The organism is Pseudomonas sp. p50(2008), from assembly GCF_015351605.1.
Taxonomy (GTDB): domain Bacteria; phylum Pseudomonadota; class Gammaproteobacteria; order Pseudomonadales; family Pseudomonadaceae; genus Aquipseudomonas.
Window position 1 is genome coordinate 57,672 of sequence record NZ_JACMYF010000005.1, and the last position, 112,261, is coordinate 169,932.

The 112,261-nt window shown below is 59.2% G+C and carries 111 protein-coding genes and 2 pseudogenes (1 of these 113 running past the window's edge); 51 read left to right on the forward strand and 62 right to left on the reverse strand.

What is annotated here, in order from left to right; translation table 11 throughout:
- From H7698_RS15015 to H7698_RS15030, 4 genes are all read left to right on the forward strand, one after another.
- Window positions 1-318: the end of an NAD(P)/FAD-dependent oxidoreductase gene (locus H7698_RS15015; protein WP_194691917.1), read on the forward strand. Its footprint begins 852 nt before the window's first position; 318 of the gene's 1,170 nt are visible here — the last part of the coding sequence; its start codon lies off the left edge, out of view; it ends in the stop codon at window positions 316-318.
- Between the two features lie 84 nt (window positions 319-402).
- Window positions 403-1,188 (forward strand): transporter substrate-binding domain-containing protein, encoded by a 786-nt coding sequence (locus H7698_RS15020; protein ID WP_235992877.1) that lies wholly within the window; start codon window positions 403-405, stop codon window positions 1,186-1,188.
- 72 nt (window positions 1,189-1,260) lie between these two features.
- Window positions 1,261-1,644 (forward strand): VOC family protein, encoded by a 384-nt coding sequence (locus H7698_RS15025; protein WP_194691919.1) that lies wholly within the window; start codon window positions 1,261-1,263, stop codon window positions 1,642-1,644.
- Between the two features lie 668 nt (window positions 1,645-2,312).
- Window positions 2,313-3,638 (forward strand): OprD family porin, encoded by a 1,326-nt coding sequence (locus H7698_RS15030; RefSeq protein ID WP_194691920.1) that lies wholly within the window; start codon window positions 2,313-2,315, stop codon window positions 3,636-3,638.
- Window positions 3,639-4,269: 631 nt separating this feature from the next.
- Here the strand turns inward: H7698_RS15030 and H7698_RS15035 are convergent.
- From H7698_RS15035 to H7698_RS15130, 20 genes are all read right to left on the reverse strand, one after another.
- Window positions 4,270-5,970: an amidase gene (locus tag H7698_RS15035; RefSeq protein WP_194692224.1), complete on the reverse strand. Its 1,701-nt coding sequence runs from the start codon at window positions 5,968-5,970 to the stop codon at window positions 4,270-4,272.
- 120 nt (window positions 5,971-6,090) lie between these two features.
- Window positions 6,091-6,417 carry a DUF7693 family protein gene (locus H7698_RS15040; RefSeq protein WP_194691921.1) on the reverse strand — a complete coding sequence of 109 codons (327 nt, stop codon included), beginning with the start codon at window positions 6,415-6,417 and terminating at the stop codon, window positions 6,091-6,093.
- A gap of 33 nt (window positions 6,418-6,450) precedes the next feature.
- A complete protein-coding gene (locus tag H7698_RS15045; RefSeq protein ID WP_162439021.1) occupies window positions 6,451-6,945 on the reverse strand; it encodes a PaaI family thioesterase in 495 nt (164 codons plus the stop codon).
- Window positions 6,946-7,225: 280 nt separating this feature from the next.
- A complete protein-coding gene (locus H7698_RS15050) occupies window positions 7,226-7,918 on the reverse strand; it encodes an N-acetyltransferase (RefSeq protein ID WP_194691922.1) in 693 nt (230 codons plus the stop codon).
- Window positions 7,919-8,031: 113 nt separating this feature from the next.
- Entirely contained in the window at window positions 8,032-8,826 is a 795-nt protein-coding gene (locus H7698_RS15055) for a ChbG/HpnK family deacetylase (protein ID WP_194691923.1), read from the reverse strand.
- Window positions 8,798-10,027, reverse strand: coding sequence for a GNAT family N-acetyltransferase (locus H7698_RS15060; protein ID WP_194691924.1), 1,230 nt, complete (start codon window positions 10,025-10,027; stop codon window positions 8,798-8,800). The genes H7698_RS15055 and H7698_RS15060 overlap by 29 nt, the downstream gene beginning before the upstream one ends.
- A gap of 4 nt (window positions 10,028-10,031) precedes the next feature.
- On the reverse strand, window positions 10,032-10,718 hold the full coding sequence (locus H7698_RS15065; protein WP_194691925.1) for an N-acetyltransferase: 687 nt from the start codon (window positions 10,716-10,718) through the stop codon (window positions 10,032-10,034).
- An 85-nt stretch (window positions 10,719-10,803) separates the two neighbouring features.
- Window positions 10,804-12,723 carry a hypothetical protein gene (locus tag H7698_RS15070; RefSeq protein ID WP_194691926.1) on the reverse strand — a complete coding sequence of 640 codons (1,920 nt, stop codon included), beginning with the start codon at window positions 12,721-12,723 and terminating at the stop codon, window positions 10,804-10,806.
- Complete coding sequence (locus H7698_RS15075; protein ID WP_194691927.1) at window positions 12,720-14,024, reverse strand: oligosaccharide flippase family protein; 1,305 nt, start codon at window positions 14,022-14,024, stop codon at window positions 12,720-12,722. The genes H7698_RS15070 and H7698_RS15075 overlap by 4 nt, the downstream gene beginning before the upstream one ends.
- A complete protein-coding gene (locus H7698_RS15080; protein WP_194691928.1) occupies window positions 14,021-15,022 on the reverse strand; it encodes a polysaccharide deacetylase family protein in 1,002 nt (333 codons plus the stop codon). Before H7698_RS15080 ends, H7698_RS15075 begins: the two co-directional genes overlap by 4 nt.
- Before the next feature lie 12 nt (window positions 15,023-15,034).
- Window positions 15,035-16,171, reverse strand: coding sequence for a glycosyltransferase (locus H7698_RS15085; protein ID WP_194691929.1), 1,137 nt, complete (start codon window positions 16,169-16,171; stop codon window positions 15,035-15,037).
- Window positions 16,164-17,132, reverse strand: a complete 969-nt coding sequence (locus H7698_RS15090; RefSeq protein WP_194691930.1) for a glycosyltransferase — start codon at window positions 17,130-17,132, stop codon at window positions 16,164-16,166. Before H7698_RS15090 ends, H7698_RS15085 begins: the two co-directional genes overlap by 8 nt.
- The gene (locus H7698_RS15095) at window positions 17,129-18,496 is read right to left on the reverse strand and encodes an O-antigen ligase family protein (RefSeq protein ID WP_162439011.1); all 1,368 of its coding nucleotides are present in this window, start codon (window positions 18,494-18,496) and stop codon (window positions 17,129-17,131) included. The genes H7698_RS15090 and H7698_RS15095 overlap by 4 nt, the downstream gene beginning before the upstream one ends.
- Window positions 18,493-19,596 (reverse strand): glycosyltransferase family 4 protein, encoded by a 1,104-nt coding sequence (locus tag H7698_RS15100; protein ID WP_442966297.1) that lies wholly within the window; start codon window positions 19,594-19,596, stop codon window positions 18,493-18,495. Before H7698_RS15100 ends, H7698_RS15095 begins: the two co-directional genes overlap by 4 nt.
- Window positions 19,593-21,185, reverse strand: coding sequence for a GumC family protein (locus tag H7698_RS15105; RefSeq protein ID WP_162439009.1), 1,593 nt, complete (start codon window positions 21,183-21,185; stop codon window positions 19,593-19,595). The genes H7698_RS15100 and H7698_RS15105 overlap by 4 nt, the downstream gene beginning before the upstream one ends.
- Window positions 21,186-21,202: 17 nt before the next feature.
- Complete coding sequence (locus H7698_RS15110) at window positions 21,203-22,234, reverse strand: polysaccharide biosynthesis/export family protein (protein WP_162439008.1); 1,032 nt, start codon at window positions 22,232-22,234, stop codon at window positions 21,203-21,205.
- A 22-nt stretch (window positions 22,235-22,256) separates the two neighbouring features.
- Window positions 22,257-22,904: a CpsD/CapB family tyrosine-protein kinase gene (locus H7698_RS15115; protein WP_194691932.1), complete on the reverse strand. Its 648-nt coding sequence runs from the start codon at window positions 22,902-22,904 to the stop codon at window positions 22,257-22,259.
- Window positions 22,905-23,651, reverse strand: a complete 747-nt coding sequence (locus H7698_RS15120) for a sugar transferase (RefSeq protein ID WP_162439006.1) — start codon at window positions 23,649-23,651, stop codon at window positions 22,905-22,907.
- Window positions 23,648-24,706: an NAD-dependent epimerase gene (locus H7698_RS15125; RefSeq protein ID WP_162439005.1), complete on the reverse strand. Its 1,059-nt coding sequence runs from the start codon at window positions 24,704-24,706 to the stop codon at window positions 23,648-23,650. Before H7698_RS15125 ends, H7698_RS15120 begins: the two co-directional genes overlap by 4 nt.
- Window positions 24,703-26,055 (reverse strand): UDP-glucose dehydrogenase family protein, encoded by a 1,353-nt coding sequence (locus H7698_RS15130; protein ID WP_162439004.1) that lies wholly within the window; start codon window positions 26,053-26,055, stop codon window positions 24,703-24,705. Before H7698_RS15130 ends, H7698_RS15125 begins: the two co-directional genes overlap by 4 nt.
- 387 nt (window positions 26,056-26,442) lie before the next feature.
- Here H7698_RS15130 and H7698_RS15135 point away from each other — a divergent pair, with 387 nt between their 5' ends.
- The gene (locus H7698_RS15135; protein ID WP_162439003.1) at window positions 26,443-28,140 is read left to right on the forward strand and encodes a sulfatase-like hydrolase/transferase; all 1,698 of its coding nucleotides are present in this window, start codon (window positions 26,443-26,445) and stop codon (window positions 28,138-28,140) included.
- Between the two features lie 192 nt (window positions 28,141-28,332).
- On the opposite strand, the gene H7698_RS15140 is transcribed toward H7698_RS15135, so the two are convergent.
- The gene (locus H7698_RS15140; RefSeq protein WP_194691933.1) at window positions 28,333-30,273 is read right to left on the reverse strand and encodes an acyltransferase family protein; all 1,941 of its coding nucleotides are present in this window, start codon (window positions 30,271-30,273) and stop codon (window positions 28,333-28,335) included.
- Between the two features lie 329 nt (window positions 30,274-30,602).
- Here H7698_RS15140 and H7698_RS15145 point away from each other — a divergent pair, with 329 nt between their 5' ends.
- The 6 genes from H7698_RS15145 (at window position 30,603) to H7698_RS15170 (ending at window position 35,984) form a co-directional block, all read left to right on the forward strand.
- A complete protein-coding gene (locus H7698_RS15145) occupies window positions 30,603-31,271 on the forward strand; it encodes an ABC transporter ATP-binding protein (protein ID WP_194691934.1) in 669 nt (222 codons plus the stop codon).
- A gap of 1 nt (window position 31,272) precedes the next feature.
- Complete coding sequence (locus H7698_RS15150) at window positions 31,273-33,744, forward strand: ABC transporter permease (protein ID WP_194692225.1); 2,472 nt, start codon at window positions 31,273-31,275, stop codon at window positions 33,742-33,744.
- Complete coding sequence (locus tag H7698_RS15155) at window positions 33,734-34,798, forward strand: lipocalin-like domain-containing protein (protein WP_194691935.1); 1,065 nt, start codon at window positions 33,734-33,736, stop codon at window positions 34,796-34,798. The genes H7698_RS15150 and H7698_RS15155 overlap by 11 nt, the downstream gene beginning before the upstream one ends.
- A gap of 98 nt (window positions 34,799-34,896) precedes the next feature.
- Window positions 34,897-35,139: a hypothetical protein gene (locus tag H7698_RS15160; RefSeq protein WP_194691936.1), complete on the forward strand. Its 243-nt coding sequence runs from the start codon at window positions 34,897-34,899 to the stop codon at window positions 35,137-35,139.
- 11 nt (window positions 35,140-35,150) lie between these two features.
- Complete coding sequence (locus H7698_RS15165) at window positions 35,151-35,318, forward strand: hypothetical protein (RefSeq protein ID WP_178114340.1); 168 nt, start codon at window positions 35,151-35,153, stop codon at window positions 35,316-35,318.
- Between the two features lie 87 nt (window positions 35,319-35,405).
- Window positions 35,406-35,984, forward strand: coding sequence for a hypothetical protein (locus tag H7698_RS15170; protein ID WP_194691937.1), 579 nt, complete (start codon window positions 35,406-35,408; stop codon window positions 35,982-35,984).
- Between the two features lie 351 nt (window positions 35,985-36,335).
- On the opposite strand, the gene H7698_RS15175 is transcribed toward H7698_RS15170, so the two are convergent.
- Window positions 36,336-36,851 (reverse strand): Hcp family type VI secretion system effector, encoded by a 516-nt coding sequence (locus H7698_RS15175; protein WP_194691938.1) that lies wholly within the window; start codon window positions 36,849-36,851, stop codon window positions 36,336-36,338.
- Between the two features lie 409 nt (window positions 36,852-37,260).
- Here H7698_RS15175 and H7698_RS15180 point away from each other — a divergent pair, with 409 nt between their 5' ends.
- Complete coding sequence (locus H7698_RS15180; RefSeq protein WP_194691939.1) at window positions 37,261-37,938, forward strand: type 1 glutamine amidotransferase domain-containing protein; 678 nt, start codon at window positions 37,261-37,263, stop codon at window positions 37,936-37,938.
- A 986-nt stretch (window positions 37,939-38,924) separates the two neighbouring features.
- Here H7698_RS15180 and hglS read toward each other — a convergent pair.
- The 3 genes from hglS to H7698_RS15195 form a co-directional block, all read right to left on the reverse strand.
- Window positions 38,925-40,301, reverse strand: a complete 1,377-nt coding sequence (gene hglS / locus H7698_RS15185; RefSeq protein WP_194691940.1) for a 2-oxoadipate dioxygenase/decarboxylase HglS — start codon at window positions 40,299-40,301, stop codon at window positions 38,925-38,927.
- A gap of 240 nt (window positions 40,302-40,541) precedes the next feature.
- The gene (locus H7698_RS15190) at window positions 40,542-41,483 is read right to left on the reverse strand and encodes an alpha/beta fold hydrolase (RefSeq protein WP_194691941.1); all 942 of its coding nucleotides are present in this window, start codon (window positions 41,481-41,483) and stop codon (window positions 40,542-40,544) included.
- A 21-nt stretch (window positions 41,484-41,504) separates the two neighbouring features.
- Complete coding sequence (locus H7698_RS15195) at window positions 41,505-42,959, reverse strand: flavin-containing monooxygenase (RefSeq protein ID WP_194691942.1); 1,455 nt, start codon at window positions 42,957-42,959, stop codon at window positions 41,505-41,507.
- Between the two features lie 193 nt (window positions 42,960-43,152).
- Between H7698_RS15195 and H7698_RS15200 the strand changes: the two genes are divergently transcribed.
- Complete coding sequence (locus H7698_RS15200; RefSeq protein WP_194691943.1) at window positions 43,153-44,226, forward strand: diguanylate cyclase; 1,074 nt, start codon at window positions 43,153-43,155, stop codon at window positions 44,224-44,226.
- Between the two features lie 112 nt (window positions 44,227-44,338).
- On the opposite strand, the gene H7698_RS15205 is transcribed toward H7698_RS15200, so the two are convergent.
- From H7698_RS15205 to H7698_RS15215, 3 genes are all read right to left on the reverse strand, one after another.
- The gene (locus H7698_RS15205) at window positions 44,339-45,208 is read right to left on the reverse strand and encodes an isocitrate lyase/PEP mutase family protein (protein WP_162440316.1); all 870 of its coding nucleotides are present in this window, start codon (window positions 45,206-45,208) and stop codon (window positions 44,339-44,341) included.
- Window positions 45,209-45,359: 151 nt separating this feature from the next.
- Window positions 45,360-46,394: an arginine N-succinyltransferase gene (gene astA / locus H7698_RS15210; RefSeq protein ID WP_194691944.1), complete on the reverse strand. Its 1,035-nt coding sequence runs from the start codon at window positions 46,392-46,394 to the stop codon at window positions 45,360-45,362.
- A 61-nt stretch (window positions 46,395-46,455) separates the two neighbouring features.
- On the reverse strand, window positions 46,456-47,472 hold the full coding sequence (locus tag H7698_RS15215; protein ID WP_194691945.1) for an arginine N-succinyltransferase: 1,017 nt from the start codon (window positions 47,470-47,472) through the stop codon (window positions 46,456-46,458).
- 556 nt (window positions 47,473-48,028) lie between these two features.
- On the opposite strand from H7698_RS15215, the gene H7698_RS15220 reads away from it, so the two are divergent.
- A complete protein-coding gene (locus H7698_RS15220; protein WP_194691946.1) occupies window positions 48,029-48,604 on the forward strand; it encodes a histidine phosphatase family protein in 576 nt (191 codons plus the stop codon).
- Complete coding sequence (gene cobF / locus H7698_RS15225; RefSeq protein WP_194691947.1) at window positions 48,601-49,356, forward strand: precorrin-6A synthase (deacetylating); 756 nt, start codon at window positions 48,601-48,603, stop codon at window positions 49,354-49,356. Before H7698_RS15220 ends, cobF begins: the two co-directional genes overlap by 4 nt.
- Before the next feature lie 135 nt (window positions 49,357-49,491).
- Here cobF and ftrA read toward each other — a convergent pair whose 3' ends face one another.
- Window positions 49,492-50,466: a transcriptional regulator FtrA gene (gene ftrA, locus H7698_RS15230; protein WP_194691948.1), complete on the reverse strand. Its 975-nt coding sequence runs from the start codon at window positions 50,464-50,466 to the stop codon at window positions 49,492-49,494.
- A gap of 101 nt (window positions 50,467-50,567) precedes the next feature.
- Between ftrA and H7698_RS15235 the strand changes: the two genes are divergently transcribed.
- Window positions 50,568-51,002 carry a rhodanese-like domain-containing protein gene (locus H7698_RS15235; protein ID WP_194691949.1) on the forward strand — a complete coding sequence of 145 codons (435 nt, stop codon included), beginning with the start codon at window positions 50,568-50,570 and terminating at the stop codon, window positions 51,000-51,002.
- Between the two features lie 22 nt (window positions 51,003-51,024).
- Here H7698_RS15235 and H7698_RS15240 read toward each other — a convergent pair whose 3' ends face one another.
- Window positions 51,025-51,672 carry a type 1 glutamine amidotransferase gene (locus H7698_RS15240; RefSeq protein WP_194691950.1) on the reverse strand — a complete coding sequence of 216 codons (648 nt, stop codon included), beginning with the start codon at window positions 51,670-51,672 and terminating at the stop codon, window positions 51,025-51,027.
- A 159-nt stretch (window positions 51,673-51,831) separates the two neighbouring features.
- Here H7698_RS15240 and H7698_RS15245 point away from each other — a divergent pair, with 159 nt between their 5' ends.
- The 3 genes from H7698_RS15245 to H7698_RS15255 all read left to right on the forward strand — a co-directional run bounded on the left by H7698_RS15245 (window position 51,832) and on the right by H7698_RS15255 (window position 54,716).
- On the forward strand, window positions 51,832-52,611 hold the full coding sequence (locus H7698_RS15245) for an ABC transporter substrate-binding protein (RefSeq protein WP_162440324.1): 780 nt from the start codon (window positions 51,832-51,834) through the stop codon (window positions 52,609-52,611).
- A 195-nt stretch (window positions 52,612-52,806) separates the two neighbouring features.
- Window positions 52,807-53,919: a M14 family metallopeptidase gene (locus H7698_RS15250; protein WP_194691951.1), complete on the forward strand. Its 1,113-nt coding sequence runs from the start codon at window positions 52,807-52,809 to the stop codon at window positions 53,917-53,919.
- Window positions 53,920-53,999: 80 nt separating this feature from the next.
- On the forward strand, window positions 54,000-54,716 hold the full coding sequence (locus H7698_RS15255; protein ID WP_194691952.1) for an alpha/beta hydrolase: 717 nt from the start codon (window positions 54,000-54,002) through the stop codon (window positions 54,714-54,716).
- A 3-nt stretch (window positions 54,717-54,719) separates the two neighbouring features.
- On the opposite strand, the gene H7698_RS15260 is transcribed toward H7698_RS15255, so the two are convergent.
- Together H7698_RS15260 and H7698_RS15265 are read right to left on the reverse strand one after the other, a co-directional pair.
- Complete coding sequence (locus H7698_RS15260) at window positions 54,720-55,292, reverse strand: hypothetical protein (protein WP_194691953.1); 573 nt, start codon at window positions 55,290-55,292, stop codon at window positions 54,720-54,722.
- Window positions 55,293-55,446: 154 nt separating this feature from the next.
- On the reverse strand, window positions 55,447-56,238 hold the full coding sequence (locus H7698_RS15265) for a hypothetical protein (protein ID WP_194691954.1): 792 nt from the start codon (window positions 56,236-56,238) through the stop codon (window positions 55,447-55,449).
- Window positions 56,239-56,402: 164 nt separating this feature from the next.
- On the opposite strand from H7698_RS15265, the gene H7698_RS15270 reads away from it, so the two are divergent.
- Complete coding sequence (locus tag H7698_RS15270; protein WP_162440329.1) at window positions 56,403-56,927, forward strand: chalcone isomerase family protein; 525 nt, start codon at window positions 56,403-56,405, stop codon at window positions 56,925-56,927.
- Window positions 56,928-56,997: 70 nt separating this feature from the next.
- Entirely contained in the window at window positions 56,998-58,317 is a 1,320-nt protein-coding gene (locus tag H7698_RS15275) for an Nramp family divalent metal transporter (RefSeq protein ID WP_194691955.1), read from the forward strand.
- 275 nt (window positions 58,318-58,592) lie between these two features.
- Here the strand turns inward: H7698_RS15275 and H7698_RS15280 are convergent, their stop codons facing one another.
- Genes H7698_RS15280 through H7698_RS15290 form a run of 3 tightly spaced genes read right to left on the reverse strand, consistent with a single transcriptional unit; the run spans window position 58,593 to window position 61,186 of the window.
- Window positions 58,593-59,774: an acetyl-CoA C-acetyltransferase gene (locus H7698_RS15280; protein ID WP_194691956.1), complete on the reverse strand. Its 1,182-nt coding sequence runs from the start codon at window positions 59,772-59,774 to the stop codon at window positions 58,593-58,595.
- A gap of 11 nt (window positions 59,775-59,785) precedes the next feature.
- Entirely contained in the window at window positions 59,786-60,451 is a 666-nt protein-coding gene (locus H7698_RS15285) for a CoA transferase subunit B (RefSeq protein ID WP_194691957.1), read from the reverse strand.
- Window positions 60,452-60,487: 36 nt separating this feature from the next.
- Window positions 60,488-61,186 (reverse strand): CoA transferase subunit A, encoded by a 699-nt coding sequence (locus H7698_RS15290; protein WP_162440333.1) that lies wholly within the window; start codon window positions 61,184-61,186, stop codon window positions 60,488-60,490.
- Between the two features lie 240 nt (window positions 61,187-61,426).
- On the opposite strand from H7698_RS15290, the gene H7698_RS15295 reads away from it, so the two are divergent.
- The gene (locus tag H7698_RS15295) at window positions 61,427-62,326 is read left to right on the forward strand and encodes a LysR family transcriptional regulator (protein ID WP_194691958.1); all 900 of its coding nucleotides are present in this window, start codon (window positions 61,427-61,429) and stop codon (window positions 62,324-62,326) included.
- A gap of 27 nt (window positions 62,327-62,353) precedes the next feature.
- Here the strand turns inward: H7698_RS15295 and H7698_RS15300 are convergent, their stop codons facing one another.
- Window positions 62,354-63,196 (reverse strand): NAD-dependent protein deacetylase, encoded by an 843-nt coding sequence (locus H7698_RS15300; protein WP_194691959.1) that lies wholly within the window; start codon window positions 63,194-63,196, stop codon window positions 62,354-62,356.
- A gap of 78 nt (window positions 63,197-63,274) precedes the next feature.
- Window positions 63,275-64,321 (reverse strand): class I SAM-dependent methyltransferase, encoded by a 1,047-nt coding sequence (locus tag H7698_RS15305; protein WP_194691960.1) that lies wholly within the window; start codon window positions 64,319-64,321, stop codon window positions 63,275-63,277.
- Window positions 64,322-65,347: 1,026 nt separating this feature from the next.
- Between H7698_RS15305 and H7698_RS15310 the strand changes: the two genes are divergently transcribed.
- Both H7698_RS15310 and H7698_RS15315 read left to right on the forward strand, forming a co-directional pair.
- Entirely contained in the window at window positions 65,348-66,187 is an 840-nt protein-coding gene (locus tag H7698_RS15310; RefSeq protein WP_194691961.1) for an HvfB family MNIO-type RiPP peptide maturase, read from the forward strand.
- Window positions 66,180-66,962 (forward strand): HvfC family RiPP maturation protein, encoded by a 783-nt coding sequence (locus H7698_RS15315; protein WP_194691962.1) that lies wholly within the window; start codon window positions 66,180-66,182, stop codon window positions 66,960-66,962. Before H7698_RS15310 ends, H7698_RS15315 begins: the two co-directional genes overlap by 8 nt.
- Before the next feature lie 12 nt (window positions 66,963-66,974).
- Here the strand turns inward: H7698_RS15315 and H7698_RS15320 are convergent, their stop codons facing one another.
- A complete protein-coding gene (locus H7698_RS15320) occupies window positions 66,975-67,910 on the reverse strand; it encodes a class I SAM-dependent methyltransferase (protein WP_194691963.1) in 936 nt (311 codons plus the stop codon).
- Window positions 67,911-68,083: 173 nt separating this feature from the next.
- On the opposite strand from H7698_RS15320, the gene H7698_RS15325 reads away from it, so the two are divergent.
- The 5 genes from H7698_RS15325 to H7698_RS15345 all read left to right on the forward strand — a co-directional run bounded on the left by H7698_RS15325 (window position 68,084) and on the right by H7698_RS15345 (window position 71,113).
- A complete protein-coding gene (locus H7698_RS15325; protein WP_194691964.1) occupies window positions 68,084-68,704 on the forward strand; it encodes a cytochrome b/b6 domain-containing protein in 621 nt (206 codons plus the stop codon).
- Entirely contained in the window at window positions 68,701-69,486 is a 786-nt protein-coding gene (locus H7698_RS15330) for a molybdopterin-dependent oxidoreductase (protein WP_194691965.1), read from the forward strand. Before H7698_RS15325 ends, H7698_RS15330 begins: the two co-directional genes overlap by 4 nt.
- Window positions 69,487-69,554: 68 nt before the next feature.
- Window positions 69,555-69,836 (forward strand): pentapeptide MXKDX repeat protein, encoded by a 282-nt coding sequence (locus H7698_RS15335; RefSeq protein ID WP_194691966.1) that lies wholly within the window; start codon window positions 69,555-69,557, stop codon window positions 69,834-69,836.
- A gap of 144 nt (window positions 69,837-69,980) precedes the next feature.
- A complete protein-coding gene (locus H7698_RS15340; protein ID WP_194691967.1) occupies window positions 69,981-70,391 on the forward strand; it encodes a response regulator in 411 nt (136 codons plus the stop codon).
- Window positions 70,392-70,444: 53 nt separating this feature from the next.
- A complete protein-coding gene (locus tag H7698_RS15345) occupies window positions 70,445-71,113 on the forward strand; it encodes an HAD-IA family hydrolase (RefSeq protein ID WP_194691968.1) in 669 nt (222 codons plus the stop codon).
- A 231-nt stretch (window positions 71,114-71,344) separates the two neighbouring features.
- Here the strand turns inward: H7698_RS15345 and H7698_RS15350 are convergent.
- Window positions 71,345-71,506: pseudogene (locus H7698_RS15350) on the reverse strand (isoprenylcysteine carboxylmethyltransferase family protein); the annotation flags it as partial.
- A gap of 108 nt (window positions 71,507-71,614) precedes the next feature.
- Window positions 71,615-72,562 (reverse strand): GlxA family transcriptional regulator, encoded by a 948-nt coding sequence (locus H7698_RS15355; protein ID WP_194691969.1) that lies wholly within the window; start codon window positions 72,560-72,562, stop codon window positions 71,615-71,617.
- A 123-nt stretch (window positions 72,563-72,685) separates the two neighbouring features.
- Here H7698_RS15355 and H7698_RS15360 point away from each other — a divergent pair, with 123 nt between their 5' ends.
- Entirely contained in the window at window positions 72,686-73,483 is a 798-nt protein-coding gene (locus H7698_RS15360; RefSeq protein ID WP_194691970.1) for an SDR family NAD(P)-dependent oxidoreductase, read from the forward strand.
- Window positions 73,484-73,645: 162 nt separating this feature from the next.
- Here the strand turns inward: H7698_RS15360 and H7698_RS15365 are convergent, their stop codons facing one another.
- The gene (locus tag H7698_RS15365) at window positions 73,646-73,963 is read right to left on the reverse strand and encodes a DUF2388 domain-containing protein (RefSeq protein ID WP_162439181.1); all 318 of its coding nucleotides are present in this window, start codon (window positions 73,961-73,963) and stop codon (window positions 73,646-73,648) included.
- 218 nt (window positions 73,964-74,181) lie between these two features.
- Here H7698_RS15365 and H7698_RS15370 point away from each other — a divergent pair, with 218 nt between their 5' ends.
- The gene (locus tag H7698_RS15370) at window positions 74,182-74,775 is read left to right on the forward strand and encodes a DinB family protein (protein ID WP_194691971.1); all 594 of its coding nucleotides are present in this window, start codon (window positions 74,182-74,184) and stop codon (window positions 74,773-74,775) included.
- 425 nt (window positions 74,776-75,200) lie between these two features.
- Here the strand turns inward: H7698_RS15370 and H7698_RS15375 are convergent, their stop codons facing one another.
- Both H7698_RS15375 and H7698_RS15380 read right to left on the reverse strand, forming a co-directional pair.
- Complete coding sequence (locus H7698_RS15375) at window positions 75,201-76,268, reverse strand: RHS repeat-associated core domain-containing protein (protein WP_194691972.1); 1,068 nt, start codon at window positions 76,266-76,268, stop codon at window positions 75,201-75,203.
- 274 nt (window positions 76,269-76,542) lie between these two features.
- Entirely contained in the window at window positions 76,543-77,427 is an 885-nt protein-coding gene (locus tag H7698_RS15380) for a LysR substrate-binding domain-containing protein (protein WP_194691973.1), read from the reverse strand.
- 131 nt (window positions 77,428-77,558) lie between these two features.
- Here H7698_RS15380 and H7698_RS15385 point away from each other — a divergent pair, with 131 nt between their 5' ends.
- From H7698_RS15385 to H7698_RS15395, 3 genes are read left to right on the forward strand one after another with little or no spacing between them, the layout of a single operon-like run.
- Window positions 77,559-78,620 (forward strand): aldo/keto reductase, encoded by a 1,062-nt coding sequence (locus tag H7698_RS15385; protein WP_194691974.1) that lies wholly within the window; start codon window positions 77,559-77,561, stop codon window positions 78,618-78,620.
- Complete coding sequence (locus H7698_RS15390) at window positions 78,617-79,414, forward strand: SDR family NAD(P)-dependent oxidoreductase (RefSeq protein ID WP_194691975.1); 798 nt, start codon at window positions 78,617-78,619, stop codon at window positions 79,412-79,414. Before H7698_RS15385 ends, H7698_RS15390 begins: the two co-directional genes overlap by 4 nt.
- Window positions 79,415-79,441: 27 nt before the next feature.
- A complete protein-coding gene (locus H7698_RS15395; RefSeq protein WP_194691976.1) occupies window positions 79,442-79,852 on the forward strand; it encodes an SRPBCC family protein in 411 nt (136 codons plus the stop codon).
- Window positions 79,853-79,934: 82 nt separating this feature from the next.
- Here H7698_RS15395 and H7698_RS15400 read toward each other — a convergent pair whose 3' ends face one another.
- Both H7698_RS15400 and H7698_RS15405 read right to left on the reverse strand, forming a co-directional pair.
- Window positions 79,935-81,329 (reverse strand): sensor histidine kinase, encoded by a 1,395-nt coding sequence (locus H7698_RS15400; RefSeq protein ID WP_162439188.1) that lies wholly within the window; start codon window positions 81,327-81,329, stop codon window positions 79,935-79,937.
- Window positions 81,307-81,990: a response regulator transcription factor gene (locus H7698_RS15405; RefSeq protein ID WP_194691977.1), complete on the reverse strand. Its 684-nt coding sequence runs from the start codon at window positions 81,988-81,990 to the stop codon at window positions 81,307-81,309. The genes H7698_RS15400 and H7698_RS15405 overlap by 23 nt, the downstream gene beginning before the upstream one ends.
- A gap of 267 nt (window positions 81,991-82,257) precedes the next feature.
- Between H7698_RS15405 and H7698_RS15410 the strand changes: the two genes are divergently transcribed.
- The gene (locus tag H7698_RS15410) at window positions 82,258-83,190 is read left to right on the forward strand and encodes a hypothetical protein (RefSeq protein WP_194691978.1); all 933 of its coding nucleotides are present in this window, start codon (window positions 82,258-82,260) and stop codon (window positions 83,188-83,190) included.
- A 176-nt stretch (window positions 83,191-83,366) separates the two neighbouring features.
- On the opposite strand, the gene H7698_RS15415 is transcribed toward H7698_RS15410, so the two are convergent.
- Window positions 83,367-83,978 (reverse strand): glutathione S-transferase, encoded by a 612-nt coding sequence (locus H7698_RS15415; protein WP_194691979.1) that lies wholly within the window; start codon window positions 83,976-83,978, stop codon window positions 83,367-83,369.
- A 375-nt stretch (window positions 83,979-84,353) separates the two neighbouring features.
- Here H7698_RS15415 and H7698_RS15420 point away from each other — a divergent pair, with 375 nt between their 5' ends.
- The 3 genes from H7698_RS15420 to H7698_RS15430 all read left to right on the forward strand — a co-directional run bounded on the left by H7698_RS15420 (window position 84,354) and on the right by H7698_RS15430 (window position 86,882).
- Window positions 84,354-84,758: a TraR/DksA family transcriptional regulator gene (locus tag H7698_RS15420; RefSeq protein WP_007907888.1), complete on the forward strand. Its 405-nt coding sequence runs from the start codon at window positions 84,354-84,356 to the stop codon at window positions 84,756-84,758.
- Window positions 84,759-85,334: 576 nt separating this feature from the next.
- Window positions 85,335-86,558, forward strand: coding sequence for a methyl-accepting chemotaxis protein (locus H7698_RS15425; protein WP_442966299.1), 1,224 nt, complete (start codon window positions 85,335-85,337; stop codon window positions 86,556-86,558).
- A gap of 120 nt (window positions 86,559-86,678) precedes the next feature.
- Window positions 86,679-86,882: a hypothetical protein gene (locus tag H7698_RS15430; RefSeq protein WP_162439193.1), complete on the forward strand. Its 204-nt coding sequence runs from the start codon at window positions 86,679-86,681 to the stop codon at window positions 86,880-86,882.
- 7 nt (window positions 86,883-86,889) lie between these two features.
- Here the strand turns inward: H7698_RS15430 and H7698_RS15435 are convergent, their stop codons facing one another.
- The 3 genes from H7698_RS15435 to H7698_RS15445 form a co-directional block, all read right to left on the reverse strand.
- Complete coding sequence (locus H7698_RS15435) at window positions 86,890-87,129, reverse strand: DUF2789 domain-containing protein (RefSeq protein WP_162439194.1); 240 nt, start codon at window positions 87,127-87,129, stop codon at window positions 86,890-86,892.
- 129 nt (window positions 87,130-87,258) lie between these two features.
- Window positions 87,259-87,489 (reverse strand): hypothetical protein, encoded by a 231-nt coding sequence (locus tag H7698_RS15440; RefSeq protein WP_162439195.1) that lies wholly within the window; start codon window positions 87,487-87,489, stop codon window positions 87,259-87,261.
- A 156-nt stretch (window positions 87,490-87,645) separates the two neighbouring features.
- Complete coding sequence (locus H7698_RS15445; protein ID WP_235992892.1) at window positions 87,646-87,834, reverse strand: hypothetical protein; 189 nt, start codon at window positions 87,832-87,834, stop codon at window positions 87,646-87,648.
- 441 nt (window positions 87,835-88,275) lie between these two features.
- Here H7698_RS15445 and H7698_RS15450 point away from each other — a divergent pair, with 441 nt between their 5' ends.
- From H7698_RS15450 to H7698_RS15460, 3 genes are all read left to right on the forward strand, one after another.
- Window positions 88,276-88,746: a hypothetical protein gene (locus tag H7698_RS15450; protein WP_162439196.1), complete on the forward strand. Its 471-nt coding sequence runs from the start codon at window positions 88,276-88,278 to the stop codon at window positions 88,744-88,746.
- Window positions 88,747-88,897: 151 nt separating this feature from the next.
- Entirely contained in the window at window positions 88,898-89,914 is a 1,017-nt protein-coding gene (locus H7698_RS15455) for an ABC transporter substrate-binding protein (RefSeq protein ID WP_194691981.1), read from the forward strand.
- 73 nt (window positions 89,915-89,987) lie between these two features.
- On the forward strand, window positions 89,988-90,425 hold the full coding sequence (locus tag H7698_RS15460; RefSeq protein WP_162439198.1) for a DUF3995 domain-containing protein: 438 nt from the start codon (window positions 89,988-89,990) through the stop codon (window positions 90,423-90,425).
- 142 nt (window positions 90,426-90,567) lie between these two features.
- Here the strand turns inward: H7698_RS15460 and H7698_RS15465 are convergent, their stop codons facing one another.
- The 7 genes from H7698_RS15465 to H7698_RS15495 form a co-directional block, all read right to left on the reverse strand.
- Window positions 90,568-90,927: a Na+/H+ antiporter subunit G gene (locus H7698_RS15465; RefSeq protein ID WP_194691982.1), complete on the reverse strand. Its 360-nt coding sequence runs from the start codon at window positions 90,925-90,927 to the stop codon at window positions 90,568-90,570.
- Entirely contained in the window at window positions 90,924-91,202 is a 279-nt protein-coding gene (locus H7698_RS15470; RefSeq protein ID WP_162439201.1) for a K+/H+ antiporter subunit F, read from the reverse strand. Before H7698_RS15470 ends, H7698_RS15465 begins: the two co-directional genes overlap by 4 nt.
- Window positions 91,199-91,687 (reverse strand): Na+/H+ antiporter subunit E, encoded by a 489-nt coding sequence (locus tag H7698_RS15475; protein WP_194691983.1) that lies wholly within the window; start codon window positions 91,685-91,687, stop codon window positions 91,199-91,201. The genes H7698_RS15470 and H7698_RS15475 overlap by 4 nt, the downstream gene beginning before the upstream one ends.
- Complete coding sequence (locus tag H7698_RS15480) at window positions 91,684-93,369, reverse strand: monovalent cation/H+ antiporter subunit D (protein WP_194691984.1); 1,686 nt, start codon at window positions 93,367-93,369, stop codon at window positions 91,684-91,686. Before H7698_RS15480 ends, H7698_RS15475 begins: the two co-directional genes overlap by 4 nt.
- A complete protein-coding gene (locus H7698_RS15485) occupies window positions 93,366-93,710 on the reverse strand; it encodes a Na+/H+ antiporter subunit C (protein WP_003192163.1) in 345 nt (114 codons plus the stop codon). Before H7698_RS15485 ends, H7698_RS15480 begins: the two co-directional genes overlap by 4 nt.
- Window positions 93,710-96,628, reverse strand: coding sequence for a monovalent cation/H+ antiporter subunit A (locus tag H7698_RS15490; protein WP_162439204.1), 2,919 nt, complete (start codon window positions 96,626-96,628; stop codon window positions 93,710-93,712). The genes H7698_RS15485 and H7698_RS15490 overlap by 1 nt, the downstream gene beginning before the upstream one ends.
- A 267-nt stretch (window positions 96,629-96,895) precedes the next feature.
- Window positions 96,896-97,921 carry a DMT family transporter gene (locus H7698_RS15495; protein ID WP_162439205.1) on the reverse strand — a complete coding sequence of 342 codons (1,026 nt, stop codon included), beginning with the start codon at window positions 97,919-97,921 and terminating at the stop codon, window positions 96,896-96,898.
- Between H7698_RS15495 and H7698_RS15500 the strand changes: the two genes are divergently transcribed.
- The 4 genes and pseudogenes from H7698_RS15500 to H7698_RS15510 all read left to right on the forward strand — a co-directional run bounded on the left by H7698_RS15500 (window position 97,916) and on the right by H7698_RS15510 (window position 101,502).
- Window positions 97,916-98,479, forward strand: coding sequence for a helix-turn-helix domain-containing protein (locus tag H7698_RS15500; RefSeq protein WP_162439206.1), 564 nt, complete (start codon window positions 97,916-97,918; stop codon window positions 98,477-98,479). The two genes, H7698_RS15495 and H7698_RS15500, sit on opposite strands and share 6 nt — an antisense overlap.
- A 183-nt stretch (window positions 98,480-98,662) precedes the next feature.
- Window positions 98,663-99,614: pseudogene (locus H7698_RS15505) on the forward strand (NtaA/DmoA family FMN-dependent monooxygenase); the annotation flags it as partial.
- A gap of 305 nt (window positions 99,615-99,919) precedes the next feature.
- A complete protein-coding gene (locus H7698_RS31650) occupies window positions 99,920-100,045 on the forward strand; it encodes a hypothetical protein (RefSeq protein ID WP_268932903.1) in 126 nt (41 codons plus the stop codon).
- 14 nt (window positions 100,046-100,059) lie between these two features.
- Window positions 100,060-101,502, forward strand: coding sequence for an FAD/NAD(P)-binding protein (locus tag H7698_RS15510; protein WP_194691985.1), 1,443 nt, complete (start codon window positions 100,060-100,062; stop codon window positions 101,500-101,502).
- 248 nt (window positions 101,503-101,750) lie between these two features.
- On the opposite strand, the gene H7698_RS15515 is transcribed toward H7698_RS15510, so the two are convergent.
- Together H7698_RS15515 and H7698_RS15520 are read right to left on the reverse strand one after the other, a co-directional pair.
- Window positions 101,751-101,975 (reverse strand): hypothetical protein, encoded by a 225-nt coding sequence (locus H7698_RS15515; RefSeq protein ID WP_194691986.1) that lies wholly within the window; start codon window positions 101,973-101,975, stop codon window positions 101,751-101,753.
- A gap of 211 nt (window positions 101,976-102,186) precedes the next feature.
- A complete protein-coding gene (locus tag H7698_RS15520; protein ID WP_194691987.1) occupies window positions 102,187-103,122 on the reverse strand; it encodes a polyprenyl synthetase family protein in 936 nt (311 codons plus the stop codon).
- Between the two features lie 343 nt (window positions 103,123-103,465).
- Here H7698_RS15520 and idi point away from each other — a divergent pair, with 343 nt between their 5' ends.
- Entirely contained in the window at window positions 103,466-104,014 is a 549-nt protein-coding gene (gene idi / locus H7698_RS15525; protein WP_194691988.1) for an isopentenyl-diphosphate Delta-isomerase, read from the forward strand.
- A complete protein-coding gene (locus H7698_RS15530) occupies window positions 104,011-104,982 on the forward strand; it encodes a terpene synthase family protein (RefSeq protein WP_194691989.1) in 972 nt (323 codons plus the stop codon). The genes idi and H7698_RS15530 overlap by 4 nt, the downstream gene beginning before the upstream one ends.
- A gap of 64 nt (window positions 104,983-105,046) precedes the next feature.
- Here H7698_RS15530 and H7698_RS15535 read toward each other — a convergent pair whose 3' ends face one another.
- Window positions 105,047-105,781 (reverse strand): response regulator, encoded by a 735-nt coding sequence (locus H7698_RS15535; RefSeq protein WP_194691990.1) that lies wholly within the window; start codon window positions 105,779-105,781, stop codon window positions 105,047-105,049.
- A 190-nt stretch (window positions 105,782-105,971) separates the two neighbouring features.
- Between H7698_RS15535 and H7698_RS15540 the strand changes: the two genes are divergently transcribed.
- On the forward strand, window positions 105,972-106,232 hold the full coding sequence (locus H7698_RS15540) for a DUF2790 domain-containing protein (protein WP_162439211.1): 261 nt from the start codon (window positions 105,972-105,974) through the stop codon (window positions 106,230-106,232).
- A gap of 56 nt (window positions 106,233-106,288) precedes the next feature.
- A complete protein-coding gene (locus H7698_RS15545; RefSeq protein WP_194691991.1) occupies window positions 106,289-107,338 on the forward strand; it encodes an alpha/beta fold hydrolase in 1,050 nt (349 codons plus the stop codon).
- A 170-nt stretch (window positions 107,339-107,508) separates the two neighbouring features.
- Here H7698_RS15545 and H7698_RS15550 read toward each other — a convergent pair whose 3' ends face one another.
- Both H7698_RS15550 and ppnN read right to left on the reverse strand, forming a co-directional pair.
- Complete coding sequence (locus H7698_RS15550; protein ID WP_194691992.1) at window positions 107,509-107,949, reverse strand: NUDIX hydrolase; 441 nt, start codon at window positions 107,947-107,949, stop codon at window positions 107,509-107,511.
- Between the two features lie 79 nt (window positions 107,950-108,028).
- Window positions 108,029-109,402 (reverse strand): nucleotide 5'-monophosphate nucleosidase PpnN, encoded by a 1,374-nt coding sequence (ppnN, locus tag H7698_RS15555; RefSeq protein ID WP_162439213.1) that lies wholly within the window; start codon window positions 109,400-109,402, stop codon window positions 108,029-108,031.
- Window positions 109,403-109,630: 228 nt separating this feature from the next.
- Here ppnN and H7698_RS15560 point away from each other — a divergent pair, with 228 nt between their 5' ends.
- A complete protein-coding gene (locus H7698_RS15560) occupies window positions 109,631-110,161 on the forward strand; it encodes a DUF3087 domain-containing protein (RefSeq protein ID WP_194691993.1) in 531 nt (176 codons plus the stop codon).
- A 16-nt stretch (window positions 110,162-110,177) separates the two neighbouring features.
- The gene (locus H7698_RS15565; protein WP_194691994.1) at window positions 110,178-111,755 is read left to right on the forward strand and encodes a sensor domain-containing diguanylate cyclase; all 1,578 of its coding nucleotides are present in this window, start codon (window positions 110,178-110,180) and stop codon (window positions 111,753-111,755) included.
- Window positions 111,756-111,868: 113 nt separating this feature from the next.
- On the opposite strand, the gene H7698_RS15570 is transcribed toward H7698_RS15565, so the two are convergent.
- The gene (locus H7698_RS15570) at window positions 111,869-112,228 is read right to left on the reverse strand and encodes a DUF2784 domain-containing protein (RefSeq protein ID WP_194691995.1); all 360 of its coding nucleotides are present in this window, start codon (window positions 112,226-112,228) and stop codon (window positions 111,869-111,871) included.
- Between the last annotated feature and the right edge of the window lie 33 nt (window positions 112,229-112,261).

Below are 112,261 nucleotides of genomic sequence, written 5' to 3' on the forward strand. Positions count from 1 at the left end.
AAACGCCTTGCCGACCTGTTCCCCAAGGTCGCTCACAAACGCGTAATTCGCAGTTGGGCAGGGTTCATTGAAAACACCCCGGACGGCCGCCCCGTCATCGATCGTCCCGCTGCGCTGAATAACGTCACGGTCGCGACGATGTCCGGTGTCGGGTTCGGCTTGTCGCCGGCGAGCGGTCATGCCATACGCGATCTGGTCGTCGACGGGACGTGCAGTTTCACCGACCTGTCTACCTTTTCGCTCTCACGTTTTGCCGCCCTCGAGCCGGACTGGCAGGCCATCCAGGGATGGCTGCCGTTGCCCGCACACGGGGCGTAAAAAGTTTTCGAATCGATGCACGCAGTTGAACCGTTCTACTTGCACCCATCCTCCAGAAAGAAGGGCTCGATCATGAAACGAATAATGCGCAATTTGGCCTTGCTGGCCTCTATCGGCATGACGTTGTGTACCTTTGCTGCGCCCGCCAGTGCAACGGCGGAAACCTTGCGATTCGGTGTTGCCGCAGAACCCTATCCGCCGTTTCTGGTGAAGACACCCACCGGGCAATTCACCGGTTTCGAACCCGACTTGATCCGGGCGCTTTGCGAGCAGATGAAAGCCGAATGCGAGATCAAGGAAGTAGCCTGGGACGGGATTATTCCGGCGCTGCTTTCCAATAAGTTCGACGTGCTCTTCAACTCCATGGGGATCAGTCCGGAACGGCAGAAAGTCATCGCGTTCTCGCGTCCGTACTACGAGACCACAGGAATCTTCGTCGCCGCCAAGGACACCCAGCTGACGCTGACACCCGAAGGGCTGGCCGGTAAGTCCATCGGTGTGCAGGGCTCGACCACCAACGCCGAGTTCATCCAGACCGCCTACGGCAAAACATCGAACATCCGCATCTACACCACCCAGGATGACTGTAACGCCGACCTGCTGGCGGGGCGTATCGACGTCATGTTCCTCGACAAACTCGGCGACATCGCCTTTCTGGCCTCGGCAGACGGTGCCGGGTATGAGGAAAAAGGCACCGGCAGCGTGAAGATGGACCCGCTGCAATACGGTTTGGGCGTCGGGGCAGGCTTGCGCAAGGACGACACCGCACTCAAGGCGCGAATCGACGAAGCGTTAACGCAACTGCATGCGTCGGGCGAGTACACCAAAATCTCCGAAAAATACTTTCCGGTCGACCTCTGGCCGCAGTGAAAAAAAGGCAGAAAACGACCGCAACACAGCAACACCAACCCACCTCGTTTCCACTGACAAGAGAGCTGATAAATGAGTGTTTTTACCCACGTTACAGTCGGCACCAATGATCTGGAAAAAGCCCGCGGCTTCTACGACAACGTACTGGGCGAGCTTGGCCAGAAACGCATCGCCGACCTTGGGGACAACGGGTCCATCTGGGGCGAAAACGCACCGTCGTTCTTCGTGCTGAAACCGGCCAACGGCGCGCCGGCCAGCGTCGGCAATGGTGTTACTGTCAGCTTCGAGGCACAGACACGTGCCGCCATCGACGCCTTCCACGCCGCCGCACTGGCAGCTGGCGGTACCTGTGAAGGCTTGCCAGGGCCGCGTGGCTGGGCACCGAATGCCTACGCTGCGTATGCCCGTGATCTGGGCGGCAACAAACTGGCGGCCTATTGCTTTCAGCCTGCATAGACCGGGCAAGAGGCCAGCCCACATCGTCTGAACAACGACCGCTTCGCGTTCGAACGCAGCCTTCGGCAGCTGCTACACAGAGCCCGCGCCTTACGCTCCCTGTAGCAGCTGGCGCAGCCTGCGTTGGGGCGCGAAGCGGCCCTCGATTTTCAAGCGGACACCATAACGTCCGGACAGCGACCACTTCGGTCGAGCGCGACCCCGGAGCCAACGCAGCCTTCGGCAGCTGCTACACAGAGCCCGCGCCTTATGCTCCCTGTAGCAGCTGGCGCAGCCTGCGTTGGGGCGCGAAGCGGCCCTGTTTTTCAAGCGGACATCATCGAGTCCGGACAGCGACCGCTTCGCAGTCGGACGCAGCCTTCGGCAGCTGCTATACGAAACCCGCGCCTCCCGGCCATGCACCTCTGTTTATGATGAAAATCTGCCCGGCAGTTTTTCAAAAACACTCCCGCTCCATGCCTCTGTGCGACAAGCCTTATCCCTCTACGAAAATTAGTTTCACCTCATTTGAATATCGCTCCTCGAAATGTTTTATGAGTTTCGCAACCTGCTCGGCATGACCCTTCAGTCCTCTCGGTATCCCGATATTCATCCTCATTCATCGGGCGCGTGAAAGTGCGGGCTGCTGTGCCGTGGGCCTCAATAAAAACAATACTCAGGAGCACCGTATGTTCAACCGAGCCGTCCCCGCCGTTCTCTTACTGGCAACCAGTTCGATGTGCGCTCAGGCAGCCGACACCGCCACGCACGGCTTTCTGGAAGACAGCAAAGCCACACTGTCGATGCGTACCCTGTACTTCAACAGCGACAATCGCGATGGCAGCGCAGACCCGTCGAAAACCGAAGAAGCGGCACAAGGTTTTGTACTGCGCTATGAGTCAGGGTTTACGCAAGGCGCAGTAGGGTTCGGGCTCGATGCACAGGCACTGCTCGGGATTACGCTGGACAGTGGCGCTGGACGTCACGTCGGCAGTGGCATGATTCCGAGCGACGGCGACGGTGCTGCCGCCTCGTGGAGCAGTTTCGGCCCGACGGCGAAAATGCGTGTGGCGAAAACAGAATTTCGCTACGGCACGTTGCTACCCAAATTGCCGATTCTGTTGGCCAACGATGCCAGGGTATTGCCGCAGTCGTTCACCGGTGCGCAGATCACCTCCAACGACATCGACGGGTTGACCCTGACCAGCGGAGTACTCGAGCACGCAGTCGGCCGCGCCTCGACAGAACGTACGGGCCTGTCGGTTGCCGGCAGCACGCGGGACAGCAACAAGTTCTACTACGCCGGAGGCGACTACAACGTCACCCGTGACCTCAAGGCGCAGTATTACTTTGCGCAGCTGGAGGACTTCTATGACCAGCATTTCCTGGGCCTGACTCACGTTTTGCCCATCGACAGCAAAAGTGCACTCACCACCGACCTGCGCTATTTCCGCACCACCTCAAGTGGTGCGAACAGTTCGGCGGCTGGCCGCGCGCAGGGCTATCGCGTATCGGGTTACACCGACGATGACAACGGCGAAATCGATAACAGCACCTGGGCTGCAATGGTCACCTACACGAACGGCGGCCACGCGGTGACGGTGGGGCATCAGCAGGTGAGTGACGGCAGTAACTTTGTCCAGCCCAACCAGGGAAGCCTGACGGACAAAGGGGCGGGCGGCGGCAGCGTCTACCTGCCCACCGATCGGATGATCCAGAGCTTTGCCCGCGCAGGAGAGCAGACCCATTTCGGTCAGTACACCTATGACTTCGCGCTGTTGGGCGTACCGGGGTTGAAAGCGTCGATCGTGTACCTGAAGGGCACCGACATCAAAGCCCGCAACGTAAGTGATCAGTCTGAGTGGGAGCGGGATATGACGCTGGATTACGTACTTCAATCCGGCGCGCTGAAGGGGGTTGGATTCTCGGTGCGAAATGGCAAATCGAACACCGACGCCGGCCGGAACGTCGAACAGAATCGTTTTATCGTGAACTACACGCTGTCGCTGTTGTAGCCGCTGAAGAACCCTGATCCCGGTGCATCAGGAAAATACTTATCGGCTGTGAGGGCGCCATCGCCGGCAAGCCAGCTCCCACAGTTTGATCCGGGTACATCAGGAAAATATCGATCGGCTATGAGGCCGTCATCGTCGGAACGCCGCCCGGACCAAGCTCGGCTCCCACAGGTAAACGCGTGCGCTTCGAAAGTCAGGTCGGCTGGCAGGCCGCCTCGCTTCTGCTTTTGATCTGCTTTTGATCTTCTTGCCCCATCGGAAGGCCGAGCGCAGGTTCTGCGCAGTGGGCAACCCGGCATGGATGCCGGGTTAGCCGCGCACGGCCATGGATGGCCGATCGCGGCGGGCCCACGGAGCAGGACCGGAGTGAGGGTATGCCGAGCCCAGGCGAGGCACCGTACGAAAGGGGCAAGAGCGCTTGGTTACTTGGCGCTTTTCCAAGTGACTCGCCGTAAGGGCGAAACCAATAGCCGCCGTAACCGCAGTAATGGATATGTACACCGTCAAGAATTTCACCGCCGATCAGGCCGCCATCGCTGGCAAGCCAGCTCCCACCGTTTGATCGAAACGGCACGGTGAGAGCGGCGGGGCGAGGATTCACCGGATTACAAAAACGCTCAGCAACTACACCCTACAAAGCCGGCGTACGAGGCGGGATCAACCGTTTCGACCCCGTCGCTTCAAACGCCGAAGCCAACCGCAGCAGCGACGAATCGTCATACGCCCGGCCGGCAAATGTCAGACCAACCGGCATACCGATGTCCTGCATCACGCCCATCGGTACGGTGACCGTTGGAACGCCCAAATGCCGAATGGCCAGGTTTCCGTTGGCCACCCAGACACCATTACTCCACGCAATATCCGCAGCCGCCGGATCGACATCGGCATTCGCCGGCGCCACATCGGCGACTGTCGGGAACAGCACCGCATCGAGCCCCAGGCGATCCATCCAGTCCTCAAGATCGATGCGACGAGTCTGCTCGAGCCCACGCAAGCCATCGGGCACGGTCGTGATCTCGTTCCACGGCGTGATCCCACGCTCGGCCATCCGCACGTACTCGTCCATGCCGGCCACGAGGTCGCCTTCGCGATTAGGCAGCGTCCCTGGGTCATGGGGGAAAATCAGCGCGCCGTCGACATCGACCAGACGGTTCAACTTCGGATCGCCATTGGCCTGCAGGAAATCATCAAAAGCCCAGGCCGTCAGGTCCCACAACTCGTGATGCAGAAACTCCTTGGACACCAGGCCACGGGTGAACACCGTCGGTGCACCGGGACGATCACCCTCGCAGTTGGACACGAGCGGGAAATCCACCTCGACCACTTCGGCACCTGCGGCTTCAAGCGCCTTGCGCGCTGCTTGCCAAAGGGCAATCACCGAATCTCGAGTGATAATGCGCTGGCCGGTTGGTCCGCCGATCCCTGGTGACTCAGCGGTGCCCGCCTCGGAATCTGCATTGATGTACATGCGAGGGACGCCCAGGCGTTTGCCGGCGAGTGCATCCGGCTTTGCGGCCAGTGCTTGATAAGACGCCGGACGAACCGAGGCAACGCTCGGAATCGGCACCCACGGTTGCATCCGCCACAGGTCGCCTCGGGTGTCGGGGTCTTCCGCCACCACCACGTCGAGCACCTCGAGCAGGTCGGCCATGGTTCTTGCAAACGGCACCACCACGTCCATGGTCGGCGTCAACGGCCAGTTGCCGCGCACCGAAATCACCCCGCGCGACGGCGTATAGGCGCACAAGCCATTGTTCGAAGCCGGACCGCGTCCACTCGACCAGGTTTCTTCCGCCAGCCCGAATGCCGCGAAGCTGGCGGCCGTCGACGTACCGGCACCGTTCGACGAACCCGAGGCAAACGGGGCGGTGAGGTAGTCAGCGTTGTAAGGGCTTTCTGCACGGCCATACACCCCGCGCTGCATGCCGCCATTCGCCATCGGCGGCATGTTGGTCTTGCCCAGGCAGATCGCCCCGGCGGCGCGCAGCCGTTCAACAGTGAACGCGTCGCGATAAGCCACAAGGTCGACGAATGCCGGACTGCCAGAGGCGGCGGTGAGCCCCTTCACCAGATAACTGTCCTTGGCCGTGTAGGGAATGCCATCCAGCGGCCCCAGCGTCTGACCTTTGCGGCGACGGTCATCTGACGCCTGCGCCTCGGCCAGTGCCTCGGTATTGCGCACTACCACGGAATTCAGCGCGGTAGGGGTGTCCGTGCCGTCGTAGGCGTCAATGCGCGCCAGATAGGCCTGCACCAGCTCGACCGCCGTGGTCTGGCCGGATTCGAGCGCTGCGCGCAGTTGGGCAATGGACACTTCGGTGACTTCGATCAAAGGGGTTCTCATATCGGCTCTCGTAGCACTGCGTACCCGACAGGGTTTGTGCGTTCTATTTTGCATCAGGCGGGCAGCTTAGCTAAATCTCTGCGTGTACAGCCAGCGAACCTGCGCCTGTCACGGTCCGAGGTGATGGGCGTTCAGGTTCAACAACCGCTCAAGTTGCTGATGTTCCCAGCCACTCAACAACGCAACCGGATCGGTGCCGTAACGTTGCCAGGCGTCGAGCGTCGCGACTCGCCCGTCCGCTGTCGTGCATTCTTCGCACTGACGCAGACAGGTGTCCTGAATGAACAGCCTGAGCTGCCAGCCGTCGATGTCGACCGATCGATGATCAGTGTCGTAGCGAACAACACGAAGCGCACGCGTACCCATCGCTGCATCTTTGAGCACCTGGTACACCTCGCGCGCGGTGATCGCCGGTGCTCGATCCTTCTGTGTCATGGCGTGTTCTTCCAAGTAAAATCTGCGGCGGCACTAGCTGCTCTTGCCATGCGCAGCGGCTGCCAGTTGCCCGGTATCGACGCGAACAAAAACCGAATCGCCGACGGCGGTCAGGACACCGTCGGCATACACCTCGCAGATCACCCGGCTCTTGCGGCCGACCTCACCCTCGACCCTTGCGCGCAGGGTCAGCGGGACACCCATCGGGGTGGGTTTGATGAACTTGATACCCAGGTTGCCCGTGACGCAGTCGATACGAGGAAGGCTCGAGGCTGCCCGGCCTTCGGCGCGGTAGTGATAGGCCATGGCAGTCCAGTTTGAATGGCAGTCGACCAGCATGGCGATGAGTCCGCCGTACACCAGGTCCGGCCAGCCGCAGTACTTGGCATCCGGCAGGTGATCGGCCATGACGTGCACGCCGTCTTCGTGCCAGAAACTTTCGATGTGCAGGCCATGGGGGTTCTTGCCGCCGCAGCCGTAGCAGACGCCATCTGGCGCGGCGGAGTTTTGCAGTGAATTGTCGAGCATGGGAGATACCTTGGTGTGCTTTCGCCAAGCGTATCGGATTTCGAGCAGACCCGCCCAGTGGCAGCAGAAGTCGAGCCTGGCCCGGGTGGTGTTCCTCAGATGGAGGTGTGTCAGGCAACTTCGATGTTGAATGTGCTACCGCTATCGCGAGCAGGCTCACTCCTACAGAGGATCGGCGGTGGACATGAATCTTATGTCCACCGCCGATCCAATGTGGGAGCTGGCTTGCCAGCGATGGGGCCGTGTCAGTCGACATCGATGATGATGCAGGGCCATCTTCTCAAGCCCGCGCCGCGTCCGTAACCACCGGACGTCCCGGTTTGCGCAGCGGGTCCAGGCGCGATCCGGTGTACCGGGTTTCGCGGAAGAAGCGCCAGCGCCCGAACAAACCGTAAACGTGAGTGACGCGCCCTTGCTCGTGATAGCCCATGCGAATGTGCAGTTTCAGCGCCGGAATATTGTGCGTTTCACACACATCCACCACCTTGTCACAGCCCTGAGCCGCCATCGCGTTCCAGAGGTTGATCTGCGCATCCACCGACAGGCTGGTGCCGAAATAGGCGCGGGTCATTTCGCCGCCGAATTCAAAAAACTCGCCGGGTTTCACCGGAAACCAGCAGCCGTAATAGTGGCGGTCGTGGTAATCGACCTTGCTGCCCCAGATGAACGCAATCGCGTTGTCATCGGCATCCAGGTACATCTGCCCGGTGTGACCTTCGGCCGCGAGTTCGGCCATGGTCTCGACGCGGTCGCCGAAGTGCTTGCTGAAGGCGATGGCGTTTTCCGGGGTGATGCTCACCATGCGCAACCCGGAGTAGGGGCGCAACTTGTGCGGTGCCACCGGGCTCACGAGGTCGCGCTCCATCCACAACAGCTCCCAGTGAAAGAACACATAGCGTTTCCACAACGTGCCAAATGTACGGCCCAAACCTTTTTGTTTTATACGATCACGGAGTTTGTGAATGACAGTCATAGAGCCCTTCTTGGCCTGAGCCAGGATCATGTGGATGACGCTTTAATTGGGTATAGATCAACGGTGAAAATTAATAGCAAAACGCCATTTTTGAATGTGTTACTAAATATGTTTCATTGCTCGAGTGCCGTCACGACGCCAGGCGATACGGCGCTTAGCGCGGCGTAGGAAATTCGTGGAACGCCGCGCAAACGCTGCTCCAGCACCTGTGTCAGTGACTCGCCAGGAAGCAGATAAGCGTCGCCAAAATCCGCGCCAATCTTGTTCGGGTGCGCGACGATCTCCAGCACCCCCTCGGTCGGCATTGCATCGTTGCGCAGGTCCACCGGGGTGCAGACGAAATCCGCAGTAGTGCCCGCCAGACGTTGCAGGCGGCTGTTGAGCAACCCCTTGAACACACGTTTGGGCAGGCTGAGGTTCTGCCCCAGGTTTCGCGCCAGGCGCACGGGGACTCCCTGGCGGGCGGCGAAGCGCGCGACGATCTCGCCGATGGGCCAGATGTTGTGCACGTGTTGATGAGAATCCAGGTGGCTGGGACGCACGTCGTTGTCCAGGCAGCGTTGCCATTGCGCCTCAAGCTCCTCCAGTACCGCCTCCCGATCCTCGCGGCTGAGCCAGAGGCGGTGGCGGGTCAGGTTGAGGTCGAACACCCCCGCGGTGTCGCAGAAATTGGGGCGAGACAGAATGCGCTGACTCAACGGCCGGCCGTAGGTGAGGTTGAAGTGCAACCCGATCCGGCCTGACAGCAGTGGATGCTGGGCCATGACGCACGCGGCTTCGAACGCCGGCATGTTGGCCATGGCCGTAGCCGAGCTGATCACCCCCGCCTGAAAGGCACCGAGGATGACCGCGTTTTCATTTGCACTGAGGCCGAAATCGTCAGCGTTGACTATGACTTGGCGAGGCATGTTCGCTCTCCATGGCTGATTCTTTTTTCAGGTTGGCTTGCTTTGAAGCAGGCGCCACCACGGGCGCAGGCGCCGCAACGGGTTTGGCGGCCTTCGCGGCACGCCAGGCCTTGTAGCGTTGCAGTAAAGGTTTGACCCATTGCCAGACCCGCAGGGCCAACCCCAAGGCAATCCCGTCGGGACGCCAGGAATAGAAACTCCAGCGCCAGTGTTCCAGCTGCCCGGTCATGCGCTCGTGGAGTTGATGACTGGAATTTTCCAGGCTGACCCGCGATGCATCGATCCAGCGCCAGTTGTCGTCCAGGCCCCAGCGTATCCATTCATCGAGCAATACCCGACCGCTGCCAAGGTCAGCGTATTGCGGCAGGAATGCCAGGTTGTAGTCGTACAGGCGACCTTGTTCCAGTAACCCTAGTCGATAGCTGATGCACCGTCCTTCCAGTTCCAGCACCACGACGCGCACCAGGCCTTGGGCGGCGAGGGCGGTAAAGGCGCGGTCCATCCATTGGCGGTGGCGCTCGTCGGCAAAGATCCCGACGCCTTCATCGCCTTTCCAGCTCACCGCTTCGACTTCGCTGATGGCCTGCAGCAAGGGTCCCATGGTCGAGGCGTCAGGCGTGATCCGCCGGACTTCGGCGCCAATCGCGGCGATGCGTTTACGCGCACGGCGCAATTTATAGCGCGGATCACCAGACACTTCCTGGCGGTCAGCCTCGCTGATCAGGTGCACCGGCACACGACAACTCAACCGTCGCTCACCCATCGAACTGTGGGCCGTCCAGCCCGTCAGCGCGCTTTCGCCGTCGGTCGGGTCGGACAACTCATTGAGTTGCAGCAAGGCGTGGGGCAGCTGTCGACGAATCTCCACCAGCGCCCGCTGAATACTGTCCCTGTCGGTTCGGGCGAGCAGGGCCAGCCGGTCGGCGAGGGGATAGCCCAGGTGATGCAAGACCCGAAATGGCAGCCGGCCAAAACGCTCGACGGACGCCACCAACGGCAGGCATAAAACCAGCTCGTCACCTTCCCAGCCGAGCAGCACGTGCAAGCGCTCCCCGGACGTCAATGCCCGTTCAGACGCGGCCATCCAGGCTAGCGTGTTAAACGGCGTGTGGTCCGTCACCCGCAGACGCAGCGCTTCATAAGCCGCTGCCGGGAAGTCATCGGCGCACAGCGAGGTGCGCCATTCGAATCGTGCCGCCATAGGTTCAGGTCGCCGATGCTGTAACAGGTTCACGGGTAGGTTTGCGCAAGGGATCCAGGCGCGAATTGCTGTAACGGGTTTCGCGGTAGAAACGCCAGCCGAACAGGCTGTAGACGTTCATGATCCGCCCTTGCTCTTTGTAGCCCATGCGAATGTGCAGCTTGAGGGCCGGGATGTTGTGTGATTCGCAGACATCCACCACTTTGTTGCAGCCCTGATCCGCCATGGCTTTCCACAGGTTCAGCTGGATATCGACTGACAACATCGTGCCCCAGTACGCCCGGATCTGTTCGCCGCCAAACTCGAAAAATTCACCGGCCTTCACCGGGAACCGGCAACCGTAATAGTGGCGGTCGTGGTAATCGCGTTTGCTGCCCCAAATGAAAGCCACCGCATCACCTTTGCCGTCCAGGTACATGTGCCCGGTGTGACCTTCGTTGGCGAGTTCGGCCATGGTGGCGACGCGGTCGCCGAAGTGTCTGGTGAACGCGACAGCGTTTTGCGCAGTGATGGTTTCCAGTTGCAGCGGTGGATAAGGCCGCAGCTTGTGCGCAGTCACGGGGCTGACCAGATCGCGCTCCATCCAGATCAGTTCTTCGTGGAAAAACACGTAGTGCTTCCACACTTTCTGGACGGTGGCGCGCAGGCCTTTTTGTTTGAGGTGCACGCGGAGTCTTTTCAGAACATTCATGGTTTTGCCTCCTGGCGGGTTTGCCCGTGAGTGGAGTAATGCGGGGCGCGACGTGGCGTCTGCGCGGCAAAAAATTCAATGACGCTCATGTGGCAGTCCAGCTCAGGGCGAACAGGGTTTCCCCTGGCAGATCGAAGCTGACACTGCCGTCCTTGCAACTGAAAGGCGCGTCGCGGCTGCGATTATCCGCGCCGAAGTAACGCAATGAGCCTTTGCTTAATGGGCACCCCGCACCACTCAGGTTTACCCGCTGCAGGCGCGTGCCTTTGTTCACGCCAAACAGACAGTGTTGCAAATCGGTGGACATGGCGAGGACATCGACTTCAAAGGCGTCGTTCTCCAGGCGCACCACGTCTTGTAGCCAATATTTCTGGATGAATTGCTGAGCGAAGCCCACGGGTTTGAGTTCGTAGCGATCATCATCGAGCTGGCGCAGCATGCCCTTGCGGTGATCCGATTCGTCATCGGCCTGAAACCAGTTGAGCATGTCGAGCAAGCCGTCCTGGGACGAGTTGATGGCCACCGAAGCCCACCATAACGACGCGTAATGGGTTTCCTGCTCGTAGGGGCTGAGGGTTGGACCGCTGGATATGTTGGTCTGGTCCAGCAGCAAGGCTTTACGTGGCCGACCCTGCGCATCGAGCCCGACGAGATCGGCGGCGCGGCGCACGTTGTCGCGATAGACGCGAGTGGCCAACAGGTCGCGGATCATCCATTCGTGCCAGGCCAGGGCATCGATGCTGTCGCCCGACTCCGCGAGCAGACGCCGCGCCCAGTCGATGCCGCGCTTGTCGGTGGCGTTGTCGGCGAACGGGCCGTTGACCAAACGTGTGCTGGCGGGCATGGCGATGCGCACACCGGCCTTGAAGTTGTCGGGATTGCTGCGCACTTGCCGGGCCATGCTGCTGAAGAGGCGTTGATAGCTGGCGTAGTCCGGGTAGTTGAGGTTCGGCTCATCGGCAAAACCGATGTAATGCGTACCCTCGCCACCCAGGGCGCGGGTGGCGGCCAGCCAAGCCTCGAGGCCGGCGTTGCTGGTGGCGTCAGCTTGCAGATCGGCCTTGCGCTGGCTGCCGGCCAGCAGGGTGATGTCCTGTTTGATGCCTAAACGATCCTGGTACAGCCGACGGAACGCATCTTCGTAGTGCGGCCGGGACGCCATGATGTCGACCACGCTGTAGTAACTCGCGGCCCGTGGGTTGAGCGATTTGAGCAAGGCTAACGGGTTGGCCGGCGGTAGCGCATAGGGCAAGGCCATGCCCAGATTCGCGGCCTTGCCGAGGATTTCCTTGTGCAGCATCAACCGGGTCTGGCCAGGATCTTCGCGCAACGGTTTGAGCTGGCGCGGGTTCTGCGCGAACAGGTTGGCCGTGCCGTCGAGCCAGAACGCCGCTTTACCGCTGCCTCTCAGGCGCAGGCGCCAGACCTGATCGGTCGAGGCCACCGGCAACTCGACCTGGTCAAACTCCCAGTACGCCGGGTAGGACTTTAGCGCCAGCGACAGCTGTTTACCGTCACCCACCCGTTGCGCCTGTAAGGCGCCGACCCCGCCATGGAACTTGCCCGCCAGTACTGCGCGTTCGCCTGCTGCAACTTTGAAAAACAGTTCGTCGCCGTCGCGGGTTTCGGCGCTGAAATGTACTTTGGCAGGCGCGAACAGCGCCACCGTATGATCGTCATGTTCAACCGTGTAACGGCGAAAGCTGTACCCCGGCACTTCCAGCCGATAGCTGGCGGCGCTCGGCGCCAGCGGCCAGCTTTGACTGCCCCGGGATTCGCTGGCGGCGATCAGTCGTTCTGCCTGCAACTTGCCCTGTCCATCGAGCAGATAGAGGTGTTCTTCGTTGGCGTCCGCCTGCCATGCCGGTACCCACTGCACCGTCACGGTGTCGGGGCGATCCGGTTGCAGGTAAAGGCTGCCGTCGCGGATGTCCGCCCAACGCATGGGCGCAGCCTCGGCGCTCAGACCAAGGCCCAGACTCAACAGCAGTAACAGACGCTTCATGCCGACTTCCGTTGCAGCATTTGCAGCATGGGGGCCACGTCGCTGGGCAGGATGATCAGGGTTTGCCAGATCGACACATGGCTCAACCGGCAATACATCACCAGCAGCGCAATGGTCACGGCTACATACGCAATGGACGAAGCCGCCGCCGCGCCGACGATGCCGTAGGCAGGAATCAGCACCAGGTTGAGTGCCAGGTTGAGCAGGGCACTGAGGCCCATCATCAGCGAAATCGTCCCCGGGCGATTCTTGCCCAGCAGGTCCAGGCGCAGGATGCTTGCGTAGCACAGGCCAAGCAGCCCCGGCAGCAGGGCCAACAGCGCTGGATAGGCGGGCTGATACGCCACGCCGAACAAGGTCACGATCAGCCATTCACCGATCAACGCCATGGTCAGGCAGGCGCCGATCATCACCGTGGCGGTCAGGCGCAGCGCCAAGGGGGTGAGTTTTTCGATGCCTTTTTCCTGTTGCAGCAGGCGTTTCATCAGCGGCGTGGTCACGGCTTCCGGAACGATCAGCAGCAACTCGGCGGCCGCACTGGCCATGGCGTAATGACCCAGTGCCGTACTGCCGAGCAGGGCGCCGATGAACAGGTAGTCGGAGCGCAGGATCACTTGCTGGAACAACAGATCCGGATGGCTGCGCGCGCTGTAGCGCAGCAGTTCGTTCTGGCTCGCGCGGTCCCATTGCAGGGTCAGCGGCTGCGAGCGTTTGAGCCAGACCCAACCGGCCAGAACCACCAGGCTGATGCCCGCCAGCCAACTGATCAACGCCGCTTCCAGGGCTGAGCTTTTCCACATCCAGAACAGCGCCAGGAACAGCAGCAACGGCGCGAACGATTCGAGCAAGCGCAACGCGTTGAACGCCACCACGCCGCCGGAGGCGTTGTGCAAGGTCAGCAAACCGCTCTTGAGCACGGTCAGCGGCACCGCCAGCAACAGCAACCAGGCGAGCAGCCCCAACTGTGTGGTGATGTCCAGTTCAGTGCCGAACTCACGGGTCAACGCCACCACCAACAAGGTCAGCATCGCCGCGAGCAGACAGCCGAACACCAGCACCTGGCTCAACAACAAACCCATGGGACGTTGCTTGGCCGCCTGGAAACCGATAGCCGAATTCAGCCCGCCGCTGGTGGCGGCACTGATCAGGTCGGGCAGGGTGCTGAGCAGTGCGAACAGGCCGCGTTCACTCGGTCCGAGAATTCGCGCCAGCAGCACGTTGCGCATCAGTCGCAAGGCGATCATCGCCAGCTTGGTGCCCATGCTCAGCGCCAGGTGTTTAAGGTAATCACTACGACTCATGAGCGAGCCCCGCGGTAGATGCGCCAGGACAGTAATTCCGGATTACGCGCCACCCGCTGGCTGACGCCGAAACGGGGCAGCGCCAACGGGTCTTCGATCCCCCGATAAATCCCGGTGCCGGTGCCCAGGGCAAACGGAAAATCATGGTCGGCGACCTGCTGCCGTACCCGCGCATCGTTGTCGCCATTGGGGTAGCAGTAGACGGGCAGCGGCCGGTTGCAACCGTTGAGCAACGCGTCGCGACTGCGCCTCAGTTCGGCTGACAGGGTGTGATCGTCGAGACCGGTAAGTATCGCGTGACTGGCGCCATGGGGCCCGAAGCGCACCAGGCCCGAGGCTTCCAGGTTGCGCACTTGCTGCCAGTCCAGCGCTTGCGGCAGCGAATCATGCGGGCACTCATCGGTCAGGTGATTCAGGTCGTCGGGCGACAGGGTTTTCAGGCTCTGGAGAAAATGCGCCAGTGCGAGGCTGCGGCGTTGTTCGTCCACATTCTCGAACGCGGCCGGCAGGGGGCGGCCCAGTTGCTGCAAGCATTGGCTCAGGTGCATCCGCGGGGCTTCACCATGGCTGCCCCAGAGGGTTTCACCAATGCTTTCCCACCAGAACCGCTGGCGACTGCCGATGAAGTCGCTGGACAGAAAAATACTCGCTGGCACCTGATGCTTTTGCAGTAATGGAAAGGCATTCACGGCGTTATCGCGCCAGCCGTCATCGAAAGTCAGCGTGACTTTGGGGCGCGACGATTTCAACGAGGTCGGCTGCAGGATGTCCATCAACGGCACGCAGTCGAAGTGTTTTCTGAGCCACACCAACAAGTGTTCGAACGCCTTGGGCCCCACGCACAGTTCATTGCGATGGGGCAGGTCGGCGGCGCGGTCATCGGCCAGCACCCGGTGCAGCATCAGGATGACCCCGGCGCCGTGCAGTTGATTACGCCCCACCGGCGAATTGAGGTACAGCCAACCACTGGTGCGCTTGAACAATTGCTTGATCGCCATGGTGCTGTTCTCTCAACGATTTTGTTCAGGATTCCACTGGGCGTAACGCTGGCCACGGAGGAACTGCCACAGACCGATACTCATCCCGGCGAGGGTCACCAGAAGGAAGGCGGCGAGGCGAAAGGGTTTGGGTAACCGGTGCTGCGAATCCAGCAGGCCGGCGATGGCGATGGTGTAACCCGCCAATTGCGCGATCAGGCTCAGGCGATAGAAACCGTGCTCGTTCCACAGCCAGAAATTGCTCAGCAGCAGCGGCACCAACAGGATCGGCGCCAGCCGGCGAATCAGCTTGTGGCTGATCAGTGCAATCGCGTACAGGCCATGCTTGAACGGATTGAGCAGTTCGCGGCGCTGGGCCAGGCTTTGCAGGCCACCGACGGTGACACGCTGACGCCGACGAAATTGTTTGTCGGCCTCGTCCACGCCCTGATCGATGACTTGCGCCTTCGGCACATACACGATGCGTTTGAACGCCACCGGTGCGCAGGTGCTGATAAAGAAGTCATCGTTGACCTCTGCCGGCACGGTCTGGAACAACTCACGGCGTAGTGCCAACAGCGCACCGTCGGCGGAGACCATGCAGCCCGTGCGGTTCTCGACCCTGCGCAGCCAGCCTTCGTAATGCCGATACAGGCTGTCGCCGATGCTCAGGCCTTTGCCGGTCACTGGAATCACCATGTGCCCGGCGCAGGCACCCACGGCTGGATCCGCCAGTGGCGCGAGCAAGTGGCCGAGGGTGTCGGTGGACCATTGGTTGTCGGCATCAGTGAACACCAGGATCTCGCCGGTACTCAACGCGACACCTGCGTTCAACGTGGCGGCCTTGCCCTGGCGGGGCAGGTCGAGCACGGTGATGCGCGAGTCGATGACCTTGTGCGCGCAGGCCACGGTGTCATCGGTGGAGCCGTCACTGGCCAGGATGATCTGCAGCGAACGGGCCTGATAGTCCTGGGCCAGCAGCGTGCGCAGTTTGTCTTCGATGTGCCGGGCCTCATTGTGCGCGGCTATCACGATGCTGACGTTCATCGGCTCGGCCGACGTGTGACGGCGTGCCGCAAATAACGGCGCCAGCAATGTCAGCAGCAGCGGATAACCGAGGTACGCGTAGACAGGCAACAACAGGCACAACCAGAAAATGAATTCAGCCACGTGCGGGCCTCCTGGCATTCCAATGACACAGGCTGAGGATGAACGCGGCGCCGGCCAGGTGCAGACGCACCCAATGCAAGCCCCAGAGTTGCAGGGTCAGACCCGCGTCCCGGTGTTTCAAACTTTGGCGCAGGCTCAAGACGAGCGGCGGCAGACAAGTCACCAGCAACAGCACCCACGCCAGGTGCAAGCGACCGTCGAGCAAGGCGCAGATGGCCATGAAATCCAGCAACCAGGCGACCATCGACAGCAGCGGAAAGCGCAGCAGTCGCAGGCTCAAGCCGTGGCTGCGCAGCAATTGCAAATGACTGCCCTGGCGCCACATTTCCTTGCCCATCCATTCCCGCCAACTGCCTTCGTAACCCCAATGCAGGGCGACGCTTTCGTTGGCCGCGAGCAGGCGCGCGCCGGCCTGGCTCAGACGCAGGGTGAAATCCTTGTCTTCGCCGGTGCGCAACGTTTCGTCGAAACCGCCGACCTGTTCGAACCAGGTGCGCCGCATCAGCAGGTTGGCGGTGGGTAGCCACTGCGCCTTGTGCAGGTTATGGGTGGCCGGACGCAGGGTGCGGCGCTGCCAGGCATCGGCGAACCACGGCGCCTCGGCCGGGGTGTGCAGGTCCAGGCCGAGGACGTCCGCCTGGCCGCTGGCTTCAAGTTTGATCAGACGCGTCAGCCAGTCCTCGGGCATTTCGATGTCGGCGTCGATGAACGCCAGCCATTCCCCCTTCGCCACGCTGGCCCCACGATTGCGCAGCGCACCGATCAGTAAACCGGGCATGTGCAGCACCTGGGCGCCGAATTGACGGGCGATCTGCGGGCCCTGATCGTCGGAGCCGTTGTCGACCACGATCAGCTCGCATTCCAGCCCGGCGGCATCGGCGGCGTGCAGCGCGGCGATCAGGGTGCGGGTGATGTGCCGCGCTTCGTTGTACATCGGGATAACGATGCTGATGCTGCTCATGCCCTGGCCTCCGTCAATGGAGCTTCTTCGGCTTTTGTGCGCAGCACGCTGGTCAGTGCCAGCATGATCCAAAGGTACTTATGGTTCGGCGCACTGAGGAACATAAGGAACAACGTCAACGAAAGAAAACTCATGCCCAGGTGGGTCATCATGTCAGCCTGATGCCAGTCACGGCGCAGCATCCACGCTTTGCGGGCGCGGGTCAGGTTGTACAAGCCCAGGCCAAGCATGCCGACAAACGTCAGGCCGGCGGGAATCCCCAATTCGCTGAAGATCTCCAGGTAGGTGTTGTGGGCGCGGCGGTAAAGATCACCCGCCTTGCGGTTGGAGGAAAAAGCCTGGGCGTAGCCAGTGGTGGCATAGTGCAAAGGGAATGTGCCGGGACCGGTACCGAGCAACGGACTCTCGCTAATCATCTGACCGCCGACCACGATGTACGACGCGCGCCGGCCCAGAGATGCATCCTGACTCTTGGCCCCGGCGCTCAAAATACTCAAGGACTGAATGCGCGCCACATAACCGGCTGGCATCGCATACAGCGCCAGCGGAATAACGATCGCCGCGCCGAGCATGGCGAAACCCAGGTGACGCGGACGGATACGTGGAATCTGCGCGCGGTAGTGCCAGGCGCCAATTATCAGGCTGAGGAACAACACCACCAGACCCGAGCGGGACTCGGTCTTGGTCATGCCGCCGAGCAGCAACAGGCAGCACACCCCCCAGACCAGCCGGTGCAGCCAGTTCGGGCTGCGGACCACCAGCAACAGCGCCATGGGAATTGCGAAGGCGATCATCAGCGCAAAGCTGTTCGGGTCTTCCAGCAGGCCGGAGGCCCGTCCCTGATCCTGGTATTTGGCGGAAAACATCGCCATCACGCAGGTCGCGGAGACGCTGAGGGTGACCAGTTTGGCGAATACGGTCAGGTTCAGTTCGCGTCCGATCAGCAGGGTGATGACGAACAGAACCAAGCCGACACTCAACTCCCGCAGGTGTCCCAGGGACATGCTCATCTCATCGGTAGTCAAGAGGCTGAGCAGGTACAGCGTCATGAATGCGATCAGGAAGCGCCAGATATTGCTGCGCAAACGTTCGGACGGCAGCTGATGAATCGCCAGCTGCAGCATCAGAATCAACACCAGTGAAATACCGAGGAACTTGGAGCCCGAAATGGCGCTGTCCTTGAACAGGCCTTCGAAGGGCAACATGGCGGCAATGCCGAGTATGCCCCAGGTCGGCTTGCGATAAAGCACCGCCACACCGACCAGGCCCAGCACCGCTCCCGGTGCCAGATACGGATAAGGGCTGGCCAGCAAACCAAGGCAGACCAGGCCGAGCAAACTGACAATCGAGAGCGGAAAAATCACGCGCGAGCCTCCCGTGCAGTACGGATATAAAGCTGCGACCAGCGTTCAGCCAAGGCCTTGAGGTCGTAGCGATCCAGTTGTGTACGTTTTGCATTGACGACCAGCGTGCTGGTCAGTGCCGGCTCAGTCAGCAAGGTGCCGATCTGGCGGGCGAGGGCCGTGCTGTCGGCGGGCGTCGCCAGCAAGCCGTTGTGCCGATCTTCCAGCACATCGGGAATGCCGCCGACCCCGAACGCCACTACCGGCACACCGGCCTGCATGGCTTCCAGCAAAATCATCGGCGTGCCTTCGGTGCGCGAGCTGATCACCAGCGCATCGAGCTTGCGCCACCACACGCCCATGTCGGTCTGATACCCCGGCAGCGTGATGCGCGCCTGCAACCCGGCGGCGTTGATTCTGGCCATCAGTGTTTCCCGTTCCGGGCCGTCGCCGAGCATCACGGCGTCCAGGTGCGGGTGTTGCTGACAGAGCGGAATCAGTGCATCGAGAAACAGGTCCGGACCTTTCTCACTGCTGAGCCGCCCGACGTAACCGGCCAGGAACCGCTGGTGATTGACGCTGTGCGGCAACAGGCCGATGGCTGCGGGCAAACCGTTGGGGATCACCTGCAACTTCTGCGCACCCACACTGGCCTGGCGATGCAGCACGGCAATGCTTTCGGCGACGCAGACAACACGGTCCACCGACGCGGTGCGGCACAGTTGCAAGCTCAGCCAGGTGTAGAACTTTTGCTTGCGACTGCGCGGCGTGAACCCGTGCTGGGTAATCACCAGGGGCAGGCGCAACAACGTCGCACCGACCCAGCCAAACAGCAGACCCTTGAAGTTGTGGGTGTTGATCAGCGGCCGTTCGGCGCGCCGCTGACGTAAATGCCCCAACAGTTGCCCCAACCCCGCGCAGCCCTGGCAGTCGACGCCGGCATCGCGAAACCTGGCGATCAGTTCTGGCGGCGCATCAAGGAACAGCACCTGATGCTGCCCCGGCGTCGCCAGGCAGTGGTCCAGCAGCATCCGCTCAGCCCCATAGAAACCGCCACTGCTGAGCAAATGAATGATCGGCAGGGCGCTGTCAGATGGAGTCCGGCTGAGCGGCGCGTTCAATTGCGCACCCAATGCACGAAGCCAGGTACGGTCCAGCTCTTGTGCGGGTTGACCGGTTCGACGTTCTGATCGTTGATCACCAACAGCACCGGCAGGCCCAGTTCGTGGGTGATTTGCGCAGGATGCTTGAAGCGGTGATCGAAGAACTCACGGACATAGACCAACGCAATCGCCAGCAACAGACCGGTGAACAAACCGAACGGAATGATCAGCATCGGTTTCGGAAAGGCGGCTGCGGTAGGCTCGAACGGTGGGCTGAGAACCCGTGCGTTGGACAGGTCGTTGTCCAGCGAACGCGCGGTGCTGCTCTCGGCAAACCGTTGAGCATAGGTGGAGAACGCCGTGTGCAACGCATCGATTTCGGTGTCCACTTGCCGCAGTTTGCTCTGAGTCTCTTGCAACGTATGGATGCGATCCTTGAACTCAGCAATGCGCCCGGTTTTCTGATCGATCACCGAACTGACAATCGCCAGGTCGCTGGTGCGCTCTTGAATCCGGTTGGCGACGACTTTCAGGAATTGCTGACGGGTGCGGGCGATTTGCTCGCGGGTCAGCAGCATCGGTTCACTGCCTGGCTGGAAGATCGCCAGGTCATTCATGTAACGACTGACCTGAGTGGTCAGGGCCTCACCCATTTGTTTGATCTCGCGGTCTTCAAACGCGACGTTGTCCACGGTGGTGGTGAAGGTGTAGGGGAAGGTGTAATCGTTGAGCTTGGAGTTGTTGGCGGCGGCCAGACTGGTTTTCAGGTAATCGAGCCAGCGTTTGCTTTGCAGCAGGCGGTCCTGATACAGGTTGAGCGCCTGCTCTTCGGTGTTGATGGCGTTCAGGCGGAAGGTGATTTCTTCTTTGGGGTCGGACGAACCCACCGCGCCCAACAGGGCTTGGCGATTACTTTCCAGACCATCGAGGCGCGCCTGGTATTGCAGCTTCTTGGTTTCGTAGAAGCTTTGCGGCAGGTCGATGGACTGCAGTTCCTGACGGCTGGCCAGGTAATTTTGCAGCAGTGCGGCGACAAACCTGGTGCCCTGGGTCGGGTCCGGGAAGCTGTAGATGATCGAGATCACGTTGGAACCCGGCAGGGTTTCGATCTTGAGTTTATCCATGGCCTCCTGGGTCAGCGCGTCCAGCGTCGTATCGCGTACCGGATCGGTTTCCATGCCCAGCGCGGATTTCACTGGATTGATCACATGCTCGCGCAGCGGCGTGGTGATGTAGCGTTTGATCGGTTCACTGACCAGTTTGTTGAGCATGCCTGGAGGGGAGGTGTACTCACCCTTTTCACGCAACTCGCTGATGGTCTGGCGAATCAATCCCGGCGAACGCAGGATATTGCTTTCGGTTTCCATGTCCGAAAGCGTCGGAGGCACGAAGGAAGCGTTTTCCTGGTTGAGGGAAGTCGTGGCATCCCCCTGTGAGAGTTTTTTGGACTGCACGATCACCTGGGCGGTGATATCGAAGCTCTGCTTGAGCATCAGCGGCAAGACCAGCGCGATCACTGCAAAGACCAGGAACACTCGCTTCACCAACTGCTTGTTGGCGAAGAAGATCCTGAAGAACTCGTGCAGGTAGTTTTCCTTTGGGTTCATGTCGGTTCACCTGAGAGTTAGTTGCTGTCACTGTCTTTGTTGTCGACGCGGTAGCTGAAGCTCATGCCCACGCCCTGGAACAACACCACGTCTGCCAGTTGCCGTGCGAGCTCACCGGCGCTGGCCAGTTTGGTCTTGGGCACATACAGCATGTCGTCGGGTTGCAAGTAGGCGATCTGCGTTGCGTCACCGGACAACGCTTTTTCCACGTCGTAACTGTGCGCGGTCACCTGGTTGCCGTTGCGCCGCATGATCATCACCGAGTCCAGGCGCGCCTTGATCAGCGAACCTCGGGCCATGGTCAGGGCTTCGAGCACCGACACCGGGCGGCGAATCGGGTAGGCCCCCGGCTGGCCGACTTCACCCAGTACGTAGATTTCGTTACCCGCAGTGGACTTGAGCAGCACGTCCACGCTCATGCGACCCGGCAGGGTGGCGTAGCGTTTATTGAGGTAAGTCTCCAGCTGGGTGACGGTCATGCCTTGCAGCGCCACGGAGCCGATTTCCGGGAAACTGGCGTAGCCGTCGGTGCCCACGGTGATATCCCGACTCATGCCGGTGCCCGGGTGGTTCAGTGAGCTTCTGAGGTTTTCTTCATTCGTCAGCGGGCTGAGAATGATCACTGACAGCTGGTTACGGTTGGGCTGGAACATTTGTTTGCGTTGATAGGCCTGCTGTATTTCATTGCGCGCTTGTTCGCGAGTCATGCCTTCGATTCTCACCGAGGTGTTCGCCCCTGGCAGTTCGATGGTGCCGTCGGGCAGCACCAACTGTTCGCCATTGAGCTGGCTGGCGGCTGTGAAGTTGAGGGCCACCCTGTCACCGGACTGCACGCGGTATGCTTCGGAACCGCTGGTGCTGATGCGAAAGATCACCTCCAGCACGTCTTTTGGTCGCAGGGTCTGCTCGGTCTTGGACATGTTCATGTCGGTGGCTTGAGCGTCGGACGGTGCGGCCGTGAGGATCTGCACCGGCATACTCTGGGTTTCGTTATGGCTGGAGCAGCCTGCAAGCGGCAGCAACAGCAGGACAAGCATCTTGGCGTTCATGTCGTCATCCTTTGGCGATTGCTTACAGGTTTTTGTAGAGCCATTTGGGCATGTAGTACTTGCGTCGGTTGAACACGCTGCCGACCAGTTTCGCTCCGGCTTGCGTCAGGCGCTGAACCGCGGCCTGGGCCACTTCCCAGCGCGTGTCTCCAGCGCGAACGACCATGATCACGCCGTCTACCTGGGTGCTGATGACCAGGGTGTCGGCGGCCGAATACACCGCGTCGCCGTCGATCACCACGAACCGGTACTGACTGCCCAACTCATCGAGTAACGGGCTCAGTGTTTCAGGCGTCAGGTGTTCGGCGCCCCGTGCAAACCTGCCGTTGGGCAAGACGTGAAAGGGCAGGCTGGAAACGTTCACCACACAGTCCTGCAACAACGGCGGGCTCTGGGTGTTGAACAACAGGTCGCGCAAACCACGCTCCTTGGACAGCCCAAGCTGCTGGGTCAGGTTGCTGGCGGACTGGCTGGCATCCACCAGCAGCACCTGCCCGCTGCTCATTTGCGCCAGTTGCGTGGCCAGCACCAGGGCGCTGGTGGTCGTGCCTGCGCCGGGGTTGGCGGCAGTCAGAAGCAGGATCCGCAGATCTTGATCGAGCACAGTCGAGGTCAGGTTGGACTCGCTCGGGTTTGCGATAGTCAGGCTTTTTGCAGTTGAACCGTCCATTTAACTCGCTCCGTGGCCGCTGAATACTTTGAAGGGGGTTTTCAACAGGATCTTCAGATCAAGCAGCAGGCTCTGCTCGGCGATATAGCTGAGGTCCAACTCAACGCGCTGGTCGAAGTCGATATTGCTGCGCCCGGAGATCTGCCAAAGGCCGGTCATGCCGGGGTAGATGCTCAGGCGTGCAAGGTGATTGTCTTTGTAGCGATAGGCGTTGAACGAAGTTGGCCGAGGGCCCACCAGGCGCATGTCGCCAGCCACTACATTGAACAGGTTGGGCAATTCGTCGAGGCTGCTGCGCCGCAGAAAGCCACCAATACCGGTGATGCGCGGATCCTTGTCGATCTTGAAATCGATGGCGTCGGCCCCGTGCTTGTTCAGGTGACGCAAGGACTCTTTTAGCTCTTCGGCGTTAGCCACCATGGTGCGGAACTTGTACATGCCGAACGAACGGCCGCGGTAGCCGGTGCGTTTTTGCACGAACATCACCGGCCCTTTGCTGCTGAATTTGATCGCCAGTGCAAGGCCCAACATCAGCGGCGAGATCAGCAGCAGAATCGCCAGCGCGCCGATGCAGGCAACCACCCGATTGGTGCGCGACAATGTCCAGGGCCGACCGCCGTCACGGCCGGACATCCAGCCGCGACCTTGCATGTGAATGGCCGCGTCCATCCGGATTCGGTGCTCGGGATCGAGGCGCTGGTCACGCCTGAGATTTTTGAGCGGTACACCTTTTTCATGTCCAGTCATGGATTCCTCCGCTGAAGTTCAGCCGCGAACGGCGCGTGGGCGATAGGCAGTGGGTAGTAATCGCGAAACCAGGCAATGAAGCGCCCAAGTCCCTCGTCCAGCTCGATCCGGGGCTGAAAACCTGTAGCCGTGGCCAGGTCACTGGCGTCGGCGCACGTGTTGAGCACGTCACCGGGTTGCAAGGGCAGTAACTCCACCACGGCTTTTTGGCCGAGGTGTTTTTCCAGGAGCGCCAGGTAATCCTTGAGCTCAACGGGGTGCTGCCCACCGATGTTGAAGATCCGCCACGGCGCCATGCTGCTGGCCGGGTCCGGTGTTTCACGGTCCCATTGAGCATCGGCTTGCGGCGCACGATCGATCAGTCGGGCGATGCTCTCGATGATGTCGTCGATGTAGGTGAAGTCCCGCTGGTGTTCGCCGTAATTGAACAGCTTCAGCGGTGAGCCTTCGGCAATCGCCCGGGCGAACTGGATCGGCGACATGTCCGGCCGGCCCCAGGGACCGTACACGGTGAAAAAACGCAGACCGGTGCAGGGAATGCCGAACAGGTGGCTGTAACTGTGGGCCATCAGTTCGTTGGCTTTCTTGGTGGCGGCATACAGCGACAACGGGTGATTGACGCCATCCTTGACCGAGTAAGGCGTGTGCTGATTGGCGCCATACACCGAACTCGACGAGGCGTAGATCAGGTGTTTGACCGGGTGCTGCCGGCAGCTTTCGAGGATGTTGAGAAAGCCGCTCAGATTGCTGTCGAGGTAAGCCCGGGGATTCTCCAGGGAATAACGCACCCCGGCCTGAGCGGCGAGGTGGATGACCACTTCCGGTTGTTCACGGACAAACAGAGACTCGATGGCCGAGGCGTCGGCCAGGTCAATCTTTGCGAGCTGGAAACGGCCAGCCTGCTCCTGCACCCAAGCGACGCGATCGTGCTTGAGTTGCGGGTCGTAGTAGTCATTGAAATTGTCCAGGCCGCACACCTGATGCCCGTCGCGAAGCAGCCGCAACACACAGTGGGCACCGATGAAGCCTGCGGCTCCGGTCACCAGTATCTTCATGGGCGCGGCCCCTGGGGCACGACGTGCCGCAGTCCAATGCCGCTGTAATGCAGACCGGCTGCCGCAACGTGTTCAGGGTTGTAGAGGTTGCGCCCGTCAACGATCACCCGCGAGCGCAGTTTGCTGGCCAGCAGTTCGAAGTCCACCACGCGGAAGTTTTTCCATTCGGTGCAGATCACCAGCGCGTCGGCGTCTTCCAGGGTGTCATCACGGGTCGCGCACAGGTGCAGGTCCTTGCGATAGCCGTAGATGCGTCGGCACTCGGACATGGCTTCCGGATCGTAGGCCTGTACGCTTGCGCCTTCGGCCCACAGTGCATCCATCAGATAACGGCTGGGTGCTTCGCGCATGTCATCGGTATTGGGTTTGAACGCCAGGCCCCAGAGCGCGATGGACTTACCGGCCAGTCCGCCAGGGAACTGCGCTTTGAGTTTGCTGAACAGGATATGGCGCTGGCTGTCGTTGACGTCGGTGACGCTGCGCAACAAACGCAGAGGCATGCCGTTGTGTTCGGCGGTATGGAGCAGGGCGCGCAGGTCCTTGGGGAAGCACGAACCACCGAAGCCGCATCCAGGGTAGATAAAGTGATAGCCAATGCGTGGGTCCGAGCCGATGCCCTTGCGCACGGCTTCGATGTCCGCCCCCAGCAACTCGGTGAGGTTGGCCAGCTCGTTCATGAAACTGATACGGGTGGCGAGCATTGCGTTGGCTGCGTACTTGGTCAGCTCGGCACTGCGGTTGTCCATGAACATGATTTTTTCATGGTTGCGGCAGAAGGGCGCGTAGAGCTCGCTGAGCTGCTCGCGTGCCTGATCGTCGTCGGTGCCGACAATGATCCGGTCCGGACGCATGCAGTCGGCCAGTGCACTGCCTTCCTTGAGGAACTCGGGATTGGACACTACCCGCACGTTCAAGGACGCCTTGCCCCGGCGCTGCAGTTCTTCGTTGGCGGCGGCCGTCACCTGGTCCGCGGTGCCGACCGGCACGGTGGACTTGATGATGAAGGTGCGATCAGCCTCCATGAAGCTGGCGATCTGCCGGGCGACATTCAGGACATGGCTGAGGTCGGCGGAGCCGTCTTCATCGGCAGGCGTACCGACCGCGATGAAAATCAGTTCGGCGTGTTCGACCGCATCGCTGGCCTGGGTCGTGAATAACAAACGACCGGCTTTAATGTTTTCTTCCAGCGTGCTGGAGAGTCCCGGTTCACTAATGGGCGGTACTGCTTGCTGCAGTTGCCTGATTTTATTCGGGTCAATATCGACACATAAGACACGATGTCCGACATCGGCCAGTGCCGCTGCTTGTATCAGGCCAACATAGCCCGTACCAAATACGCTCACGTCCATATTGGCGTGCCTCGTAAGACGGTTGAGAGATCAAAATGAGACTGTCAAAAGGGGTATAGCCCAGCCGTGGAAAACCGTGTCAGCAAAATGACGTGTTGCAGTCGTAAGACATCCCCGGTTTTGGGGGCTATTTGCCATCAAGTGCTTGCCACCGCTGGATTTGCCGCGGTTTTGAAGGGTTTGAGCGAGTTTCAAGAAAGCGATAAACGGTCATGAGGCGTTTTCGCCGAGTGTCGGGAGGGCCTGAGTGTGTCAGATTTGAGTCAACAATTTTTTGACGCTTTACTCAAATGTCCGACATTTCTTGCGATTTGATGGCCCGGTGCTAGTGTCAAAAAATGGCCGACAATCTATTGGCCAAAAGTCCAGCCGGCGAATGGAAATACAATGATTCGATACCTCAAAGAATTGCTGTTACTGCTGTATCTTTTAAAGAATTACGACTATTACCTCGAACGACTCAGCGCCATGGGAATCGGTATTCCTGTGTTGCTGTTTGGCGGAATGTTTGTCGCGTTAACGATTGCGTTATTTATGACAGCGTACATTCGCCAGACGTTGATCCGGCACGTGTTTGCCTTGGCGATGTTCAGCTCTGCAGTTTTTTTCGACGTCTATACCCGGGTCACGGCTGACTACCTGACGTACAGCGGCTTCGTGTCCATGGTGTATTCCGGCGGCTTCATTCAGGAAGCGGTGTATCAGTACCGCGACGCGATCATCAGCGCAGTGCTGGGTGGCCTGCTGCTGTTGTTCGGGATCGGGCTTAAACCGCGTCGGCGGATGCCGTTGCCGGGCGCCTTGTTGGTGGCTGCGCCGGTCATCGGGGTGTTTGTACTTAGCTCGGTGCTGTTTATAAGGGCCGGCGAGGGCGCCCGGGGCCTGCCGATCATGTACACGCCGTTGGCTTACCTGAACCTGTTTGCCTATGAGTCGCTGCATAACACGGTCGGCCCGCGTGAGCCGGTGAATCTGGCGCGTGTGGATCAACCGGTGGGCCACGACATTGTGCTGATCATTGATGAAAGCATTTCCGGCAACTACCTGGACATCAATGCGCCGTTCGGTGTGAACAGCAATCTCAAGGAGCCGCGCCCTGGCGTCGATATTTTCAATTACGGCTATGCCGCTTCCATAGCCAATTGCAGTGCCGACACCAACATCACCCTGCGTTACGGCGGTACCAGGGCTGATTACGTTCGCATCAACAGCACCTTGCCTTCTATTTGGCAGTACGCGAAAAAGGCCGGACTGCGTACCGTCTATATCGATGCCCAGCGCACGGGCGGCAATCTGCAAAACCTGATGAACGACACCGAAATGAAAGACATTGATAAGTTCGTGCAATTCGACCAGACCAGTGTGCGTGACCGCGACATGGCTGCAGCCGCGAAATTGATCGAACTGCTCAACGACAACACGTCCGAATTGGTGGTGATCAACAAAGTGGGGGCGCATTTTCCGGTCCACGACAAGTACCCCGATGCCTTCATGGCCTACCGTCCAACCTTGCCTCGCGGGAAGTTTGTCGAAGTCGCGGACACGGGCACGCGGGATGGCTTCAATGGTCAGCCGGACGACTGGTTGCTGTATCGCAATGCTTACAAGAACACCGTGCTGTGGAACGTCGGGGAGTTTTTCTCAAGAATTTTTGCTCAAGCCAATCTGAATAACGCAGTGCTGATCTATACCTCGGACCATGGGCAGGATCTGCACGAGCGAGGTAACCCCGGATTGAATACGCACTGTGGTGGCGATCCGGTGGAGGAAGAGGGGTTGGTGCCGTTGGTAGTGATCCAGGGCAGCGGGTTGAAAACGCTTGATTGGCAGGCGCAACTGGCCGGCAACAAGGATCGTTCCAGCCACTACAACATCTTCCCGACGCTGCTGCAGCTGATGGGTTACGACCTTGCGGGGATCGAGGCGGTGTATGGCAAATCGTTAAGCGTGCCGACGGCAGACGATTTCACTTTCAACTACCGCTTCAACGCACGGTTGGGGGCAAAGCCTCAATGGAAGCATATCGATCTGAACAGCATCGTGACGCCGTCGCAGTCAACGACGAATGTGGCGGTGGGTGAATGAGGTAAACAGCAAAGAATCGCAGCCGGTCTGAAATGACCACCTGCTCCAGCACGCCAGGCTGGAACAAGTGCTCGGCCCGGCAGCGGCCATAGTGACTTGCCCAGTTACTTCGTCGCGGGCGTTGTTCACTTACCGTCTCGGTAGAGCGTTACCGCCGAAGCAATGGCAAGATCAAAAGATCGCAGCCCCGTTTCAATTCGCAACCGTCGCACCCAGTCCCGCCTCGGCCGTACGCGGGGATGCCATCGGATCATGCAACAGCGAATACCCGCGCTCCAGCAACGTGTGGCCAATGAACTGCGAACCCACTTCATTCAAGTGCGAATCGTCCAGGTACAACAACTGCCCCTGGATGATCGGACTGCAAACACCCGCTGGGCAAATCACCTGATTAGGATCGATAAAACGTACCTGCGGAAATTTTGCCCGCACTTGCGCCCAGTAAGAGGGCAGTGCGCTTTGGCTGACCGAGCAATCACGGTCGGTGCCGAACATCAGACGACGGATCGGGCAGCTTGCGGCTTTTTCAATGTGCTGATTGCTCAGAATGACGATCACCTCACCGCTGTTATCCACCGCCCGCTTGATGCTCGCCTCGACGATGTCCTTGGCAATGGCGTCCCTGGGCCAGATGGCCGCCATGATCACGTAGGGGTACTTGTTCTGCTCGATCATGCTGAAAACCCGTTCGTTGCGTTTTGCACAATGGGCTGCGTACACCGGTGGCATGTCGGCGGTGTAGCCGATGATCGGCGGGCAGGAGTCCATGGTGTAATCCATGATCGAGAGGTTGTCGGGTTTAGCCAGGATATCGACCATGCCGGTAAAGTGGTTGGCAAACGAATCACCAATCATGATGCCGTCCAGCCCTTCTTTTTTTGCACCCAAACGACAGTGCTCATTGGGCTCGGTGCTGTACAACGCATTGGGCACGTGGCAACCGCTACGGATTTCACTGGGTTTTTTCAGGGTCATCGCTTCCAGTTCCGCAACCCCAGGGCTGAAGCGCTGCGGGAAGCCGTTGAACACAACGCTCAGCCCTGCCAATGCGGCCAATCCCAGGGCCGGAAGGGCAAATCGACGAACGAAGACCTGCGAGAAGTGCCACGTTGCTCCGCCGCGCCGAAACGGCACTTCGACGTAGCGCCAGGACAACCACGAGAGCAGGATCGATACCGCAATCAGCATGCCCCCGACCGGCAGATTGATCGGGATTTCCAGATAATTCAGGTACGCGATCAGCGGCCAGTGCCACAAATACAGTGAATAGGAAATCAAGCCGATGAACACCATTGGCCGGCTCGTGAGCAAGCGCGAGCGCATGTCACCGCTGCCGGCCAGAATCAACAGCGCGGCGCCCAGGCACGGGATCAGGGCATTGAAGCCGGGGAATGTGGAGCCGGCGTTCAAGGCAAACAACGAAAAACCGATCAGCAGGTAGCCCGTCAGCGCAAAACCATGTGCCGCCAGCTTACCGATGATCCGCGGCTGATGCAGGTAGATCCCCAGCAGCCCGCCCAGCATCAGTTCGAAGAACCGCGTCGGCAGCAGGTAATAGGCGGCCGTCGCGAAAATCCCGGTCGCGTATTCGGACGCGGCCACCGCGAGCACCACGCCAACGGCCAGAACCGGCAGCACATAACGCGGCGCCAGGCGGTAGAGCAAGACGATGAACAGCGGCCAGATCACGTAGAACTGCTCTTCAATCCCCAGCGACCAGGTATGCAGCAGGGGCGCCTCGCTGGCGTCGGCGGCGAAGTAGTTGCCGTACTTGACCCAGATATAGACATTGGACACACCCAACAAAGAAAGCAGGGCGCTGACGTTGAGCCGGATCAGGTCGACCGGAGAAAGAATGAAAGACCCGACAATCACGGTCGCCAGCAGTACCGTAGCCAATGCGGGGACGATGCGATTGATGCGTCGCTGATAAAAGGACTTCAGCGAGAACGCATTGCGCTTGACCTCGGAAAAGACCTGGGAGGTGATGAGGAAACCTGAGATGACAAAGAAGATATCGACGCCCACGTATCCGCCTGGGAGCAGGCTGGTGTTGAGGTGATGCAACAGCACTGCGATGACCGCCACAGCCCGCAAGCCATCAATGTCGGAACGGTATTTGCCTTGAGTCATGCGCCTGAACATCCCTTAGCTGAAGCTATCCATAGACGTCCGACCCGTGACACCCGCTGTCAAGATTTTGGACACGTACCCCACTTGTCATTTGTAGCTGGAAAATGGCTGTTCGCAATGTAAAAAAGCAAAAGATCACAGGGCGCCGCAGCGCCTGTAGAAATACCTGATCCTGCTGTAGGTGCTGCGGCACGAAAACATCATCTGAGCGGTTTTTTGGCGTCATTAAATAGAACTGCGCTCCGCAGATACCCCGGCAGCAATCGTCATCGGACAAACACCCTGCATGGCCGCTATCCTTGGCCCACGCTCATCGAACGGGTTCACCCATGCTCGAAGTCCACGGTGTCTTCAAAAGCTATGCCACGCCGCAAGGCCCGTTGCCGGTCCTGCAAGGCGTCGACCTGCAGTTGAAACCGGGCAGCAGCCTGGCGCTGATGGGTGAGTCGGGCAGCGGCAAGAGCACGTTGCTGCACCTGATTGCGGGGCTGGACAAGGTCGATCGCGGCAGTATTCGCAGCGGCGAGCATCAGCTGGACCAGATGAACGAAGGGCAATTGGCGAACTGGCGCCGTACCGAAATCGGCCTGATGTTCCAGCAGTTCAACCTGATCGGCAGCCTGCGCGTGGAGGACAATCTGGCGTTTCAGGCGCGTCTGGCCGGGCGTCATGATCCGCGCTGGCAAGCGCATCTGGTGCAGCGCCTGGGTTTGCAGGCGTTGCTGCGCCGGTACCCGGAACAGTTGTCCGGCGGGCAACAGCAGAGGGTCGCGCTGGGTCGCGCGCTGGCGTCACAGCCCAGGCTGCTGCTGGCCGATGAACCTACCGGCAGCCTGGACGAAGCCACCAGCGATGAAGTGTTGAAGCTGCTGCTGGAGCTCATCGACGACAGCCCCACGACGTTGTTGATGGTCACGCACAGCCCTCGGGTGGCGGCGCGGCTGGCCGAGAAAGTGGTGCTGCACCGTGGCCGCCTGGTCGGCGCGGGCGAGCGCTGAGGTGCGGGTTTTCCGCGAGACGTTACGGGCACTGCTGAGTCATTGGCGGCAGCACCCGGTGCAGTTTTTCAGCGTGCTGACCGGGCTCTGGCTCGCGACCAGCTTGCTCACGGGCGTGCAGGCCCTGAACAGTCAGGCGCGGGAAAGCTATGCCCGGGCCAGCCAGTTAATCGGTGGTGAGCCCCAAGCCAGTCTCAGTGCACCCAACGGTGCCACTTTTTCCCAGCAGGTGTTTGTCGACTTGCGGCGCGCCGGATGGCCGGTGTCTCCGGTGCTGCAAGGCAGGGTGGTACTCAAGGGGCATGAAGACCAGCGCTTGCAGCTGATGGGCATCGAGCCGATTTCGTTGCCCGGGGGGTCGGCCGTGGCCGGGCAGGCATTGGCGATTGAGCAGATCATCGGTTTTTTTACTCCGCCGGGCAGTACCTGGATCTCGCCCCAGACGTTGCAGGCGCTGGGTTTTCGAGAGGGTGATCGGCCGGTCAGTACCACCGGTCAGTCCTTGCCGCCGCTGCTCGCGCAGACGGACATGGCCCCCGGTGTGTTGCTGGTGGACATCGGGTTCGCCCAGCAGATTCTCGAACAACCGGATCAACTGTCGCGGCTGCTGTTGCCGAAGGATTTCAGTGCGCCGCTGCCCGATCAATTCAAAGGTCAGCTGCAGCTCAAGACCAGTGGCGAAGAGAACAACCTCGCGCGGCTGACCGAGAGTTTTCACCTGAACCTCGATGCCTTGGGTTTTCTGTCATTCGTGGTCGGCCTGTTCATTGTCCACGCCGCGATTGGCCTGGCACTTGAGCAGCGTCGGGGGTTGCTCAGGACTCTGCGCGCTTGTGGGGTCAGTGCAAGGATGTTGATCGCCTGCCTGATCGTTGAACTGGGTGTTCTGGCGTTGATCGGCGGAGTGGCCGGGGTCGTCAGTGGGTACTTGCTGGCGAGTGTGCTCTTGCCGGATGTCGTTGCCAGTCTGCGCGGGTTGTATGGCGCGGAGGTCGCGGGGCAGTTGAGCCTGAGTGCAGGGTGGTGGATCAGCGGGGTGGGCCTGAGTCTGCTGGGGGCCCTGTTGGCCGGCGCCAACAGCCTGCTGCGGGCGGCGCGTTTGCCGTTGTTGGCGTTGGCCGATCCGCAAGCCTGGCACCAGGCGCATGCACGGTGGTTGCGGCGCCAGGCCTGGGTGGCCGCCACGGCTCTGGTGATCGCGCTGCTGGCGTTGATCTTCGGTGACAGCCTGGCCGCCGGTTTCGTGTTGATGGGAACGCTGTTGATCGGCGCCGCGCTGGCACTGCCGGTGGTACTCAATGCGGTCTTGAATGGCGCATTGCGCCGCAGTCGTTCGGTGCTCGGTCAGTGGTTTCTCGCCGACTGCCGTCAGCAACTGCCGGCCCTCGGCCTGGCGCTGATGGCGTTACTGCTGGCGCTGGCGGCGAACATCGGCGCGGGCAGCATGACCGCCGGTTTTCGCGAGACATTCAGTGATTGGCTGGAACAACGGCTCACCGCCGAGCTGTACCTGAACCCGCAAAGCCCGGCCCAGGCCAGGGAGCTGCAGAGCTGGCTCAAACACCAGCCACAGGTCAGCGTGGTATTGCCTAGCTGGCAGGTTTCGGTTCAGTTGCAGGGCTGGCCGGCAGATGTTTTCGGCGTGATTGATCACCCGACCTATCGTCAGCATTGGCCGCTGCTGGAGTCCTTGGGCGACGATCCCTGGGGGCGCCTGGCCAGTGATGACGCGCTGATGCTCAGCGAACAGCTTGCGCGGCGGTTAAAGGTGCGGCTTGGCGATCACTTGACGATTGCGACGCCAAGCGGTCAGTGGTCGCCGCGTATCGTCGGAATCTACGCCGACTATGGCAACCCCAAGGGCCACCTGCTGGTCAACGTCGATCACTTGCTGCGCGGCTGGCCGCAGCTCACGCCCAACCGGTTCAACCTGCGCATCGAACCGGCCTCGATCCCGACGTTTTTAACCGCGCTCCAGGCACGCTTTGCCATGGATGACAGTCGCATCGTCGATCAGGCCCGGCTCAAGGGCTGGTCTACCCAGGTCTTCGAGCGGACGTTTGCGGCGACGGCGGCGCTTAATAGCCTGACCCTGGCCGTCGCCGGGGTGGCCTTGTTCATCAGCCTGCTGACCCAGAGCCAGAGTCGCCTCGGGCAACTCGCTCCCCTGTGGGCGCTGGGTGTAACGCGACGCCAATTGATGCTGCTCAATCTCGGGCAGACCTGGCTGCTGGCGGTGTTGACGCTGGTGCTGGCGTTGCCTTTGGGGATAGCGCTGGCGTGGTGCCTGGACACGGTCATCAACGTTCAGGCGTTTGGCTGGCGTTTACCTTTGCGGGTGTTTCCATTGCAGCTGTTGCAGTTGATGGGGCTGGCGTTGCTGGCGACGTTGCTTGCATCGGCATGGCCGTTGTATTCGTTGTATCGCACGCAACCGGCGGATCTGCTGAGGACGTTTGCTCATGAAGATTAGGCTCGCGGTGCTGCTGCTGATGGTATTGAGTGGCTGCGACAATTCGGTGCCGGTGGAGAAGGGCTTCGCGGGGCTGGGGGGTAGCGCCGCTGCTTTTTCGACTGTGGTGCCTGGCCGCGTTTTCAGCTTTCCGGCGGATCACGGTCCCCATGACGGGTTTCGGATCGAATGGTGGTACGTCACCGCCAACCTCAAGGACGATCAGGGGCGTGAGTTCGGTGTGCAGTGGACACTGTTTCGCAGTGCGTTGAATGCCGGTCCGACGGCGGCGGGGTGGGCCAGTCAAGTGATCTGGCTGGGGCATGCAGCGGTGACATCGGCGACGGCTCATCACGCGGCCGAGCGTTATGCGCGCGGTGGTGTCGGTCAGGCGGGCGTCAGTCCGGCGCCATTCTCTGCCTGGATCGACGACTGGCGCTTCAGCAGCCAGGGGCCTGACACGCTGACCGACCTGCAACTGAGCGCGCAGGACAAGGGCTTCAGCTATCAACTGCGGCTGACGTCCACCGGGCCGTTGGTGCGGCAGGGTGATCAGGGTTTCAGCCAGAAATCCGAACAGGGACAAGCGTCGTACTACTATAGCCAGCCGTTTTTCCAGGCCAGCGGAACGCTGCAAATCGATGGCAAGCGCTATCAGGTCAGCGGCCCGGCGTGGCTGGATCGCGAATGGAGCAGCCAACCCTTGACCGCCAATCAGACGGGCTGGGACTGGTTCTCCCTGCACCTCGACAGCGGCGAACACGTCATGCTCTATCGCATGCGCCAGCGGGATGGAGATCCATACGTCACCGGTACCTGGATCGATGCTCAAGGCCGCACACAACCGTTGCACGCCAGCGATATCAGCCTTACGCCGCAAGACTCCGCCACCGTTGCCGGACGGTCAATGCCGGTGCGCTGGTCGGTCAGGATACCTGGCAAAAACCTCGACATTTCCCTCACGGCGCTCAATCCCGAGGCATGGATGGATCTGCGCATTCCCTATTGGGAAGGACCGGTGCGGTTGAGCGGTAGCCAGGGCGGACAGGGGTATCTGGAGATGACCGGGTATTGAAGTCGACACGTCGCCCGTTACGCCTGCGCCTGGCTGATCTTTTGAACTCCAGTCCACCGCAACCCTCTACCGAACGAATACCCGGCAGGAAACCCTTCATGAGCGACGATCTCAAGTTACCCGACCTCGATTCATGGCAACGGCTGTTCGAGGACAAGGCCTATTGGCAGCAATCCCCCGACGCCCATTACAGCGACCTGCTGCGCATTGCGGATGACTTGTTGGGGCAGGGTGCCATTGACCTTGAGCAGTGGCGGGGCTTGAAAGAAAAGGCGGAGCAATCCCACAAGGACTCGCCCCAGGTGAATGTCGCCGAGGAAGTCGACGATCCCGAGACTTGAGGAGACAGGCGATGAAACCGATATCGAAAGACGAACACCCTGACGAACCGCGTCCACCTGGAGAAGTCGAGCGCGACAACGACGCCTTGCGTCCAACGGATCCGAAGCGGCGAGAGGAAAGCGGCAAGGGCACGACCAGCGGCGAATCCACGGCGCAAGAAACTGCGAACACTCCCTGATCAGCGTCTATGCTGATGGACACAAACGGCGCTGGACGCGGGTTCAGCGCCTTTTGTTGCCTCCAATTCACAGGGAAAGTATGACTTATGAAACTTCATGCACTCGCCAAAGCCATGACCCTTGCAACGCTGATGTCTGCTGCCAGCTTCAGCGCCCTGGCTGCAGATATCCCGCTGTCCGAAGTTGTGATTGCCGACCAGGTTGATACCAAAGTGGTGTCGGTTGATGCCCCAAATCACCAGGTTGTGCTTGAAGGTCCCCAAGGTCATCAAGTCCATGTGCAGCTGACGGACCAGGCCAAGGACCTGGGTAATCTCAAGCCCGGCGATAAAGTCAACATTGCGGTTGTACGCTCGGTTGCCGCTTACCTGGACACTGACGTTGATAAGGGCTTGCCAGGTTCACTTGAGCGAGAGGGTGTAAACCGCGCCACCAAGGACAACCCGAATCCGGGTGGTGAAGCGTACCGTCAGGTTCAGGTTCAGCTGCAAATCACCAAGATTGATGTCAAAAACAATCAGGTGACTTTCAAGGGACCGGCCGGTGAATCCAAAACCGTGAATGTCGTTCGGCCTGAAGTACAGGCAAAACTGAAGGATTTGAAAGTTGGGCAGAGTGTGGTCGTTACCTATACGGATGTCTTGAAAGTAACCACGACTCGTTGAGTTGGCCGATACATACAGGATGGATTGTGTTTGGCGAGAGTTCGTCAAACACAATCAATTCTGATGATCGAACCGGTGAGTTTTAAAAGTGTGTCGGGATAATATTTTGGGTGACATTTTATTAAACATTGTGTCGATAAATTTCATCTTCTTAAACACGGACATTGTCGCCGGCTTCAATTAAAATTCACCCGTTCGCCCAGTGTCATGACTCTTTACCAGTGCATGGATTGCCGAGGTCATCATACTGGGCGGGCACCTGATATAAGGCTTTACAAGAAAAAGGGCGACCACAGGGTCGCCCTTTTTTGTTGAAAAATAAAAGAGCAGAAGCAAACAAATGGTTTGTCTTCAGTCTTGTTTCATTTTACGCCAGTCATCCGAACCCGAAGTGCCGCAGACCTCATGCGTCCAGGTAATTTTTCGATAGGCGAAATGCACGTCCTCCAGATGAGTGAAGTGCGAATTCGAAGGGTCCTGGCAGTTGTGCATATAGTCTTTGATATGAACGATGACCGCGTCTTCAAGGGTAGTGGTGTAGTAGTGCTCTGGTTTGCTGCTCGTGGTGCGGTACCACTTGATTGTTATAGAGGTCAGTTCCTCGCCAGAGGTGAGGGCTTGAAGGAGCAGCGGCGAGCATTTGTCGAACACTTTTGTAATCATGAGCGGCAAGTGAACCCGCGGACCGGTTGGCTGGCTGGACTGGGGATCTCGCGGACGGGCGACTTCATGGCTGAAGGCTTGAACCATGAACTCGTCTTCGTGACCCTCCTGGTAGCTGTTGCCAACGGAGTCACTGGTAAAAGTACCTGCGGTAATGTGGCCCATCGTCTTTCCAGTGATGGACATGTATGCGGGTCTAGCCATGGCTGCGTTCCTTACTAACTGGGTGGTGGAGCCTCAAGGCGAAACTTGCCGAAGGGCGAAAAGCAGTTAACAAGCGCTGTGCCAATATTAAAAAATGTATATAAATCAAATAGATATATATTCTTATCATTCTCTGTAGTGATTGTTCATGATGTTCTCAGGCGAAGACGTGCAGAAACCTGCGCGAACGCCCGTCAAACCTTGCACATACTTCTGAAGGACGCTTCGTACGCCATGATCAGCAAAACAGCAGGTTTATTGGGCAGACGAGTGCGCAATGGCTTGCTCGCCAGGTTTGACGGCTTGGACGCCGAAGCCGGCTGCAACGAACCGACATTCCCTGTGGTCAATGAAAAGGCAAACCGCGCCTTCGCGCATTCGAATAGCCCTGACCTGGAGTGTGCACGACATGAAAATCCTGATGGTTCTAACGTCCCACGATCGATTGGGTGACACGGGCAAGAAGACCGGCTTCTGGCTGGAGGAATTCGCCGCGCCTTACTACGCGTTCAAGGACGCCGGTGCTCAGCTGACCCTTGTTTCGCCCAAGGGTGGTCAGCCGCCACTGGACCCTAAAAGTGATGAGCCAGATGCGCAAACGGCGGCCACCGAGCGCTTCCGCAAAGATTCTGCGGCGCAGTCGGCCTTGGCCTCGACGGCATTGCTCAGCAGTGTGCGAGCTGAAGACTACGATGGGGTTTTCTATCCGGGCGGCCATGGTCCGTTGTGGGATCTGGCGGAAGACAAGGTTTCCATCGCGCTGATCGAGGCGTTTTACGCAGCGGGTAAACCGGTTGCGGCGGTCTGTCATGCGCCGGGTGTGTTGCGTCATGTGAAGGGTGAGGATGGGCAGCCGCTGGTTAAAGGCAAACGCGTGACAGGGTTTACCAACAGTGAGGAGGAGGCGGTGCAGTTGACGAATGTGGTGCCGTTTCTGGTGGAGGATGTGCTCAAGGCCAATGGCGGGATTTATTCGAAGGGTGATGATTGGGCGAGTTATGTGGTGACTGATGGTTTGCTGCTGACCGGGCAGAATCCGGCGTCTTCGGAGGCGGTGGCTGCGGCGTTGTTGGCTAAGTTGAAGTAGATCAAAAGCTCGCGGCCTGCGGCAGCTCCTGCATGAATTGCAAACGCAGGGGCTGGCGTGTAGCGAGGGCGACTTACAGATCCTGGTTACTGTAGGAGCAAAGCTTGCTCGCGATGGCGCCCTGACAGCCGACTCATATCTCCCAGATACACCCGGATCGAACTGTAGGAGTGAGCCTGCTCGCGATGGCGGCCTGATCGGCGGTGAGATTCTTGCTGGTGTGCATATCCATTCCTGCGGTCACGGCTGCTATTGGTTTCGCCCTTACGGCGAGTCACTTGGTAGAGCGCCAAGTAACCAAACGCTCTTGCCCCTTTCGTCCGGTGCCTCGCCTGGGCTCGGCATACCCTCACTCCGGTCCTGCTCCGTGGGCCCGCCGCGATCGGCCATCCATGGCCGTGCGCGGCTAACCCGGCATCCATGCCGGGTTGCCCACTGCGCAGAACCTGCGCTCGGCCTTCCCAAGGGGCAAGAAGATCAAAAGCAGATCAAAAGCCAAAGCGAGGCGGCCTGACAGCCGACCTGACTTTCGAAGCGTACGCGTTCTCCTGTGGGAGCTGGCTTGCCAGCGATGGCGGCCTGATAGCCGACCGATTCTTTCCTGATGTAACCGGATCAAACTGTAGGAGCGAGCCTGCTCGCGATAGCGGTCTGATCGGCGGTGAGATTCTTGCCGGTGTACATATCCACTCCTGCGGTCACGGCGGCTATCGGTTTCGCTCTTACAGCGAGTCACTTGGAAAAGCGCCAAGTAACCAAGCGCTCTTGCCCCTTTCGTCCGGTGCCTCGCCTGGGCTCGGCATACCCTCACTCCGGTCCTGCTTCGTGGGCCCGCCGCGATCGGCCATCCATGGCCGTGCGCGGCTAACCCGGCATCCATGCCGGGTTGCCCACTGCGCAGAACCTGCGCTCGGCCTTCCCATGGGGCAAGAAGATCAAGATCAAGATCAAAAGCAGATCAAATGCAAAAAATCTCGTTTACCTGTTCAGCCCAGCGCTTCAAAACACTGCTCAATCGAACGTCGCTGTGTCTCGGCGTACAAGCCTAATTCATCAATGGTCGAGCGCCCCAGGGCTTGTTCGAACGCTTGTCTGTTCGAGTGTTCGCCGTAGTGGCTATGCGCGGCATCGCCGAGGTTCGACTGGAAAATCCCCGCGGCACTGACGGGCAGGAAGTCTTCATACACCAACGGTTCTACCTGAAAAAAACCTTCATCAAGCAGTTCGTCCAGCGCCAGGGATTTCAGGTCCGAGGTTGCCCTTCCTTTTTCCGTGACGAAGTAGCGAAAGTACGCCAGTTCCTGTTGGCGCATGCCTTCAAGGGTGTCGGGGAATTCGGCGAAGTGTTGTGTCATCAGTGCGTTGTAGCGTGCAGCGTTGCCTTCGTTGGGGAAGTCGTCGAGTTCATCCCGGGCGGCGTTGAGCAAACGGTCATACAGCGCCCTGCCTTTGGGGGTCAGGGCGGCGCCGCGTTGTTCGATTTCACCGAAGCGGGCGCTGTGACTGCCCTGGGTGCTGGTTTGATCGGTGAAGGCGATGGGCTCGTCCAGGGCTTTGAAACTGGTCTGACGCAGCAGGATCGGGCACTGCCGGCGAGGAGGGCCTTCGATGACTGCTTTGGGGGTGATGCCGTGGGCTGGCATTTGCGCCTGGACGATATCGATGTCCAGGGTTCGCGGTGTCAGGTGGTTGATGTGGGGGCCTTTGAATGCCACCACGTCGGCGATCAAGCGATGTTGGGCGCTGAGTTTGCGGTACTGCTCGGCGGTGACGGTGGCGCTGTGGTGCCAGCGGAAGGTTTCAAGTGCCTGTTCGACGAAGTGCCGGGCATCCTCTTCGGTGAGGCCGCCATCGCGTTCCGCGCGATCGATGAGGTTCAGCGCTGCCGGGGTGAAGATCGAACGCTGATCCAATACCGATTGCGCGAAGGCACGCAGTTCCAGGTCTTCGATCAGCTCAAGGCGCAGCAGTGAGGTGAACACTCGAAACGGGCTCACCTGCAACGCCGTTTCATGCACCGCGCGGAACGCCGTGGAATGCACTGGTACGCCAGCCGGGGTCAGGTCGTAGTAACCGACCGGTTGCATGCCCATGACCGCGAACAAGCGGGCGAGGGTGGCCAGTTCGTTGGCCGTGCCGACGCGGATCGCTCCATGGCGCTCCAGGTCCAGACGCTGGATCTCGCCGGTGCTGTTCAATTGGCTGGCCACCTGCGGATCGGTTTCCAGCACGTGGCGGTTCGTTTGTTCCACCAATGCCATCAACGCGCCGTACAGCGGCACTTCTTCGCGGTACATGTCGGACATCGCTTTGGAGAAGCGTTGGCGGATCAGGTCGGGGCTGACGAAGCTTGGGTGGCTCATGAAGAAATTTCCTGGCGCGGTGACGAAAAGGATGGAGAAAAGATCGCAGCCTTCAGCGACGCCGACAAACGAAGAATCTTACGGACTTCATTCTGCCAAGGACTGCTTGCCCAGCCTGATTGCGCGCCTGGCTCCAATCCCTGTAGCAACTCGCATACACCACGCTCCCCTCGCCACACCGCAGTCGGACGCAGCCTTCGGCAGCTGCTACAGGGATTGGAGCCGACCGTGCAGTCCCGATTACACCGGAAGGTGCGAGCGGTGGGCGGCCAGGAATTCTCCATACAGACGCGCCGTGTAGGCCGGCTCTTCGACCATGGGCATATGGCCGACGCCTTCGAGAATTTCCACCCGCAGATCTACGATGCCTTTACTCCAGATAGCCACGCTGCTGACATCGATCAGACGATCTTTGCGCCCCCACACCAGCAGCGCCGGGCATTTGATGTCGGGAAGTCGTGGTTCCATCGGCGGGCTGGCGCGAAAGTCTTTGAAGATTTCTTCGAGTTCATCGCGAGACTGTTCGTAGCGCTGGGCGATGGCGTCCAGCACCACGCCGGGTACCCAAGGTGGGTTGGCCATGGTCATGGCGTAGAAATGCCGGAACTCTTCCCGGGAGTTGATCAGGAACGGGTTGTGTCCCTTGGACAGCTGCCGTTCCAGGTCACTGATTTCGGGAGCCATGACGCCGGCGGGATCGATGAGGGCGACCGAAGCGATTCGGTCGGGGTAGGTGGCGGCGAGCCAGGCGGCGATGTAGCCGCCCATGGAATTGCCGATCACATGGACTTTCTCGACCCCGCACACATCGAGCAACTGGATCATGCGTTTGGCCTGGAGCGCAATGTCATAACCGCCACCGGCCTTGAAGCCGGTTTCACCGTGGCCGGCGATGTCGGGAATGATCACCCGGTGGCTGCCGACAAAATGTCGGGCGAAGCGTAACCACAGGTTCTTGTCGGCGCTGTAACCGTGGAGCATCAACACGCTGCTGGTGGCTTCGTAGGGGCCACCTTGCCAGGTCGATACGGTCATTTCGCTGATCGGTACGACGATCTTGTGGAGTCGATATAGCCTGGCTTCGATGGTGACGCTCAAGTCATAAAGCACGTAGCCGATTGCGGGGTAGCTCAACCAGCTCCAGGCGATGAAAACGGCAATTGCGACAACCAATAGAAGCATCAGCGTCTTCCTTTTATCGGATCAGGAGAGGATGTGGTCGGCGGGTTTCAGTGCCCGGGTCAGCCGGTGATAGCTGAAACTGAATCCCGGAAACATGGCTATCACATGCCCGCTCCGGCTGTGATACCAACTGTGGCAGCCTCCGGATTTCCACACCGTGCGCTCCATTTCTCTGTGGATCATTTCAGTGTAGGTGCGTTCCGCGTCGGGGCGCACTTCGATGCTGCGCAAACCCCGATTTTTTAACGTAAGAATGCAGTCGAGGATGTAATTCATCTGCGATTCGATAATGAACAGCGCCGAGGTGTGGCCGATCCCGGTGTTGGGGCCGGTGACGATGAACAGATTGGGGAAGTCCGGCAGACTGGTGCCCAGATAGGCGCGGGGGTATTGCGCCCAGACGTCCTTCAGTTGCGTGCCGTTTTTTCCGCTGACCGGGTAGGAAATCACCCCGTCGGTGGCGTCGTAGCCGGTGGACCAGACGATCAGGTCAACGTCGATGTGCTGACCGTCCTCAGTGATGATGCCGGTTTCATCCAGGCTGGCGATGCCGTTTTCCCGGCTGTGCAGCGTCACGTTGCTGCGTCCGAGTGCCGGATACAAAGTGCTGGAGACGATGATTCGCTTGCAGCCGATGGCGTAGTCCGGGGTCAGTTTGCGGCGCAGCTCGGGGTCGGGTACCTGTCGCTTGAGAAAGCGCAGGGCGTGTTGCTGCACCAGCCGAATCGCCGGTTTGGAGTATTTGAACGCAATCACCCTTGTTTCAAACTGCCAGTAGATCATCCAGCGCAGCAGCGTGTAGGCCGGTTTCAGCCCGAGCAGCCAACGCTGGAAACGGCCGAACGTACGGTCGGCGCGGGGCAACACCCAGTGCGGTGTGCGCTGGAACACATGCAAGTGCTCAACGTCCGGTGCGATCACCGGAATGACTTGCGCGGCGCTGGCGCCGCTGCCGACGATGGCCACGCGTTTATGCCGGTAGTCGTAGGTGTGATCCCAGCTGTTGGTGTGAAAAGTCTTGCCCTTGAAGCGCTCCTGGCCTTTGAAGTGCGGGACCACCGGTTGGCTGAGCGGCCCCGTCGCATTGATCACAAATTGCGCATAAAAAATGCCTTTGTTGCCGGTGTGTACCGCCCAGCGTTTGTTGGGTTCGTCCCATTCAATACGTTCGACGTTCGTTTCCAGTTCCACCTTTTCCCGCAGGCCGAAGTGCTCCACGACATGCTGGGTGTAGCGGTGCAGCTCGGCCTGGCCGGCGAACATTTGCGTCCAGCGAAAGGGCGCGAAAGACAGGGAATACAAAGGTGAAGGGACGTCCACCGCCGCGCCGGGATAGGTGTTCTGGCACCAGGTGCCACCGAAAAAATCCCGCCGTTCCAGCAGGCGAAAATCGTCGATACCGGTTTTGAGCAAATTGATCGCCGCGCACTGGCCGCCAAATCCACTGCCGATGATCAGCACCTGGAAAGTCTGCATGAGCCTCCTTTATCGAGATCGAACGAAACTATCCCTTATGAAACCATCCCTCATATATAGACCACCTCTTGCGCCTGAAGCGATCTCGTTTGGCCGCCGGCCGGTGATGGCTATTTAACGTTACCCTGATAGACTCCGAGCACACACGCAACCCCGGTGTCATCAGGTTTCGTTCAGTGGCGTAGAGGCCTCTATGGAAAAAGCGCGAGTCAAGGGACTTTCATTGGCAAGGAGGCTCTACACGTCGCGAACCCTGGGTTTGGCACTTGGCCTTTTGTGCGTTGGCGCGGCGATGCATCCCCTCAACCCGGCCCCTTGGGTCTGGGTGGTGATGCTGCTCAATGCCGTTGTGTGGCCTCATCTGGCTTACCAATGGGCGCGTCGGGCGCCGGTTCCCTACCACGCCGAATACCGCAATCTACTGGTCGATGCCTTTTTCGGCGGCTTCTGGGTGGCGGCCATGCAGTTCAATCCGCTGCCCAGTGCCGTGACCATTTCCATGATGGCCATGAACAACGTCGCGATCGGCGGGTTGCGGTTTTTGCTGGTGGCTACGGTCGCGCAGATCCTGGGCGTCGGCGTCGGCCTGCTGATATTTGCCCCGGCTTTCATTCCTGAAACCAGTCAATTTCAGCTGTATGCCTGTTTGCCTTTGCTGTGTTTTTACCCGCTGGCACTGGGCTGGATCTGTTTTCGCCAGGCCTACACACTCGGTCAACACAAGCGTGAATTGCTGGCCTTGAGCCGTACCGACAGCCTGACCGGCCTGCTCAATCACGGGGCCTGGAAAGATCAACTGGAGATCGAGTTTCAGCGTTGCCAACGTCAGCGTAGGGGGGGTGCAATCGCGCTGATCGACATCGATCACTTCAAAACCATCAATGACACGTACGGCCATGTCGCCGGGGACATCGTCCTGCGGCAGTTGAGCAAGATGCTTAAACAAAACCTGCGAGCCGCCGATCTGGCGGGGCGTTACGGCGGCGATGAGTTCTGCGTCATTCTGCCGGACCTGCCCCTGAGCAGCGCGGCGGCCGCCATGGATTCGTTACGGGATCGCTTCGCCACGCTGGGCTACGAGCAGAATCCGGCGTTGAAGGTCAGCCTGAGCATCGGAATTGCCGCATTCGATCCGGGCCATGCCGATGCCACCCTGTGGCTTAACGACGCCGACCATGCGCTGTATGAAGCCAAGACCACCGGCCGCAACCGCGTGATTTGCAGCAGCGATAGCCGGCCTCATCATGAGTTGCTGGATTCGGTATAGGGTACGAACAGGCTGGATGCCGTAGGGCATTGCAAGATCAAAAGATCGCAGCCTCGTTTCACTCGACAGCTCCTACAGGGCCGGGGCATGCATGGCCCCGACCGCTGACGCGCTACTCCTTGACGCTCATGAACTCTTCAGCCCAACGAATGTATTCCTCGGGCTGCGTGTAGGTGTGCGTCAGTTCGGTGGCGCTCAGATCCGAGGCCTGGGTAAACATTTGCCGTTGTTCCCGCAGACTGTCGTACGTCGCTTTGATGGCCGCGAAATACGCTCCGTGGCCGTCGATGGTGACCCGCACGCCGAGTTCGGCGAGGCGTTTATCGTCGCGTAGCAGCGGGTTGCCGTAGGTCACCAGCATCAAGGGTACGGTCAGGTGCTCGGCAAGCTGCTCGAGGTGCTCGAAATCCCGAACGCCGACCATGCAGATCCCGTCCGCCCCGGCGCGCTGGTACTGCTGGGTTCGGCTGATGATTTCCTGGACCGGCAGGATCCCTGCGTTGGTTCGGGCGACGATCGCCATCTCCGAATCAACCCGGGCTTCCAGCGCCGCGCGGATCTTGCCGACGCCCTCGGCAACCGTGATCAAATCGGTGGACTTGCGCCCGAACTGCGCGGGCAGGAGGGTGTCTTCAATCGTCAGCGCGGCAATGCCGGCACGTTCGAGTTCGACGATGGTGCGCATGACGTTCAGCGCGTTACCGTAGCCATGGTCGGCGTCGGCGATCACCGGCAATTGGGCGACACGGCCGATGCGCGTGGCTTGCTCAGCAAACTCGCTGAGGGTAATCAAGGCAAAGTCTGGGGCGCCCAACACCTGCAGCGACGCGACCGAACCGCCGAGAATGCCCACTTCAAAACCCAGGTCCGCGGCAATGCGTGCTGACATCGGGTCAAAGACCGACGCGGTGTGATAGCAGGTATTGGCAGCGAACAGCTCGCGAAAATTACGGCGCAAATCTTGATGAGATAGCCTGGACATAAGAGTTCCACCAATGGAATGGAATGGAAGGGCTTGAGCAAAAGTGTCAACGCCGAAGAAACAAAAGGCTATCACGGGGACGAAGGGGAAATGATGACGAATTTGCAGAAGGACTGACGCAAGGCGGTTTCTGTGGCGAAGGCGGCGGTGATTACGCCGCCACAGCCTTCAGTTGTCGGTTGACCAGCGGTATGGCTCTTATCGAGTCCCCGGGCTGCAGTTGCAGGCGCTTGGCGGTCCGTCGGTCGACGATCAGGCTGTTGCCATCCTGCCACGCTGGGGCTGCAGTGATACGGCAGTTCTCCATGCGACGATTATGGATCAGCCAGACCTGCGCCCGGTTATCTGGCGTGCCGATGGCCAGGATCAGCGGTTCGCTGTCGCGCACGGTGCGGATGTTCGTCATCGGCGCCTCGATGATCGGACCGCCGTCGAAGATATCGATGTACCCCTTGTGCGCAAATCCCTCGGCCTCAAGAATCTTCAACGCCGGCGCTGTATTGGGGTGGGCTTTGCCGATCACGGCCTGTGCCTGTTCGGTGAGCAAACAGGTGTAGAGGGGCTGGCGGGGCATCAGTTCCGCGATGAATGATTTGCTGCCCGATCCGGCCAGATGGTCGGCCTGACTGAAATCCTTCTTGAAAAAATGCCTGCCCAGGCTGTCCCAAAACGGCGAGCAGCCTTGCTCATCGGCACTACCGCGCAGTTCAGCGATCAGTTTGTCGCCGAACAGGTGCGTGAATTCAGCCACAAACAGCAGACGCCCCAATGACAGCAATCGTCCGTTATTGCCCCAGCGATGATCCAGGCGCAGGAACAGCGAACACAGCTCCGATTGCCCGGTCATTTCATTGTTCAGAAACAGCGTGGGAATCTGACGCTGGATGCCCAGGTCCGGTGCAGAACTGACGGTGACGCCGACGCGATAGTTGTACCAGGGCTCGCGCATACCGACCGCTCCCGTCAGGGCACTGATTCCGACAACCTGTTGATCGTCGTTTTCGAGCACGAACAGGTAATCGGCATCGGCACGTTCCACTTGTTCGGCGAACGTGCGTTGCGCCCAGCGCACCCGGTGGAACAGTTGTTCTTCATTGGCTGGCAGGGTGGTGAACCCGGGACCGGCTTCGCGCACCAGCGCGAGCAACGCAGGCAGGTCGGTGACACTGACCGGACGGACTAGCATGTTGAAGCTCCTTCTTCGCGACTGCCCGGGCGCAGTCGTGGGAAACGTTGTCGGGCGCTCGTCAAAGGGCGATCAACCGTATCCGGCTGCCTTCGCTCACGTTCAAGGCAGCGCGCATCCTGGCGTCAAGTACCACTGGTTGCCCAGGGTTGACGTCCAGTTCGGCGACAATCGCCCGATAGCCCTTAAGTAAATCGTTGCTCACCAGATAGCGGCCACGGGCATCAATGGAGGACCCGGCTTTTACCGTGGCGATATGACTTTGGGCGATGGAGCGGATGTCGCAAAGCCGGGCTTGCAAGGTAGGACCGCCGTCAAACAGGTCGACGTACTGACAGGTATCGAACCCCTCACGCTCGAGGATATCGAAGGCTTCCTGGCCATCGGGATGGATGCGTCCGACGCAGTCGCGTGCCGTCTCGGGCAACATCGGCAGGTAAATCGGGTAGTGGGGCATCAGCTCCGCAAGGAACGTCCGGCTGTTCAAACCGCACAGCTTTTCCGCCTCGGCATAGGGCAGGTCGAAGAAATGCTTGCCGACTGCGTCCCAGAACGGCGACCCGCCTTCATCGTTGCTGAAACCGACAATCTCCGTGATTACTGTGTTGGCAAAACGGCTTGAGTGAGCACCGATAAACAACAGTCGAGCCCGGGACAGCAGTTCGGAAAACGGCGACCGAACCCACTCGGCGTCAATATGAAAACCCCGCAACAAGGTATGGCCGCTCAGGTCATGACACAGCGACAGTGTGGGTACGTCATGCTCGATATTGAGTTCACGCGAGGCACTGGTGTAGTGACGGTTGCGCAGGCTGTAGAAGGGCTCGTTGTAGCCGGCAGTGGCCAGGATTTCCGAACAGCCCACCAGGCGCTGGCACGTCAGATCTTCCAGGACGAAGAAATAATTCTCCGGGCCATGATCTTCAACGTCTTTTTCAAACGAGGCACAAGAGTCGAGTACCCTCTGGCGCAAGCGTTCAGCATCGTCCGGCAAGGACGTGACACCCACCAGGCTTTCGCGGGCAAGTCGCTGTAACTGGGGCAGGTCGGTTAACTCGACCGGGCGTAAGACCAGCATGGACGTACTCCTGTATCAAAGGGTTCGGTGGCACGCACCCAACCTGACTATCACTGTCGGTTTCCACGCAATGCTCGGGCGGTACCCTGATGTGTGTTCAGGTGCCGCTCTTCTTCTGTGTCAGCTTTTTAGTGTTGAACGGTATTACGATGACGTGTTGAACACCTGTTGTGTCATCGGGCAAACACTGGGTTATCGAAGGTGATCATTCAGGGCGGTTAGGCAGAGCGTCCGTGCTTCTGCTGGATATTTTTCCTGTGTTTTCTGCTTTCGCGAAATCAGTATTTATGGAAGCCAGGGTGCCTGTCTAGTGAATTTTTGCCAGGCGTTTCAACGCCTTGAATAGGGCGAAAAGCCCGTATGCCAAGGGCTACAAGAATGACGCTCCTGTGTGTAGGCCCTTTCCAAAATTGGTGTAAGACAATGCCTTTTTCTACGCGTTAATTAATGAAAGCCGCGCAAACGAAATGCTCCCGTTGGCGTGGGATACGGCACAATTAAGCAATCATCCACGGCCTGTTGCCGTGCTCCGAACCTTTTGATCGAGTGATTTTTTGTGCAGGCGACCCGTTTGACTTTGATTTGCCACGCTCGAACCGTCGCACAAAAATTAGGGCGTTTTCCTACAAATGAGCCTGTGGAAATAAAATGGCAGTCGGCAGAGGGTTCGCGCGCTGCCTTTTTCAAAAAAGCGCCACGCTTTCTGTGTGGACCGGAATTGCGCACCCGGCAAACGGCTGAGTTTTACGCCAATGATGTCGAGGTTGCCGAGGCATTGCGCGATTGCGATTTCGGCCGATGGAGCGGGGCGCAGATCGATGACTTGCAGCAGTCAGAACCCGAGGCCCTCGAGGCCTGGCTGGCTGACCCGGCTTGCGCACCCCATGGTGGCGAGTCGGTTGCACAACTTCTTGAGCGAGTCGCCGCCTGGCTGACGACCCTTGAGGCAACCCCCGGGCACGTCGTGGCATTCACCCATCCCTTTGTCATTCGCGCCGCGCTGACCCATGTCTTGAACTGTTCGGCGTTTAATCAGATCGATGTTGAACCGCTGTCGTCCACCGAACTTCGCTACAACGGGCGCTGGCGACTGCGCTTGCCAGAGACGGTTATAGAGGACGCAAAACGATGAAAAAGCTTCTGGTGATCGGCATCGGTGCGGGCAACCCCGACTACATCACGATGCAGGCGGTAAAGGCGCTCAACCTTGTCGACGTGTTTTTCCTCATGGACAAGGGTGAAAGCAAAGACAAGCTGATCGAACTGCGCCGCGAGATCTGTGAGCGCTACATTACCGATCACGCCTATCGCTTCATCGAAGCCCACAGCCCGGAGCGCGAGCGCGGTGATGTGGACTACACGACCAGCGTCGATGATCTGAATCTGGCCAAGCAGCGCACGTTCGAACGGCTGATCAACGAGCAAATGTCCGACAACGAGTGTGCCGGTTTTCTGGTGTGGGGCGATCCGGCGTTGTACGACAGCACTGTGCGGATTTTGCAGGCAATCCTGGCGTCAGGCGTTTGTGTATTCGATTTTGAAGTGATTCCCGGCATCACCAGCGTTCAGGCGTTGGCAGCGCAGCACAAGGTGCCGTTGAATGGGATCGGGCGGTCGATTGAGATCACCACCGGGCGCCGTCTGGCAGCGGGGCAGGTGAGCGATGCCGACAGCCTGGTGGTGATGCTCGATGCGCAAGATGCCTACCATCAGGTGGCTGATCCGGAGACCGAGATTTATTGGGGCGCTTACCTGGGGACGCCGGATGAAATGCTTATCAGTGGCAAGCTCAAGGACGTGGCGCAGGAGATCGAGCGGGTGCGCAAAGCTGCCCGAATGGCCAATGGCTGGATCATGGATACCTATTTATTGCGTAAGCCTTGAGATGTGTGGTGACTGAGCTGGCGTCATCGCGAGCAGGCTCGCTCCTACAGTGATTTAAGTAGTTCGCAGATTTTGTGTACACCACCTTTCCATGTAGGAGTGAGCCTGCTCGCGATGAGGCCGTCAAAGCACACCTCAAACCTCCAACTTGACCTCGCGCCCAAACCGCTCCCGATACACCGACGGCGGCACGCCGACCACACTGCGAAAGGCCACCCGAAAAGTTTCCACCGATCGATAACCACACCCCATGGCGATCTGCTCGGTGTTCTGATTCGTGCTCTCCAGTAATTCCCGCGCACGCCCCAGGCGCTCATGCTGCAGCCAGGCTTTGGGGGGCAGGCCGGTGGCTTCAGTGAACCGCCGCAAGAACGTTCGTTCGCTCATGGCCGCCTCACTGGCCATATCGCGCACCTCCAGTGGTTGATGCAAGCGTTCCCGGGACCATTGCATGACGCGGGACAGGTCGCTGCGCGGCGTAGGACTGACCGGTGAAGGAATGAATTGCGCCTGCCCGCCGGTGCGTTGTGGTGACATGACCAGGCGACGTGCCACCGAATTGGCGACCAGGGTGCCGAAATCCCGGGCCACCAGGTGCAGGCAGGCATCGATGCCGGCGGCGCTGCCGGCTGAGGTGATCAACTGACCCGAGTCGACGTACAGCACCTGCGCATCGACCAGGATGTTGGGAAATCGCTCCGCCAGTTCCGTGGTGTAGCGCCAATGCGTCGTGGCGCGGTGACCATCGAGCAATCCGGTCGCCGCCAGCACGAAAACCCCAGAGCATATCGACAGCAACCGCGCACCCCGCGCATGGGCACGACGCAGGCCATTGAGCAAGGCTTCAGGCACGGGGGCACTGCGGTCGCGCCAGCCGGGAATGATGATGGTCCGGGCTTCATCGAGCAGTTCCATGCCGCCATCCGCCAGCACCTGAATGCCGCCCATGGCGCGCATCGGGCCTTGATCGACCGCGACAATCCGGTGCCCGTACCAGGGGAATTCGAACTCGGGTCGGTCCAGGCCGAAGATCTCCACGGCGATGCCGAATTCGAAGGTGCAGAGGCCGTCATAGGCCAGAATCGCGACCAATCCAGGGGTTCGTTGCATTTGGCGGAAAGTTCCCGGTGAGTGACTTGTGCGCCACTTTAGCCTCAAGCATCAGGCCGATAAAGTGGTCTCACACCCAAAAACACTCTGGAGTACAGCCCATGACCAGTTTTGTCCGTGAGATTCCTGCCGCGCCCTCGGCCATTGCCCTGATGCATTTCAGCAACCGTCTGACCTTCGAAACCGATTGTTCCGACGTCTTCAGCAGCCAACAGGCAGGCGATGTGGATTTTGTCCTGGTGGACGTACGAGGCCCGATGGCGTTTGACCGGGGTCATGTGCCGGGCGCGATTAACATCCCGGGGCGGCTGCTGACCGCTGACGCGTTGGCGGCCTGGCCGAAATCGACCCTGTTCGTTGTCTATTGCGCCGGCCCCCACTGCAATGGCGCGAACAAGGCGGCGGTGAAACTGGCGGCGCTGGATTATCCGGTCAAGGAGATGATCGGCGGGGTGACCGGTTGGCTGGATGAGGGGTTTGAGTTGAGTGGAGCAGTGCAACGTTCCGTCAATACGGTGATTGGCTGCGAATGTTGAAGTAACCGAAAAGATCGCCCCTTCAAACGCAAGCCTCCCACCACGCATCCAGCGTCACCTGCAGCCAAGCATAAACCTTTGCGTACGCCGCGCTGTCCGGCTGCCCTCGTGGCAGCGGTGATTCCTCGGCGAAGAATTCATTGAGCGTCGCCACCGACTCGGCATTCCACTCGGGATGAAACTGCAGTCCCAGCCGGGTCGGCCCAACGCTGTACATCTGCTGTTCACAGCGATCACTGCGAGCAAGGCATTGCGCCTGCGGCGGCAGGTTGATTGCGTCTTCGTGCCACTCCAGCATGCTCAATGCCTGGCCATCAGTGAATGTGACAGTGGTCCAGCCCGTTTCCGGGCTGTCCATCCGCCGGATGTTCCCGCCAAGACCCAACGCCAGCAGCTGCGCCCCCAGGCAGATGGCGAACACCGGAGCCCCGCGCTCCAGAATGCCTGCCAGCCACTGACGTTCGGCTTCCAGCCAAGCCGGCCCGGCGTTCGATTCATAAGGCCCGCCCAGCAGGACGACTGGCTCAGCGCTCATCGGCGGCAACTCGCCCAGATAAGCGCGAAAGACCGTCAGCGACAACCCACGAGCCTGCGCCCAATGAGCAATCGCACCGGGGCCTTCAGCACTGTGGTGTTGAATCACATTCAACGTCGTCTTCTCGCTGTTCATGCCTGCCACCTTTTTATAAGTATTTGTCGCCTAAACACAATTTGCTGCTCTGCAGCCGCTCTAGACTGCCGGCCACTTCGGTCGTCGCCTTCACCGCTGACGCCCGAAAGCTACCAATCGAACGCTGCCAATAAAAGCCTCCGCATACAGGAGTTATAAATGAAGAAGCTAGTGATGTTCGGTGCTCTGGCACTGTCGATGCTGTCCCTGACCGCTGTGGCTGATGACGCCAAGCCGATCCGTATCGGGATCGAAGCCGGTTACCCGCCATTCTCGATGAAAACCCCTGACGGCAAGCTCACCGGTTTCGACGTGGACATCGGCGATGCCCTGTGCGAGCAGATGAAAGTGAAATGTACCTGGGTCGAACAAGAGTTCGATGGCTTGATCCCGGCGCTGAAGGTCAAGAAAATCGACGCCATCCTGTCGTCCATGACCATCACTGACGACCGCAAGAAAAACGTTGATTTCACCATCAAGTACTACCACACACCCGCGCGTTTCGTGATGAAGGAAGGCACCGACGTCAAGGACCCGCTGACCGAACTCAAAGGCAAGAAAGTCGGCGTGTTGCGAGCCAGTACCCACGACCGCTTCGCCACTGAAGTGCTGCAACCGGCCGGTATCATCCTGGTTCGTTACAGCTCCCAGCAGGAAGCCAACCTTGATATGGTTTCCGGTCGCCTCGACGCCATGCTGGCCGATTCGGTCAACCTCGACGACGGTTTCCTGAAAACCGACGCCGGCAAGGGCTTCGCGTTTGTCGGGCCGACCTATGAAGACGCCAAGTACTTCGGTGGCGGTGCCGGTATCGCTGTGCGCAAGGGTGACAAGGAGCTGGCGGACAAATTCAACACCGCCATCACTGAGATCCGTGCCAACGGCAAGTACAAGCAAGTGCAGGACAAGTACTTCAATTTTGACGTTTACGGCGAGTAAACGATTCGTTTAAAAAATGGCAACCGCTGACAGGGTTGCCATTTTTTTTTCATTAGATATGAGAAACCTGTGGGAGCAAGGCTTGCCCGCGAAGGCATCGTGTCAGGCGCCATTCATATTGAGTGTACCGACGCCTTCGCGGGCAAGCCTTGCTCCCACAGGTGATTTCAGCGCCACTTTTACGGGAGCTCCCCCATGCAACGCATCGACCATCCACTGCCCTGGAGCCACCTGGGGACCGAGCGCACCCTCAGCGTGTTCCGTTACGGCGCGGGCACTCGCAAGGTCTACATCCAGGCCAGCCTGCACGCTGACGAGTTACCGGGCATGCGCACCGCCTGGGAACTGAAAAAACGCCTGGCTGAACTCGAAGCCCAAGGGCAGCTGCAGGGTGTGATCGAACTGGTGCCGGTGGCCAATCCGATCGGGCTCGATCAGCACCTGCAAGGCAGTCACATGGGCCGCTTCGAGCTGGGCAGCGGCAAGAACTTCAACCGCTCGTTCGTCGAGCTCAGTGCACCGGTGGCCACGTTGATTGGTGATCGCCTGGGCGACGATGCACTCGCTAACATCACGCTGATTCGCCAGGCCATGGGCCAGGTACTCGACACCTTGCCGGCACCCACCTCGCAATTGGAGGCCATGCACCGATTGCTACTGCGCCACGCCTGTGACGCCGACATCACGCTGGATCTGCACTGCGACTTCGACGCAGCGATTCATCTCTATGCGTTGCCGCAACACTGGCCACAGTGGAAGTCGTTGGCCGCGCGCCTGAAGGCCGGTGTCGCGTTGCTCTGCGAGGATTCCGGTGGCAGCTCGTTCGATGAATCCTGTTCATCGCCGTGGCTGCGCCTGGCGCGGGCCTTTCCCGACGCCGCCATTCCCCCGGCCAACCTGGCAACGACGCTGGAGCTGGGCAGCATGGGCGATACCCGAGTCGATCAGGCCCAGGCCAATGCCGAGGCGATTCTCGGGTTCCTCGCCGAGCAGGGTTTCATCAAGGGAGACTGGGCGCCGGCGCCGGATGAATGCTGTGAGGGCATGCCATTCGAAGGCACCGAGTACCTGTTTGCGCCGCATCACGGGGTCGTCAGCTTCCTGCGCGAGGCCGGCGAATGGGTGGAGCAGGGGGATGCCTTGTTCGAAGTGGTCGATCCGTTGAATGACCGGGTGACCACGGTACGCGCCGGGACCAGCGGGGTGTTGTTTGCCATAGATCGTGGACGCTATACCCAGCCGGGCACGTGGCAGGCGAAGGTGGCAGGGCGCGACCCGATTCGGGTAGGGAAGCTCATCAACGATTGATGAATCGCGGCACTGCACTTGTGGCGGTGATAAGGGGTGTTAGGCTCCACCTCGAATCCTGCACATGTGAAGGAAGGTTTATGTTGAAGTTTCTCGCTCTGCTGACACTCCTGGCGTCGGCCGCTGTCCACGCTCAAACCCCGCTGCAAACCGACCTGCCGCTCAAATACCTGGAGCAGACCCAGCCCGATTCCCGTGATCAGCCGCTGGTGATTTTCCTTCACGGTTATGGCAGCAACGAGCAAGACCTGTTCGGTATCAAGGACGAGTTGCCTGCCACCTACACCTACCTGTCGGTACGGGCGCCGATCGTGATGGAAGAGGGCAGTTATCAGTGGTTTCGCCAGAAAGGCAAAGGTGCCTACAACGGCGAGACGGATGACCTGAAAACCAGCGGCCAGGTGTTGCTGGATTTCATCGCGCAAGCCGCGAAGAAGTACCACACGCAACCGAACAAGGTGTACCTGGTGGGTTTCAGTCAGGGCGCGATCATGTCCTACGAGGTGGCGTTGCGGCATCCCGAGGCCGTCGGCGGCATCGCAGCCTTGAGCGGGCGAATTTTGCCGGTGCTCAAGTCCGAATTGAAACCGGATGAAAAACGCCAGAACCTGGGGATTTTCATTGGTCATGGCACCGCCGACACGCGCCTGCCGTTCAAGGACGGCACCGACGCGAACAGCCTGTTGCAAAGCCTGTCCCTCAAACCTGAGTTTCATGCCTACGAAGGCGTGGGTCATTCCATCAGTGCCGTGGAGATGCAGGACCTCAGCGCCTGGTTACAGCGCCTCAATCCCTGAGTGTTACTTGCCGCTGACCATCTGCTTGATCAACGTTTCATGGGCGGCCATATCGCCGGGGCGGGAAATGACCTGAACCAAGGCCATGTGGCTGCCTGATGCTGCCATCAGCGTGGTGTTGAGGGTCTGGCCGCCACCGCGTGTGGCGGTACTGTCGATCTGGCGCAGCCCTAGCCCGGTCTTTTTCAGCGTCAGGCTTTTTTCGCTCAACTTGTTGTAGTCAGGCAGTGCTTTGCGCTGTGCCGCGTCGAAGTCGGCCGCCGTGCCGTCGAGAAACTCGCCATCGTTGTCCTTGACCTTGACGCCCTCGGGCAAGCTGTTTTCAGCCGTGATGATCACGGTTTTGGTGGTCTCGTTGGAGTACATGGTGCCGCTTGCGCCAGTAGAGCTGGCGGGCAGCGGGTTGGCGATGAAACCCTTAGGCAGGGTGAAGGTAAACTTGCCACCCAGCATGGAGACTTTCTGGCTGGGCGCCGTGTCTTTAGCCGTGGCCTTGGCCGCTTGCGCATTCAAAGCCCCGAGGCTGGCAACCGCCATCAGCAACAGGACAACGGCTTTCTTACTCAACAGTGACATTCAAAATCTCCAGGGATGGTCGCGCAATGCGGGCGATCATCCCATGGAGGCCATAAGGCATTCCAGCGCGGGGTAACGGGCGGTAGTGCCCTGGTGCTGTGAGTCAGTCCGCCTGGTTCTGTGGGAACCGATTGCGACGGGCGGGCTTGTTGCGCTAACTGTTCGATTTAACCGAACGTGTTGACGGCAGACTCGCAGGTTTTGCCAGCAAGCGTTTAGTCACCCCCAGCATCAACACCGAGACCGCCACGCTCACAGCAAAAGCGCTCAATCCCATGCGGGGCAGGGTCAATGCCAGTACCAGGCAAAAGGCGGCGAACGAGTACATGCCCGTTGCGGTGGCTCGCAGCAACGCGGCAGTAAATGCGGGCCCGCGGGTTTGCTGGGAGAACACCGCCATTACGCTGCCCAGCACCGGGAACACCGCCAGCAGTCCACTCCAGCGTTCGCCCACGGTGCTGGCCAGCAAGGTAACCGCCAGGGTCAGCAAGGCACCGGCGACCATGCGCAGCAGCAATTTGTCGGACTTTGGCGCAGGCCCGGACACGATGGGCTGCACCGCAGGAAACAGGTAAGGCGCTGCCAACAGCGCGGTGGCGGCGGCGATGACCGAGAACACCAGGGACGCAGGGATCAGCGACAGCACTGCGGCCACCAAGGCCCACACCAGCAATGAAATCACCAAGGCCCACGGCCAGCCCCTGCGTTGTGCTACCTGGGCGTAGGTGACGCAAAAGGCGATCATCGCAAACATGGCGGACAACGCCGCTGTCGCTGACTGGGCGGCAAACACCTCACCCTGTTCGATGGCGAGGAAGAACAGAATCGGTCCGACCACCACTGGCAATCCCGATAGCCACCCGGCCACGCTCGGTCCCCAGCGTTTACCCGCCAGGGAAATCAGTAGCAGAAATCCCGGGATCACCAGCAATTTAAGCAAGAGCACGCACGCACCTCCGAACCAAGTGAGCGCCAACGTTAGCATCGTCGGGGATGGATTGCGCTATGGTTTGCCTGTTTTTGTATACAAAAACATCGACGTGAAAAATTGTACAAATTGTCTTGTTGCGTATAAGTTTTTAACAGGCCCCCCGAAGAATCGAAACCCCCATGAACAACCTGCGATCCGCCTTATGCCACTGCGTATGGATGTTGATGTTGCTGGGGTCTCAAGCCATGGCCAGTTGGCAGGAAGCGGTGCCCGGTGCGCGGATCATTGGCGCCGGAGAGTTCAGTGTCTTTGGTTTCGATGTCTACAACGCCCGACTCTGGAGCGCAGCGCAGCCGTTATCCGATGACCAGCCCTTCGCGCTGGAGTTGATCTATCAACGCAAGATTTCCCGAGACGATCTGGTGCAAGCCAGCGTCGATGAAATCAAGCGCCTGTCCGGTTCGGCGGTGAGCAGCGAGCAACTCGCCGGCTGGCAGGCGCAGATGCAACGGTCGTTTGTCGATGTGCAGCCCGGAACCCGCATCACGGGCGTGTATGTGCCGGGGCAGGGCGCGCGGTTTTTTGTGGGCCAGCAGTTGCAGCATGAAGTGCAAGACCCGCAATTCGCCCGCGCCTTCTTCAACATCTGGTTGGACCCTCGCACCCGGAATCCTGAATTGCGCCAGCAATTATTGGGTCGATAGAGGCGAGTGTTTTCACCGCAGTGAGCGAAACGTTTAAGCTGCCTCCTCTGACCTGTTGACGGATGACTGCGTGAAATTCAGTTTGCCCAAAATCGCCACTGCACCCTTCTGCCCGCCGGAAGTGGCGGGCAGCGTGGCCGTCGATCCCCGCGCCTCATTCTTCAAACGTGTGCTGCGTTTCGCCGGTCCCGGCTTGCTGGTTTCAATCGGCTACATGGACCCGGGCAACTGGGCGACGGCGATCGAAGCCGGTTCGCGGTTTGGCTACAGCCTGTTGTTCGTGGTGCTGCTGGCGAGTCTGGCGGGGATGGTGGTGCAGTGCCTGTGCTCACGCCTGGGCATTGCCACCGGGCGCGATCTGGCACAGCTGTGCCGGGAGCGCTACAGCACCCGCACGGCGCGGACCCAGTGGGTGCTGGCGGAAATTTCAATCATCGCCACCGACCTCGCTGAAGTGCTTGGCTGTGCGCTGGCGTTTCACTTGCTACTGGGCTGTTCGCTGACGGTCGGCATTGCCCTGACGGCCTTCGACACGCTGTTGGTGCTGGCCTTGCAGAACCGTGGCTTCCGTCGGCTGGAGGCGATCATGCTGGTGCTGGTGAGCACCATCGGTGTGTGTTTCTTCGTGGAGCTGTTGCTGATCAAGCCTTACTGGCCTGAGGTCTTCCAGGGTTTTACGCCGTCATTGTCCGCCATCAGCGACGCCGCACCCTTGTACCTGGCCATCGGGATCCTCGGGGCGACGGTGATGCCGCATAACCTGTATCTGCACACTTCGATCGTGCAAACCCGGATGATCGGCAAGGACCTGGCCAGCAAGCAGGACGCGGTGAAGCTGGCGCGTATCGATACCATCGGTTCCCTGGCGCTGGCGTTGATGGTCAATGCCGCCATCTTGATTCTCGCGGCGGCGGCGTTTCACAAGACCGGGCATTCCGATGTGGTGGACATTCAGGACGCTTATCACTTGCTTGATCCGTTGGTCGGTGGGGCGCTGGCCAGCGTTTTGTTTGGCGTGGCCTTGCTGGCCTCGGGGCAGAGCTCGACCTTCACCGGCACCATCGCCGGGCAAGTGATCATGGAGGGTTACCTGAACCTGAGAATTCCGTGCTGGCAACGACGGTTGATCACCCGGGGGCTGGCGCTGATCCCGGCCTTCATCGGCGTCTGGCTGATGGGGGATGATGCGATTGGCAAGCTATTGGTGTTGAGTCAGGTGGTGTTGAGCCTGCAATTGCCGTTTGCGCTGTATCCGTTGATCCGCATGACCAATGATCATCGGTTGATGGGACCCTTCGTCAATCGACTGCCGACGCGGGTGTTGGCGTGGGGGTTGTTCGGTGTGATCAGCGGGGCGAATAGCTGGTTGATCTTTCAGTTTGTGGGGTGAGCCGCAAGTTTTACCGCCTACTGAACTTACTCAAATTGTCTGACGGTATACCTGAAGCAGCTGGCGAAGTCTGCGTTGGGGCGCGAAGCGGCCCTGATTTTCAAGCCGGTATCAGGGTGTCTGAACAGCGACCGCTGCGCAGTCGGACGCAGCCTTCGGCAGCTGCTACAGGGATTTTGTTGCTGCTTTAAAACCCGGTGCGACATCAGTCGCACCGGGGGTGTTACCAGGCAGCAGCGGTTCTTCGTGGGCCCCCGTGCAGCCTGTTGAACGCTTTAAGCCCGTTCGATCGCCAGCGCAACGCCCTGACCACCACCAATGCACAGGGTGGCGAGGCCTTTCTTGGCGTCGCGTTTGATCATTTCATGCAGCAAGGTCACCAAAACACGGCAACCTGATGCACCAATCGGGTGACCCAGTGCGATAGCGCCGCCGTTCACGTTGACCTTGTTCAAATCCCATTTCAGCTCTTTCGCAACGGCCAGGGATTGCGCCGCGAATGCTTCGTTGGCTTCGATCAGGTCCAGTTGGTCGATGGACCAGCCGGCCTTGTCCAGGCAACGGCGAGTGGCCGATACCGGGCCGATGCCCATGATGGCCGGGTCAACACCCGCATTGGCGTAAGCGGCGATCTTTGCCAGCACGGGCAAACCCAGGGCCTTGGCTTTTTCGGCGCTCATCAGGATCACCGCGGCAGCACCGTCATTGAGCGACGACGCGTTGCCAGCGGTCACCGAACCGTCTTTCTTGAAGGCCGGCTTGAGTTTGCCCAGCCCTTGAGCGGTGGTGTCGCCGCGAGGTTGTTCATCAATGGCAAAGGACAGCGGATCGCCCTTGCGCTGAGGAATCAGGATGGGCGTGATTTCATCGACGAAACGTCCGCCTTCGATAGCGGCCGCAGCTTTTTGCTGTGAGGCCGCGGCGAAGGCGTCCTGCTGCTCGCGGGTCAGTTCGTATTTGTCGGCCACGTTCTCGGCGGTGATGCCCATGTGGTAATCGTTGAACGCATCCCACAGGCCGTCGCTGATCATGGTGTCGACGATTTGCGCGTGCCCCATGCGCAGACCGGTGCGGGCACCGGGCATGACGTAGTTGGACAGGCTCATGTTTTCCTGGCCGCCGGCGATGATCACATCGGCGTCGCCGCAGCGAATGGCCTGGGTCGCCAGGTGCAGAGCCTTGAGGCCCGAGCCGCAGACCTTGTTCAGGGTCATGGCGGGTACGGTGAAGGGCAGACCGGCCTTGATCGCCGATTGACGCGCAGGGTTTTGCCCGGCGCCAGCGGTCAACACTTGACCCATGATCACTTCATCGACTTCAGCAGCGTCGAGCCCGGTTTGTGCCAGCAACTGACGGATCACCGCAGCGCCCAGGTCAACGGCGGAGACACTGGCCAGGGAACCCTGGAAGCTGCCGATGGCGGTACGGGTGGCGGCAACGATGACGACTTCTTGCATGGGATGAATCCTCACTGAGCAGCGAACTGCATTTCTGGAACGTGATCAGGCACGATCAGCTTGCCTGCAGTCTTGGCGATAATTTCTTCGACACTGACGCCCGGCGCACGTTCTTTAAGTATGAAGGCGCCGTTTTCGATTTCCAGGTAGGCCAGGTCGGTCAGCACGCGCTTGATGCAGCCGGCGCCGGTCAGCGGCAGGCTGCAGTGGTCCAGCAGCTTGGACTCACCGTCCTTGGACGCGTGGGTCATGATGACGATGATGTTGTCTGCACCGGCGACCAGGTCCATGGCGCCGCCCATGCCCTTGACCAGTTTGCCGGGGATCATCCACGAGGCGATGTTGCCTTGCACGTCGACTTCAAAAGCGCCCAGCACGGTCAGGTCGACATGGCCACCGCGGATCATCGCGAAGGATTCGGCCGAGGAAAAAATCGATGCGCCGGTGCGGGCGGTCACGGTTTGCTTGCCGGCGTTGATCATGTCGGCATCGATGGTTTCTTCAGTCGGGAACGGACCCATGCCCAGCAGGCCGTTTTCCGACTGCAGCATGACTTCCATGCCTTCGGGAATGTAGTTGGCGACCAGGGTCGGAATGCCGATGCCCAGGTTCACGTAGAAGCCGTCCTGCATTTCGCGGGCGACGCGTTGAGCCATTTGTTCGCGGGAAAGTGCCATTGTTGTTATTCCTTCATTCGGTCCGGGGGCAGGGGATCACTTACGCACGGTGCGCTGTTCGATGCGCTTTTCGAACGTGCCGCAAATGACCCGATCGACGTAGATGCCAGGGGTGTGGATCTGCGCCGGGTCCAGCTCGCCGGGTTCGACGATTTCTTCGACTTCGACCACGGTGATCTTGCCGGCAGTGGCGGCCAGCGGGTTGAAGTTCTGAGCGGTGTGGCGGTAGATCACGTTACCGAAGTGGTCGGCTTTCCAGCCTTTGACGATGGCGAAGTCACCGGTGATGGACTCTTCCATCAGGTACTTGCGACCTTTGAATTCGCGTACTTCCTTGCCGTCGGCGACCGGGGTGCCGACGCCGGTGGCGGTGAAGAACGCCGGGATGCCGGCGCCGCCCGCGCGCATTTTTTCGGCAAGGGTGCCTTGGGGGGTGAGGACGACTTCGATTTCGCCTTTCAACAGCTGTTCTTCGAACAGTTTGTTTTCGCCAACGTAGGAGGCGACTACTTTGCTGATCTGACGATCGGTCAGCAGCACGCCGAGACCGAAACCGTCGACGCCGCAGTTGTTGGAAACCACGGTGAGATCGCGAGTGCCCTTGCGCTTGATCTCGTTGATCAGGTTTTCCGGAATTCCGCACAGGCCGAAGCCACCGGCGATCACGGTCATGCCGTCTTCAAGACCTGCCAGAGCTTCCTCGTAGGAACTCACGCGCTTGTCGAAACCTGCCATATGCACCTCTTTTATTCTTTATGGGCGGCTGGCTAGCCGTAGTGGGTCAAGTGTCTCGTCGCTGGATTGATTTGTTAAGTTGTTTTTTAATGTGAATTAATAGATAAAACTCACTAATCCTGTTCTTTATCCTTCGGTGGGTGCACAGCTTGCTCGCGATGGCGGCCTCGAAACCGCCATCGCGAGCAAGCTGTGCTCCTACAGAAAAACTCCCGCGTTAATCACCGGAACCCTTCGCCCATGACCGTCAAACAGATCCGCGCCTTTCTGGCCGTGGCCCAGAGCCTGAGTTTCGCCGTGGCCTGCGAGCGATTGCACCTGTCGCAGTCGGCGTTGAGCCTGACCATCAAAGCGCTGGAGGAGGGCCTGGGCGGACGCCTGTTCACCCGCAATACCCGCAACGTTGCCCTGACGGCGGAAGGTGAATCCCTGGTGCCCCTCGCGCGCCGCCTGATCGCCGACTGGGACAACGCCGAGGATGAGCTGCGCCAGCGCTTCACCTTGCAGCGCGGCCGGGTGACGCTGGCGGCGATACCCTCGTTTGCCGGCAACCTACTGCCACCGATCCTCAAGGCGTTTCGCGCTCGTTACCCGAAGGTCAACGTGACGGTGAACGATGTGATCAATGAGCAGGTGCTTGAAATGGTGCGTGATCGACAGGTGGAACTGGGGGTGGCGTTTGAGCCCACCATGAGTACGTCGCTGGCCTTCACACCGCTGTATATGGACCGGTTCGTCGCAGTGGTTTCACAAGATTCACCGCTGGCGGAGCTGGGTGATATCGATTGGCAGACGCTGCTCAAGGAGCCGTTTATCACCTTGCAGCGGCCGTCGGCGGTGCGGGTGATGCTGGAAGAACACCTGCAAGCCCGCGGAATGAAGTTGCCGGTGGAGTTTGAAAGCCACCAGCTGGCGACGGTGGGGCGGATGGTCGCCAGTGGATTGGGGGTGAGTGCGGTACCGGCGTTGTGTGCGGGGCAGATGCGTGAGCTGGGTGCGCAGTGCCTGACCTTGCACGACCCCGTGGTGGAGCGGGCAGTCGGGGTGTTGACCAAGCCCGGGGTTGAGCTCTCGGCGGCGGCGCAGGCGTTGTTCGACATCCTCAAAGAAGAAAACCTGAGCGCGCACCTCGACCCATGATCGTTCCCACGCAGAGCGTTGGAATGCTCATCGGGACAGGTGTTGTGTCAGGAGGGGGAGTAGCTGCTCGCACGAGGCCTCAATCTTCAAATCGAGGAGGTCATCCGCCCGGGTCTTCCCCAAATTAATCGCAATCAATGGCTTGCCTTGATCCGCCACCGCCCGGCATAACCGAAAGGCCGAATACGCCATCAACGAAGATCCCACCACCAATAAACCCGCAGCCTTTTCAACCGCCGCCATGGCTTTGGCCGCTGTTACCTGCGCAACGTTTTCGCCAAAAAACACCACGTCCGGCTTCATTCGCTCACCCGCGCAAAGCGGGCAATGGGGCACCTGAAAGCGCGCTTCAAAAGCCGGGTCGAGCAGGGTATCGCCATCGGGTGCTTGCACGGCATCGACGCCGGCCAGGTAAGGGTTCTGCGCCACCATCAATTGCTGAATCGAGTCGCGCTCGCTGCGTTGCCCGCAATCGAGGCATAGCACCCGATGCAAGCTGCCGTGGAGTTCGATGACATCGTGACTGCCGGCCTGGTCGTGCAGGGTGTCGACATTCTGGGTGATCAACGCGCTGATCCGCCGGGTACTTTGCAAACTCGCCAAGGCTTCGTGAGCGACGTTGGGCTGAGCCAGTCGCACTCGCGGCCAGCCCAGCATGGCCCGTGCCCAGTAGCGACGACGAGATTCGGGGGCGGAGAGAAACTCCTGATACATCATGGGCTGACGACCACGCCTGACGCCCTGATTGTCACGGTAATCGGGGATGCCCGATGGCGTGCTGATGCCAGCGCCCGTCAGCACGACAAAAGTTTGTTCGGTCATCAACTGCTCGAGTCGGTCGAGTTGTTCACGGATACGGCCATCGAGCATGTTCAACACTCCGCAAGGTCATGAGTGTTTGCATTGTAGGTGCTGCCGGAGCCTGCGGCAGCGACTACGGTAATGTTGTTACTTTCGCGCCTCCAGAATCAGGTTGAACGGCGTTTCAGTGGCTCGACGGAAACTCGAGAAACCGGCCTCGGTAAACACTTTGCGCAACCGCGCCTCGCCCGCCTGCGCACCGAGCCCGAGGCCGACTTCCTGTGACAATGAGTTGGGGGTGCAAATGAAGGTCGACGCGGCGTAGAACAGGCGTCCGACTGGGGTGACGTTGTCGTCGAGCGCATCGTTGGCGAAGGGTTCCACCAGCAGGACCGAACCGTCCGGCTTGAGCGACTCAAACGCATGCCGCGCCGCGCCCACCGGGTCGCCCATGTCGTGCAGGCAGTCGAAGTAGCAGACGAGGTCGTAGTCGTTGCCCGGGTAGCTTTTCGCTGTTCCCTGGAAGAACCGCGCCTGTGCGGCCACGCCACCTTCTTCGGCGCGCTGGGTCGCCACGGTGACGGAGGGTGCGTGGTAATCGAACCCGACGAACCGTGAGTTGGGAAACGCCTGGGCCATGATCACCGTCGACGCCCCATGCCCGCAGCCGATATCGGCGACTTTGGCGCCGGCTTCAAGTTTTGCCACCACGCCGTCCAGGGCCGGTAGCCACTCGGCGATCAGGTGCGCTTTGTAACCGGGCCGGAAGAACCGTTCTGTGCCGCTGAACATGCACGGATGGTGGTCGCCCCAGGCCAGTGCACCATTGCCGCGCATGGCGTTGATCAGTTTGTCCTTGTCATGGAAAAACGAGGCGACTACGCCGACGCCACCGGCCACGTAGACCGGCGAGTCTTCAATTGCCAGCGCCAGTGCTTGCTCTTCAGGGAGACGGAACTGGCCGTCGCGATGTTCCATGTAGCCGGAGGCGGCGTGGGCACTGAGCCATTCGCGCAGCAGGCGGGTGTTGCAGCCCGTTTTGTCGGCGAGTATTTCCGGGGTGATGGGTTGGCTGTCGGCCATGGCCCGGTACAGGCCGAGTTCCTCGCCGAGAATGACATTGGCGAGCATGGCTGCGCCGCCCATGTCGTTGATCAGTTTGCCCATGAATTCGTTGAGTCTGGCCTCGTCCATCACGTGTGCTCCTTTGGCAGGATCACGGTCCAGAGGTGGTGTTTTTCGGGGTTGGCACGTCTGGGCGGTGGTCGTGGGAATGAACAGGACGCACGATGTGTCCTGCGTGGGTTAAGTTTAGTTCGCTGGCCTTGGGGTGTTGGGTGGGGCGACGAAAGTGCTGGGTGGGTGTGGGGGCGGATGACGAGGCGGCCTGATAGCCGACCTGTCTTTTTTGGATGTACCCCGATTCCTGTGGGAGCTGGCCTGCCAGCGATGGCGGCCTGCCAGCCGGCCTGTTTTTTGCGGGTGTACATATCCATTGCTGCGGTAACGGCGGCTTAGGGTTTCGCCCTTACGGCGACTCACTTTTTTTTCAAACGCCAAAAAAAAGTAAGCAAAAAAAGGCTCGCCCCAAGCGTACGGCACCTCGCTAAAGCTCGGTGTTCCCTCGCTCCGGTGTCCATCTGGGGGCATCGCCTACGGTCTGCTTCGCGACGACCTCCTCTCGATGTGTGCGGCTTCGCCGCACGGCGCTTCGCGCCTGACCCCCAGATGAACACCTCCACTCGGCCTCCCGACGGGGCGGGTGGATCAAAATCAAAAGCTTGCAGGCGAGCTAACGCTCGGCCTTGAGTGGTGAAGGGCAACGGCGCTGTGTGGTGGTTTTCTTTAGATGCTCTGTAGGAGCAAAGCTTGCTCGCGATGACGGCCGATTGACCGACCTGATTCATGCGGATGTACCCGATCAACCTGTAGGAGTGAGCCTGCTCGCGATGACGGCAGTACAGACAACCAACCAGTTTGATCCATACCTGATCGCGCATACGCTCCAGTCCGGAGTTTTCATCCGCCCGCTATCAACCCACCCAAACCTCGCGCACATACCCGATCTAACAGCAAACCTGACCGTCTCTCATGTACTGGAATGTATCCACCCCCCTTCCCGATACAGTTCCGCGCAACACCGGCCCCCAGCCGAACACAGACCCGATACATCCCGATGATTGACTGAACATCCGTTCTGACTACTTCGAGATCGACATCATGCAGACCCCCATTTCCTCAGCAACAGCGACCGTAGGGCTTGGCTTGCGTCGTGGATTGATGAAGGACCTTCAAGCGGCCCGTGTGGGTGATTTCGATTTTCTGGAGGTTGCTCCGGAGAACTGGATCGGTATCGGCGGCGCCCATGGTGCGGCGTTGCGGGACCTGGCGGAGCGGTATCCGTTGTCCTGCCACGGCTTGTCCCTGTCGTTGGGCGGTCCGGCGCCGCTGGACGTCGGGTTTCTGCAGGAGGTACGAGGTTTTCTTGATCACTACAACGTGCCGCTGTACAGCGAACACCTGAGTTACTGCGGCGATGACGGTCATCTTTATGACCTGTTGCCGCTGCCGTTTACCGAAGAAGCAGTGCACCACGTCGCCGCGCGGATTCGCCAGGCCCAGGACATTCTGGGGCGGCGCCTTGCGGTGGAAAACGTCTCGTATTACGCCGCGCCCCGGCAGGACATGGATGAGGTGACCTTCACCAATGCGGTGCTGCGCGAAGCCGATTGCGACCTGCTGCTGGACGTCAACAATGTGTACGTCAACTCGATCAATCACGGTTTCGATCCGCAGGCCTTTCTGGCCGGCATCGATTCGGGGCGGGTGGTGGCGATGCATGTGGCCGGGCATTTTGATGAGTCGGATACGCTGAAAATCGACACCCATGGCGCCTCGGTCAAACCGGTGGTGTGGGCGTTGCTGGCTGAGGCATACGCCCGTTTCGGTGCGCAACCGACCTTGCTCGAACGGGACTTCAACTTCCCGGCGTTCGATGAATTGGTCGCCGAACTGCAGACCATTCGGCGCTTGCAAAGCAGGGAGTTGAACCGTGGATAAATCAGGCCTGTTCGAGCAGCAGAGCACCTTGGGTCGTTACCTGCGCGATCCCGATCACTGCACGCCGCCGACGGGGATGGATGTCGCGCGGGCTGAGGTTTACCGGGATCTGATTTTCGCGAATCTGTCGTCGTTGCTGAGCGGAACGTTTCCGGTGCTGATCAGGATTCTCGGCAATGAACGGTGGCGCACAATGGTCCGTCTGTTTTTGCGCGACCATCGCGCGCGTACGCCCAAATTCGGCGAGATTGCCCAGGAGTTTGTCGGGTTCCTGGCTGACGAACCGCAAGCCTTGAGGGAGGGTAACTGGCCAGCGTTCATGGTCGAACTGGCGCATTACGAATGGGTGGAGATGGCACTGCAGCAGTCCGATGCCGAGCCCTTGCCTGCCAGCAATGCCGGCGAGTTACTGGATCGGCCGTTACGGGTTTCGCCATTGGCCTGGCCGTTGGCGTATGCCTGGCCGGTGCAGCAAGTGGGGCCCGATTACCAGCCTGAAGCGCCGCCCGTGCAGCCAACGTTGTTGCTGGTGCGTCGATCAGCTGATTGGCGTGTGAATTTTTCCGAGCTCAGTCCGTTGGCGTGGCGACTGTTGCAGCGTATCGATGAATTCCCGCAGCTTGCCGGGCGTGCACAGCTGGACGGATTGGCGCTGGAAGCTGGCGCGGCTGGATCGGTGCAGTTCACGGCGAGCGGGTTGACCCTGCTGCAGCAGATGCACAGTGAAGGTGTGATTGGCGTTGTCGATCGGGTGACTACGCCTGCTCGCGACTGAGGCAATCCGCTCCTACTGCTTGAACACCAACGCCTTCAACCCGCACTCGATGTCCGCATCCGGAAACTCCGGCGGGTTTTCCAGCCGTTGTTCAAAGTGCAGGCTCGGCGCTTCACGCATCACGCCGTCGATGAGGAAGTCCGGACCGAATGCCGGATCGTTCATGCAAGCCAGCACCGTACCCTGTGGGCTGAGCAGTTCCGGCAATCGACGCAGTACGCGCTGATAGTCCTTGGTCAGCAGAAAACTGCCTTTCTGGAAGGACGGCGGGTCGATGATCACCAGGTCGTACGGGCCCTTGCCGATGACCTTGCCCCAGGATTTGAACAGGTCGTGACCGAGGAATGTCACCTTGCTCAGGTCATGCCCGTTGAGCCGGTGATTATCGCGACCACGGCTCAGGGCCGCGCTGGACATGTCCAGATTGACGACGTGTTCGGCGCCACCTTCGATGGCCGCGACCGAGAAGCCGCAGGTGTAGGCGAAGAGGTTCAACACCCGCTTGCCCTGTGCATGGGCTTGCACCCAATCGCGACCGTAGCGCATGTCGAGGAACAGCCCGTTGTTCTGCTTGCGGCCCAGGTCCACGCGATAGCGCAGGCCGCCTTCGGTGATGGTCATTTCCTCAATGGCCTCCCCAAGCAACCATTCGGTAGTGCTTTGCAGCAGGTAGCGATGTTGCAGGAGCAAGGTGTGCGCGCCCGACGCAGTCCACTCCGGCCTGTGAGTGAGCGCCAACAGCCTTTGCTTCAAGTCTTCCAGTTGCGCAGGTTCAGGTTCCTTGAACAGCGACACCAGCACCACGCCCTGTAACCAGTCGACGGTCAGTTGCTCCAGCCCCGGCCAGCATCGACCACGGCCATGGAACAGTCGGCGTGTTTCTGCGGGTGCCGAGGCCAGGCCAGTCAACAGATGGTCGTGGAGGAGGGTGAGCGCGTTTGGATTCATCGGGTCAGGTCGGCCATTTGAGGGGGCGGCATTTTAACCACAATTGCACCGCAAGGCGCTGTGCCGGGCGTCGAGAGTTATCACGTTTAATTTAACTTTACGTGAGGATTTGGGGATCTGCCGGCTCACATACTCGGCTCCAACGAATAACAACAACCGTTGGGAGAGCCGCCATGACTAAGCCACCTGCTTCACCCAAGGTCAGCAGCCATCCCCGTTGGTTAAGGCTGACTCACTGGCTCAATGCCCTGGCGGTGCTGGTGATGGTCACCAGCGGGTGGCGCATCTACAACGCCTCGCCCCTCTACGATTTCAGTTTTCCCGCCTCGATCACGCTCGGAGGATGGCTGGGTGGTGCCTTGCAATGGCATTTCGCGGCGATGTGGTTCCTGACCATCAACGGCCTCGTTTACCTGATCATCAATATTGCGAGCGGTCGTCTGTTCCGGCGCTTTTTTCCGCTGTCGCCCAAAGGTCTTGTTCATGACCTGTGGGCTGCGTTGAGAGGGCGTTTGGGGCACGCGGACCTCAGTCATTACAACCAGGTGCAACGGCTGGCGTATCTGTTCGTGATGGTCGACATCACGCTGCTGGTGATCTCCGGGCTGGTGATGTGGAAATCCGTGCAGTTCCCGCTGTTGCGTGAACTCATGGGTGGCTACGACGCCGCGCGCCATGTGCACTTCATCGCGATGTCGCTGCTGATGGCTTTCGTTGCGGTGCATCTGGTGATGGTCGCGCTGGTTCCCAAAACCCTGTTGGCCATGATTGTCGGTCGCAAGGAGCCCGTATGAAAAAGCATCTGCAAGGATCGGGACTGGACGAATCGTCCATCCTCACCGACGCCCGGAAAATCATTGCCCCGCAGATTGAAGACCGCTCCCGTCGTTCGTTTTTGATGCGCGGCCTGACCCTCGGCGGTGTGGCGATGTTGTCCGGCTGCAACCTGACGGACAACGAAAGCGTTGAAACCGCGCTGTCCTCCATGTCCCGTTTCAACGACCGGGTTCAAGGCTGGTTATTCAACCCCAACGCATTGGCGCCGACGTATCCGGAATCAATGATTACCCGACCGTTTCCGTTCAATGCCTTCTACGGCATCGACGAGGCACCGACGGTCGAGGAAGACAGTTATCGGCTGGAGGTGACAGGGCTGATCGCCGACAAACGCAGCTGGCGGCTTGAGGAACTGCGCGCCATGGCGCAAACCGAGCAAATCACCCGGCATATCTGTGTCGAAGGCTGGAGCGCAATCGGGCGCTGGGGCGGTGTGCGGTTCAGCGATTTCCTCAAACGCATCGGCGCCGACACCGACGCGAAGTACGTCGGCTTCAAATGCGCCGACGATTACTACACCAGCATCGACATGGCCACCGCACTGCATTCGCAAACCTTGCTGGCGCTGACCTATGACGGCGCCGTTCTGCCTCGCGAGTACGGCTTCCCCATGAAGCTGCGCATGCCTACCAAGCTGGGCTACAAGAACCCCAAACACATTCAGGCGATTTTCGTCAGCAATACCTACAGCGGTGGCTACTGGGAAGACCAGGGCTACAACTGGTTCGGTGGAAGCTGAAGTCGCCTGGGCATTTCACCGCGCGGCGACCGCTGCGTTAATCGTAACTGTGCTCCAGGAGTTTCATCATGAAAAAGCTAACCACCGTTGTACTGTCCATGTGCCTCGCCGTAGGGGCTGCCAGCGTTTTTGCTGCCGATACGATGAGTAACGACAGCATGAGCAAGGATTCGATGTCCAAAGATTCGATGTCCAAGGACGCGATGAAAAAAGATTCGATGAAAAATGACGGCATGTCCAAGGACTCCATGAGCAAGGACACGATGAAGAAGGACGGCATGTCCAAGGACGCCATGAAGAAGGATGCAATGGCCAAAGACGCCATGAAAAAGGACGACATGGCCCAGTGATTAAAGTACCCGCCAGCTACAGGGCGCCTGATTTTGTCGTCTGGTTGTATCAAAAATGAATTTCCGCCGAGTCCGCTGCTCATACTTGTAGGCAGCGGATTTGAGCCCGCGAATTCATTAAGGCAATCAGGGAGTGGCAGAGTTATGAGTCCAGTAACGACGGCGGGTGATTCCCTTGCTGGCGGATTGATTCTGGTGGTCGAGGATGATCCGTTAATCCTGGAGTTTCTCTGCGAAATTCTGCAGGAAGAAGGTTTCTCGGTTGAACCGCAGATCAGTGCTGACGCTGCGTCAATCTATCTGGAGGAACACTCCAATAGGGTCAGTCTGCTACTGACGGACATCACCATGCCCGGCAAACTCAATGGAGCCGATCTGGCCAACCAGTTCGGCGACCGATACCCGGACAAGCCCATCATGATCATGTCGGGCTTCGAAACGCCGGAGACTTCCGGGGTGCGGCACGAGGTGTCTTTCATCAAGAAACCCTGGGCGCTCGGGCAGTTGCTCGATTGTGTGGAAGGCGCGTTGAAGTCACACCGTCCTCAACGTTGATCCTGTACATTTGCTGAAAATCCCGCTTGGCACCTGCGAAAGGAAGTCTCTCTTTGTCTGCTCATGACACTGTCTTCAACACCCCCTACCGCGCATTTTTGTTCGACATGGATGGCACCGTTCTTAATTCCATCGCCGCCGCCGAACGGATCTGGACCACCTGGGCCTTGCGCCACGGTATTGATGTGCCGTCGTTTTTGCCGACGATCCACGGCGCTCGGGCAATCGATACGGTTAACCGTCAGGGGTTGCCGGGCGTGGATGCCGAGGCGGAAGCCGCCTGGGTGACGCAGGCGGAAGTTGAAGATGTGGAAGGGATTGTCGAGGTGTCAGGGGCGGCGCAGTTTTTGAAATCCCTGCCCGCCAGGCAATGGGCGATTGTGACGTCGGCACCCCGGGAGCTGGCTTTGCGCCGGATGGCCGCCGCGGGGATTGTGGAACCTGAGGTGTTGGTGACTGCGCAGGATGTCAGTGCTGGCAAACCCGATCCTGCCGGTTACCTGTTGGCGGCTAAGCGTCTGGGCTTCGATGTGACGGACTGCCTGATTTTCGAAGATGCCAGCGTGGGGATTCAGGCGGCTGAGGCGTCGGGGGCAGATCTGGTGGTGATTACGTCGACCCATCCGCATCCGATTCAGACGCCGCATGCGACGCTTGCCAGCTATGACTCGGTCAGTGTTGAAACGGATCCTGATGGCCGAATTCGCCTTAACCCGATTTGAGGGTGTACCCGCGTTTTGCGGCACTCACGCATTTTGTGGCGAGGGGATTTATCTTGTGGTGAGGGGATTTATCCCCGTTGGGCTGCGAAGCAGTCGCAAGCCCTGACGGCTCGGTGTGACTGAAGAATGCTGGGGGCTGCTTCGCAACCCGACAGGGATAAATCCCCTCGCCACAAATGCTCGCGCCACTTTTGAGTAGTGCGTTCATCAGTAAATCCCCGGTAACAATCGCTAGCCGCGGTGGCAGTCAGCCTCATCCTCGCCGCCGAACTGCGCCTTCAACAGCGCTGCTTCCGCCTGAATACGGGCGATCAGCGGGATCAGTGTGACGGCAGCCAACGCGAGGCCTACGCCGGAGCGACAGGCCAATGCCCACCCGATGGCAATCACCAAGGTAAGTTGGGCCGAGATTTTCATGATTGACTCCATTTGGCGTAGGAACTGCCGAAGGCTTCGATCTTTTGATTTTCAAGTGCGGAAGTTTGCGGCCACCGCCTGTGCCTACGCAGCGTTTTCGTTTCGGGCATTTCGCCGAATCACCTGCGGCGGCTGCCCGAACCCGCGCAAGAAAGCTTCGCGCATACGTCTTGGATCACTGAACCCGCTTTCGATGGCGATTTGATCAAGGGTCAGGCGCCCGCGCTCCAGCAATTGCCGCGCCGCTTCCAGGCGCAGGTTCTCGATGGCTTTTGCGGGCGACTGGCCGGTTTCGGCGCGAAAGGCCCGGCTGAACTGGCGCGGACTGAGACGTGCGACGTCCGCCAATTGCTCCACTGACAAGGCCTCGGCGAGGTGTTCGCGCGCGTAGGCAAGAACGGTTTGAATGCGGTCGGATTTCGGTTCCAGTTCCAGCAGCGCGGAGTGCTGCGACTGGCCACCGGCGCGGCGGTGGTACATCACCAGTTTCTGCGCCACGGACCTGGCCAGCTCGGCGCCGTGATCCTTTTCGACCATCGCCAGTGCCAGATCAATGCCGGCGGTCATCCCGGCGGACGTCCAGATTGAGCCGTCGACCACGTAAATCCGGTCTTCTTCCACCCGGATCGACGGATACCGCGCTTGCAGATCCCGGGCATACGCCCAATGAGTCGTCGCCCGTCGCCCCTCAAGTAAACCGGCCTGGGCCAGCACGAACGCACCCGAACAGATCGATGCGGTGCGGCGTGTGGCGTTAACGCTGTCACGCAAGAAACTCAACACCCCGGCCGGTGCCTGCTCGAGGATGGAATCGCCGCCGACCACAATGAGGGTGTCGAACACGCGCTCATCGAAGGCCTCGGTGCCGACCGTCAACCCCCCGGAGGCACGCAATGTGTGGCCGTGCTCGGACAGCACGCTGACGTCATAAAGGGGTTCGCCAGCACTGAAGTTGGCGTACTCGAACACCGGCATCGCGGCCAGTGCCATGGACTGAAATCCCTCAAACACCACAAAGGCTATGGAAGTCATCGATTTGTCCTCAAACGGAAGTGTCCTGAAAACGTACTTTAAACGTCATTTGAGACAAGCGTCAGTGCCTTTATAAAGGTTCACACCGGCGACCTTATCGCCTCACTGTGAAGGAAACTTGAAATGGCCCTCTCTTCCAAAGGTACTGCCCTGATTACGGGCGCTTCTTCCGGCATTGGTGCGGTCTATGCCGACCGATTGGCGCGTCAAGGCTATAACCTGATTCTAGTTGCTCGCAGCCGCGGGAAATTGAACGCGCTGGCCAATCAATTGAGCAACGAAACCGGCCGCACCGTGGAGGTCATCGCTGCTGATTTGAAGGAGAGGGCGGACCTGTTGCGGGTCGAAGAGGTTCTACGCAACGACGCCAGTATCACCTTGCTGGTCAACAACGCGGGCGTTGGTGGTGTCATGCCCCTGTTGGGCAGCCCGGTGGATGACATGGAAGACATGATCACCCTCAACGTCACCGCGCTGATGCGTCTGGCCTATGCAGTTGTGCCTGGTTTCGTCGCTCGCGGCGTCGGAACGGTGATTAATATTTCCTCGATAGTCGCCATCGCCCCTGAAATCCTCAATGGTGTATACGGCGGCACCAAGGCGTTCGTTCTTGGCTTGAGCCAATCGATGCACCACGAGTTGGCCGACAAAGGCATTCGCGTGCAGGCGGTGTTGCCTGGCGCCACGGCTACGGATTTCTGGAGCGAGGCGGGCAATCCCGTGGAAAATCTTCCGCAGGAGATCGTCATGTCCGCCACTGACATGGTCGATGCTGCGCTGGTGGGGTTGGCGGCGGGAGAGGTGGTGACAATTCCGGGGCTGCACGATGGTGAACACTGGGACCGCTACGAAGCCCTGCGCAAAGAGCTGTCAGGCTTGTTCGGCAACTCAACGCCGGCATCGCGTTATCGCTGCATTTAAGGCGCAATGAAAAATCTGTGGGAGCAAAGCTTGCTCGCGATAGCGGTATGTCAGGCAAGTTGACTGAGCCTCATACAGTGCTATCGCGAGCAAGCTTTGCTCCCACAGTTTTCACTCTACCTATCTGTCGTTGTCCCACAGATCTGTCGGCGGCTAAAAACTCTATTGCCCGCTTGCCGCGCCGTCATTTATCAGAATGGCCCGAGCCAGATCTTCGTCGGTAGCGTTCAGACCAGGATTGTCCTGGCGGATCTGATGCATCACCGACTCCAGATAAACCCCTCGAATCGCACCACCACTGGCAACGAAGCTGGACGCGTCGTCTTTGGCGGGAATCATCAACTTGTGATCTTTGAAGGTTGAATACAGGGACGCTGAAACCCCGGCCGACGTTGCAACATCGCCTGCATCGACCTTGGCCATAGCCGAACCAAAGGGTAAACACAGTACCAGGGAAGAGATCAGAAAAAGACGGCGCATGACGGTGTCCTCCGACAGCTTGAAGCGTAAGGGAATTACCACATAGCTTAGGATGCCCGACAGTACTCAGGAGTTCCTTGATGCGCGAATAATCACTTCAAGTAATGCCTGTCATTTCTTCATGTTCGAGGCCGGTGTGACCGATGATCAGTGTCTGCAATGCCACGCGCCAAGGGGGCTATGCTTTGCAGTGTGCCCATCGCAATGGGAGATTTCCGATGATCAATGTCGCCACTGCCTGTCTGCTCGCCGATTACAAACGTTGGGCTGACTTACGACTGTTTGAAAGCCTGGTCGCGCTGCCGGCGGGTGAGGTCGGTAGAGAGCGGGCCTCGGTCTTCAAGAACATGATCGGCACCCTCAATCACATCTACGTAGTGGACTGCATCTGGAAGGCCCATCTCGAAGGCCGAGGCCACGGCTTCAAGACGTCACACGACTTGCTGCATGCCGAATTGCCTGACTTGCGCAGGGCGCAAAGAGATATCGATCACTGGTACTGCGACTGGAGTTCGCGCCAGACTGATGAGTCGCTGCGCAAGCTCGTTCAGTTTGCGTTTGTCACGGGTGAAAGCGGCACCATGAGTACCGGCGCAATGCTGATGCACGTGGTTAATCACGCCAGCTACCACCGAGGGTGGATCGTCCAGATGTATTTCGAAATCCCGGCAATGCCCCCCGTTACCGACCTGCCCGTGTTCCTGCGCGAGCACGATCCGAACGTTCAAACGCCCAGTGCGCCGCCGGCGGCTCGGGCAGGTGTCGGGCTATTCGCGAGCGCGACCAACGTGCTGCCGTATCGTTATCGTTGACGCCGGTTTATACGACGACGGCCCTTAGAGCATGACGTCGAGCGGCATCGTTGGCTCTTGGGGTGGTCCTTATAAATACACGCGCCGCATGACCCGATGCAGAGGCGAGTATCTTGTCCAGACTGACAAATTGCAGAGCACATCGAGATAATTTAAGGAAACTATCGCACGATTTAATGAACTGTAAGACAGTTTCCCAATGCCGACTGCAAGTCGATTGTCAATGTGTGCTTGGTAGTTAAGTGATTTGTTGCATGTAATTAGGGGCATGCGCTCGCGTCACAAATTGTCGTGTTTTCAGACAGGGTGTCTCATCGGAATTCAAGTGATTTTGGCCAGTAAAACACCAACCTTCAGCAGTTGCTGCCGCTGGGTCAATGGTGCCTCCAACGATAATGAAAATGAAGAGTGTTCGGTTCTCACTGCTACTCTGATGTAAAAAACTGTTGATAGTGGATAGCTCGCTCTTGTTTTGCTTCAGTTAAATAGGGGTTTCTTATTTCTTTCACTTCTTTGTAAAATTTTTTCACATGAGGATCTAGATACTGGGCAATATTATGTTTGCTAATCATTTTGTGTAATGTTGGGTTATAAGGATTTGCAATGCCTATACTATTTTGTAGCGTGCGTAAGTGCCTGTTTTTCAACCCATCTATGGCAATGGTTTTCAGATCGAGGTAGCTGTATGTCTTTGTGGTGGGGTTGAAGATGGAGTCTAAAATTGTATTTTTTATCAAGCCATCCTTTGTCATGCTTCCTGACGGGGCGAGAGCTTCCATTCTGTTAGAGCGCATGCCGTATTTAACACTTCTTTCCCAAGCTATTTTGTTGTCAAGCTGCGCTAGTTTGTCTCGGGCCTTTATAGCAGCTGTCGTACTGACATTAGGATTTATAGATAAAACACCACCATTGTACGCAAGCTTTCCGGTCCATTTTGCTTTCAACCAAGTGAAAAAGGCAAAGTGTCCATTTGGATCGATTCTGTTTATCGGGTCTCCTAGGCAATAAGCGTAAGAGTTCAACCCTCCTTTCCCAAACGGACTCAAACTGTCCGGGCTATTAAATCGCATCAGAACCGGATTGAACGCCCGATACCCATTGCCCAATAAATAATGCCCGGTTACCGGGTCTGGCCGTTCGCCGTTGAATCCCAGCAGACTGAGCATTCCGTTTTTAAGGGAGCGATGACCATAGGGCGAATAGGCGAGGGGTTGTGACGGGTGATCTGCTTTCAGTGTTTGAATTACCGAGCGCTGCTGATCAGTGGCCAGCAGTGAAGTTTCAAGCGCATCACCGTCAACCCGCTTTTGTGCCAACAGCAAATCGCCTTGCTGGACGATCGAATGTTCGACCACACCCTGCACCTCGGTGGTGAGCCGGCTTTTGCAGTAGAAGCGTTGAAGCTGTGCTTCATCCGATGGTGTAAGGCCAATCAAACGATCAAGAGCGTCATAGCGATAGAGGCATAGGAGGATTGGTCGCAAGGGCTTCATGAGTCAGTGCTCCGCCGGGCTGATGTGCGGATCAGTATTGACTGTCTGGTCACGGGTGGGAACTAGCAGAACTGTTAGGTTTTCGTGTGTCAGTCCGTACGCATTTCCATAGTCAGATGATTAATTGTGGCGAGGGAGCTTGCTCCCGCTGGGTTGCGCATTAGCCCCAAACCTGAGCTCGGGGTTTGACTGAATGATTACGGTTGGATGTTTTTGGGGCTGCTGCGCAACCCAGCGGGAGTGAACTCCCTCGTCACAGGGGATTGTGTAACTCCTATTCGGTCAGCACTTTCCTGAACGTTTCCACCAGCGGCCGCAGGTTGATGCGGTGCCAGGCTGCCCAGAGTGGTGTGGTGAATGCGATCCACGGCACTTCCCGCAGCACCACGCCCGGCGGTGCGTTGCGGCTTAACCCTTTTTGAATCATCGCGATGCCCAGGCCTGAGGCGACGAGGCCCAGTGCCGTGAAGGGTTCTGTGGCTTCCATGCGAATGTCGGGGGTGAAGCCGGCGCGGATGCAGGCGCTGACGAAGTCTTCGCGGCTGGCGCAGTTCTGGCGGTGTTGCACACCGATCCACTCCTGGTCCGCGAGGTCGGCCGGGGTCAGGTTTTTTTGAAGCGCCAGTGGGTGATGTTCGGGCAGCGCCAGCAACATCGGGTCGTCGAGTACCTGGAAACCCAGCAGGTCCGGATCGTCGGCGACGGGTGGTTCGCTGACCAGGGCGATATCCAGACTACGCTGACGCAGGCCTTCGAGTTGTTCGACAGAGCTCAGGTTGTACAGCGCGACGTGGACGCTGGGTCGCTCGACCCGCAGCACGCGCAGGGCATTGGGCAGCACGCCGGCGTGCATGGCGTTCTCGATGTAGCCGATGCACAGGCCGCCTTCTTCGCCGCGACCCAGACGCTTGCCGAGGGATTCAAGTCGATTGGCGTGGGTGAGCAGTGCGCGGGTTTCGGCCAGGAAAGTCTGCCCGTCGCGGGTCAGGCGGATGCGTTGCTGGCTGCGCTCGAACAGGGTCAGGCCCAGGCGTTCTTCGAGCTGGGCGATCTGACGGCTCAAGGGTGACTGGGAGATGTGCAGGCGTTCGGCAGCGCGTCCGACGTGCTCTTCTTCAGCGACGGCGACGAAATAGCGCAATTGGCGGATGTCGATCATGTCAGACCTATTGGGACTCAAGTGCTGCACATTATGTCTTGGACGGTCCGATCGTAGCAATCTAGGATCTGCTCAACGGTCACCTGCGATCCTTGAGCAAGGCGACCTCTGAAACTGACGAGGATTGAATCATGAGCTTGAAAGACAAATTGCCCGGCACGCTGGGTTTCGGTACCGCGCCACTGGGCAACATGTTCCGCGCCATTCCCGAAGAAGAGGCGATGGCCACCGTGCACGCGGCCTGGGATGCAGGCGTTCGGTACTTTGACACCGCGCCGTTCTACGGCTCCGGCCTCTCGGAGATTCGCCTCGGCACCGCGCTGGCGCAATACAACCGCGACGACTATGTGCTCAGCAGCAAGGTTGGCCGGGTGATTCTTGATGAAGTCGAAGATGCCTCGGCCCGGGACCTGGGCGAAAAGAGTGGGGTGTTCGAGCACGGTCGCCCGAACAAGATCGTCAATGACTACAGTGCTGACGCGACGATGCGTTCGATCGAAGACAGCCTCAAGCGTCTGCAAACCGACCGTCTGGACATCGTCTGGGTGCATGACATTGCCCAGGATTTTTACGGTGATCAGTGGCTCGAGTACTTCAATCAGGCCCGCACCGGCGCGTTCAAAGTGCTGACGCGGTTGCGTGAGGAAGGGGTGATCAAGGGCTGGGGCCTGGGTGTGAACAAGGTAGAGCCTTGCGAACTGACCCTTGACCTGACCGAAGCTCAGCCGGACGGTTTTCTCTTGGCGGGGCGCTACACGCTGCTCGACCATGACCGTGCCTTACAGCGTTTGATGGATGCCGCGTTGGCGCAGAACGTCGAGATCGTGGTCGGCGGTCCGTACAGCTCGGGCATTCTGGCGGGCGGCACGCACTTCGAGTACCAGAAAGCCAGTCCGGCGATCGTCAATAAGGTCGACCATATCAAGCGCATTGCCGCGGCCCACGGCGTCGATATCAAAGCAGCGGCGTTGCAGTTTTCCCTGGCGAATCCGGCGGTGGCGGCGGTGATTCCAGGCTCCAGCCGTCCGGGCCGGATTGCTGAAGATGTGGCGGCGTTGTCGGCGGTGATTCCTGTGGCGTTTTGGCAGGCACTGCGTGACGCGAAGCTGGTGTCCGAGCGGGCTCCGCTGCCAGGCCAAAAGATCGCAGCCCGAGCCTTCGGCAGCTCTTACATGAAGGATGGTGACGTATGAAAATTGATCTCAGCGGAAAACTGGCGATTGTCAGCGGCAGTACCGCCGGCATTGGCTTGGGCATCAGCAAGGCGCTGGCCGAATCCGGCGCAACGGTGGTGGTGATCGGCCGGGAAGCGGCGAAGGTCGAGCAAGCGTTGGCCAGCATTCGCCAAAGCGTGCCAGGTGCGCAGTTGCGCGGTGTGACAGCTGACCTGGGCACTGCTGAAGGCGCTGAACAGTTGTTCGCCGCCGAACCGCGGGCGGACATCCTGGTGAACAACCTGGGGATCTTCAATGACGTGGATTTCTTCGACGCGTCAGACAGTGAGTGGACGCGCTTCTACGAAGTCAACGTGATCTCCGGTGTGCGCCTGTCTCGGCATTACGTGCCGGACATGGTCAAGCAAGGATGGGGGCGGGTGATTTTCCTGTCCTCCGAATCCGGCGTCGCGACCCCGGCAGACATGATCAACTATGGCGTCACCAAAAGCGCTAACCTCGCGGTGTCCCATGGTTTGGCCAAGCGCTTGGCAGGCACTGGCGTAACGGTCAATTCGGTGCTGCCCGGCCCGACATTCACCGACGGCCTGGAACACATGCTCAAGGATGCCATCGCCGAATCCGGACGCAGCGCCCGGGAAGAAGCCGACGCTTTTGTGCGTAAGGCCCGTCCGACGTCGATCATCCAGCGCGTGGCGGATGTCGAGGAAGTCGCGAATCTGGTGGCCTACATTGCGTCGCCACTGTCCTCGGCGACCACTGGCGCGGCCCTGCGGGTCGACGGCGGTGTTGTCGACAGCATGGCAATCTGAACCCTTTTCATCTAGAGAGAACGCCCTATGGCAACTGCATCAGCATTTATCGATATCCCGGCTTCGGCCGACCAGGTGTGGCAATTGATTGGTGGCTTCGACACGCTGCCGGACTGGCTGCCGTTCATTCCCAACAGTGAGTTGAGTGAAGGCGGACGTGTGCGCAGCCTGCAAACCTCGGATGGCGCGGTGGTGGTCGAGCGGCTTGAGCTGTTTGATAACGCGGCGAAGACTTACAGCTATTCGATTTTGCAGGCGCCGTTTCCGGCGAAGGATTACCTGGCGACCTTGAGCGTTGAGGCTCGAGGGGAGGGTGCGCGGGTGACGTGGTCAGGGAAGTTTGAACCGGTCGGCGTCAGTGACGAAGAAGTGGTGGCGTTGTTTACGGGGATCTATGAGGGCGGGCTCAAAGCGTTGCGAGCCAATTACCCGGGTTGAGGCAGGATTTAAGTCCCCGGTGGGTGTGTAGCGATACGCGTACATTTGTGGCGAGGGGATATTCATTACTGCGCAGTTCTTGTCAGGTCTGTGGGATCAGGCTCTGCCGGCAATCGAGCACCAACCGCGCGCCACCCCTTTCACTGCTCCCCACCTCCAGCGTAAACCCGTGCAGGCTGACAATCGCGGCGACGATGGACAGTCCCAGTCCAAACCCGCTTTGCTGGTTGCCACCCTCGGCGCGATAGAAGCGCTGGAACACCGCTTCCCGTTCGGCCAACGGTATGCCGGGTCCGGAGTCGAGTACTTCGATCCGCGTATGCCCACCCTCATTGACCCCACGCAAAATCACTTCGCCACCTGGTGGGGTGAACTTGATCGAATTGCTCAACAGGTTGGCCACGGCTTCAAACAACAACGCCCGATCACCGTTTAGAGGCGGCAATGAGAGTGGTATTTGCAGCTGGAATTTCAGTTCGCCTTCTTCGGCCAGCGGCAAGTAAAAGTCATGCAGCTCCTGCAACATCGGCACGGGATCCAGCTGCACAAAACCGGAACGGCGCTGGCGATCTTCCAGTTCGGAAATCCGCAACAGGCCGCGAAAACGCGCCATCAAGGTGTCTGCTTCGCCGAGCACGGAATCCAGTTGCACGGCCAGGGGTGAGCCTTCGTCCGCCTGCTGCTGGATGCGGTACAACTGCGCCCGCAAGCGGGTCAGTGGCGTGCGCAGATCATGGGCAATGTTGTCGCAGACGCCCTTGACCTCGTTCATCAACCGCTCGATGCGTTCGAGCATGGCATTGACGATGGCTGCGAGCATGTCCAGTTCATCGCGACGGTTGGACAGCGGCAATCGGCGCGTCAAGTCACCGGCCACGATGGCTTCGGCGCTGGCCTGAATCCCGCGAATCCGTTTCAAGGGGCGGCGCCGCAACAGGTGCCAACCAGCGATGCCCGGGAGGATGGTCAGGGTGACGCCCCAGAACAAGGCGTGGAGGATGATTCGCGTGACGGCAAACAGAGAGCCGTTGTCGCGCACCAGAATCAGCCAGCGACCGTCGAGCGTCTGGGTGGCGACCGCATCACAACTGTCGGCCGGCAGGCTCGGGTCGTCGGAATCGGCGCAATCGCTGAGCATGTGAATCTTGCCGTCCAGTGGCAATCCTTCGGGAACGTGGTTCAGTGCGCCGCTCAGGTAGCGGTGCTGCTCGTCGAACAGGCCGTAGGCGTCGATGCCGCGGATGTCGAAGGTCATGCTGACGGCGAGGGCGTCGACCAGTTGCTGGCCCTGAAAGTGCGAGAACAGATGCTGGCGTTGCAACAGGGAGTGTTTGGCCAGGTTGTCCAGGTAGGCGGAAACCTCGTAGTACATGACCCCCATGAGAATGCCGCTCCAGATCACGAACAGTGAACTGTAGAGCGCGAGCAAACGACTGCTGGAAGAGCGCCAGCCTTTAGACGGGTTCGGCAATGACATAACCCGAGCCTCGCACGGTCCGTATCAGTGGGGCATTGCCGGGGGGGTCGATCTTTTTGCGCAACCGGCCGATGTGCACGTCGATGAGGTTGGTGCCGGGATCAAAGTGATAGCCCCAGACCTCTTCGAAAATCATCATGCGCGACAGGATCTGCCCGGTGTTGCGCATCAGAAACTCCAGCAGTTTGTACTCGGTGGGCAACAGTGTCAGCAGTTGACCGTCGCGGCTGGCTTCGTGGCTGATCAGGTTCAGTTCGAGGTCAGCGACCCGCAGCGTGGTGGCCTGGGTGGCGACGGTGTTCTGGCGGCGCAGCAGGACTTCAACCCGGGCGGCCATTTCATCGGTGGCAAAGGGTTTGGTCAGGTAATCGTCACCCCCTGCGCGCAGGCCTCGTACTCGCTCATCGACATCGGAGAGGGCGCTGATCATCAGGATTGGCGTGGCGACACCCATGGTCCTGAGCGTGGTGACAATGGCCAGGCCGTCCAGCTCGGGCAACATGCGGTCGAGGGTGATCAAGTCGTAGTTGCCACTGACTGCACGCTCCAGTCCTTCGCGGCCATTGTCGACCCAGTCCACGTCGAGGCCATGGCTGCTGAGTTCCGCAACAATTTCCCGGGCGGTCACGGCGTCGTCTTCGATGGTCAAGATTCGGGTCATAGGAAGGCCTGATGGTGGTTCAAAACGTTGCCGGCATTTTGCCAATAATTAGCGCCGGTCTTTCTAAATAAAACTTCATCTAAAGGCGCAATGCATAAAACCCGCTGGTTATGACGTTTCGTTGCAATTTGCATGGCTTTTGGAAGTTCAAAATTTTTAAGATTATGAAAAATAAAGACTTTTTAAAAATTCCGCGTTGGCACGCTGACTGCACTGACTCAATCAACAACTTGTAACAACATCTTTCCTGCCTGGAGCGACATAATAATGAATAGATCCTCGGATGGTTTCTATCCTGCCGCAGAAGAATCAAACGCGCGGTCGGGCGTTTCCTGGGGTGCGATCTTCGCCGGGGCCGCTGCGGCGGCGGCGTTGTCGTTGATCCTGGTATTGCTCGGTTTCGGTCTGGGCTTTTCGGCGGTTTCCCCTTGGGCTAACGAAGGCGTCAGCGCCAAAGGCCTTGGCATAACGACGATCGTCTGGTTGGCGTTTACCCAAATCATCGCCTCGGGGCTCGGTGGCTACATCGCCGGTCGTCTGCGGGTGAAATGGGCCAACATGCACGGTGACGAAGTGTACTTCCGTGACACCGCCCATGGCTTCCTGGCCTGGTGTGTTGCGACACTGGTTGCGGCCACACTGGTCGTTGGCTCGGTCAGCAGCATTGTCAGTGGCGGTGTGCAGGCCGGCGCCAATGTTGTCGGCGGTGCCGCCAGTGCCGCGACTCAAGCCGCCGGTACAGCGGCCAATAACACCAGCAGTGACCAGTATGGCTACTTCGTCGACAGCCTGTTCCGTGATGATCGTCCTGCCGCCGTCAGCGATGACGCTGCCCGTGGCACCGTCACCCGCATCTTTGTGCGCAGCCTGAACGACGGTCAGCTGGCCGCTGAAGACCGTACCTACCTCGCGCAACTGGTTGCCCAACGGACCAACCTGACCCAGGCCGACGCTGAGCGTCGTGTCGACGAAGTGTATGCCCGCACCCAGAAAGCCGTGGCCGATGCCAAGCAAGCGGCCAAGGAAGCGGCTGATACCGCAGCCAAAGTCGCTGCCATGACGGCGTTGTGGATGTTCGTTGCCCTGTTGATCGGCGCGTTCTTCGCCAGCTTCGCTGCAACCTTCGGCGGTCGTCGTCGGGATGCGGTGGTGTATGTCGAATCCGATGCTTATGTCACCACCCCGTCCTCTATTCGTTAATCCAGGAGAATACTCATGCGCTCATTACTGTTGTTTTTCCTCGGCGTACCGATCCCGATCATTATCCTGATCGCCCTGTTCATGCACTGATAACACTGGGGCTTATGCCTCGGCCGCTTCTACCTCTGGTAGAGGCGGCTTTTTTGTGGGGCCTGATTTTTTTCGGGTGAGGGGATTCATTCAATCGGCGTATTGAGAAACTCCTCAAGCTGCTCTGCGTACGCCGTATACGCTGCGATCCGTGGAAATTGGGCAGCGTCTGCTTGTTCAGGAACCACAAGCCTGGTGAAACTCCAGGCCACCGCCAGGGTGATTCCGTCCTGGGTAATCGAACCGTCGGTCTTCAGTGACTGTTTTTCCAGTTCCCGCTCAAGCGCCAGGTACGCGGCGGCAAGTTGCCCTTCAACCCGTTCTACCCAGGGTTCAAATTGAATCTCGACCGGACGCAGGGTGCGCTCGTAATAAAGCTGCACGGACTTCTCGCACGCCGCCAACGCCAGACCAATCAAACGCAAGGAGCGCACACGTTGATCAATGTCGGCCGGCATCAGGCTGTTGCCGGTCCCGGCCAGCGCTTCCAGGTAATCGATGATCAGGGTCGAGTCAATGAGTACGTCGCCATTATCCAGTACCAGCGTCGGCGCCTTGACCACCGGGTTGATCTGCTGGAATTGCTCGAAATGGCGGAACACGGAAACCGATTGGTGCTCCAGCTGAATGCCAAGGCACTTGGCGGAAATGGCGACGCGCCGCACGTAGGGTGAATCCAGCATGCCGATCAGCTTCATTTGGGCTCTCCTTGAGATGACGATTTCGGATGTTCAACCTTAGCTTAGGTTCCATTCGCTGCAATGGATGTCAGGCTGATCCCCGATACCGATCAGCCATTTGTCTTCCATATACAGCCGCTGGATGGAATTTCTTGCTATAAACGCACTCCGATAACCACCACAAAGGCTGCCGTAGCGCACTTTCAAGGCTTTGTCGGACGAATTCGCTGTCTTTTCAGTTGCTGAGGCCTCAAGTCGGCCTTAGACTGCCGCCCCTCGTAAATTGAGTGCCGGGTGGCGCTTGGAATAAACGGCGCCTTTCCGATGGCCAGACCAGGTCCCGCGGAACGCTCCCTAATTCGCCTTAATGCACGTTTTTTTATAGAGATATCAATGACAAAGGACAAGTTGCTGGCCATGCCGGCGGATGACTACATGAATGCCGAGCAACATGCTTTCTTCTCCGAGCTGTTGCAGAACATGAAAGTCGAAACCCATGAGCGCATTGAACAGAACCGCATCGCCATCGAGAGCCTGGACACTCCAGCCGATCCGGCCGACGCTGCTTCTGTTGAAGAAGAGCGCACCTGGCTGGTGAACGCTATCGATCGTGACCAGCGCATGCTGCCTCAGTTGGAACAGGCTCTGGAACGCATCAAAGAAGACAGCTTCGGCTGGTGTGATGACAGCGGCGAGGCGATTGGCCTCAAGCGCCTGCTGATCAGCCCGACCACCAAGTACTGCATCGAAGCTCAAGAGCGTCACGAACAGATCGACAAGCACCAGCGTCAGGCCTGATTTCGTAACGCCCCGCATCGCGGGCAAGCCCGGCTCCATCAAGAGCAAGGCTTGCCCGCGATGCTTTTTTTCGTCTGCCAGAAAGCGTCCTCTTTTATTGATCTGCTGCAACGCCTCCGACTAAGGGACCATAGATAATGGCGATCTAGTGGCGTCTAATGCACATACAATTAGAAGAGTCGTAGGGTGACGAAGATGACAAGAGACGGATCTCTGGTTGGGCAAGTGCCCGTACCAGTACCTGTGACCCCAACCCGCTGGCTGGCGCCGACCCTGCAAAGCATCGCACTGATGCTCCTGTTGTGTGGCGTCGCGCTAGGTAACTGGCCGCTCTACCTCGGCTTGCCGCTGGCCGTGATGATCATCTGGCTACCGCGCCTGCGATCGCGAACCCTTGCAGAACCCGCCTTGGTGGACAGTCACGGCACGATTGCCGAACTGACTCGCGATCTGTCCTACACCACCAGTCACAACGCACTGTCAGCCGCTGGCGTAGCGTTTTCGGTCAAGCAGTTAGCCGACAGGCTGCAATCGCAGCTTGGCGCGGCGGCGCAAATCGTCAGCAATGCCGAAGTGATGATCGCCACCGAACAAGCCACCTCGACCTTGAGCCGCAACGCCCTCAGTGCCGCCAGTGAAGCCCATCAAAGCAGCGCGGCGGGGCGCTCGGAACTGGTCGAGTCCATTGCTCGCATGCACCAGCTCAGTCAACGCGCCAGTAACAGCCGCGAGCTGATCGAGGCCTTGAGCCTGCGCAGCGACGACATTCAGCGAGTCACCCTGGTCATTCAATCCATTGCCAGCCAGACCAATCTGTTGGCGTTGAACGCGGCCATCGAAGCCGCGCGAGCCGGCGAACACGGTCGCGGCTTTGCGGTGGTCGCCGATGAGGTGCGTGGCCTGGCAGCGCGCACGGCTACGGCGACGGGTGAAGTGGGCGAGATGGTCGCCGATATCCAGCAGCGCACCGCGCAGGTGGTGGAGCAGATTCGCCAACTTTCCATCGATCTGGATATAGGTGTCGAGCAAGTCGAACAGACGGGGCAGCACCTGGACAACATTGCGCGTCTGGCGGCGGGCGTAGAAATCCAGGTCGGGGAAATCGCCCAAGGCGCTGACACCAACCGTGAGCAACTCGACAGCCTGTTCCACGCCATCGAGCAAATGCGCAGTGACCTGGCCGTCAGCGATCAACAGACACAACGCCTGGCCCAGGCGGCGGTGCAAATGGAAGGGCAGGCAGAAACCATCAGTGAGCGGCTGGCCGAAGTCGGTCTGGATGACTATCACCAGCGTATCTACGACCTGGCGCGCGAAGGGGCCGCACAAATTGCGGCGTGTTTTGAAGCCGATATCGATCAGGGGCGAGTCAGTCTGGACGACCTGTTCGACCGGCATTACCAGGCAATCGCGAACACTCAACCGGCCAAATTCCAGACCCGTTTCGATCGCTATACCGATCAGGTGTTGCCGGCCATTCAGGAACCTTTACTGACGCGCCATGAAGGCTTGGTGTTCGCCATCGCCTGTACCCAGCAAGGTTATGTGCCGACCCATAACAAGGTCTTCAGCCAGCCGCTGACCGGGGATGCCCAGGTGGATGCGCTGCAGAACCGTACCAAGCGCAAATTTGCCGACCGCACCGGCATCCGTTGCGGCAGCCATCAGCAAGCCGTTCTGTTGCAAACCTATACCCGCGATACCGGCGAGCTCATGCACGATCTTTCTGTGCCGATCGTTATCAAAGGACGGCATTGGGGCGGTTTGCGCATGGGCTATAGACCAGAGAAACCGCGCTGAGGAGCAGCGGATTGTTACCGGTTCGGCAATGAAGCTGTGCAGCGGCGTCGCTGTTTCCTCGTTCAGTAACTTACTACCATGCCTACATAGTTAGGTGGCTAATTAAGTTCAGAGGTCAGCATGCAAAGCAAAGTCGATGTGGCGGTGATGATTGGCAGCGGTGTGCCCGCTTGCCTGCGAGCGATGGGGCAGAGTGTCTGCTGGGTGGTGCTGCTCAATGGTGAACGCCGCGGGACAGCCTTCTCCAGTCGTAACGAGGCGGAGGAGTGCAGGGCTGCCTGGCTGGCGCAATTGAGCGTCGGGAATCCTGGCAGCCTGCATTGATCCGGGACTAGTGAATCTGGTGCATGCGCAGGTTGAGGTCATCGACCACGCGCGCCCAATCAGCATCTTCGCGTAATTGTTCTTTCAGGAAGGCTGCCTGTTGTGGCGTCCAGAACTCGGCATCAATGAGTTTCTTGTCTTCGGGCAGGGGGGAATGACTTTCGATGAAATCGTCGATGGCCTTTTCGCTGGAGTCCAGGCCAAGTTGGTCGAACAGTCCTTTCAAGTCATGTGTAGGTGAATCCATGTTTCTCTCCTTGCGGGTCGCGCCGAGTGCGAGATCTGAAGTGCGGCTCATTGCATCTGAGGGGCCCGCGCTCCAGGAGTTCGATAGCGTTGTTCGAAAGCAGAGCAAGCATAGACTGCAAACCCGGTATCAGGCTTTCAGTGCGCCTTCATCAACGGCAAGCTTGAGGGCTTTGGCTGCTTCTTTGGCGGCGAAATCAGCGACGTCCGATGTCTTGAACCAGCGATCCTTCTCGACCTGGTGATAGGTCACAGTCGTCAATGGCGGTTTGGCTCGCATGACAATTACCGCCTGGAATTCACCCTCGACTTCTCTGGCTTCGCCCCGGATAAAAAATTCGCCGATATCAAATTCCGTCACGTAGCTGCCTTCCCTTGAAAATATTCTGTTGTTTTGAACGCCGTCCGGCTTTGGGACAGTTTCTTTGGTCGGGCAGTATGGCAGTAGTTGCCTGCCGACGGCTGAGTTAAGTCGTCGGCATGACGAAACGTCTATCGAGATCAAGGGCCAGGGTTGTCAGTGGCGCAACTCCAGGGAGCGGGCCAACGCGCAGGCTTCGTTATGGTGACGACGGAAACCTCTTACGTGCCCCGTGGAAGTTTCCTTGATATGGAAGAAGGCGTTACCGGCCAGCACGACCTGAAAACGAGCGGGGGCGGGGGCCGCGAAATGCGCGTCTCCCAGTGGGAAAAGCCCGGATTTCATGGCTTGCGAGTCGTTTAATTTAAGGGCATGAGGATGGAAAAAGTGTGTCAGGGTGCACATGTGAAATCCTTTTCGTTGTTTTGCCGACGTTTGAACGCCGTTATGGGTAGTCTCGGTGAGCATCGCTGCTCTAGAATCACCCGTATTGGTGAGTGATCGTTGATTATCTAAAGCAATTTTTCGCTGGCGATCTGTCGGAAAAATGCTTTTTTCAAAGCGATTTTTCCCTAAAGTTGATAGTCCGTTTTGTCTGGCGATAGAAAGTACCTTTTCCTTCAGGTGTTGAAGAACGCCAGGCAGAGCGATGCGAGCAAACTTCAAGTAGGCTGCTCGTCTCCGGATTTCAATTCGGTAGTTTGGTATCACTTTCGGCATGGCCGCTTTTTTTCTTCCGCACGCTCTTTTCGCGCGCGGCGTCATTTCAGATGTGGGGATGTTTCCTTGGCAGTAAGTAATCTAGATATGCATGCTTTGTTCGTGCTGGGTGATCTGCGCGCAAAGCTGGTTAAACAGTTTCAGTCGCGTTTCGTTTACATCACCGAACAAAACGCTGAAGGCATTTACATTGCCGAGATCGACACCGAAGAAGCCTTGGTCGTCGATGACAAACCCGGGCTCAAACTCAAGGTCGGCGATCATTTCAGCGCCTCCGTGCTACCCAGTCGCGAAGGCGGCAAGCTGGAGATCAAGTTTCGCGAAATCAAACTGACTGTCTACGGATTGGGCGATTACGCGTTCGTGACCACCGCTGACGGGCACGGCATTGTGTTCAAGGAAGGTCATAGCGTGGTGATGGTGTTTGCCGCCCATCAACAGTTGCAGGAAGGCTTGACCAAGACCCTCAAGGCCGTCACCGCCAAGGCTGCAAAATGGCGCAAGGGCGAGCTGGTAACCTTCAAGGCCAGCGAGTAACAGCCTCGGGTTTGCGGGAAATATCCGAAAATCGATTCACACCCCTCGAAAGCAGGAACCTCTACTACAGTCAGTTGACTGAGTATTTTGAGGCTTGCGGTCTTCCGCGCGGCCATCCTGCTATTGCTGTGATCAGCACGAGGTGCAAAGCATGAAAGGACTACGACGGTTGCTGGCCGCTACGGTGGTCACCTGCAGTGTGTTGGCTTCACCCGTTCCGGTGCTTGCGGCACAGGCGCCCATCCACTTTGCGGACCTGAACTGGGAAAGCGGCAGCCTGATCACCGACATCCTGCGGATCATTGTCGAAAAGGGTTACGGGCTGCCGACCGATACGTTGCCCGGGACGACCATCACTCTGGAAACTGCACTGGCCAATAACGACATCCAGGTCATTGGTGAAGAGTGGGCGGGGCGCAGTCCGGTCTGGGTCAAGGCCGAGGCTGAAGGCAAGGTCGTGAGCCTGGGCGATACGGTAAAGGGCGCCACAGAAGGTTGGTGGGTTCCGGAGTACGTGATCAAGGGCGACCCTGCCAAGGGCATCAAACCCGCCGCGCCGGGTCTGCGTAGCGTCAGCGACCTGCCCAGATACAAAGACGTCTTCAGTGACCCGGAATCACCAGGCAAAGGCCGCTTCCTCAACAGTCCGATCGGCTGGACGTCCGAAGTGGTCAACAAGCAAAAGTTGAGGGCGTATGGCCTGGAAGACAGCTATGTGAATTTTCGCAGTGGTTCCGGGGCTGCTTTGGACGCCGAGATCAGCTCATCGATCCGCCGGGGCAAACCGATCCTGTTTTATTACTGGTCGCCCACGCCATTGTTGGGACGCTTCAAGTTGATTCAACTGGAAGAGCCACCGTTTGATGCCGAGGCCTGGAAAACCCTCACCGACGCCGACAACCCCAATCCGAAACCGACGCGTTCATTGGCCTCGAAGCTGTCCATCGGCGTGTCCACACCTTTCCAGAAGCAGTACCCGGAGATTGCCGCGTTCTTCAGCAAAGTCGATTTTCCGATTGATCCGTTGAACAAGGCGCTGGCCGAAATGAGCGAAAAACACACCGCGCCGCGTCAGGCCGCGCAAGCCTTCATGAGGGCGCATCCGGACGTCTGGCAGGCCTGGGTGCCCAAGGATGTGGCGGACAAAGTCTCGGCCGATTTGAAGTGAGTTCGAACCTGCCCTTACATAAACGTTTGGGGAGGTTCATCCTGCGGCGACATTTCACGCTGGATGTTTGACTATGAGCCTGATAATTGCGCAATGGATGGCTGCCGTCTTCCTGTTGATCAGCCTGATACACCTGTATTGGGCGGCGGGAGGCAAACTGGGAAGCGAGGCCGCGGTGCCTCGTGTGCCCGGGGAGGACGGCCAGGCACCCAGGCCGGCGTTCAAACCTTCAGGCTTCACAACCTTGCTGGTGGCGGTGGGGTTGCTGCTGATTGCGATGCTGGTGTGCCTGCGGGTCGGCTTGTACCTGCCGACGGTGCATCACTGGTCGCTGCAATGGGTCATTAGCGCGATCGCCATGTTGATGTTTGCCCGGGCGATTGGCGATTCGAATCTGGTGGGGTTCTTCAAGCAGGTCAAGGATTCGCGATTCGCCCGCCTGGATACCTGGGCTTATTCACCCTTGTGCGTGGTGCTGGGGGCGGGATTGCTGGCCGTGGCCTGGATCTGATTCAAAGCAGGATCAAAAGATCGCAGTTTCGTTTCACTCGACAGCTCCAGGCGCTTGCAGACACCGAAGACCCTTGTGGGAGCCGGGCTTGCCTGAAGCCCGGCACAAGCTCCAGAGACGCCATCACGAGCAAGCTTTGCGCCTACAGTTCGGGTTTGCGTCGGCTGCTCACCTCAGCCGGCACATCATCCCCGGCCATGCGCTTGCGAAACAACGCCGCTCGCGCCAGCAGCAACGTGGTGACCGGCACGGTAATCGCCAGCAGGATCGGAATCAGCCACGCGTGCAGCACCGGTCCGGACTTGAGCGCCGAGAAGTAAATGATGGACGCCAGGGCCACGCACCAGGCCCCCAGTGTCGACGCGAGCGCAGGCGGGTGCATGCGTTGGAAATAATCTTTCATGCGCAACAGCCCGATGCCGCCGATCAACGCAAACAGGCTGCTGAGCACCAACAGGATCGCCACCGGCACTTCAACCCACAAAGACAGTTGCGCGCTCATTCAATCACCTCGCCACGCAGCAGGAATTTAGCCAGGGCAAACGAGCCCACAAATCCGAACAGCGCGATCAGCAGCGCTGCTTCGAAGTAGGTGTCACTGGCATAACGAATGCCCAATGTGAGCATCATCAACATCGCCAGGATGTACAGGTAATCCAGCGCGAGTACGCGGTCCTGTGCCGATGGCCCCTTGAACAGGCGGATCAGGGTCAGGACCATCGCGACCGAGAAAATGAACAGGCTCAGCAGGATGGCATTCGACAGCAAGGGGCTCATTCGAAGATCTCCATCAGGGGGCGTTCGTAGGTCGCCTTGAAATGCTCGATGAACAACGCCTCGTCCTCCAGATCGAACACGTGCAGCAGCAGGATGCTGCGGTCCAGCGCCAGCTCCGACCAGACCGTGCCTGGTACGACCGTGGTGATCATGGACAGTGCGGCCAGGCCGTTGGCATCGCGCAAGTCCATCGGCACCTTGATGAAGTGCGAACGCGGCGGACGGCGACCGGCGTTGAGCACGCCCCAAGCCACGGCGAGGTTGGACAGCACGACGTCACGCCCGACCACCAGCAGCAAACGGAGGATGACGCCCGGTCGACGAATGCGAATCGGCAGTGGCCGCAGCTTGCGCATCATCAGGGGCGCGCAGAAGCCGAGTATCGCGCCCAACAGCAAGTTGCCGGGACTCATCGACAGGTTCAGCACCAACCACAACACCCACAGCGCCAGCGATAGCCACGGTGCAGGAAACAGACGCTTCATGGTTGCACCTCCACGATCACGGCTTTTGCCTCGGGGCTGGGAACGGCGCGGGTACCGAGCACCGCCATGACGTATTGCTGCGGATTGTTCAGGGCCGCAGCGGCGTCCTGGGTATAGCGCATCAGGGGCTCGGCCTTGAAGGTCAGTGCAATGCTCAGACCCAACAGTGCAATGATCGGTACGCACTCCAGACGGCGCAGCAAAGGCGACGGTCGTTCTTCAGGTGTCCAGAAACGCTGGATGCCCAGGCGTGAGAAAGCAATCAACGAGGCCAGCCCCGAGATGATCAGCAGCGCGAGCAAGCCCCACGCAACGTTCGAGACCGGCTCATCGCTGCCGGTACCCAGCCCCAGCGGGTTGAGCAGGGCGTGCAGCAAGCCGAGCTTGCCGATGAAACCGGACAGCGGCGGCATGCCGATGATCAGCAGGGAGCAGGCGATAAAGCTCAACCCCAGGAACGCCATGGTCCAGGGAATCACTTGGCCGACAACCGCTTTTTGCTCATCGTCGAGGTTGATGCCTTTGGGGGGCTGCAGGGATTCCATCGGCCGAGGCAGCAGGTCGCCGTCGTCGAACAGCGGCATATCATTGGCCGAACGCGAACGCTCGATGAGTTCGGCCAGCAGGAACAGTGCACTCAAGGCCAAGGTTGAGCTGACCAGATAGAACAATGCAGCGCCGATCAGGTTGGGCTGGGCGAAGCCGATGGCCGCCAGCAGAATCCCCGCCGATACCAGAATGCTCAGGCTGGCCAGACGCTCCAGACGTTGCGCCGCAAGGATGGCCACCGCCGCACAGACGATGGTTGCCATACCGCCGTAGATCAGCCAGTCACCGCCAAAGTACGCCGACGCGCCCGCCTGGCCGGAGAACAGCAGGGTCCACAGGCGCAGCAAGGTATAGACGCCGACTTTGGTCATGATCGCGAACATCGCCGCCACGGGGGCACTCGCCGCGCTGTACGCCGGCACCAGCCAGAAATTCAGCGGCCACATCCCGGCTTTGGCCAGGAAGGCCACCGCCAGAATCGCCGCGCCGGCATGCAACAGGCCGCGATCGGCTTCCGGCACCAGCGGGATTTTCAACGCAAGGTCAGCCATGTTGAGCGTTCCGGTGACGCCATAGATCAGCGCCGCGCCAATCAGGAACAACGACGAGGCCAGCAGGTTGATCGAGACGTAATGCAGGCCCGCCGACACCCGTGCACGGCCCGAACCGTGGAGCATCAGCCCGTACGATGCCGCCAGCAGCACTTCAAAGAACACGAACAGGTTGAACAGGTCGGCGGTCAGGAACGCGCCGTAGAGGCCCATCATTTGAATCTGGAACAGCGCGTGGAAGCTCGAACCGGCCCCGTCCCATCGAGCCATGGCAAAGAGCAGGGCGCTGACGCCGATGATTCCGGTCAGCACCAGCATCAGGGCCGAGAGTCGATCAACCACCAGCACGATACCGAATGGGGCCTGCCAGTTGCCTGGCAAGTACACGCCGATCGAGCCGGGGACACCGGTCTCCTGAGTCCATTGCAGCAACAGCACGGCGATGCCCAGGCCTACGAGGCTGGAGAACAGGTTGATCCTGGCTTTCAGCGGACGGTGCTTCTCGCCCAGCATCAGCATCACGGCGGCGGTCAGCAGCGGCAGCAGAATAGGTGCAGCGATCAGGTGCGGCATCAGCGTCATTCTTTAGGCTCCCGGCCGTCCACATGGTCGGTGCCGGTCAGGCCCCGGGAGGCCAGCAGCACAACGAGAAACAGCGCGGTCATGGCGAAGCTGATGACAATGGCGGTCAACACCAGTGCCTGGGGCAGCGGGTCGGTGTAGTTCAACAGGTCTTGCGGTACGCCGTCCTTGATGATCGGTTCCTTGCCGATGAACAGGCTGCCCATGCTGAAGATGAACAGGTTGACGCCATAGGACAGCAGGCACAGGCCCATGACCACCTGGAACGTTCGCGGCCGCAGTATCAGCCAGACACCGGACGCCGCGAGGACGCCGATGGCGATTGCGATGACTTCTTCCATCAGACGGCTCCTTTGCTGGCGACGGATTTTGGCAAGGCCGCGGTTTTGTGTCCTCGGACCGATTGGTGGGCGAGGGCGGTCAGGATCAGCAATGTCGAACCCACGACCACGGAGTACACGCCAATATCGAAGAACAGGGCGCTGGCGATGTGGATGTCGCCAAACACCGGCAGAGAGAAATGCCAGGTGTGGGTGGTCAGGAACGGGTACCCGACGGTTATTGCGCCAAGGCCGGTGACCGTGGCAAACAGGAGCCCGGTGCCCATCCAGCGCAACGGCCGCAGGCTCATCTGGGCTTCGACCCACTGCGTGCCGGCAACCAGGTACTGCAGGATGAACGCTACCGACATGACCAGTCCGGCGACAAACCCGCCCCCCGGCTGATTGTGGCCGCGCATGAACAGGTAGATCGACACCACAAACGCGATGGGCAACAGCAGCCGCACCAGCACTGCCGGCACCATCATGAAGCCCAGGGCGGTATCGCTGGCGTGACGCGGGTTGACCAGGTCAGTGACCACGTCCGGAGCCAGCAAACGTTGCTGGGCCGGCAACTGCAGGCTCTCTTTCGGTGGGCGGAAGCGGCGCAGCAGGGCGAACACGGTCAGGGCCACGGCGGCCAGCACGGTAATTTCACCGAGGGTATCAAAGCCCCGGAAGTCCACCAGCATCACGTTGACCACGTTGCTGCCACCACCTTCAGGCAGGGCGCGGCTGAGGTAAAACGAGGAAATGACGTTGGGGGTCTGCCGCGTCAGCATGGCGTAGGACAACAGCGCCATCCCGCCACCGACTGCGGTCGACAACAGCAAGTCACGCAAGCGACGGATGCGCGCCTTGCGCAGGGTGCTCGGCAACGGCGCGACCTCTTCGATGCGTCGCGGCAACCAGCGCAGGCCCAGCAGGATCAGGACTGTGGTGACAACTTCGACCGCCAGTTGAGTCAGCGCCAGGTCCGGCGCCGAGAACCAGACGAAGGTCACGCAGGTCATCAGGCCGCAGACGCTGACCATGGTCAGGGCCGCGAGCCGGTGATACTTGGCTTGCCATGCCGCGCCCAAGGCGCAGGCGATCGCCAGGAGCCAGAGGGTCACGAACACGATCGAACCCGGGATCTTCGGGCGGTCGCCCCAACTTAGGCTGCTGTGCAGCATGGGTATCAACCCGGCCAGCACTGCCGCAAGGACCACGAGGAACAGCTGGGTTTGCAGGCGCTTGGTGCTGATCCGCCGTTCAAGACGACGACCCAGGCGCATCATGATCACCAGGCAGCGTTCGAACAGGCGCTTGCCGTTGAACCGGCCAATGATCGGCGGATACTTGAAGCGTCCGCGCTTGAGCTGATTGCGCAGCAGCAGATAGAGCACGATGCCACCGGTCATGGCGATCAGGCTCATGATCATCGGTGCGTTCCAGCCGTGCCAGATCGCCAGGCTGTATTCCGGCAGCGTGCCACCGACCACGGGCAGCGCGGCAGCCGCCAGGATCGGGCCGACCACCTGCGCCGGGAAAATCCCCACCACCAGGCACGCGAACACCAGCAGCTCGACGGGCGCGCGCATCCAGCGTGGTGGCTCATGGGGCGTGTGCGGGAGGTCAGTGGCGGTCGGGCCGAAAAATACATCGGCGGTAAAGCGAAGGGAGTAAGCAACGCTGAACGTACCGGCGATGGTCGCAACGATCGGCAAGGTCATCTCGACCCAGGCGGTGGCGTTGATGAACACCGTTTCGGCGAAGAACATTTCTTTGGAGAGGAAGCCGTTGAGCAACGGTACGCCGGCCATCGAGGCGCTGGCGACCATGGCCAGGGTGGCGGTGTAGGGAATCAGTTTGATCAAGCCACTGAGCTTGCGAATGTCCCGGGTGCCGCTCTCGTGGTCGATGATACCGGCGGCCATGAACAGCGAGGCTTTGAACGTGGCGTGGTTGAGGATGTGGAACACGGCGGCCACGGCGGCCAGCGGACTGTTCAGGCCCAGCAGCAGGGTGATCAAACCGAGATGGCTGATGGTCGAGTAGGCGAGCAGTCCCTTGAGGTCGTTCTGGAACATCGCGCAGTACGCGCCGAGCAACAAGGTACAGGCGCCGGCGCCGCTGACGATGTAGAACCATTCTTCACTGCCGGACAAGGATGGCCAGAGTCGCGCCAGCAGGAACACCCCGGCCTTGACCATCGTTGCCGAGTGCAGGTACGCCGAGACTGGCGTCGGTGCTGCCATTGCGTGTGGCAGCCAGAAATGGAAGGGGAATTGCGCGCTTTTGCTCAAGGCGCCGATGAGAATGAGAGGAAGCAGAATAGGGTAGAGGGCGTGTGCGCGAATCAGATCGCCGGCGGCCAGGACCTTGTCCAGGTCATAGCTGCCCACCACATGGCCGAGCAGCATTACCCCTGCCAGCAGGCATAATCCCCCTGCGCCCGTGACCATCAGCGCCATGTAAGCGCCGCGTCGCGCGTCGGACCGGTGGTGCCAGTAGCCGATCAGCAGAAAGGAAAAGAGACTGGTCAATTCCCAGAAGAACACGATCTGGATCAGGTTGCCGGAGATGACCAGCCCGAGCATGGCGCCCATGAACGCGAGAAAGAACGCGAAGAATCGCGGCACTGGATCGTCGGGTGACATGTAATAGCGTGCATACAGCGAAACCAGCGTGCCGATGCCCAACACCAGCATCGAGAACAGCCAGGCGAAGCCATCCATGCGCAGGACGAAGTTCAGGCCCAGGCTGGGCAGCCAGAAGAATTCTTCGCGAATCACCCCGCCATGGGCGATCTGCGGGTACAGGAGTGCGACCTGGACGGTACCTATCAGGGCAACGAGACCAGCGAGCAATGATTCGGCGTTACGCGCGTTGTGCGGCAGCACGGCTGCCAGACAGCTGCCTATGAAAGGCAGAAGCAGTAGAACTATCAGGGACATAGGCTTCTAATCTGCGGAAGTTTGTGAAGCATCATACGTGCCAGTCCCCGGATCGCCAAACTCCAACCTGTGGCAGAATCCTACACCGTAGACGGAAAAAGCCTGTTTAACATTGTTTCAGCAAGCAGGTATCAACCGCTGCGGCCCCATCGCGAGCAGGCTCACTCCCACTTTCTAAAGACGGTGAACACGAAAGTCCTGCGCATTTCCCCTGTAGGAGCGAGCCTGCTCACGAAAGCAATCTACCCAGCGACTCAATCCTCACGCTCAACCTTCCGTTTCCCGCTCCAGCGCTTCCTCGACAGCCACACCTTTTCCCTTGGTCTTCAGCTCGCTCACGATCACCGCCGCTACAATCAATCCGGCGCCCACCAAGGCAATCGCCGGCAAACGCTCCCCGGCGATCCGACCGACAATCCCGGCCCACACCGGCTCTCCGGCATAGATCAATGTCGCCCGGGTCGGCGAAACACTTTTCTGCGCCCAGTTCATGGCGACCTGAATCGCTGCACTGGCCGCGCCCAGCCCCAGTGCACTGCACAGTAGCAACCAGGAGAAATCCGGTATCCGCTCCTGGGTCGGCACCACCATCAAGAGCGCCAGCACGGAAGTGACTGCCAATTGCACCACGGTCACGCGACGCACATCGACCTGGCCTGCATAGGTGCTGATCAAAATGATCTCGGCGGCAATCGCCACGGCACTGATCAATGTTGCGATTTCACCGGGACTGAAGTTGAAAGAAGCGCCGGCAGGCCCTGATAACAGCATCAACCCGGTAAACGCCAGCATGATCCCGATGCTCGGCATCAACCCGGGACGCCGTCCCAGCACCAGCCATTGCAGCAGCGGCACGAAGGGCACGTACAGCGCGGTAATAAATGCCGATTGACTGCTCGGAATGCTCTGCAGGCCGACAGTCTGCAAGCCATAACCGAGCATGATCGCCACGCCGATAAAAGCCCCGGCCTTGAGTTCGAACAACGTCAGGTCCCGCAGGTGACGCCAGGAGAACAGCGCAACAATGATGGCTGCCGCCGCAAAGCGCAGGCCAACGAAAAACATTGGCCCACTGACGGTCATGGCATGTTGCACCAGCAAAAAGGTGCCGCCCCAGATCATGGTGATCACCACCAGCACGCATTCGGCTTTGCTGAATCGTGAGAAACGGGGAGAAGTGTGAGAGGAGTTCACCGACGTCATGACCTTGCGCGCTACCTGAGGGAGACGCACAATGCGTCGAATGTTGCGCAGTATACTGCCCAACCCCACTAAGTGAGCAATATAGTGCACAAAGATTCCACGCCACGGGCTTCGGTCCTCCAGCACGTCAGTCAGAACGTTCGACGCCTGCGCCATGCAGCCGACATGAGCCAGACCGCCCTGGCGGAAAAGTCGGGTGTCAGTCGACGGATGCTGGTAGCGATCGAGGCGGGCGAAAAGAATGTCAGCCTGACCACCCTTGATCGCGTTGCCGAAGCGCTGGACGTGGCGTTCAGCGATCTGATCCAGGCGCCCGATGCGCGTGATCCGAGCCGTATCAATGAAGTGGCCTGGGCTGGAACCATTCCGGGCAGTAAAGCGGTTCTGCTGTCCAAAGCCACCGCCACCCGTGAAGTCGAACAGTGGGAGTGGTGCCTCCAACCGGGGGAAATTTACCCCTCACTGCCGGATGCCGATGGCTGGAGCGAGCAGATCTTTGTCTTTGAAGGCTGTCTGACCTTGATGCTGGGCGAGACACCCCATGCGATCGCTGCTGGTGAGTTCTACATGTTCGCCAGCAACCAGCCTCACTCGTATCGAAATGAGGGGGCAGTGGCCGCGAGGTTTGTGCGCAACGTGGTGATCTGACTGTCTGCCCGGCAACATTGAATAGACACTTTGCTTTTCTAAAGCTCCATGTCTTTCTCGAATTGTTCTATAAGCTGTTGATATATAACGTATTACAGTTTAGGCATGACTCCTGCAAACGCTCTGGGTATTGATTCCCACCGTTTTCGGAGCGCCGCGCAATGGCCCGTGAAATCCGCCTAACACGACGCCCGCTACGATTTCGCCGAAGAGTACCTGGAGGTTTGCTACAAGCTCTGGGAAGGCAGTTGGGAGGAGGGCGCGATCCTGCGGGATCGTGAGCGTCGGATTTTCAGCGACCCGAGCAAAATCCATGAAATCCGCCACGTCGGAAAACACTTCCAGGTGCCCGGCATTCACCTCTGTGAACCGTCGCCGCAACGCACGCCCGTGCTGTATCAGGCGGGCGCATCAAGCCGGGGCAAACAATTCGCCGCTGAACATGCCGAGTGTGTGTTTGTCGCCGCGCCATCAAAGGTCCTCCTGAAGAAAACCGTTGCCGACATTCGCCGCCGCGCCGCCGAAGCCGGACGTGATCCTTCGAAAGATCCTGATCTTCAACCTGCAGACGGTGATCCTCGGCGAGACCGATGCCAAGGCCAAGGCCAAAGCCAAGTTTGAGGAATACAAAACCTGGGTCAGCTATGAAGGGGCGATGGCGCTGATTTCTGGCTGGACCGGCATCGACTTCTGCCGGTTCAAGCCAGACGAGCCCCTCAAGCATGTGCACACCAACGCCATTCAATCGGCGGTGGAGGCGTTTTCGACGGCTGATCCAAACAAGGTCTGGACGCCGAACGAGCTGGCGGACTGGGTTGGCATCGGAGGGTTTGGTCCCTTGTTTGTCGGCAGCCCTGAAACCGTCGCTGATCTGCTTCAGGAATGGGTCGAAGACACCGATGTGGACGGCTTCAACCTGGCCTACGCGCTGACCCATGAAACCTTCATCGACGCGGTTGAACTGCTAGTGCCGGAGTTGCAGAAGCGCGGGGTGTACAAGACCGATTACGCGCCGGGGACTTTGCGCGAGAAACTATTTGGAGAAGGACCAACGTTACCGGCGATCCATCCCGGAGCGGGGTATCGGGACCTGGCGGCGTTGCGGCAGGAAGAGAAAAAGTCGGTATCTGCATAACACATCAATCCCTGCAGGAGTGAGCCTGCTCGCGATGAGGCCGGCACATCCGGCATAGATGTCGCCAGTTACACCGCCATCGCGAGCAGGCTCACTCCCACAGGGGATCAGCGTCGGGCACAAACACCGCGCCCGGCAAAGCTACAAAACTGTAGGAGCGAGCCTGCTCGCGATGAGGCCCGTCCATTCAACACACATCCCGGCCCGGCGGACCACCGCATGCTTTTCTCCATCCGCGTGAACGTGATCCAGCCAGGCGTCCTACTTTGGTACTGACTGACGAACCTACCGTGGATTTGCGGCTTATGATCGTTCAGGAAATTGCCCGCTTCCTGATTGCCGGGCGACCCTTTAATGTGGCGCTCACAGTCGCCTCGCCAATCCGGCAGCCGCCGCGCGAACTGCATGACTTCCCTTTAGGTAAACACTGATCTGTGAGAACGCCATGAGTGAAACCCCACGCGCACAGGCGACCGACGCCATTCGCCACGCAGACATTCTGATCGTCGGCGGCGGTCTGAGCGGCGCCATGCTGGCGGCGCAGCTTCTGCGTTTGCCGGGCAAGCGCTCGGTGCTGGTCATCGAACCGCGTGCCGAACTCGGTCGGGGCGAAGCGTACAGCGCCGTCGAATTGGGCCATACGCTCAATGGCAATGCCGCCCGCATGAGCGTCGATCCGGACAACGCCGACGACCTCACGCAATGGCTCACCGAACATATTGAGGCGGGCGGCTGGCCCGAGTCTGACCAGCAGCATGTGCCCATCAGCGAGTTGTTCCCGCCTCGCGGGCTGTTCGGTGTGTACGTGCAGCAGCGTCTGAGGGAAGCGCAAGCGGTCGGCGCGCTGAACGGGTCGACGGTCGAGCATGTGCGGGCTGAAGTGGTGGACCTTGAGACTCTGGACGATAGCGTTCGGCTGACCCTGAGCGACGGCCAACGCTTGCAGGGCGCTTACGCCGTGTTGGCGACCGGGATGTTCCCCGCTGCGCGCACACCCCAGACCCAATCCAGCGGCGTGAACGCGGCCGCGCTCGATCCTTGGGATGTGGCGGCCATGCGGCAGCTCGATCCACAATCGACGGTGTTGATCATCGGTTCCGGGTTGACCATGGTCGATGCCGTGGTGTCACTGGAGCAGGCCGGGCACCGCGGGCCGATCAACGTGTTTTCGCGCCATGGTTTGCTGCCGCACGTCAGGCGTCAGCCGCCGGCCTGGGTGGACTTTCTCGCCGAAGATGCGACGTTGCGCACCCCACGCCAGCTGGTTCGCGAATTGCGTCGGCATTGCCGGGACGCCATCGCTCGGGGCATCGACTGGCAGGCGCCCTTGGACACGGTCCGGGCGCACATCGGCCGGTTGTGGAATCAGGCGACGGATGCACAGCGCCGGCAGTTTGTCCGGCATGTGCGGCCGTGGTGGGAAAGCCATCACCACCGTTCGCCGCCCTTGAGCGCCGAGCTGGTTGCGCGGTTGCACGGGGAAGGTCGATTGCACATTGAGGCGGCGTCGTTCAAAGGGCTGGCGCCTTCGACCCATGGCGACAACGTCAGCCTTTACATCCGGCGTCGCGGCGAGGCAGAAACCTCCGTCGTCAGCGGTGCGGCGTTGATCAACTCCAGCGGCATCGAATATGACTGGCGCCGCGTCGCGCGACCGTTGCCCCGGCAGCTACTCGCGCGTGGACTGATTCAGCCTGGCCCGCTGGCACTCGGCATCGCGGCCGCGGCGGATGGCGCCGTCATGGATGCAAAAGGCGACGTATCTGATCGATTGTTTGCAATGGGGCCGCCATTGCGCGGCATGTGGTGGGAAAGCACGGCGGTCACCGATGTCGCGAGCCAGGCCAAGGCACTCGCGACTCGCCTGACGAAACCTTGTTCGCACTAACACAGCGGACCCTGTAGCAGCTGCCGAGCCTGCGAGGCTGCGTTCGGCTGCGCAGCAGTCGTAAACCCGGTGTACACGGTCTTCCTGAAAGACCACATTGACTGGTTTCACGACTGCTGCGCAGCCGAACGCAGCCTCGCAGGCTCGACAGCTGCTACAGGTATTTGCGCATGTTTCTTTAAAGAAGAAACCCCGAGTGGATCAGATCCACCCGGGGTTTCCTGTTTCAGGCAATCCAAAGCCAGCAATCAATAACGCTGATACTTCGAACCAAACTCAGGACGGTTCTCGGCGACATACAGCTTGCTCGCCTGAGCGTCCTTGTGATCAACGCCAACCGTATTGACGTTCAACGTAGCCGGTTGGCTGACCTTGGCGGCGGCAACGACTTGCGACACCCCATGGGGTGCGGCAATGGCGGACGTTGCACCGAGAATCGAAAGCGCGAAACCAAGACCGATAATGCTTTTCATGATGTAGCTCCAGAGCGTGGGAAGAAGATGTGGCCACTGTAGAGCTGGAGCCAGGGCATGAAAAAACACCCGCACGCATAGTCTTTATCACGCGCGTTGATCCGTGGGAACGCAACGGCGCTGTCTACGCGCCCAACATCACGCGCGTTGATCTACCGTCAACGGAGGGCTTCGACGGGTCACCCAACATTGTTCAAATTTTGTGCCGCGCCTACCTGTTCATGTTATTGAAATAGTTGTCTTGCGGGTGCTGTTGGAAGTGCACAGACTCCAGGAACGCGTTCAGCGCATGACAATTACGATCTTCCGACAAGCATCGGATATTTGCGAAGTTGTGTTGTACCTGATCAAAACTGGCTTCCATGACGGTCAGTGCTTCACTGAAAACAGCTGCGTTGCCGAACGCGATAATGATCTCGCGCTTTTGTTTATCGGTCAGTTTCTTTTTTATTAATGTTTTGTTAGCTAAAATCATGACGAACGATTTGGGTCCTCCCTCAAGGTCAGGTGCGAATCCTTTCTTTTTAAAATGCGGGATATGATTGAGATCGCAATAGTCATTGACGTAACGGTAATAGACCGAAAGTTCAAGCAAAAGCGATTTTAACTCCATATACAGCTCCTCTTTCATCGCGTGGAGATGTTGGCAGGAGTCCAAAAGGAATAAGAAAAAGCAGCCGGTATTGGCCTCAGCAATCAATCGATATTCTTCAAGTGTTGGCAGCACGTGACCGTTACTCGCTTGAATATCGAGGTATTGGCCTACGTGCAATGTCTCCAGGCTTCGGATACCAATATTTACAAGCGGGAGATCATTCAACTCTCCGAGCTTTTGCAAACCCTCGATGTACCCATACATCCCTGATACCAGCGCAGTCCCCTTGCCGAATTTTGCCCAGACTGAGGGGGCGCCGCGCCGGATACGATCCTGATCAATAAGGTCGTCGTGCACCAGTGAAGCGGTGTTGAATTTCTCGACAACCTGACTTAGCGTTTGCGCGACGGACTGTTTTAACTGGTACAGCTCCACCAGCGCGTAGGCCAGATGTGTTCTTATGTTTTTCCCGACGTAGTGTTCCTGATACTTAAACGGAGAAGCCCAGTGTGATTTGGCTGTCAGGTAGTTGGATGCAGGTAATGTTGTCATGGCGTTTACGCTCTAAGTTGGGCGCCAACTTGATATAGGTGGTCGGTTTTTCAAGAACTCACTATCGATCAGGCTCCCGGTGAAAGGAAAAGTAGCAAGATTGTCGAAGTGGGCAGGACCATAACGCTTGAGTAATACATCATTTTTCGGTGGTCTTTACTACCTGTCATAGTTGACAGGTTCGATGAACGGTAGTTTTTTGCTCTTGTCTTCCAGCAGGCATGCGCTTACGTTTAAACAAACGCTCAATGTTTATTTGCCTGTTTTATCTGTCCGAATATTCACTTGGAAGTCTGGTCGGTCGTTTTGTCCAGTAAAGAAGGCATCATGATGGAGTCCGGCTGTGGGAGAGCGAATCATCCTTGTCGATACCGAAGATCTTGCGATTGGCGACGCCCTCAAAATGGATGTTCATCACAACGGTCTTCTGCATCGTACGTTTTCGATTTTCATTTTTGACGACGGGGGACGTTTGCTGCAGCAGCAGAGGGCACTCGGTAAATATCACTCTCAGGGACTCTGGACAAACACCTGTTGCGGTCACCCGAGACATGGAGAAACCACGGTTCACGCCGCCAGACGCCGCCTGCAGGAAGAAATGGGGATCGATTGTGACGACCTGATCGAAGTTCATTCATTCATTTATCGAGAGCAGGTATCCAACCAATTGATCGAACATGAGTACGATCACGTCTTTGTAGGACTCAGTTATAGTGATCCCGTGCCCAATCGAGATGAAGCGCTTGACTGGAAATGGTGGCCACTTGCAGAGCTCGCGTGCGACATCAATGTTGCACCTGATTCGTATACCGTCTGGTTTCGTAAAATTCTTCATCAGGAAGGTGTGGAACGTATTCGGGCGTGGAATGATCTGCTAAGGAGACACCAATGAGCTACTCACTGCCACCCTCCTTGCGGGATCTTTCCATTGATCTGAGTCCATACACTGAGGAAGCGGAAAAACATACGCGTCAATGGCTCAAAAACCTAGGTCTTGAAGACAATTCTCATGCGGCGCACCAACGTGATATCTACATGCCGGGCTTGTACGCGGGATACATGTGGCCTTATGCAACACGCGACGATCTCAACATTCTTTCCGACCTGACAGGCTGGTTCAGTTGCCAGGACGACGTGGCCGACGAAGAGCTGGGTCGAGACCCTGTAGCGTTGGAAAAGGCTATTCGTAACGTTCAAAGCGCAATCACCGATACCCGTCGCAAGCCCTGTGGGGCCCTCGCTATGGGGTTGGCGGACATCGTTCGTCGAGCGAGTGTTGATTGTCCGGAGCAGTGGACGCAGCGTACGGTCGAGCAGTGCAGCAGCTATCTCTATCCGTGCCTGCGTGCAGCAATACATCATATTGAGGGAACACAACCGGCGTCCCAGGATTTCGAAGCTATCTGGCGCAATGCCGGGGGGTTTCAGGTGTGTGTGGAGTTTACCTATTGGGTGACCCAAGTACATTTATCCTCGACGATCTATTACTGCTCGGTTTGGCAAGAGTTGCGGCGGTTGACGCTTAACATCCTCAAGGCCGTTAACGATTTGCTGTCGTTCAGCATGATGGAGAATCCTGATGAGGATGTTTACAACTTACTGACTCATCTCCGGCACCATCAAGCCTACTCAGCCGATCAAGCGGCAGCGGAGGTTGGTTGCCGCCTTGAAGAATGGGCCGATCGTTTTCTGAAGATTCAGACCGAGTTGCCGAGAGAACTGGAGCGGTTCAATTGCGACGATGGTGTTCGCGAGCAAGTTGTGCGCTGTGCCGAGGCGCTGAAGATACAGTGGCACGGCAACATTGGCTGGCACCTCGCGGTGCCTCGCTATAAGGAAGTGCGTTTTCAACAGTCGTGAACGGTTGCCCGGGAGATGCGTCGATGCTCACAGTTAAAGGCGCACCCGCGGTGGAAATCTCCCTTTACGCGCCCAGCATCTCCACGGGATAGGAAAAAACATACCCCTCACTGCGCACCGTCTTGATGTAGGTCGGTTCCCGGGAGTCGTCCATCAGCCGCTGGCGCAGCCGGCTGACCAGCAGATCGATGGAGCGGTCGAACAGGTCGGCGTCACGGCCTTGTGTCAGGTTCAGCAGTTGATCGCGGCTGAGCACCCGTTGCGGGTGGTCGAGAAAGACCCGCAGCAAGCGGTACTCGGCGCCACTGAGCGCCACCATCGTCTCGTCCTGGTCCAGCAGATGACGGGCCGTGGTGTCCAGGCGCCAGCGCCCGAAACCGAGCAGCCGGCCGCTTTCGGTGATCAGCAGGTTAGGCGGCAGCATCCGCGTTCGGCGCAGCACGGCGTTGATCCGCGCGAGCAGTTCGCGGGCGGAGAAGGGTTTGGTCAGGTAATCATCGGCGCCCATTTCCAGCCCGAGGATGCGGTCGGTTTCGTCGTTGCGGGCGGTGAGCATCAGGATCGGCGTGGCCTTGTGTTTGCCTGAGCGTAGTTCGCGGCACAGCAGCAAGCCGTCATCGCCGGGCATCATGATGTCCAGCACGATCAGGTCCACCTGGTTGGCATCGAGAAAACTGCGCATTTGCCGGCCATCGGCGACCACTGTGGTGCGCAGCCCATTCTTCTTCAGGTAATTACCGACCAGCTCGCGGATTTCTCGATCGTCATCGACGATCAGGATGTGGTTCACGTGTTCCATCGCTCAACCTTCTTGTTATGGGTCGCAGGTTTTGTATCGCACTGTATCGAATGCCCGGTTTGACACCTTACGCCTCAGTAGCCGCGGTTTTACGACACATGGCAGATACCTCGCGTCGATTAAATGGGTTCCATCGAGACAAGGCAACTTGCTCGCCACGTCTTCCCATTGCAGCCCCGAGGTCATCACCATGAGCATAAACAACGTTATCGTCGCTGGCGTCTTCGCTGTTCTGAACATCGCTGCGTTTTCCGCCCACGCCGACGTCAAAAGCGCGCCGCAGACCTACACCTACGGCACCCACCTGGATATCAAGAAAGTGATCTCGACCGTTGAAAGCGGTGGCAGCTGCGGCATTGTGAATGCCCGCATGACTTACCTGGATTCCAGCGGCACACAAAAAGTCCTCGATTACAGCAAGTTCGCCGAATGCGCCAATCAGGGCGGCTGACCCTTCCACTACGCTGATTCCTACCGCCGCCGACTTGAGGAGAGATCACTGTGAACATGACCGTATTGAGTCCGAAAACCCCAAAACGCCGCCGCTTGATTGGCCCCTCGGTGCTTGCGTTTGCACTGATGCAGCTGGGCGCGCTCGGAGTAGCCCATGCCGCTGCCGCAGAGCCGGTGGCGACGACAGTCAAGACGCCGGCGTACACACCGTTCGGCCCGCTGAAGCATGTCGACGCAGGCTTGCTGAATGTGGCTTACGCGGAAGTGGGTCCAGCGGACGGGCCGGTCGTCATCCTGCTGCACGGCTGGCCCTACGACATTCATAGCTACACCGAGGTCGCGCCCTTGCTGGCGGCGAAGGGATACCGCGTGCTGATTCCCTATGCGCGGGGCTACGGTGATACGCATTTCCTCTCGGACAAGACCGTTCGCAACGGTCAGCCCGCCGCGCTGGCCAGTGACGTGATCGATTTCATGGACGCGCTCAAGATCCAGCGGGCGGTGCTGGGGGGCTACGATTGGGGTGCGCGCTCGGCAGACATCGTTGCGGCACTCTGGCCGGAGCGGGTGGAGGCGCTGGTGTCGGTCAGTGGTTATCTGATCGGTAACCAGGCGGCGGGGAAAAACCCGTTGCCGCCCAGGGCCGAGTTGCAGTGGTGGTATCAGTTTTACTTCGCCACGGAGCGCGGTCAGGCGGGATACGAAAAAAATCGTCACGACTTCGCCAAGCTCATCTGGGAGCTGGCGTCGCCAAAATGGTCATTCGATAACGCCACCTTCGACCGCAGCGCTGCGGCCCTGGAAAACCCGGACCATGTCGCCATCACGGTCTTCAACTACCGCTGGCGCCTGGGTCTGGTGCAAGGTGAAAGCCAGTACGAGGCCCTGGAGCAGAAACTCGCCAAAGCGCCGTCCATCAGCGTGCCGACCATTACCCTGGAAGGTGACGCCAACGGCGCGCCGCACCCGGCGCCAGAAGATTACGCCAAGCGGTTCACGGGCAAGTACGAATTCCGGCTGATCAACGGGGGTGTCGGCCACAACCTGCCGCAAGAAGACCCGCAGGCGTTTGCCAAGGCAGTGATTGATGCGGATAAGTTGTGATCGCATCGCACTACAGACACGCCCCCTGTAGCAGCCGAACGCAGGCTTCGCCAGCTGCTACAAAGGGCGTTCGTGTCCGTCACCCTAAGTCGGCGTTACGCGTTGCGGAGTACGTCTGTGTCGGTCAGCGAACGTCGGCGTTGCGCGTTACGGAGTGGAGCGTAGCGGGATCAGGCGTTTTCGATCATCTCGATCAACCGCTCCGGCCACACCGTTTCAGCGGTCTGCTCCAGCTCGCCGACTGACCACCATTTGTGCTCGGTCATCACTCGCGCCTCATCCACGGTCCAGCCATCACGGGTCAGTTGCTCACCCGCCGCGCGAACGACGAAGTAGCGTTCCACGGATAACACCGTCTCACCGTTGGGCAGCATCATCGTGAAATTGCGCTCGGCCACGCAGGTGCCCACGTTGTCGACCTGCAATCCGGTTTCCTCCAGCAGTTCGCGGACCGCCGCTTCTTCAAAGCATTCACCATCCTCGACCCCGCCGCCTGGCGTGGCCCAATAATCGCGGCCATCCAGGGCATCGCCCTTGTGCTGGAAGCGAAACAGCAGCACCTCGTTCTGCGGGTTTATCACCAGGAGACGTGCAGCATTACGTTGGCGCATCGTGATTTCTCTTTCCATAGAAGGCAGCGAGCCGAAGCAAAAGCTTCGGCTCGCAAGTACACATTTGACTTTAGGTTATTTACGCAACCACTTGATAACACGGAACATATGCAGCGCCGCCGGGCAGTTTCATCCGGTGCTGGGCGACGAATGCCTTGAGCAGTTTATCCAGTGGCTGCATCACCGCCGCGTCGCCGCGGATCTGATACGGCCCGTGTTCTTCGATCAGGCGGATGCCCTTGTCCTTGACGTTGCCGGCGACGATCCCGGAGAACGCGCGGCGCAGGTTGGCGGCCAGTTCATGGGCGGGCAGATCACGGCGCAGTATCAGGTTGGCCATGTTCTCGTGGGTCGGATCGAACGGGCGCTGCAGGCTTTCGTCGATTTTCAGCAGCCAGTTGAAATGGAAGGCGTCGTTGCGCTCGCGGCGGAACTGTTTGACCTCCTTGAGCCCTTTGGTCATCTGGCGGGCCACTTCGGCCGGGTCATCGATGATGATTTCGTAATGCTTTTTCGCCGCTTCACCCAAGGTGGCGCCGACGAACGCGTCCAGCTGCTCCAGGTAAGGCGCGGCATGCTTCGGTCCGGTGAGGATGACCGGGAAGGGCAGGCCTTCGTTGTCCGGGTGCATCAGGATACCGAGCAGGTACAGGAACTCTTCCGCCGTACCGGCACCGCCCGGGAAGATGATGATGCCGTGGCCGACGCGCACGAACGCTTCCAGGCGTTTTTCGATGTCCGGCAAAATCACCAGCTCGTTGACGATCGGGTTCGGTGCTTCCGCCGCGATGATGCCGGGCTCGGTCAAACCGAGGTAGCGGCCGCCGTGAATGCGCTGCTTGGCGTGGGCGATGGTCGCGCCTTTCATCGGGCCTTTCATCACACCGGGGCCGCAACCGGTGCAGATATCCAGGCTGCGCAGGCCCAGTTCATGGCCGACTTCCTTGGTGTATTTGTACTCCTCGGTGTTGATCGAGTGGCCGCCCCAGCAGACAACGATTTTCGGTTCGATACCGGGGCGCAAGGTGCGGGCGTTACGCAGCAGGTGGAACACGTAATCGCTGATGCCCTGGGAATTGCTCAGGTCGATACGCTGGCTGTCGAGTTCGTTTTCGGTGTAGACGATGTCGCGCAGGGCGCTGAAGAGCATTTCCCGGGTGCTGGCGATCATTTCGCCGTCGACGAAGGCGTTGGCCGGGGCGTTCAGCAGTTCGAGGCGTACGCCGCGGTCCTGCTGGTGAATGCGGATTTCGAAGTCCTTGTAGGCTTCCAGAATGGTCTTGGCGTTATCAACATGGGCGCCGGTATTGAGGATGGCCAGGGCGCATTGGCGAAACAAGGTGTAGGTGCTGCCGGATCCGGCTTCGCTCAGTTGCTGTACTTCCCGCTGAGAAAGGGTTTCCAGGCTGCCTTTTGGGCTGACAGAGGCATTGATTACATGGCGTTGGGTCATTCAATGATCCTTAAAACGATGTCACTCACACGGGGATCGGCAAATGGCATCCGAATAGTGTGTATCCATTAAAGAAGATGGCACGAACTGCACAGTATCGCCACGTTGCCCTTTGACGATGAAAAGATGAAAAGGAGCTCCAGCATAGCTAAATCTGCCGGGGAGGCGATAATGCCCCGCAGTTTTATCACCGAGTCTCTTTCCCTTGATCCAAGGAACCCCGCCGCAATGTTTGAAATTCAGCCGATAAATGCCCAGACCTATCGACAACAGACGCGGCGCAGCACGGTCATTATTGCCCTGACGTTCCTGGCGCTGGCGATGGTGTTGTCCACCGCCGCTGTGGCGCCGTTCGGCGAGCCCGGCGGCGACAACCTGCGGTTCAACGTTGGCGGCGTGTTCGTGGCAGTGCTGTTGATGGTTGCATTGATGCGCGGGTATTTCTGGAACCAACCGTGGATGGCGTCGGCCGTATACGGCTGGCAACTCAAGCGTAGCCTGATGAGCGTCACCAACGTCATGCACCAGGTGACGGCCGCTGTGGAGCGCGACGATCCTCGCGCCATGAAGTTGCTACGCTTCTACCATCTGGGGTTGAGCCAGATGCATGAGCTGGACGGCAATTCCAGCGACCATGGTCAGTTGCATCGCGAGATTGACCTGCACAAAACGCGAATGGAAGCGCTAGGCATTGACACCGACCAGACGCGACTGGATCCCGCCTGGCTGGACGCCGTCAAGCAAACGCCGAAATCATAAGTACTCAGGGAATGATATGGGTCAGCTGTCCATTAACGAACGCATCGAAAACGCCAGGCTCGCCACGCCGTTGAACGGTGAGCGGCCCGTGTCCAGGCTCAAGGTCCGGTCCGTGGTCTTTCTGCTCGTCGCGGTCTGTCTGTCGATGACGATTATTGTCATCTGGGAAGCCTGGAGTTCGCGTCAGTACCATCTGCGGGACAAGGAAGTGGCAATGTCCAACCTTGCGCAGACCCTGGCGTGGCAAGCCCAGGCGTCGATCAAGCAAGCGGACACGCTGCTGTTGACCCTGGTCGAGCGCCTGGAAAACGAGGGTGTCGATTCCGCGCGTCTGCCGAGGATGCAACGGCTGCTCAGTGTGCAGCGCTCGGAGTTGAGCCAGTTGCATGGTTTGTTCGTCTACGACGCGACGGGGCAGTGGATCGCCAATTCCAACGGCGCCCAAGTGCCCAATTCCAATAATGCCGACCGTGAGTATTTCATTTTCCATCGCGATCATCCCGACCTGGGGCCGCACATTGGCCCGTCGATCAAGAGTCGTTCGAGCGGCGAATGGATCATGACCGTGTCGCGCCGGGTCAATCATCCGGACGGCAGCTTTGCCGGCGTGGCGCTGGCAACGATCTACCTGAATCATTTCCTCGGCCTCTACGACAGCATCGACATGGGCCGCAACGGCGTCATCAACCTGATCGCCGACAACGCGACCATCGTCGTGCGCCGGCCATTCACTGACGCAGACATTGGCACCAGCGTTGCCAATGGACCGCTGTTTACCCAATTACTGCCCAAGGGCAACTCAGGCACGGCCAGGGTCAAGTCGATCGTTGACGGCGTGGAACGCGTGGTGGGATTCCGTCGGGTCGAGGGTTATCCGTTGATCATTTTTACCGCGCTGGACAAAGATGAAGTCCTCACCAGCTGGCGCGACGAATCCCTGCTCAGTGCCGGCATTGTCGCCTTGCTGCTGAGTTTTCTCGGGGTCTTGGGCTATCGCCTGATCCGTCTCATGAGGCAGCAGAATCACATCCAGAGCGTCTTGCTGGATGCTCAGGAAAAGCTGCTTGAGGTCAATCATGGCCTGGAGTTGCTGGCGCTGGAGGATGCCCTGACCGGATTGTCCAACCGGCGGCAGTTCGATCTGTTCATCCTCGCCGAGATGGGCCGTGCCCGGCGCACCCAGACTCACCTGGCGTTGCTGATGATCGATGTCGACCACTTCAAGCGCTTCAATGACCTGTACGGCCATGTGGCGGGCGACCTCTGTTTGCGCAAGATCAGCGCAATCATTCGCGACAACATCAAGCGCCCCGGTGACCTGGCTGCCCGCTACGGTGGCGAGGAGTTCACCGTGGTGTTGCCCGGTACCGACTATGTGGGCGCGTTCCTGATCGCGGAAAAAATCCGTAACGCTGTCAAGGAGGCAGGTATCGAGCACAGTGAAGGGGTCGAGGGCACGGTCACGGTCAGCGTCGGTGTCTGCGCTTACGACACGGCCTCGCAGGATCAACCCGATGACCTGGTGCGCGCTGCGGACAAGGCGTTGTACGTGGCCAAGGCCAGCGGCAGGAACATGAGCGTTATTGCCAACTGATATCGGACAGAGCGGTCGTGGCCAGCCCACGGCCAAGCCATCGCCCTGGGCGAGAATGTTCGCGCGCAGGGTCGGGAGCGCCAGGGTTAAACGTCCTCGAGCGATCTGTTGAGTCAATGGGCGCGTCGCCACACTCGAAAATAGACCCCAACGTTGATCACCAGCACCACCGCACCGAGCCCCAGCTGAATCGCGGGGGTGAGGCCGGCGGGGTAGATCACCGGCCACACGTAATGTTCGATGAAGCCGCCACCGTAACCGGTTTGCCCGGCTGCCAGGCGCATGCGGTTTTCCCATTCCGTCAGCGGGCAGATCAGGTGGAAGACTTCCACCGCGACACCCCAGGCGGCGGCGGGCAGGTGCCACCAGATCAGGTGGCGCCACTTGAGCACCAGCAGCCCGCCAAACAGCACGAACAGGATGAACAACAGGTGAAACAGCACCAGCCCGTCGGCGGCGATTCGATACAGCATGTCGACTCCGTGAGATGTCAGGCGAGCAGTGGG

Coding starts and splice junctions, on each gene's coding strand:
- H7698_RS15020 (WP_235992877.1), top strand. CDS start 403: ATGCGCAATTTGGCCTTGCTGGCCTCTATCGGCATGACGTTGTGTACC.
- H7698_RS15025 (WP_194691919.1), top strand. CDS start 1,261: ATGAGTGTTTTTACCCACGTTACAGTCGGCACCAATGATCTGGAAAAA.
- H7698_RS15030 (WP_194691920.1), top strand. CDS start 2,313: ATGTTCAACCGAGCCGTCCCCGCCGTTCTCTTACTGGCAACCAGTTCG.
- H7698_RS15040 (WP_194691921.1), bottom strand. CDS start 6,417: ATGACACAGAAGGATCGAGCACCGGCGATCACCGCGCGCGAGGTGTAC.
- H7698_RS15045 (WP_162439021.1), bottom strand. CDS start 6,945: ATGCTCGACAATTCACTGCAAAACTCCGCCGCGCCAGATGGCGTCTGC.
- H7698_RS15050 (WP_194691922.1), bottom strand. CDS start 7,918: ATGACTGTCATTCACAAACTCCGTGATCGTATAAAACAAAAAGGTTTG.
- H7698_RS15055 (WP_194691923.1), bottom strand. CDS start 8,826: ATGCCTCGCCAAGTCATAGTCAACGCTGACGATTTCGGCCTCAGTGCA.
- H7698_RS15060 (WP_194691924.1), bottom strand. CDS start 10,027: ATGGCGGCACGATTCGAATGGCGCACCTCGCTGTGCGCCGATGACTTC.
- H7698_RS15065 (WP_194691925.1), bottom strand. CDS start 10,718: ATGAATGTTCTGAAAAGACTCCGCGTGCACCTCAAACAAAAAGGCCTG.
- H7698_RS15070 (WP_194691926.1), bottom strand. CDS start 12,723: ATGAAGCGTCTGTTACTGCTGTTGAGTCTGGGCCTTGGTCTGAGCGCC.
- H7698_RS15075 (WP_194691927.1), bottom strand. CDS start 14,024: ATGAGTCGTAGTGATTACCTTAAACACCTGGCGCTGAGCATGGGCACC.
- H7698_RS15080 (WP_194691928.1), bottom strand. CDS start 15,022: ATGGCGATCAAGCAATTGTTCAAGCGCACCAGTGGTTGGCTGTACCTC.
- H7698_RS15090 (WP_194691930.1), bottom strand. CDS start 17,132: ATGAGCAGCATCAGCATCGTTATCCCGATGTACAACGAAGCGCGGCAC.
- H7698_RS15105 (WP_162439009.1), bottom strand. CDS start 21,185: ATGAACCCAAAGGAAAACTACCTGCACGAGTTCTTCAGGATCTTCTTC.
- H7698_RS15110 (WP_162439008.1), bottom strand. CDS start 22,234: ATGAACGCCAAGATGCTTGTCCTGCTGTTGCTGCCGCTTGCAGGCTGC.
- H7698_RS15115 (WP_194691932.1), bottom strand. CDS start 22,904: ATGGACGGTTCAACTGCAAAAAGCCTGACTATCGCAAACCCGAGCGAG.
- H7698_RS15120 (WP_162439006.1), bottom strand. CDS start 23,651: ATGACTGGACATGAAAAAGGTGTACCGCTCAAAAATCTCAGGCGTGAC.
- H7698_RS15125 (WP_162439005.1), bottom strand. CDS start 24,706: ATGAAGATACTGGTGACCGGAGCCGCAGGCTTCATCGGTGCCCACTGT.
- H7698_RS15130 (WP_162439004.1), bottom strand. CDS start 26,055: ATGGACGTGAGCGTATTTGGTACGGGCTATGTTGGCCTGATACAAGCA.
- H7698_RS15135 (WP_162439003.1), top strand. CDS start 26,443: ATGATTCGATACCTCAAAGAATTGCTGTTACTGCTGTATCTTTTAAAG.
- H7698_RS15140 (WP_194691933.1), bottom strand. CDS start 30,273: ATGACTCAAGGCAAATACCGTTCCGACATTGATGGCTTGCGGGCTGTG.
- H7698_RS15145 (WP_194691934.1), top strand. CDS start 30,603: ATGCTCGAAGTCCACGGTGTCTTCAAAAGCTATGCCACGCCGCAAGGC.
- H7698_RS15155 (WP_194691935.1), top strand. CDS start 33,734: ATGAAGATTAGGCTCGCGGTGCTGCTGCTGATGGTATTGAGTGGCTGC.
- H7698_RS15160 (WP_194691936.1), top strand. CDS start 34,897: ATGAGCGACGATCTCAAGTTACCCGACCTCGATTCATGGCAACGGCTG.
- H7698_RS15165 (WP_178114340.1), top strand. CDS start 35,151: ATGAAACCGATATCGAAAGACGAACACCCTGACGAACCGCGTCCACCT.
- H7698_RS15170 (WP_194691937.1), top strand. CDS start 35,406: ATGAAACTTCATGCACTCGCCAAAGCCATGACCCTTGCAACGCTGATG.
- H7698_RS15175 (WP_194691938.1), bottom strand. CDS start 36,851: ATGGCTAGACCCGCATACATGTCCATCACTGGAAAGACGATGGGCCAC.
- H7698_RS15180 (WP_194691939.1), top strand. CDS start 37,261: ATGAAAATCCTGATGGTTCTAACGTCCCACGATCGATTGGGTGACACG.
- hglS (WP_194691940.1), bottom strand. CDS start 40,301: ATGAGCCACCCAAGCTTCGTCAGCCCCGACCTGATCCGCCAACGCTTC.
- H7698_RS15190 (WP_194691941.1), bottom strand. CDS start 41,483: ATGCTTCTATTGGTTGTCGCAATTGCCGTTTTCATCGCCTGGAGCTGG.
- H7698_RS15195 (WP_194691942.1), bottom strand. CDS start 42,959: ATGCAGACTTTCCAGGTGCTGATCATCGGCAGTGGATTTGGCGGCCAG.
- H7698_RS15200 (WP_194691943.1), top strand. CDS start 43,153: ATGGAAAAAGCGCGAGTCAAGGGACTTTCATTGGCAAGGAGGCTCTAC.
- H7698_RS15205 (WP_162440316.1), bottom strand. CDS start 45,208: ATGTCCAGGCTATCTCATCAAGATTTGCGCCGTAATTTTCGCGAGCTG.
- astA (WP_194691944.1), bottom strand. CDS start 46,394: ATGCTAGTCCGTCCGGTCAGTGTCACCGACCTGCCTGCGTTGCTCGCG.
- H7698_RS15215 (WP_194691945.1), bottom strand. CDS start 47,472: ATGCTGGTCTTACGCCCGGTCGAGTTAACCGACCTGCCCCAGTTACAG.
- cobF (WP_194691947.1), top strand. CDS start 48,601: ATGAAAAAGCTTCTGGTGATCGGCATCGGTGCGGGCAACCCCGACTAC.
- ftrA (WP_194691948.1), bottom strand. CDS start 50,466: ATGCAACGAACCCCTGGATTGGTCGCGATTCTGGCCTATGACGGCCTC.
- H7698_RS15235 (WP_194691949.1), top strand. CDS start 50,568: ATGACCAGTTTTGTCCGTGAGATTCCTGCCGCGCCCTCGGCCATTGCC.
- H7698_RS15240 (WP_194691950.1), bottom strand. CDS start 51,672: ATGAACAGCGAGAAGACGACGTTGAATGTGATTCAACACCACAGTGCT.
- H7698_RS15245 (WP_162440324.1), top strand. CDS start 51,832: ATGAAGAAGCTAGTGATGTTCGGTGCTCTGGCACTGTCGATGCTGTCC.
- H7698_RS15250 (WP_194691951.1), top strand. CDS start 52,807: ATGCAACGCATCGACCATCCACTGCCCTGGAGCCACCTGGGGACCGAG.
- H7698_RS15255 (WP_194691952.1), top strand. CDS start 54,000: ATGTTGAAGTTTCTCGCTCTGCTGACACTCCTGGCGTCGGCCGCTGTC.
- H7698_RS15260 (WP_194691953.1), bottom strand. CDS start 55,292: ATGTCACTGTTGAGTAAGAAAGCCGTTGTCCTGTTGCTGATGGCGGTT.
- H7698_RS15270 (WP_162440329.1), top strand. CDS start 56,403: ATGAACAACCTGCGATCCGCCTTATGCCACTGCGTATGGATGTTGATG.
- H7698_RS15280 (WP_194691956.1), bottom strand. CDS start 59,774: ATGCAAGAAGTCGTCATCGTTGCCGCCACCCGTACCGCCATCGGCAGC.
- H7698_RS15285 (WP_194691957.1), bottom strand. CDS start 60,451: ATGGCACTTTCCCGCGAACAAATGGCTCAACGCGTCGCCCGCGAAATG.
- H7698_RS15290 (WP_162440333.1), bottom strand. CDS start 61,186: ATGGCAGGTTTCGACAAGCGCGTGAGTTCCTACGAGGAAGCTCTGGCA.
- H7698_RS15295 (WP_194691958.1), top strand. CDS start 61,427: ATGACCGTCAAACAGATCCGCGCCTTTCTGGCCGTGGCCCAGAGCCTG.
- H7698_RS15300 (WP_194691959.1), bottom strand. CDS start 63,196: ATGCTCGATGGCCGTATCCGTGAACAACTCGACCGACTCGAGCAGTTG.
- H7698_RS15305 (WP_194691960.1), bottom strand. CDS start 64,321: ATGGACGAGGCCAGACTCAACGAATTCATGGGCAAACTGATCAACGAC.
- H7698_RS15310 (WP_194691961.1), top strand. CDS start 65,348: ATGCAGACCCCCATTTCCTCAGCAACAGCGACCGTAGGGCTTGGCTTG.
- H7698_RS15320 (WP_194691963.1), bottom strand. CDS start 67,910: ATGAATCCAAACGCGCTCACCCTCCTCCACGACCATCTGTTGACTGGC.
- H7698_RS15325 (WP_194691964.1), top strand. CDS start 68,084: ATGACTAAGCCACCTGCTTCACCCAAGGTCAGCAGCCATCCCCGTTGG.
- H7698_RS15330 (WP_194691965.1), top strand. CDS start 68,701: ATGAAAAAGCATCTGCAAGGATCGGGACTGGACGAATCGTCCATCCTC.
- H7698_RS15335 (WP_194691966.1), top strand. CDS start 69,555: ATGAAAAAGCTAACCACCGTTGTACTGTCCATGTGCCTCGCCGTAGGG.
- H7698_RS15340 (WP_194691967.1), top strand. CDS start 69,981: ATGAGTCCAGTAACGACGGCGGGTGATTCCCTTGCTGGCGGATTGATT.
- H7698_RS15355 (WP_194691969.1), bottom strand. CDS start 72,562: ATGACTTCCATAGCCTTTGTGGTGTTTGAGGGATTTCAGTCCATGGCA.
- H7698_RS15360 (WP_194691970.1), top strand. CDS start 72,686: ATGGCCCTCTCTTCCAAAGGTACTGCCCTGATTACGGGCGCTTCTTCC.
- H7698_RS15365 (WP_162439181.1), bottom strand. CDS start 73,963: ATGCGCCGTCTTTTTCTGATCTCTTCCCTGGTACTGTGTTTACCCTTT.
- H7698_RS15370 (WP_194691971.1), top strand. CDS start 74,182: ATGATCAATGTCGCCACTGCCTGTCTGCTCGCCGATTACAAACGTTGG.
- H7698_RS15375 (WP_194691972.1), bottom strand. CDS start 76,268: ATGAAGCCCTTGCGACCAATCCTCCTATGCCTCTATCGCTATGACGCT.
- H7698_RS15380 (WP_194691973.1), bottom strand. CDS start 77,427: ATGATCGACATCCGCCAATTGCGCTATTTCGTCGCCGTCGCTGAAGAA.
- H7698_RS15385 (WP_194691974.1), top strand. CDS start 77,559: ATGAGCTTGAAAGACAAATTGCCCGGCACGCTGGGTTTCGGTACCGCG.
- H7698_RS15390 (WP_194691975.1), top strand. CDS start 78,617: ATGAAAATTGATCTCAGCGGAAAACTGGCGATTGTCAGCGGCAGTACC.
- H7698_RS15395 (WP_194691976.1), top strand. CDS start 79,442: ATGGCAACTGCATCAGCATTTATCGATATCCCGGCTTCGGCCGACCAG.
- H7698_RS15400 (WP_162439188.1), bottom strand. CDS start 81,329: ATGTCATTGCCGAACCCGTCTAAAGGCTGGCGCTCTTCCAGCAGTCGT.
- H7698_RS15405 (WP_194691977.1), bottom strand. CDS start 81,990: ATGACCCGAATCTTGACCATCGAAGACGACGCCGTGACCGCCCGGGAA.
- H7698_RS15410 (WP_194691978.1), top strand. CDS start 82,258: ATGAATAGATCCTCGGATGGTTTCTATCCTGCCGCAGAAGAATCAAAC.
- H7698_RS15415 (WP_194691979.1), bottom strand. CDS start 83,978: ATGAAGCTGATCGGCATGCTGGATTCACCCTACGTGCGGCGCGTCGCC.
- H7698_RS15420 (WP_007907888.1), top strand. CDS start 84,354: ATGACAAAGGACAAGTTGCTGGCCATGCCGGCGGATGACTACATGAAT.
- H7698_RS15425 (WP_442966299.1), top strand. CDS start 85,335: ATGATCGCCACCGAACAAGCCACCTCGACCTTGAGCCGCAACGCCCTC.
- H7698_RS15430 (WP_162439193.1), top strand. CDS start 86,679: ATGCAAAGCAAAGTCGATGTGGCGGTGATGATTGGCAGCGGTGTGCCC.
- H7698_RS15435 (WP_162439194.1), bottom strand. CDS start 87,129: ATGGATTCACCTACACATGACTTGAAAGGACTGTTCGACCAACTTGGC.
- H7698_RS15445 (WP_235992892.1), bottom strand. CDS start 87,834: ATGAAATCCGGGCTTTTCCCACTGGGAGACGCGCATTTCGCGGCCCCC.
- H7698_RS15455 (WP_194691981.1), top strand. CDS start 88,898: ATGAAAGGACTACGACGGTTGCTGGCCGCTACGGTGGTCACCTGCAGT.
- H7698_RS15460 (WP_162439198.1), top strand. CDS start 89,988: ATGAGCCTGATAATTGCGCAATGGATGGCTGCCGTCTTCCTGTTGATC.
- H7698_RS15465 (WP_194691982.1), bottom strand. CDS start 90,927: ATGAGCGCGCAACTGTCTTTGTGGGTTGAAGTGCCGGTGGCGATCCTG.
- H7698_RS15470 (WP_162439201.1), bottom strand. CDS start 91,202: ATGAGCCCCTTGCTGTCGAATGCCATCCTGCTGAGCCTGTTCATTTTC.
- H7698_RS15475 (WP_194691983.1), bottom strand. CDS start 91,687: ATGAAGCGTCTGTTTCCTGCACCGTGGCTATCGCTGGCGCTGTGGGTG.
- H7698_RS15480 (WP_194691984.1), bottom strand. CDS start 93,369: ATGACGCTGATGCCGCACCTGATCGCTGCACCTATTCTGCTGCCGCTG.
- H7698_RS15485 (WP_003192163.1), bottom strand. CDS start 93,710: ATGGAAGAAGTCATCGCAATCGCCATCGGCGTCCTCGCGGCGTCCGGT.
- H7698_RS15490 (WP_162439204.1), bottom strand. CDS start 96,628: ATGTCCCTGATAGTTCTACTGCTTCTGCCTTTCATAGGCAGCTGTCTG.
- H7698_RS31650 (WP_268932903.1), top strand. CDS start 99,920: ATGATCGTTCAGGAAATTGCCCGCTTCCTGATTGCCGGGCGACCCTTT.
- H7698_RS15510 (WP_194691985.1), top strand. CDS start 100,060: ATGAGTGAAACCCCACGCGCACAGGCGACCGACGCCATTCGCCACGCA.
- H7698_RS15515 (WP_194691986.1), bottom strand. CDS start 101,975: ATGAAAAGCATTATCGGTCTTGGTTTCGCGCTTTCGATTCTCGGTGCA.
- H7698_RS15520 (WP_194691987.1), bottom strand. CDS start 103,122: ATGACAACATTACCTGCATCCAACTACCTGACAGCCAAATCACACTGG.
- H7698_RS15530 (WP_194691989.1), top strand. CDS start 104,011: ATGAGCTACTCACTGCCACCCTCCTTGCGGGATCTTTCCATTGATCTG.
- H7698_RS15535 (WP_194691990.1), bottom strand. CDS start 105,781: ATGGAACACGTGAACCACATCCTGATCGTCGATGACGATCGAGAAATC.
- H7698_RS15540 (WP_162439211.1), top strand. CDS start 105,972: ATGAGCATAAACAACGTTATCGTCGCTGGCGTCTTCGCTGTTCTGAAC.
- H7698_RS15545 (WP_194691991.1), top strand. CDS start 106,289: ATGACCGTATTGAGTCCGAAAACCCCAAAACGCCGCCGCTTGATTGGC.
- H7698_RS15550 (WP_194691992.1), bottom strand. CDS start 107,949: ATGCGCCAACGTAATGCTGCACGTCTCCTGGTGATAAACCCGCAGAAC.
- ppnN (WP_162439213.1), bottom strand. CDS start 109,402: ATGACCCAACGCCATGTAATCAATGCCTCTGTCAGCCCAAAAGGCAGC.
- H7698_RS15560 (WP_194691993.1), top strand. CDS start 109,631: ATGTTTGAAATTCAGCCGATAAATGCCCAGACCTATCGACAACAGACG.
- H7698_RS15565 (WP_194691994.1), top strand. CDS start 110,178: ATGGGTCAGCTGTCCATTAACGAACGCATCGAAAACGCCAGGCTCGCC.
- H7698_RS15570 (WP_194691995.1), bottom strand. CDS start 112,228: ATGCTGTATCGAATCGCCGCCGACGGGCTGGTGCTGTTTCACCTGTTG.